At 64.6% G+C, this 115343-nt stretch carries 100 protein-coding genes, 5 tRNA genes, 2 rRNA genes, 2 pseudogenes and 1 riboswitch (1 of these 110 running past the window's edge); of the genes and pseudogenes, 43 read left to right on the forward strand and 66 right to left on the reverse strand.

The genetic code is table 11. The features are described 5' to 3' along the window. The 3 genes from F4U95_RS06510 to F4U95_RS06520 form a co-directional block, all read left to right on the forward strand. A 23S ribosomal RNA gene (locus F4U95_RS06510) occupies window positions 1–112 on the forward strand; the annotation flags it as partial. A 144-nt stretch (window positions 113–256) separates the two neighbouring features. Beyond that, a 5S ribosomal RNA gene (gene rrf, locus F4U95_RS06515) occupies window positions 257–371 on the forward strand. 93 nt (window positions 372–464) lie between these two features. Further along, window positions 465–541, forward strand: a tRNA-Met gene (locus tag F4U95_RS06520). Between the two features lie 39 nt (window positions 542–580). On the opposite strand, the gene F4U95_RS06525 is transcribed toward F4U95_RS06520, so the two are convergent. Together F4U95_RS06525 and F4U95_RS06530 are read right to left on the reverse strand one after the other, a co-directional pair. Continuing rightward, window positions 581–2689 carry a prolyl oligopeptidase family serine peptidase gene (locus F4U95_RS06525; protein ID WP_246171513.1) on the reverse strand — a complete coding sequence of 703 codons (2109 nt, stop codon included), beginning with the start codon at window positions 2687–2689 and terminating at the stop codon, window positions 581–583. Further along, the gene (locus F4U95_RS06530; protein WP_150425055.1) at window positions 2689–2982 is read right to left on the reverse strand and encodes a hypothetical protein; all 294 of its coding nucleotides are present in this window, start codon (window positions 2980–2982) and stop codon (window positions 2689–2691) included. Before F4U95_RS06530 ends, F4U95_RS06525 begins: the two co-directional genes overlap by 1 nt. 38 nt (window positions 2983–3020) lie before the next feature. After that, window positions 3021–3131: riboswitch (TPP riboswitch) on the forward strand. Between the two features lie 55 nt (window positions 3132–3186). Between F4U95_RS06530 and F4U95_RS06535 the strand changes: the two genes are divergently transcribed. From F4U95_RS06535 to F4U95_RS06565, 7 genes and pseudogenes are all read left to right on the forward strand, one after another. Continuing rightward, a complete protein-coding gene (locus tag F4U95_RS06535; protein WP_150425056.1) occupies window positions 3187–3594 on the forward strand; it encodes a DUF2065 domain-containing protein in 408 nt (135 codons plus the stop codon). Between the two features lie 11 nt (window positions 3595–3605). Further along, window positions 3606–5540: a phosphomethylpyrimidine synthase ThiC gene (gene thiC / locus F4U95_RS06540; RefSeq protein ID WP_425505040.1), complete on the forward strand. Its 1935-nt coding sequence runs from the start codon at window positions 3606–3608 to the stop codon at window positions 5538–5540. Between the two features lie 106 nt (window positions 5541–5646). After that, window positions 5647–6413 (forward strand): annotated as a pseudogene (locus F4U95_RS06545) (IS5 family transposase). Between the two features lie 105 nt (window positions 6414–6518). Continuing rightward, window positions 6519–7640 (forward strand): TIR domain-containing protein, encoded by a 1122-nt coding sequence (locus F4U95_RS06550; RefSeq protein WP_150425057.1) that lies wholly within the window; start codon window positions 6519–6521, stop codon window positions 7638–7640. A 40-nt stretch (window positions 7641–7680) separates the two neighbouring features. Beyond that, complete coding sequence (locus F4U95_RS06555) at window positions 7681–7908, forward strand: AbrB/MazE/SpoVT family DNA-binding domain-containing protein (protein WP_150425058.1); 228 nt, start codon at window positions 7681–7683, stop codon at window positions 7906–7908. Between the two features lie 5 nt (window positions 7909–7913). Continuing rightward, window positions 7914–8321 carry a type II toxin-antitoxin system death-on-curing family toxin gene (locus F4U95_RS06560; RefSeq protein WP_150425059.1) on the forward strand — a complete coding sequence of 136 codons (408 nt, stop codon included), beginning with the start codon at window positions 7914–7916 and terminating at the stop codon, window positions 8319–8321. Window positions 8322–8365: 44 nt separating this feature from the next. Further along, on the forward strand, window positions 8366–8686 hold the full coding sequence (locus F4U95_RS06565) for a LysR family transcriptional regulator (RefSeq protein WP_232015757.1): 321 nt from the start codon (window positions 8366–8368) through the stop codon (window positions 8684–8686). 151 nt (window positions 8687–8837) lie between these two features. On the opposite strand, the gene F4U95_RS06570 is transcribed toward F4U95_RS06565, so the two are convergent. Continuing rightward, window positions 8838–9542, reverse strand: coding sequence for a DUF6891 domain-containing protein (locus F4U95_RS06570; protein WP_150425060.1), 705 nt, complete (start codon window positions 9540–9542; stop codon window positions 8838–8840). A 400-nt stretch (window positions 9543–9942) separates the two neighbouring features. Here F4U95_RS06570 and F4U95_RS06575 point away from each other — a divergent pair, with 400 nt between their 5' ends. Beyond that, the gene (locus F4U95_RS06575) at window positions 9943–11787 is read left to right on the forward strand and encodes an ABCB family ABC transporter ATP-binding protein/permease (RefSeq protein WP_150425061.1); all 1845 of its coding nucleotides are present in this window, start codon (window positions 9943–9945) and stop codon (window positions 11785–11787) included. An 18-nt stretch (window positions 11788–11805) separates the two neighbouring features. On the opposite strand, the gene F4U95_RS06580 is transcribed toward F4U95_RS06575, so the two are convergent. Then, entirely contained in the window at window positions 11806–12201 is a 396-nt protein-coding gene (locus tag F4U95_RS06580; RefSeq protein WP_120251405.1) for an acyl-CoA thioesterase, read from the reverse strand. Next, window positions 12201–14249, reverse strand: coding sequence for a S9 family peptidase (locus F4U95_RS06585; protein ID WP_425505041.1), 2049 nt, complete (start codon window positions 14247–14249; stop codon window positions 12201–12203). The genes F4U95_RS06580 and F4U95_RS06585 overlap by 1 nt, the downstream gene beginning before the upstream one ends. 122 nt (window positions 14250–14371) lie before the next feature. Here F4U95_RS06585 and F4U95_RS06590 point away from each other — a divergent pair, with 122 nt between their 5' ends. After that, window positions 14372–16153 (forward strand): aminopeptidase P family protein, encoded by a 1782-nt coding sequence (locus F4U95_RS06590; protein WP_150425063.1) that lies wholly within the window; start codon window positions 14372–14374, stop codon window positions 16151–16153. A 3-nt stretch (window positions 16154–16156) separates the two neighbouring features. Here the strand turns inward: F4U95_RS06590 and F4U95_RS25355 are convergent, their stop codons facing one another. After that, window positions 16157–16285, reverse strand: coding sequence for a hypothetical protein (locus tag F4U95_RS25355; protein WP_269462513.1), 129 nt, complete (start codon window positions 16283–16285; stop codon window positions 16157–16159). 116 nt (window positions 16286–16401) lie between these two features. Here F4U95_RS25355 and F4U95_RS06595 point away from each other — a divergent pair. After that, window positions 16402–16476: transfer RNA gene (locus F4U95_RS06595), tRNA-Thr, on the forward strand. Window positions 16477–16498: 22 nt separating this feature from the next. Here the strand turns inward: F4U95_RS06595 and F4U95_RS06600 are convergent. The 4 genes from F4U95_RS06600 to F4U95_RS06615 form a co-directional block, all read right to left on the reverse strand. Then, the gene (locus F4U95_RS06600; RefSeq protein ID WP_343032326.1) at window positions 16499–16801 is read right to left on the reverse strand and encodes a DUF1294 domain-containing protein; all 303 of its coding nucleotides are present in this window, start codon (window positions 16799–16801) and stop codon (window positions 16499–16501) included. Then, window positions 16774–18789 (reverse strand): TonB-dependent receptor, encoded by a 2016-nt coding sequence (locus F4U95_RS06605; protein WP_150425064.1) that lies wholly within the window; start codon window positions 18787–18789, stop codon window positions 16774–16776. Before F4U95_RS06605 ends, F4U95_RS06600 begins: the two co-directional genes overlap by 28 nt. 115 nt (window positions 18790–18904) lie before the next feature. Beyond that, window positions 18905–20302 (reverse strand): porin family protein, encoded by a 1398-nt coding sequence (locus F4U95_RS06610; RefSeq protein WP_150425065.1) that lies wholly within the window; start codon window positions 20300–20302, stop codon window positions 18905–18907. Window positions 20303–20425: 123 nt separating this feature from the next. After that, window positions 20426–21382 (reverse strand): PQQ-dependent catabolism-associated beta-propeller protein, encoded by a 957-nt coding sequence (locus F4U95_RS06615; protein ID WP_150425066.1) that lies wholly within the window; start codon window positions 21380–21382, stop codon window positions 20426–20428. A gap of 152 nt (window positions 21383–21534) precedes the next feature. On the opposite strand from F4U95_RS06615, the gene pedF reads away from it, so the two are divergent. From pedF to F4U95_RS06635, 4 genes are all read left to right on the forward strand, one after another. After that, window positions 21535–21960: a cytochrome c-550 PedF gene (gene pedF, locus F4U95_RS06620; protein WP_150425067.1), complete on the forward strand. Its 426-nt coding sequence runs from the start codon at window positions 21535–21537 to the stop codon at window positions 21958–21960. Between the two features lie 5 nt (window positions 21961–21965). Further along, a complete protein-coding gene (locus F4U95_RS06625) occupies window positions 21966–22823 on the forward strand; it encodes a substrate-binding periplasmic protein (RefSeq protein ID WP_150425068.1) in 858 nt (285 codons plus the stop codon). A gap of 92 nt (window positions 22824–22915) precedes the next feature. Then, complete coding sequence (locus F4U95_RS06630) at window positions 22916–24655, forward strand: methanol/ethanol family PQQ-dependent dehydrogenase (RefSeq protein WP_120251414.1); 1740 nt, start codon at window positions 22916–22918, stop codon at window positions 24653–24655. Between the two features lie 13 nt (window positions 24656–24668). After that, complete coding sequence (locus F4U95_RS06635; RefSeq protein ID WP_120251415.1) at window positions 24669–25451, forward strand: response regulator; 783 nt, start codon at window positions 24669–24671, stop codon at window positions 25449–25451. Between the two features lie 59 nt (window positions 25452–25510). Here F4U95_RS06635 and F4U95_RS06640 read toward each other — a convergent pair whose 3' ends face one another. The 7 genes from F4U95_RS06640 to F4U95_RS06670 all read right to left on the reverse strand — a co-directional run bounded on the left by F4U95_RS06640 (window position 25511) and on the right by F4U95_RS06670 (window position 33735). Further along, window positions 25511–27085, reverse strand: a complete 1575-nt coding sequence (locus tag F4U95_RS06640; protein ID WP_246171515.1) for a Na+/H+ antiporter — start codon at window positions 27083–27085, stop codon at window positions 25511–25513. Window positions 27086–27173: 88 nt separating this feature from the next. Beyond that, window positions 27174–29387, reverse strand: a complete 2214-nt coding sequence (locus F4U95_RS06645) for a hybrid sensor histidine kinase/response regulator (RefSeq protein WP_150425070.1) — start codon at window positions 29385–29387, stop codon at window positions 27174–27176. Continuing rightward, window positions 29384–30526 (reverse strand): FIST N-terminal domain-containing protein, encoded by a 1143-nt coding sequence (locus tag F4U95_RS06650; protein ID WP_150425071.1) that lies wholly within the window; start codon window positions 30524–30526, stop codon window positions 29384–29386. The genes F4U95_RS06645 and F4U95_RS06650 overlap by 4 nt, the downstream gene beginning before the upstream one ends. A 61-nt stretch (window positions 30527–30587) precedes the next feature. Next, a complete protein-coding gene (locus F4U95_RS06655) occupies window positions 30588–30992 on the reverse strand; it encodes a DUF779 domain-containing protein (RefSeq protein WP_150425072.1) in 405 nt (134 codons plus the stop codon). A 113-nt stretch (window positions 30993–31105) separates the two neighbouring features. After that, the gene (adh, locus tag F4U95_RS06660; RefSeq protein ID WP_150425073.1) at window positions 31106–32626 is read right to left on the reverse strand and encodes an aldehyde dehydrogenase; all 1521 of its coding nucleotides are present in this window, start codon (window positions 32624–32626) and stop codon (window positions 31106–31108) included. Window positions 32627–32671: 45 nt separating this feature from the next. Further along, a complete protein-coding gene (locus F4U95_RS06665; RefSeq protein WP_211363953.1) occupies window positions 32672–33130 on the reverse strand; it encodes a pseudoazurin in 459 nt (152 codons plus the stop codon). A 77-nt stretch (window positions 33131–33207) separates the two neighbouring features. Beyond that, complete coding sequence (locus tag F4U95_RS06670) at window positions 33208–33735, reverse strand: rhodanese-like domain-containing protein (RefSeq protein WP_150425253.1); 528 nt, start codon at window positions 33733–33735, stop codon at window positions 33208–33210. A gap of 103 nt (window positions 33736–33838) precedes the next feature. Here F4U95_RS06670 and F4U95_RS06675 point away from each other — a divergent pair, with 103 nt between their 5' ends. Next, window positions 33839–34636: a quinoprotein dehydrogenase-associated SoxYZ-like carrier gene (locus tag F4U95_RS06675; protein ID WP_170267477.1), complete on the forward strand. Its 798-nt coding sequence runs from the start codon at window positions 33839–33841 to the stop codon at window positions 34634–34636. Continuing rightward, window positions 34633–35574 (forward strand): quinoprotein relay system zinc metallohydrolase 1, encoded by a 942-nt coding sequence (locus tag F4U95_RS06680; RefSeq protein WP_150425075.1) that lies wholly within the window; start codon window positions 34633–34635, stop codon window positions 35572–35574. The genes F4U95_RS06675 and F4U95_RS06680 overlap by 4 nt, the downstream gene beginning before the upstream one ends. 154 nt (window positions 35575–35728) lie before the next feature. Here the strand turns inward: F4U95_RS06680 and F4U95_RS06685 are convergent, their stop codons facing one another. From F4U95_RS06685 to paoA, 5 genes are all read right to left on the reverse strand, one after another. Next, window positions 35729–36019, reverse strand: a complete 291-nt coding sequence (locus tag F4U95_RS06685; RefSeq protein ID WP_150425076.1) for a DUF1330 domain-containing protein — start codon at window positions 36017–36019, stop codon at window positions 35729–35731. A 27-nt stretch (window positions 36020–36046) separates the two neighbouring features. Next, complete coding sequence (locus F4U95_RS06690; RefSeq protein ID WP_150425077.1) at window positions 36047–38365, reverse strand: TonB-dependent receptor; 2319 nt, start codon at window positions 38363–38365, stop codon at window positions 36047–36049. Between the two features lie 83 nt (window positions 38366–38448). Further along, complete coding sequence (gene paoC / locus F4U95_RS06695) at window positions 38449–40641, reverse strand: aldehyde oxidoreductase molybdenum-binding subunit PaoC (protein WP_150425078.1); 2193 nt, start codon at window positions 40639–40641, stop codon at window positions 38449–38451. Beyond that, window positions 40638–41594: an FAD binding domain-containing protein gene (locus F4U95_RS06700; RefSeq protein WP_150425079.1), complete on the reverse strand. Its 957-nt coding sequence runs from the start codon at window positions 41592–41594 to the stop codon at window positions 40638–40640. Before F4U95_RS06700 ends, paoC begins: the two co-directional genes overlap by 4 nt. Next, on the reverse strand, window positions 41591–42217 hold the full coding sequence (paoA, locus tag F4U95_RS06705; RefSeq protein ID WP_150425080.1) for an aldehyde dehydrogenase iron-sulfur subunit PaoA: 627 nt from the start codon (window positions 42215–42217) through the stop codon (window positions 41591–41593). The genes F4U95_RS06700 and paoA overlap by 4 nt, the downstream gene beginning before the upstream one ends. Before the next feature lie 339 nt (window positions 42218–42556). Here paoA and F4U95_RS06710 point away from each other — a divergent pair. Continuing rightward, a tRNA-Gly gene (locus tag F4U95_RS06710) sits at window positions 42557–42631 on the forward strand. 53 nt (window positions 42632–42684) lie between these two features. Beyond that, a tRNA-Gly gene (locus F4U95_RS06715) sits at window positions 42685–42759 on the forward strand. A gap of 48 nt (window positions 42760–42807) precedes the next feature. Here the strand turns inward: F4U95_RS06715 and F4U95_RS06720 are convergent. The 4 genes from F4U95_RS06720 to F4U95_RS06735 are packed head-to-tail and all read right to left on the reverse strand — an operon-like array spanning window position 42808 to window position 46981. Then, window positions 42808–43611, reverse strand: a complete 804-nt coding sequence (locus F4U95_RS06720) for an inositol monophosphatase family protein (protein ID WP_150425081.1) — start codon at window positions 43609–43611, stop codon at window positions 42808–42810. Continuing rightward, the gene (locus F4U95_RS06725) at window positions 43598–44944 is read right to left on the reverse strand and encodes a TldD/PmbA family protein (protein WP_150425082.1); all 1347 of its coding nucleotides are present in this window, start codon (window positions 44942–44944) and stop codon (window positions 43598–43600) included. Before F4U95_RS06725 ends, F4U95_RS06720 begins: the two co-directional genes overlap by 14 nt. Window positions 44945–44988: 44 nt before the next feature. Further along, the gene (nudC, locus tag F4U95_RS06730; protein ID WP_150425083.1) at window positions 44989–45927 is read right to left on the reverse strand and encodes an NAD(+) diphosphatase; all 939 of its coding nucleotides are present in this window, start codon (window positions 45925–45927) and stop codon (window positions 44989–44991) included. Then, window positions 45914–46981, reverse strand: a complete 1068-nt coding sequence (locus tag F4U95_RS06735) for an A/G-specific adenine glycosylase (RefSeq protein WP_150425084.1) — start codon at window positions 46979–46981, stop codon at window positions 45914–45916. Before F4U95_RS06735 ends, nudC begins: the two co-directional genes overlap by 14 nt. Before the next feature lie 26 nt (window positions 46982–47007). Between F4U95_RS06735 and F4U95_RS06740 the strand changes: the two genes are divergently transcribed. The 4 genes from F4U95_RS06740 to F4U95_RS06755 all read left to right on the forward strand — a co-directional run bounded on the left by F4U95_RS06740 (window position 47008) and on the right by F4U95_RS06755 (window position 52607). Then, window positions 47008–47550: a DUF721 domain-containing protein gene (locus F4U95_RS06740; protein ID WP_120251432.1), complete on the forward strand. Its 543-nt coding sequence runs from the start codon at window positions 47008–47010 to the stop codon at window positions 47548–47550. Between the two features lie 93 nt (window positions 47551–47643). Continuing rightward, on the forward strand, window positions 47644–48312 hold the full coding sequence (locus F4U95_RS06745; protein WP_150425085.1) for a thioredoxin domain-containing protein: 669 nt from the start codon (window positions 47644–47646) through the stop codon (window positions 48310–48312). A 45-nt stretch (window positions 48313–48357) separates the two neighbouring features. Next, entirely contained in the window at window positions 48358–49089 is a 732-nt protein-coding gene (locus F4U95_RS06750) for a thioredoxin domain-containing protein (RefSeq protein ID WP_150425086.1), read from the forward strand. Between the two features lie 74 nt (window positions 49090–49163). Next, on the forward strand, window positions 49164–52607 hold the full coding sequence (locus tag F4U95_RS06755; protein ID WP_150425087.1) for a chromosome segregation SMC family protein: 3444 nt from the start codon (window positions 49164–49166) through the stop codon (window positions 52605–52607). 122 nt (window positions 52608–52729) lie between these two features. On the opposite strand, the gene F4U95_RS06760 is transcribed toward F4U95_RS06755, so the two are convergent. Further along, window positions 52730–54184, reverse strand: a complete 1455-nt coding sequence (locus tag F4U95_RS06760) for a phospholipase D-like domain-containing protein (protein WP_150425088.1) — start codon at window positions 54182–54184, stop codon at window positions 52730–52732. Further along, window positions 54181–55077, reverse strand: a complete 897-nt coding sequence (gene ubiA, locus F4U95_RS06765) for a 4-hydroxybenzoate octaprenyltransferase (protein WP_343032327.1) — start codon at window positions 55075–55077, stop codon at window positions 54181–54183. Before ubiA ends, F4U95_RS06760 begins: the two co-directional genes overlap by 4 nt. A gap of 107 nt (window positions 55078–55184) precedes the next feature. On the opposite strand from ubiA, the gene F4U95_RS06770 reads away from it, so the two are divergent. Together F4U95_RS06770 and F4U95_RS06775 are read left to right on the forward strand one after the other, a co-directional pair. Next, on the forward strand, window positions 55185–55931 hold the full coding sequence (locus F4U95_RS06770; RefSeq protein ID WP_150425090.1) for a 16S rRNA (uracil(1498)-N(3))-methyltransferase: 747 nt from the start codon (window positions 55185–55187) through the stop codon (window positions 55929–55931). A gap of 99 nt (window positions 55932–56030) precedes the next feature. Then, window positions 56031–57404, forward strand: a complete 1374-nt coding sequence (locus F4U95_RS06775) for a glutamate--cysteine ligase (RefSeq protein ID WP_150425091.1) — start codon at window positions 56031–56033, stop codon at window positions 57402–57404. Between the two features lie 98 nt (window positions 57405–57502). On the opposite strand, the gene F4U95_RS06780 is transcribed toward F4U95_RS06775, so the two are convergent. The 18 genes and pseudogenes from F4U95_RS06780 to F4U95_RS06870 form a co-directional block, all read right to left on the reverse strand. Then, on the reverse strand, window positions 57503–58816 hold the full coding sequence (locus tag F4U95_RS06780; protein WP_150425092.1) for a methyltransferase family protein: 1314 nt from the start codon (window positions 58814–58816) through the stop codon (window positions 57503–57505). A gap of 77 nt (window positions 58817–58893) precedes the next feature. Continuing rightward, a tRNA-Phe gene (locus tag F4U95_RS06785) sits at window positions 58894–58969 on the reverse strand. Between the two features lie 50 nt (window positions 58970–59019). Continuing rightward, entirely contained in the window at window positions 59020–59214 is a 195-nt protein-coding gene (locus F4U95_RS06790) for a DNA gyrase inhibitor YacG (protein ID WP_150425093.1), read from the reverse strand. Next, on the reverse strand, window positions 59204–60193 hold the full coding sequence (locus F4U95_RS06795) for a ribonuclease (protein WP_150425094.1): 990 nt from the start codon (window positions 60191–60193) through the stop codon (window positions 59204–59206). The genes F4U95_RS06790 and F4U95_RS06795 overlap by 11 nt, the downstream gene beginning before the upstream one ends. A gap of 63 nt (window positions 60194–60256) precedes the next feature. Then, window positions 60257–60829, reverse strand: a complete 573-nt coding sequence (locus tag F4U95_RS06800; RefSeq protein WP_150425095.1) for a Maf family protein — start codon at window positions 60827–60829, stop codon at window positions 60257–60259. A gap of 11 nt (window positions 60830–60840) precedes the next feature. Continuing rightward, the gene (gene infA, locus F4U95_RS06805) at window positions 60841–61059 is read right to left on the reverse strand and encodes a translation initiation factor IF-1 (RefSeq protein WP_003049127.1); all 219 of its coding nucleotides are present in this window, start codon (window positions 61057–61059) and stop codon (window positions 60841–60843) included. Between the two features lie 57 nt (window positions 61060–61116). Next, window positions 61117–62406, reverse strand: coding sequence for an adenosylmethionine--8-amino-7-oxononanoate transaminase (locus tag F4U95_RS06810; protein WP_150425096.1), 1290 nt, complete (start codon window positions 62404–62406; stop codon window positions 61117–61119). 32 nt (window positions 62407–62438) lie between these two features. Further along, the gene (locus F4U95_RS06815) at window positions 62439–63071 is read right to left on the reverse strand and encodes an OmpA family protein (protein WP_150425097.1); all 633 of its coding nucleotides are present in this window, start codon (window positions 63069–63071) and stop codon (window positions 62439–62441) included. Then, the gene (locus F4U95_RS06820) at window positions 63068–64879 is read right to left on the reverse strand and encodes a cation:proton antiporter (RefSeq protein WP_120252269.1); all 1812 of its coding nucleotides are present in this window, start codon (window positions 64877–64879) and stop codon (window positions 63068–63070) included. Before F4U95_RS06820 ends, F4U95_RS06815 begins: the two co-directional genes overlap by 4 nt. Window positions 64880–65025: 146 nt before the next feature. After that, window positions 65026–65442 carry a DUF4168 domain-containing protein gene (locus tag F4U95_RS06825; protein ID WP_150425098.1) on the reverse strand — a complete coding sequence of 139 codons (417 nt, stop codon included), beginning with the start codon at window positions 65440–65442 and terminating at the stop codon, window positions 65026–65028. A gap of 326 nt (window positions 65443–65768) precedes the next feature. Next, on the reverse strand, window positions 65769–67814 hold the full coding sequence (locus F4U95_RS06830; protein WP_150425099.1) for a M13 family metallopeptidase: 2046 nt from the start codon (window positions 67812–67814) through the stop codon (window positions 65769–65771). A 278-nt stretch (window positions 67815–68092) separates the two neighbouring features. Beyond that, window positions 68093–68707 carry a dethiobiotin synthase gene (gene bioD, locus F4U95_RS06840; RefSeq protein ID WP_150425100.1) on the reverse strand — a complete coding sequence of 205 codons (615 nt, stop codon included), beginning with the start codon at window positions 68705–68707 and terminating at the stop codon, window positions 68093–68095. Then, complete coding sequence (locus tag F4U95_RS06845) at window positions 68704–69828, reverse strand: 8-amino-7-oxononanoate synthase (RefSeq protein WP_150425101.1); 1125 nt, start codon at window positions 69826–69828, stop codon at window positions 68704–68706. Before F4U95_RS06845 ends, bioD begins: the two co-directional genes overlap by 4 nt. A gap of 172 nt (window positions 69829–70000) precedes the next feature. Then, window positions 70001–70915, reverse strand: coding sequence for a type IIL restriction-modification enzyme MmeI (locus tag F4U95_RS06850; protein ID WP_343032328.1), 915 nt, complete (start codon window positions 70913–70915; stop codon window positions 70001–70003). Window positions 70916–70954: 39 nt separating this feature from the next. After that, window positions 70955–72742, reverse strand: a pseudogene (locus tag F4U95_RS06855) (DNA methyltransferase); the annotation flags it as partial. Window positions 72743–72835: 93 nt separating this feature from the next. Continuing rightward, window positions 72836–73519 (reverse strand): DUF2490 domain-containing protein, encoded by a 684-nt coding sequence (locus tag F4U95_RS06860; RefSeq protein WP_425505046.1) that lies wholly within the window; start codon window positions 73517–73519, stop codon window positions 72836–72838. A 253-nt stretch (window positions 73520–73772) separates the two neighbouring features. Continuing rightward, window positions 73773–74768: a sensor domain-containing diguanylate cyclase gene (locus F4U95_RS06865; RefSeq protein WP_150425105.1), complete on the reverse strand. Its 996-nt coding sequence runs from the start codon at window positions 74766–74768 to the stop codon at window positions 73773–73775. Window positions 74769–74986: 218 nt separating this feature from the next. Next, window positions 74987–77110 (reverse strand): sodium-translocating pyrophosphatase, encoded by a 2124-nt coding sequence (locus F4U95_RS06870; RefSeq protein ID WP_150425106.1) that lies wholly within the window; start codon window positions 77108–77110, stop codon window positions 74987–74989. 289 nt (window positions 77111–77399) lie between these two features. Between F4U95_RS06870 and F4U95_RS06875 the strand changes: the two genes are divergently transcribed. Both F4U95_RS06875 and F4U95_RS06880 read left to right on the forward strand, forming a co-directional pair. Then, entirely contained in the window at window positions 77400–78737 is a 1338-nt protein-coding gene (locus tag F4U95_RS06875) for an MFS transporter (RefSeq protein WP_246171516.1), read from the forward strand. Between the two features lie 9 nt (window positions 78738–78746). Next, a complete protein-coding gene (locus F4U95_RS06880) occupies window positions 78747–79760 on the forward strand; it encodes a LacI family DNA-binding transcriptional regulator (RefSeq protein WP_150425107.1) in 1014 nt (337 codons plus the stop codon). A gap of 167 nt (window positions 79761–79927) precedes the next feature. On the opposite strand, the gene F4U95_RS06885 is transcribed toward F4U95_RS06880, so the two are convergent. After that, entirely contained in the window at window positions 79928–80386 is a 459-nt protein-coding gene (locus tag F4U95_RS06885) for a low molecular weight protein-tyrosine-phosphatase (RefSeq protein WP_150425108.1), read from the reverse strand. Then, entirely contained in the window at window positions 80386–81834 is a 1449-nt protein-coding gene (locus F4U95_RS06890) for a helicase HerA domain-containing protein (protein WP_150425109.1), read from the reverse strand. The genes F4U95_RS06885 and F4U95_RS06890 overlap by 1 nt, the downstream gene beginning before the upstream one ends. 110 nt (window positions 81835–81944) lie before the next feature. Between F4U95_RS06890 and F4U95_RS06895 the strand changes: the two genes are divergently transcribed. Together F4U95_RS06895 and ppc are read left to right on the forward strand one after the other, a co-directional pair. Further along, a complete protein-coding gene (locus F4U95_RS06895) occupies window positions 81945–82382 on the forward strand; it encodes a c-type cytochrome (RefSeq protein ID WP_150425110.1) in 438 nt (145 codons plus the stop codon). Window positions 82383–82454: 72 nt separating this feature from the next. After that, the gene (gene ppc, locus F4U95_RS06900) at window positions 82455–85163 is read left to right on the forward strand and encodes a phosphoenolpyruvate carboxylase (protein ID WP_150425111.1); all 2709 of its coding nucleotides are present in this window, start codon (window positions 82455–82457) and stop codon (window positions 85161–85163) included. Between the two features lie 126 nt (window positions 85164–85289). On the opposite strand, the gene F4U95_RS06905 is transcribed toward ppc, so the two are convergent. After that, a complete protein-coding gene (locus F4U95_RS06905) occupies window positions 85290–85688 on the reverse strand; it encodes a DUF1489 family protein (protein WP_150425256.1) in 399 nt (132 codons plus the stop codon). A gap of 43 nt (window positions 85689–85731) precedes the next feature. Beyond that, entirely contained in the window at window positions 85732–87168 is a 1437-nt protein-coding gene (mgtE, locus tag F4U95_RS06910) for a magnesium transporter (RefSeq protein ID WP_150425112.1), read from the reverse strand. Between the two features lie 168 nt (window positions 87169–87336). On the opposite strand from mgtE, the gene F4U95_RS06915 reads away from it, so the two are divergent. After that, the gene (locus F4U95_RS06915; RefSeq protein WP_120251529.1) at window positions 87337–87789 is read left to right on the forward strand and encodes a peptidylprolyl isomerase; all 453 of its coding nucleotides are present in this window, start codon (window positions 87337–87339) and stop codon (window positions 87787–87789) included. 180 nt (window positions 87790–87969) lie between these two features. On the opposite strand, the gene F4U95_RS06920 is transcribed toward F4U95_RS06915, so the two are convergent. After that, complete coding sequence (locus F4U95_RS06920; RefSeq protein ID WP_150425113.1) at window positions 87970–88647, reverse strand: hypothetical protein; 678 nt, start codon at window positions 88645–88647, stop codon at window positions 87970–87972. Then, complete coding sequence (locus tag F4U95_RS06925) at window positions 88647–89348, reverse strand: peptidase (RefSeq protein WP_150425114.1); 702 nt, start codon at window positions 89346–89348, stop codon at window positions 88647–88649. The genes F4U95_RS06920 and F4U95_RS06925 overlap by 1 nt, the downstream gene beginning before the upstream one ends. Before the next feature lie 314 nt (window positions 89349–89662). Here F4U95_RS06925 and F4U95_RS06930 point away from each other — a divergent pair, with 314 nt between their 5' ends. Beyond that, window positions 89663–90220, forward strand: coding sequence for an outer membrane protein (locus tag F4U95_RS06930; protein WP_150425115.1), 558 nt, complete (start codon window positions 89663–89665; stop codon window positions 90218–90220). 289 nt (window positions 90221–90509) lie between these two features. Here F4U95_RS06930 and F4U95_RS06935 read toward each other — a convergent pair whose 3' ends face one another. The 4 genes from F4U95_RS06935 to F4U95_RS06950 all read right to left on the reverse strand — a co-directional run bounded on the left by F4U95_RS06935 (window position 90510) and on the right by F4U95_RS06950 (window position 94248). Then, window positions 90510–91916, reverse strand: a complete 1407-nt coding sequence (locus tag F4U95_RS06935; RefSeq protein ID WP_150425116.1) for a UdgX family uracil-DNA binding protein — start codon at window positions 91914–91916, stop codon at window positions 90510–90512. 136 nt (window positions 91917–92052) lie between these two features. Then, window positions 92053–92523, reverse strand: coding sequence for a hemerythrin domain-containing protein (locus F4U95_RS06940; RefSeq protein WP_120251534.1), 471 nt, complete (start codon window positions 92521–92523; stop codon window positions 92053–92055). A 59-nt stretch (window positions 92524–92582) separates the two neighbouring features. After that, entirely contained in the window at window positions 92583–92930 is a 348-nt protein-coding gene (locus F4U95_RS06945) for a hypothetical protein (protein ID WP_150425117.1), read from the reverse strand. Window positions 92931–93003: 73 nt separating this feature from the next. Continuing rightward, window positions 93004–94248 (reverse strand): putative DNA modification/repair radical SAM protein, encoded by a 1245-nt coding sequence (locus F4U95_RS06950; RefSeq protein ID WP_150425118.1) that lies wholly within the window; start codon window positions 94246–94248, stop codon window positions 93004–93006. A 127-nt stretch (window positions 94249–94375) separates the two neighbouring features. On the opposite strand from F4U95_RS06950, the gene F4U95_RS06955 reads away from it, so the two are divergent. Next, window positions 94376–97951, forward strand: a complete 3576-nt coding sequence (locus F4U95_RS06955) for a hydantoinase B/oxoprolinase family protein (protein WP_150425257.1) — start codon at window positions 94376–94378, stop codon at window positions 97949–97951. 103 nt (window positions 97952–98054) lie between these two features. Here F4U95_RS06955 and F4U95_RS06960 read toward each other — a convergent pair whose 3' ends face one another. Genes F4U95_RS06960 through F4U95_RS06970 form a run of 3 tightly spaced genes read right to left on the reverse strand, consistent with a single transcriptional unit; the run spans window position 98055 to window position 101885 of the window. Further along, entirely contained in the window at window positions 98055–99602 is a 1548-nt protein-coding gene (locus F4U95_RS06960) for a C1 family peptidase (RefSeq protein ID WP_150425119.1), read from the reverse strand. A gap of 49 nt (window positions 99603–99651) precedes the next feature. Further along, entirely contained in the window at window positions 99652–101280 is a 1629-nt protein-coding gene (locus F4U95_RS06965; protein ID WP_150425120.1) for an SUMF1/EgtB/PvdO family nonheme iron enzyme, read from the reverse strand. After that, on the reverse strand, window positions 101277–101885 hold the full coding sequence (locus F4U95_RS06970; protein ID WP_150425121.1) for a hypothetical protein: 609 nt from the start codon (window positions 101883–101885) through the stop codon (window positions 101277–101279). Before F4U95_RS06970 ends, F4U95_RS06965 begins: the two co-directional genes overlap by 4 nt. A gap of 185 nt (window positions 101886–102070) precedes the next feature. Between F4U95_RS06970 and F4U95_RS06975 the strand changes: the two genes are divergently transcribed. Continuing rightward, on the forward strand, window positions 102071–103687 hold the full coding sequence (locus F4U95_RS06975) for a caspase family protein (RefSeq protein ID WP_150425122.1): 1617 nt from the start codon (window positions 102071–102073) through the stop codon (window positions 103685–103687). 74 nt (window positions 103688–103761) lie between these two features. Here the strand turns inward: F4U95_RS06975 and F4U95_RS06980 are convergent, their stop codons facing one another. Continuing rightward, window positions 103762–104520, reverse strand: a complete 759-nt coding sequence (locus F4U95_RS06980; RefSeq protein ID WP_150425123.1) for a class II aldolase/adducin family protein — start codon at window positions 104518–104520, stop codon at window positions 103762–103764. Between the two features lie 225 nt (window positions 104521–104745). Between F4U95_RS06980 and rpsU the strand changes: the two genes are divergently transcribed. Both rpsU and F4U95_RS06990 read left to right on the forward strand, forming a co-directional pair. After that, window positions 104746–104952: a 30S ribosomal protein S21 gene (rpsU, locus tag F4U95_RS06985; RefSeq protein WP_056686590.1), complete on the forward strand. Its 207-nt coding sequence runs from the start codon at window positions 104746–104748 to the stop codon at window positions 104950–104952. Between the two features lie 89 nt (window positions 104953–105041). Continuing rightward, window positions 105042–105614, forward strand: coding sequence for an FKBP-type peptidyl-prolyl cis-trans isomerase (locus tag F4U95_RS06990; protein WP_150425124.1), 573 nt, complete (start codon window positions 105042–105044; stop codon window positions 105612–105614). Window positions 105615–105676: 62 nt separating this feature from the next. Here F4U95_RS06990 and F4U95_RS06995 read toward each other — a convergent pair whose 3' ends face one another. The 6 genes from F4U95_RS06995 to pyrE all read right to left on the reverse strand — a co-directional run bounded on the left by F4U95_RS06995 (window position 105677) and on the right by pyrE (window position 110069). Beyond that, window positions 105677–106009: a hypothetical protein gene (locus F4U95_RS06995; protein ID WP_150425125.1), complete on the reverse strand. Its 333-nt coding sequence runs from the start codon at window positions 106007–106009 to the stop codon at window positions 105677–105679. A 185-nt stretch (window positions 106010–106194) separates the two neighbouring features. Further along, window positions 106195–107289 carry an AI-2E family transporter gene (locus tag F4U95_RS07000; RefSeq protein WP_120251544.1) on the reverse strand — a complete coding sequence of 365 codons (1095 nt, stop codon included), beginning with the start codon at window positions 107287–107289 and terminating at the stop codon, window positions 106195–106197. Window positions 107290–107310: 21 nt separating this feature from the next. Next, on the reverse strand, window positions 107311–108189 hold the full coding sequence (gene lepB, locus F4U95_RS07005; RefSeq protein WP_425505047.1) for a signal peptidase I: 879 nt from the start codon (window positions 108187–108189) through the stop codon (window positions 107311–107313). Between the two features lie 29 nt (window positions 108190–108218). Continuing rightward, the gene (acpS, locus tag F4U95_RS07010; RefSeq protein ID WP_120251546.1) at window positions 108219–108620 is read right to left on the reverse strand and encodes a holo-ACP synthase; all 402 of its coding nucleotides are present in this window, start codon (window positions 108618–108620) and stop codon (window positions 108219–108221) included. Between the two features lie 133 nt (window positions 108621–108753). Next, window positions 108754–109482, reverse strand: coding sequence for a pyridoxine 5'-phosphate synthase (locus tag F4U95_RS07015; RefSeq protein WP_150425127.1), 729 nt, complete (start codon window positions 109480–109482; stop codon window positions 108754–108756). A 5-nt stretch (window positions 109483–109487) separates the two neighbouring features. Continuing rightward, window positions 109488–110069 (reverse strand): orotate phosphoribosyltransferase, encoded by a 582-nt coding sequence (pyrE, locus tag F4U95_RS07020; RefSeq protein ID WP_120252271.1) that lies wholly within the window; start codon window positions 110067–110069, stop codon window positions 109488–109490. A 290-nt stretch (window positions 110070–110359) separates the two neighbouring features. Here pyrE and coxB point away from each other — a divergent pair, with 290 nt between their 5' ends. The 6 genes from coxB to F4U95_RS07045 all read left to right on the forward strand — a co-directional run. Continuing rightward, the gene (gene coxB / locus F4U95_RS07025) at window positions 110360–111367 is read left to right on the forward strand and encodes a cytochrome c oxidase subunit II (RefSeq protein WP_150425128.1); all 1008 of its coding nucleotides are present in this window, start codon (window positions 110360–110362) and stop codon (window positions 111365–111367) included. A gap of 17 nt (window positions 111368–111384) precedes the next feature. Continuing rightward, on the forward strand, window positions 111385–113079 hold the full coding sequence (gene ctaD, locus F4U95_RS07030; protein WP_120251549.1) for a cytochrome c oxidase subunit I: 1695 nt from the start codon (window positions 111385–111387) through the stop codon (window positions 113077–113079). Between the two features lie 135 nt (window positions 113080–113214). Further along, window positions 113215–114147: a heme o synthase gene (locus tag F4U95_RS07035; RefSeq protein WP_150425129.1), complete on the forward strand. Its 933-nt coding sequence runs from the start codon at window positions 113215–113217 to the stop codon at window positions 114145–114147. Continuing rightward, window positions 114144–114272, forward strand: coding sequence for a hypothetical protein (locus tag F4U95_RS25360; protein WP_269462514.1), 129 nt, complete (start codon window positions 114144–114146; stop codon window positions 114270–114272). Before F4U95_RS07035 ends, F4U95_RS25360 begins: the two co-directional genes overlap by 4 nt. Further along, entirely contained in the window at window positions 114272–114847 is a 576-nt protein-coding gene (locus tag F4U95_RS07040) for a cytochrome c oxidase assembly protein (RefSeq protein ID WP_150425130.1), read from the forward strand. Before F4U95_RS25360 ends, F4U95_RS07040 begins: the two co-directional genes overlap by 1 nt. Window positions 114848–114887: 40 nt before the next feature. Then, on the forward strand, window positions 114888–115343 hold the 5' portion of the coding sequence (locus F4U95_RS07045) for a cytochrome c oxidase subunit 3 (RefSeq protein ID WP_120251552.1). It continues 375 nt past the right edge of the window; only the first 456 of its 831 coding nucleotides appear in the window; its start codon is at window positions 114888–114890; its stop codon lies off the right edge, out of view.

A 115343-nucleotide genomic window follows, 5' to 3' on the forward strand; every position in this document is an offset into this window, starting at 1 on the left:
CCTCAAGATAAGATTTCTTCGAGCCGTCGTAGACCACGACGTTGATAGGCTGGATGTGGAAGTGCGGTAACGCATGGAGCTAACCAGTCCTAATTGCTCTTATCGCGCTTAAGAGTCCCACCATCAACATCAGCACTGGCAACAGTGACGATGCTTGATCGTACGGTCGTTAAGCCAGCCCAGATATATAAATTACACACATACCAAATTGTGCACGGCATCGATCAAAAACCCAATATATGCGCCAGCTTCATTGCTTGGTGACCATAGCGTCTGTGACCCACCCGATCCCATCCCGAACTCGGCCGTGAAACCAGTCTGCGCCGATGGTACTATTGCTCAAGCACTGGAAGAGTAGGGCGTCGCCAGGCATTGAAGCTCGCGCATATATCGGACACAAAAAACCCATTCATAAGTCTTGTAAAAGGGCGGCGTCGAAAGACCCGCCCTTTTCCCATTGGTGACGCGGGATGGAGCAGCCCGGTAGCTCGTCAGGCTCATAACCTGAAGGTCGTAGGTTCAAATCCTACTCCCGCAACCAAATGAAAAAGCCCGCCAATCCGGCGGGCTTTTTGCTTATCTACTCCCCCTCCAGAAACCGGCTGAAATACACCATCTGCATCGCCTGCAATCGCGCACCCTGCGCAATGTCGGCGTCGCCAGAATGGCCGCCGGCGGTATCCTCGTAAAAATAATAGGGCAGCCCATAATCCTTCAGCCGCGCCGCGAATTTGCGCGCATGCTGCGGACCCACGCGGTCGTCCTTCGTCGTCGTCCAGATATAGGGCGTGGGATATTTCACGCCCTTGCGGATGTTCGCATAGGGCGAAATCTTCTCCAGAAATGCCTTCTCCGTCGGCACCGACACGCTGCCATATTCGTCCACCCAGGACGCGCCGGCTGCGATCTGCTCGTACCGGACCATGTCCAGCAACGGCACCTGGATCGTCACGGCGTTCCACAGTTCGGGATGCTGGGTGAATTCCACCCCCATCAACAGCCCGCCGTTCGATCCACCATAGATACCGAGCCGCCGGGGCGAGGATAATTTGCGCGCGAATATGTCCTGCGCCACCGCCGCGAAATCATCATAGATGATCTGCCGCTTCGTCTTCAGCCCCGCCTCATGCCAGGCCGGGCCGAATTCACCGCCGCCGCGAATATTCGCCAGCACGAAGCTGTTGCCTCGCTCCAGCCACAGCTTGCCCGTGCTCGCGGCATAGCTGGGCGTCATAGCAATCTCGAACCCGCCATAGGCGGTCATGATCGTCGGGGTGGACCCGTCGGGCTTCATGTCCTTGCGATGGACGATGAAATAGGGAATTTTCGTCCCATCGCTCGACGTCGCCTCAAATTGATCGACGGCCAGGCCCTGCGCATCGAAACGGGCCGGCATCGCCTTCACCTGAGTCGGAGCAGGGTGGTTGGCATCCAGCGCCCAGAGCGTCGTGGGCGACAGGAAGCCGGCCACCGACAGATAGGCGTTGTCATTCTTGTCGGTCGCGCTGGCGATCGCGATGGTCGCATTGTCGGGCAGCGCCACCGGCATGCTCGTCCATTTGCCGCTTCCCGGCGTTAGCACGAGCACCCGCCCACGCACATTATCGTTGATGGCCAGGATCACCCGGTTCTTCGTCGCCGCCACGCCGTCGATCGACTGGCGGGCATTGGGCGCGAACAATATCTGCGGCTTGAGCGTCTCGCCCGCCTCCAGCGCCTGCAATGGCACGGCCGCCAGCGATCCTGCCGGCACGGTCACGCCGCCGCTTTCCCAAAGCTCGCTGGTCTGGATCAGCACCTGTCCCTGCACCATGCCCTGCAACTGGCTCTTGGCGGGGAGGGGGAGCCTCTTCACCCCTTCGCCCGTGACGAGGTAGGTTTCGTTGCCGAAAAAGGTCACGCCGCGATAGAGAAAGGCCGCGCGATTGCCCGATCCGTCCGACAACAGCATCGGGAAGGTGCCGACCTGATCGCTGGCCGCGCCGCGATAGATTTCCTGCGCCGCCGACAAAGGTTGCCCGCGTTGCACCAGCTTCACCACGAAGGGATAGCCCGACTTGGTCATGCTGCCTTCGCCCCAGTCGCGGGCCAGCAGCAGGGAGTCCTTGTCCAGCCACGCTTCATTCTGCTTGGAGGTGGGAATATCGAAACCGCCCTGCACGAACGCGCCCGACACCAGGTCGAACTCGCGCAGCGTCACCGCATCCTCGCCACCGTCCGACAGGTTGATCAGCGCCAGCCGCTCCTCGGGATCGAGGATGGTCGCACCCTTCCACACCCATTTCTTGCCGTCCGCCTTCGACAGGGCGTCCAGGTCCAGCACCGTCGTCCAGTGCGGTGCATCGGTCGCATAATCGGCTTCCGAAGTGTACCGCCAGATACCCTGCGGATGATCGGCGTCGCGCCAGAAATTATAGACGCGGCCATGGATCAGCATCGGCATGGCGATCCGGTCCTTGGCCGATGCGATGGCGAGCGCGTCCCGATAGTAACCGGCATAGCGCGGATCGCCCTGTAGCGCGGCTTCTGTCGCCTTGTTTTCCGCCTCGACCCACTGCATCGCCCGCGGCCCGGTCCAGTCCTCCAGCCAGATGAAGGGGTCATCCGCCGGCACAGCGGAGGGGGTAGGGGGCACGCCGGCCCCGGTCAGCATCGCGGCAGTCACCAACAGCATCATCCTCTTGTTCATCAGCGCTTATCCCCCGGCAAAGTGAATCGCCCCTTCATATAGCGGGCGCGCAACACGGCGCTCGCTATCAGCAGGGGTAACGCGCCCAGCATCAGCAGGCTCCCGATCAGGCTGGGCGACCAGCCCCACAGGCTGTGCAGGCCAAAGGCCGCGGGCGCCATGACCAGCAGGAAGCCCAGCGTCAGCAGCCACAGTCCCCATCGGCGCGGCCGCACCGCCACCATGCGCATTTCATGGCGCCAGGCCTTGCGGCCAGCCTTGGTCGACAGATCGGGGGGCGGGGTATCGAACATAAGCTGCTGGACCTTGTGCCGTTTCGCCCCTATCCTGTCCAGCATCCCCGGGGGACCGCGCACAAGCGGTTGAGAGGCAGCTGAAGTGGCTGCGACCCGTCGAACCTGATCCGGCTGACACCGGCGTAGGGAGGGAACGGCTTGTGTAATCCGCAAACCGCGTCCGCCCTGCGTCTTTGAGAAGAGACGAAAGAGAGGCGGCCCATGGATACGATTTCCGTTCTGACGCTGCGCCTGGCCGAAATTTTCGGCCTCTACATGATCGTCATCGGCATTGGTGGTCTGGCCAGCCCGCCGCGCTGGCGGGCGGTGATGGACGATCTCAACCGATCGCCGGGCCTGGTCGTGGCGCTGGGGTTCGCCGTCTTCGCGGTCGGCGGCACGCTGGTCCTGATCCACAGCATATGGACCGACCCGCTCGCCGTCATCGTCAGCCTGATCGGCTATGTCGCGCTGATCGAGGGCGCGATGTTGCTTGCCGTGCCCGGCCCGCTCATCCGCATCGGCCACTGGTCGACCGGCTTCATCCGCGTCTGGGCCGGCATCGCGCTCATCCTCGGCATCCTCCTCTTCCTCGCCGGCCTCAACGGCCGCGCCACCATTTCCGTCTGAAAGGCTAATCCATGGCAGATGTCCCCGCCCGCACCGAGATGACCGAAGCCGAAGGCTTCATCGGCCGGCAGGCCGCAATGACCGTCACCACTGGTTCCATTCGCGGGTCGAAGAAGATCCATGTCGGCCCGCGCAAGGTCGCAATGCGCGAGATTCATCTGGAGCCGGGCAGCGGCGAGCCGCCGGTGCGCGTCTATGACACGTCCGGTCCCTACACTGATCCCGATGCGCGGATCGACATCATGGCGGGCCTGCAGCAATTGCGCCGCGACTGGATAATCGAGCGCGGCGATGTGGAAGACTATGACGCCCGCGCGATCAAGCCGGAGGATAATGGGCTCAAGGGCCCCGACCGGTCAGGCGGCGTGCAACCTTTCCCGAACGTCGTGCAGCGACCCCTGCGCGCCAAGCCCGGCGCCAATGTCTCCCAGATGCACTATGCCCGGCGCGGCATCATCACGCCGGAAATGGAATATGTTGCGGAGCGCGAGAATCTGGGCCGCGCGCGCCTCGCCGAATATGTCCGTGACGGCCAGAGCTGGGGCGCGTCCATCCCCGACTATGTCACCCCCGAATTCGTCCGGGACGAAGTCGCCCGCGGCCGCGCCATCATCCCGTCGAACATCAACCACCCGGAATCCGAACCGATGGCGATCGGCCGCAATTTCCTGGTGAAGATCAACGCCAATATCGGCAACAGCGCGGTCGCCTCCGACGTCGCGGCCGAAGTCGACAAGCTGGTCTGGTCGATCCGCTGGGGCGCGGACACGGTGATGGACCTGTCCACCGGCCGCAACATCCACGACACGCGCGAATGGATCTTGCGCAACTCGCCGGTCCCGATCGGCACCGTCCCCATCTATCAGGCGCTCGAAAAGGTCGGCGGCATCGCCGAAGACCTGACATGGGACGTTTTCCGCGACACGCTAATCGAGCAGGCGGAACAGGGCGTCGATTATTTCACCATCCATGCCGGCGTGCGCCTGGCCTATATCCCGATGGCGGCTAAGCGCGTCACCGGCATCGTCTCGCGCGGCGGCTCCATCATGGCGAAATGGTGCCTCGCCCATCATCGCGAAAGCTTCCTCTACGAGCATTTCGACGAGATTACCGAGATCATGAAGGCCTATGACATCGCCTACAGCCTTGGCGACGGCCTGCGCCCCGGCTCCATCGCCGACGCCAACGACGAAGCGCAATTTTCCGAACTCTACACGCTGGGCGAACTGACCCACCGCGCGTGGAAACAGGATGTGCAGGTGATGATCGAGGGGCCGGGCCATGTGCCCATGCACAAGATCAAGGAGAATATGGAAAAGCAGCTGCAAGTGTGCGGCGAAGCGCCTTTCTATACGCTTGGGCCGCTCACCACCGACATCGCGCCGGGATACGACCATATCACCAGCGGCATCGGCGCGGCGCAGATCGGTTGGTATGGCACGGCAATGCTTTGCTATGTCACGCCCAAGGAGCATCTGGGCCTGCCCGACCGCGACGACGTGAAGGTCGGCGTGGTGACGTACAAGCTGGCCGCCCACGCCGCCGACCTGGCCAAGGGCCATCCCGCAGCGCAGGTCCGCGATGACGCGCTCAGCCGCGCCCGCTTCGAATTCCGCTGGCGCGACCAGTTCAACCTGTCGCTCGATCCCGAAACCGCCGAACAATATCACGACCAGACGCTCCCGGCCGAAGGCGCCAAGAGCGCCCATTTCTGCTCCATGTGCGGCCCCAAATTCTGCTCGATGAAGATCACGCAGGAAGTCCGGGATTTCGCGGCCAAAAAGAACCAAGCCGCCGACGGCTTCCTGGAAGCGGGCCTGACCGGCGCGGAAGTGGCGCAAGCCAGCAAGGCCGCCGCGCTCAAGGGCATGGAAGAGATGAGCAGGCTCTTCAAGGCAACCGGCAGCGAACTCTATATGGGCGCTGGCGGTAGGGAGCATGATTGAATGAATACGGGAATTGCTTTAGGTTTCGTGGACAAAGCTTGACGAGAGACTCACGCGCTGATTCAAGGCTGTCTTTTGGGAGGCAGAGTTGGGGGAGCGGATTGGAGTGTCGGATGAAGAATGGTCACTGATCGGCCCGCTGTTGCCATCCGAGCGAGGCCGAGGGTGTCGTCCGTCGCAAGACAACCGGCTATATTTTGAAGGTATGATGTGGATGGCGCGGACGGGTGCCCAGTGGCGCCACCTCCCCGATGAATATGGCAAGTGGAACAGCGTGTTCCGGCGCTACCGACGGTGGGTTGAAACCGGGGTGTTCGATGCGATGCTCGAAACGTTCGCAGAAATGGCAGGCCGCGATGGCACCGCCGACATGATCGATAGCACCGTGGTTCGAGCACATCATTGTGCAGTCGGCATAAAAAAGGGACTCAGGAAACCGAGGCGCTTGGCCGATCGCGCGGCGGGTTCACCACCAAGCTCCACGCCAGATGTGATGCTCAAGGGCGTCCACTCGGATACGTCCTGACGCCAGGGCAAACCCACGATGTGCACGGGTTTGCGCCCCTGTTCCGGATGATCAGCGACAAGATCGAGGCGTTCCTTGCGGATCGCGGTTACGATGCCGACGCTATCCGCGAAGAGATCGCCAAAGCCCATGTCGAGGCGGTAATCCCCGCCAAAAGCAACCGCCGCGACCCGATCCCCCATGACCGCGTCAAATACAAATGGCGCAACCTCGTCGAACGGCTCTTCAACAAGCTGAAGAACTGGCGCAGGGTCGCCACGCGCTACGATAAAACCCGCGAGTCCTACCTTGGCTTCGTCGCACTCGCTTCAATCAAACTGTGGATACCCTTTGTCCACGAAACCTAGCTCAGCCCTGAAATTTAAGTTGTCATAACGGATGGGTTACATAACTTGAATCAGTTTGTGGAGTCGGACATCTTCCCTATCTGTTCTAGAAAGTTGGGGAATTTCGTGGCGAAGCAAACCGAAAAGGCGACTGAGAATCTCAAAGCAAAACGAGTGCAAGTGAGTCAGATTGATGTGCCGGCTTATGCGCTTGGTGATGCTCTTCGGGTAGCGGTTGCTATAGCCGATAATTATGCATCTGCTCCAACCAAGCCGCTCGAAGTTGCGGCGGCAATGAACCTCGCGCCTGCTTCGAGCCATTTTAAAATGCTAACCGGATCATCCATTGCTTATGGACTTACGAGCGGCGGATACAATGCTGCTGAAATTGCGCTTACCCCTTTAGTCCAGCGGATTCTAAACCCTCTAGAAGAAGGTGAAGACCTCCATGGGAAACGTGAAGCACTACTGAAACCGCGAGTGGTTGGGGAGTTTTTGAACAAATATAATAATAGCCCTCTCCCGCCCGATAGCATTGCATACAATGTCTTAAACAGCATGGGAGTACCGAAAGAACGTACCGAAGCTACGCTGAAGCTTATCGTGGAGGGAGCCTCATCTCTCGGCCTTGTCCAAGAGATAAAGGGCAAAAGGTATATAAACTTAACACGGCGCAACGAGACGCTCGTGCCAAGTGCATCGGACCAAAAGGGTTTGGAAGATTTGGTGGAACGGAATGAGCCAAAAATAGAGAATGCGGAACACCAGCCACCCCCCTCTGAGGATTTTGAGCGGCACCTAAGATCGACGGCCGTAAACAAGAAAGTATTTATTACGCACGGTCGAAATAAAGGCTTGGTAGATCCTATAAAGAAGCTTTTGGCGTTTGGTGAATTAGAGGCTGTTGTCTCTGTAGAGCGTCAGTCAGTATCCCAACCTGTTCCCGAAAAGGTTATGAATGATATGAGGGATTGTGGCGCAGCAATCATTCATGTTGAAGGGGAAATGACACTTATTGATTCAGATGCTAAAGAACATGTGGTGTTGAATCCAAATGTACTGATTGAGATCGGTGCTGCAATGGCTTTGTATGGTAAAAAATTCATTCTTTTAGTCAAAGAGGGTGTTAAATTGCCTTCAAATCTTCAGGGTCTTTACGAGGTTCGGTATGAAGGTGATGCAATGGATGGAAATGCCACAATCCGCCTCCTTGAGGCTATAAATCAGCTTAAAGCATTACCTAAGTAAGCGATTTGCCGATGTATCGCAAAAATGTTATAACGCCTGTATGAACATACCCCTCAAAATTACGAAGATCGGCAACAGCGCCGGTGTTATCCTGCCCAAGGAACTGCTGGCGCAATTGCGGGTCGGACCGGGTGATACGCTGTACGTAACCGAAGCACCTGACGGCGCTCGCCTTACCGCTGCCGATCCAGATTTTGCGTCGAAGATGGCGCTGGCCGAGCAGATCATGCGTGAGGATCGCGATATCCTGCGCGTGCTGGCAAAATAGGGGTCATGTCGACACTGGAAGAGGCGCGCCCGGAGCCGGTCTGGATCGAAAAAGCCGTTGCGCTTGCCATCCATGATCGCCAACTGGCCGAACATGGCGGTGGCACCGGTATCCGTGACGAAGGGATGCTGGAATCGGCGCTTGCCCGTCCAGTCAACCAATGGACCTATGGGCAGGATGACCGTTGCGCTCTCGCTGCGGCTTATGCCTTTGGCGTCGTGCGCAACCACCCCTTTGTCGACGGCAATAAGCGCACTGGTTGGGTGCTGGCGCGCCTCTTCCTTGCGCTTAATCAGGTTGCTCTGTCTTTCGATACGGCCGATGCGACCCGGACCATGCTGGGCTTTGCCGCCGGGGATGTGGATGAACAACAGCTCGCCCACTGGTTCCGCCACAACCGTGCCTCGGCCTGACACGCCCCTTTCCTATTAGGAAATCCTCTGATCTATCCTCATGGATGGAACAGACTTCTCCCCCCAATCCGCCCGCTTGCCCCGCCAAAAAACGCCGCGCCCGCTGGACGCCCGCGTTGCAGGCCAGCTTCCTTGGCACATTGCTCCACACCGGCAGCGTTCGCTACGCCGCGCGCGCGGTGGGCATGTCGCCGTCCAGTGCGCATCGCCTGCGTCGCCGCCTTGCCGGCACGGAGTTCGATCGCAACTGGGCGGAAGCGCTGATGTTGCATGAGCGCACGATGCATCACCCGCTGGCCGTATATATGGGCAGTGGTGGCGCTGCGTCCATAATAGGAAGGGGGGCGTCGCGAGAGCGTGTGTGAAGCCTGGCGAGCGCCATCCAAGCGCCTCGCGAAAGCTTCGCGAGCGCTTCGGGCGCAAAAGCCGTGCTACGGTGTGAACTTCGGCGCTCAGGCACGATCGCCGATCGGATGCACCCATCCGATAACCGGGACATCGCGTAAAACCGATATTCTAGTCCTGGATCAGCACCGCGCTACGCCGCTTCTTCCATTCCAGCGACACGCCGATGCGCTGCTCCAGCCGCCCGTCCCAGCGCGTGGTCAGCCCATGCGCCTCCAACTGCTCGACGATGCGATGGCCGATCGCGACCGCCTTGTCCTCGCCCTGGTCGCAGGCGCCATAGTTGAGATAAAGGCCATGGCCCTCGACCGCGGATTCGGTGTCCTGCATGTGGAAAAAGGCGTAGCCCTCCACGCCCAAGCCTTCATCCTGCGCCGCTTCGATCTCGTCCCAGATTTCGGACGCGCCGCATGTGCCGCAGCAGGTGAAATTCTGCCGCGCGACGATGCCTTCCTCTTCCAGTGCCTCGAAGGCGGCATCCAGCCGGTCGCAATCGGTCATTTCCGACCAGTCCCGCTCGGCCGCGCGATGATCGGCCAGCGCCGCGCGCAGCGCCGCCGACGCCTCGACCCGCAACAGCGGCCGGGGCAATTCCTCCTCGAACACATCGTTGGCGTTGGTCAGGATCGCGTCATCGTCGAAAAAGCCGCCAGCGACATCCCGCCGCACCAGATCGCGCAAAGCGGCGACCGGATCATAGCTCGGCGCGGCGTTGCCAGTCGAATTAGACGTCGGGGCAGGGCCTTTCGCCTCGCATATCTGGTCGTTACCGGCAGCCTGTTTTCCGAAAATCCGCTTCCACAAAGACCCGAACATGCGCCTGTCTTGCCTCCTGCGATGCGTCACGACGGCCCCATCATGCCGCGCTATGCCGCAAAGGAAAAGAGTCTAAAGCGTCGCTTTGTTCCGTTACGGGGGCGGTTCGATCACAATGACCCCATGATCCTTGCTCAACGGACCCGGTTTCGCCGCCATCGGGCCGAACCGCGCCTGGTCGGCAGTCCCGTCGATGACAGAGCCTTGCCGCCGCATATCGCGCAGCCATTCGGCCACGACGCAGGGCATCTTTCCGATAGGAACATGATTGCGCAATATTCAGTCGAGTTCAGCGGGAAATGTGCGAAGTTAAGCGCGACTTTTCCTATCGCTGGGCCGATCCGCATCCCCGGTGGCACAATCACTGGATTGCCGCGCTGCAACCCCTACATAGGGGCCGATGCCACCCTCCACGCCCGTCTCCACGCCGATCCCGCCCGTCTGGGCGACGCTGCGCCGCTTCCTGCCCTATCTGTGGCCGGCCGATTCTGCCGCGCTGCGCCGCCGCGTCGCCATCGCCATGGGGCTGGTGCTGCTGGCAAAGATCGTCAGCCTGGCCATGCCCTTCGCCTACAAGGCGGCGATCGACCGGATGGCGCCGGGCATGGAGCCGGCGGTTGGCCTCGCCATGGCGCTGGTCGCCACCTATGCCGGCGCCCGTTTCGCCAGCGTCCTGTTCGACAATCTGCGCAATGCCGTGTTCGAAAAGGTCGGGCAGGAGGCTGGACGGCGCTTGGCGGACGATGTCTTCGTCCATCTGCACCGCCTGTCGCTGCGCTTCCACCTCGACCGCCGCACCGGCGCCGTGACCAAGATCGTGGAGCGCGGCACCAAGAGCATCGACACGATGCTCTATTTCCTGCTGTTCAACATCGCGCCGACCGTGCTGGAGCTGGTCGCGGTCTGCATCATCTTCTTCGTCAAATTCGGTGCCGGACTGGTCGTCGCCACGCTCGTCATGGTGGCGCTCTATATCGGTTTCACCCGCACCGTCACCGAATGGCGCAACCAGCTGCGCCGCGACATGGTCGACATGGACACCAATGCCGTCGCCCATGCCGTCGACAGCCTGCTCAATTTCGAAACGGTCAAATATTTCGGCGCCGAACAGCGGGAAGCGACCCGCTACGGCACGGCGATGCGCCGCTATGCCAAGGCGGCGGTCAAGAGCGAGAACAGCCTCGCCTGGCTCAATATCGGCCAGTCGCTCATCACCAACCTGATGATGGCGGGCGCCATGGCCTATACCGTCTGGGGCTGGAGCCGGGGGCAGTTTACCACCGGCGACGTCGTGCTGGTCAATACGCTGCTCAGCCAGCTGTTCCGGCCGCTCGACCTGCTCGGCATGGTCTATCGCACCATCCGCCAGGGGTTGATCGACATGGAGGCGATGTACAAGCTGATCGACACGCAGCAGGAAATCGCCGACCGGCCCGACGCCCCGGCGTTGCAGCCGCATGGTGGCGCCGTTCGCTTCGATCATGTGCGCTTCGGCTATGATCCCGAACGCGAAATCCTGCACGATGTCAGCTTCACCGTGCCGGCGGGCAAGACCTTGGCGATCGTCGGCCCCTCGGGGGCGGGCAAATCCACCATCGCCCGCATCCTGTTCCGCTTCTACGATATCCAGTCGGGGCAGGTGTCGATCGACGGGCAGGATATCGCCGGCGTGACCCAGGCCTCGCTGCGCGCCGCGATCGGCATCGTGCCGCAGGACATGGTCCTGTTCAACGACACGGTCGGCTATAATATCGGCTATGGCCGGGAAGGGGCGAGCCAGGCGCAGATAGAGGCGGCGGCGAAATCGGCCTCCATCCACGACTTCATCATGGACATGCCGCAGGGCTATGCAACGCGGGTCGGCGAGCGCGGCCTCAAATTGTCGGGCGGCGAAAAACAGCGCGTCGCGATCGCCCGCACGTTGCTCAAGGATCCCCCGGTACTGGTGTTGGACGAAGCGACCAGCGCCTTGGACAGCCGCACGGAAACGGAAATCCAGACCGTCCTGCGCGACATCAGCCGCAAGCGCACGACCCTGGTGGTGGCCCACCGCCTATCGACCGTGGTCGATGCGGACGAAATCATCGTGCTGGACAAGGGCGTGATCGTGGAGCGCGGCCTCCATGCCGACCTCGTCCGCGCCGACGGACTCTACGCCCTCATGTGGGCACGACAGGCCGCCGAGCGGGAGGAGATGCCGGCCGAACCGGGCATAGCGGATATGTTCGAGGTCGTCCGACCCTGACCGATCCTCTGAACGGGGTCAGTCGATGAAGTTGGCCGCCACCTCGGCCGGAACCCGCAGGATTCGGCCGGTCGCCTTGTCGATGATCGCCCAGGTGGATTTGGCCGAAACCTTCACCTTGCCGTCCGGCCCGGTGAACTCGATCAGCCGATCGAACCGCGCCCCCCGTGGCGGTTCGGGAATCCATGTCCGCGCCGTCACCACGTCACCCTGCGTCACATTGCCGCGATAATCGACCTCATGCCGGGTCACGACCCAGATATAGGCATCGACATGGGCGGGATCGGCATCCTGCCGCCAATGCTCGACCGACACCTGCTCCATCCACTGGACCCAGACCGCATTGTTCACATGGCCCAGTTCATCGATATGCTCGGGACAGGCGGTGATCTGCTTGGTGAAACTGGACGCCATCAGCCCTCCACACCCAATTGCCACAGGATGAAGGCGAATTCCTCCGCCGTCTCATGCAGGCTTTCAAACCGCCCCGACTTGCCGCCATGGCCCGCGCCCATATTGGTCTTGAGCAGCAGGATATTCTGGTCCGTCTTGGTCGCGCGCAACTTCGCGACCCACTTCGCCGGTTCCCAATAGGTAACGCGCGGGTCGTTGAGGCCTGCCGTGACCATCAGCGGCGGATAGGCCTGCGCGCTGACATGGGTATAGGGATCATAGCTCTGGATGGTGCGGAATGCCGCTTCATCCTCGATCGGATTGCCCCATTCGGGCCATTCGCCCGGCGTCAGTGGCAATGTTTCGTCCAGCATGGTGTTGAGCACATCGACAAACGGCACATGCGCCACCACGGCGCCCCACAGGTCGGGATCGGAATTGATCACAGCACCCATCAATTCGCCGCCGGCCGATCCGCCAGAAATGCTGATCTTGCCCTTCGACGAATAGCCGAGATCGATCAGCCCCTTCGCCACATCGACGAAATCGGTGAAGGTATTGACCCGCTTGTCCAGCTTGCCGTCCAGATACCATTGCTGGCCCAGGTCATCACCACCGCGAATATGGGCGATGGCAAAGGCGAAACCGCGATCCAGCAGCGACAGGCGACTGGTCGAAAAGCCCGGCTCCATCGCCATGCCATAAGCGCCATAGCCATAAAGATGCAGCGGTGCGCTGCCGTCGCGTGGGAAATCCTTGGGATAGACGATCGATACGGGAATCTGCGTGCCATCGCGCGCCACGATCATCAGCCGCTCGGCCGCATAGCCGGTGGCATCATAGCCCGACGGGATTTCCTGGACCTTCAGCACCTCCAACGTACCTGTCGCCAGATGATAGTCGTAGATGGTGTCCGGCGTGACCATCGATTCATAGCCGATGCGCAGTTTCGTTACGTCATATTCTGGATTGTCGTCCAGCGAAGCCGAATAGCTGGCTTCCGGGAAAGGGATGCGTTTGGGCGTGTGCGTCGCATAATCGCGCAATTCGATCTGGTCGAGGCCGTCTTGCCGCCCTTCGGTGACATAGAAGCCCTTGAACAGCGTGAAATCGGTCAGGTAGAAATGCGCGTCGGCTGCGATCACCTCTTGCCACTGGTCGGGCGCGTCCAGCGTCGCCTTGACCAGCCGGAAATTGGGATGGCTGTCATTAGTCTTGATGTAGAGCGTGCCCTCATGCTCATCGACATCATATTCGCGGCCGGCCTTGCGCGCTGACACCAGCAGCGGCGTCGCGGTCGGGTCGTCGGACGGGATCAGCCAGGCTTCGCTGGTCACATGATCGCCGGTCGCGATGACGATCCACTTTTCCGAAGAGGTCAGGCCGATCGAGACGCGGAACCCTTCATCATCCTCATGAAATAGGTCGACATCGCTCTCGATGCTCTGGCCCAGCCAGTGCAGCCGCGCATTGTCGGTCCGCCAATTGTCATTGGCCAGGCCGTAGAGCAGCCCCTTGCTGTCGGCCGTCCACACCAGCGACGACAGCGTATCCGGGATCACTTCGGGCAGTATCTCGCCAGAGAACAGATCCTTGATCCGCGCCTCGAACCGCTCCGAGCCATTGGTATCGATCGCGTAGGCCAGATAGCGGCCGTCAGGGCTGACCGACATGGCGCCCAGCCGGAAATATTCATGCCCCGCCGCCAGTGCGGGTTCGTCCAATATCAGTTGGTCGTCACCGCCGGCGGACGGCTTGCGATACCATTTGCGATATTGCGCCCCCGTCTCGAATGCGCGCCAATAGATATAGTCGCCATCCTTTTGCGGAACCGACTGATCATCTTCCTTGATGCGCCCCTTCATCTCCTGGAACAGCGTGTCGAGCAAAGGCTTGTGCGGCGCCATCGCCCCTTCGAACCAGCCATTTTCGGCCTCCAGATAGGCCAGGACATCCTTGTCCTTCACGTCGGGATAGCCCGGATCGCGCAGCCATGCGTAAGGGTCGTCCACCGTGATGCCGTGATGCGAGAAGCTGTGCTGGCGGCGGTCGGCGACGGGAGGCTGCATGTGATCGGTCATTAACTATCCATGGTTCAGACGGGGGCTGCGCTGGAATAAGCGCGCCTGTCCCTCTATGTTGTTGCCATTATGGCCAACGCAAGAGGCCGGAATGATCCAAGGGAAGTGCAATGTCCAGTTATGAAGATCGCCTGAAGGCCCTGCGCGCGCAACTGGTGCGCCAGACGCTGGATGGTTTCGTGGTCCCCCTGACAGACGAGCATATGAGCGAATATGTCGGCGCCTATGCCCAGCGGCTTGCCTGGCTGACGGGATTTCAGGGGTCGGCTGGCAGCGCGGTGGTGCTTCCGCAGGAAGCCGCGATCTTCGTCGATGGCCGCTACACGCTTCAGGTCCGCGAGCAGGTGGACGGCGCGCACTGGCAATATGAAAGCGTGCCGCAGACGTCCATTGCCGCCTGGCTGAAGGATCATGCAGGGCAGGGTGCGCGCATCGGCTATGACCCCTGGCTTCACACCCGTGCCTGGGTGATTCAGGCGGCCGAAGCGCTGCGCCAGAAGGGCGCCGCACTGGTCGCCGTCGATACCAACCCGGTCGATGCCGTCTGGCCCGATCGCCCGGCGCCCAGCGATGCAAAGCTGGTGGTGCATGGCGATCGTTTCGCCGGTCAGTCCGCCGCCGAAAAACGCGCCGCCATGGCCGACTGGCTGACGGAGAAGAAGGCGGACGCGGTCGTTCTTTCGGCCCTGGATTCGATCGCCTGGACTTTCAACATACGCGGCAAGGATGTGGAACGCACCCCGGTTGCACTCGCTTATGCCATCGTTCATGCCGATGCGACCGCCGACCTTTATGTCGCGCCGGAGAAAATGGACGAGGCCGTCGCCCAGCATCTGGGCAACGCGGTGCGCATCCATGATCGCGCTGCCTTTGCCGATGCGCTGGCGGACCTTCAGGGCAAGACCGTCGTGGCAGACCCCGAACGGGCCGTCGCGGCGATCTTCAACAGCCTGGACGCTGGCGGCGCGACGATCCTGTCGCTGCGCGACCCTGCCGTCCTGCCCAAGGCGATCAAGAACGACACCGAAATCGCTGGGCATAAGGCCGCGCAGGCCCGCGACGGCGCGGCGCTCAGCCGCTTCCTCCATTGGGTGGCGGTGGAAGCGCCCAAGGGCGGCCTCACCGAACTCTCCGCCTCCGACCGGCTGGAGGCATTCCGCAAGGACACCGGCCTGCTTGAAGACCTGTCCTTCGATACGATCAGCGGCGCCGGCCCGAACGGCGCGGTCGTTCACTATCGCGCCGAGGAGAAGACGAATCGCCCGATCGAGCTGAACAGCCTCTATCTTGTCGATTCAGGTGGCCAGTATCGCGACGGCACCACCGACGTGACCCGCACGCTGGCCATCGGGACGCCGACGGATGAAATGCGCCATCGCTTCACCCTGGTGCTCAAGGGCCATATCGCGCTTGCCCGCGCGGTCTTCCCCAAGGGCACACGCGGCGGCCAGCTGGATGCGCTCGCACGCCAATATCTCTGGGCCGAAGGGCTGGATTATGCCCATGGCACCGGCCATGGCGTCGGCAGCTTCCTGTCGGTGCATGAAGGGCCGCAGCGGATCGCGACCTTTGGCGGTGGCGACGAGCCGCTGGCAGCGGGCATGATCCTGTCCAACGAGCCGGGTTATTACAAGACCGGCGAATATGGCATCCGCATCGAAAATCTGGTGCTGGTGGAGGAACGCGACGTTCCCGGCGCGGAAAAGCCGATGCTGGGCTTCCAGACGCTGACCTTCGCACCGATCGACCGCACGCTGATCGCGACCGATCTGCTCAACCGCGAAGAACAGGCCTGGCTAGACGCCTATCATGCCGCCGTGCTGGACCTGGTCGGCCCGCAACTGGAGGGTGATGCCTTGGCCTGGCTCAAGGCGGCCTGTGCGCCGCTCTAAAGCCTAGTCGTCGGGCCTGTCAGCGGGAGGGGGCGGCGCGGCGCTCTCCCGCGCTTGGGCTTTGCGCCTGCGCAGATTGTCGCGCAGCGCCTGCGCCAACCGTGCCTTTTTCTCGTCCTGCGTTTCAGCCATGCCATGCGCATAAGCAAAATGCATGATCGACCGCAACCCGCCTTGACATGCGCAGCGAGGGCGGCCATAGGCCCGGCCTCCGAAGCGCACATAGCGCATCGGAACAGAAATAGAGTGCTGCCGTAGCTCAGTGGTAGAGCGCATCCTTGGTAAGGCTGAGGTCGGGAGTTCAATCCTCCCCGGCAGCACCATTTCTCCCCCGACAATCTGAAATCAGATCATCGCCCATGCGGCGATCGCCATCGATTGTGCCGCGGCGATCAGCCAGAGCAGCGTCGAAAAAGGCTGTTTGCGTGTCCTGTGGCGAAAGACGTGGCGGCCAAGGAACGCGCCGGGCGTTCCGCCGATCAAGGCCCACAGCAGCAGCGTGCGTTCGGACAAGCGGCGCAAACCCATCCGGGCGCGCCGCTTGTCCATAGCAAACAGGGTGAAGGCGACCAGATTGACCGGCAACAACGCCGCTAGAATCAAGATCGTCCAAATAGTCGTCAGCGCCCGAAACTGACGCCGATCCACAGGGTGCGCGGCGTGCCCAGATCCATCGATCCGCCGGCATTGCGGGTCACGACCGTTTCGTCGAACAGATTCTCGCCACGCGCCACCAGGCTGATGCCATGGCCGATAGGCAGGCGGGCGATAGCGTCCAGCGTCAGCGCATCGGGCAGCACGTCGCTTTGCAGATCGTCCTCATATTGTTTCGCGACATAGCGCAGCGTGGTCGACAGCGATGGACCATGGGCCGGGCTGTAGGCGACCGTGGCACTGGCGGCATGGCGCGGCGTTTGCGCAGGCGTGAACCCGTCGAACGCAGCGCCGGGCGCACGGACTCGGCTGTGGCTATAGGCGTAGGAGGCCGACAGGTTGAAATCGCCCAGCTTGGCGGCGGCCGTCAGTTCGACGCCCTTGGCGACGATCCGGTCGACATTCTGGCGCTGACGCGTGTTGGTGGCGACGGTGACGTTGGCGATGGCATCGTCCAGCCGATTGTAGAAAGCGGTGGCCGACAAGGTGATCCCCTCGATCGGCGTCAGATCGACCCCGGCTTCGGCGCCCTTCAGCTTTTCGGGGGTCAGCGCCGCATTGGCCTGCGTCGTGATGGGGAAGACGACGAAGGGGCGATATAATTCGTTCAGCGTCGGCAGGCGGAAGCCGCTATAGGCCGATGCCCGCAGGGCGAAAGCGTCGCTGGCATGGTAAAGTGCGCCGACCCGGCCGGAAAATTCCCAGTCGGACCGATCGGCATAGTCGCTGCCCGTGGTCGCGCCGGTCGTGGCGCTCGCCTGATGATAGAAGCCATTGCTGATCGACCAGCGATCGGCCCGGGCGCCGCCAGTCAGGACCAGCCCGCCAAGCGTCCAGTCATCTTCGACGAAGAAGCCCGTGGTCCACTGGTCGCCGCCGGCATGGCGCAGGAAGGTGCGCGGATTGGTGGCGACATTGGCGTTATAGGCGTCCTCATACATATCGCCCGTCGCAAAACGCGTATCGACGCCCAGCCGCAGCATATGCGCATCGCCCACCGGCGGCCGGATCTCGATCTTGCCGCCGATGCCGGTGGACGGCGTGTTACGCTGATCCAGCGACTTGCGGAAGGTCGAGGAGGACATGACGATGTTGGCGAAGTTGCGGGCCTGGATATAGGCCAGCGCATCGACCTGCCACGCACCCCGGTTGATATAGCGGATGCTGGCATCCTGCCCCTGGCTCATGCTGTCCGCGCCCTTGAAGCGCAATGTGCGGTTGTCCTCGAACAGGGTCGCGCGGAATTGCAGTTCCGACGTGGCGGAAAGGGGCGCGACCGCCCGCAAATTGGTAGACCAGCCATCATAGGCGGCCGGCACGGTGGCAGCGACGCGCTGATCCTTTGGCGTGGTCTGGAAGCCGACGCCGCGATCCCAGCGGCCGGAGAGCGAGACATAGCCGCCGCCCAGATCCTGCGTCAGGCCGGCCGACAGCTCGGTCGAATCACGACTGCCGTAGAAGGCGCTGGCGGAAAAGTCGGGCAGCTGATCGCGCGTGGCGCTGGCCATTTCGATCGTGCCGGCGACTGCGCCCGCACCGAAGGCGCCGATCCCGCCGCCGCGCGTCACCCGCACCACCGACAGCCGCTCGGGCGCCAGCGCGCTGAAAGGAATATAACCGAAAAAGGGATCGGCGATCGGCACGCCGTCCAGCAGCATCAGCGTGCGGCTCGACGCATTGCCACCCAGCGCGCGCAGCGTCGCGCCCTGATTCGATGGGTTGGACGATCGGCTGTCCGACCGGCGGAATTGCTGGAAGCCGGCGACGTCGCCCAGCACGCTTTCGATCCGGCCCGATGCGCTGTCCAGCAGCCGTTGCCGGTCGATCACGACCGATCCATAGGCCGGCGTACCCGGCGGCAGTTCCAGCCCTTCGCCGGTGACGATGATGGTGGATGAATCCGCTGCGGCGTCGTCTGGCGCCTGGGCGAATGCGACGGTCGGAATGGCCAGCAGGACGGCGGGCAGAATGATATGTTTCATGACGATCCCCTCGCGCCCCTCGGCTTGTTTTTCAAGCCTTGTAATGGAAAGGGCCGCATCCTTTGTAGGATGCGGCCCTCGCCCCGCGACATTGTTCCTTGGGTCGAACAGCGGGTCAGAAGAAGAGAATCGCGCCGGCCGCGATGGCGTCCGACGTCGCCTTGTTGCCGTTATGGGCTTTCGACCGGGTGTTGATATATTCGCCCAGCAACGTCACCCAGCTGTTCAGGCCATAGCGGACCTGCCCGACCCAGCTGCTATTCTTGTCGACCAGCGTGGGATTGGCCAGCGCATCGGCGACATTGGCATAATCGAGATTGCTTTCGCCATAGCTGCCGCCGACCGAAAATTTGCCGAAGGTCGTCAGGCCTTGCAGGTAGAAGCCATGGCTGTCGCGCTTGTTGCCGATCCCGTCGGTGTCGAACAGGTTGAGCGCCGTGGTGCCAAGGCCCGATGCGTCATAATAGGTGCCGACCATAGTGACCGGACCGAATGTGACCTTGGCGCCCGCATCCCAGCCCCAGCCGGTATAGTCCGGACCTGCGATCACATCATGCTTTTGCGATAGACCCGAAACCCAAAGGCGCGTGCCGACGTCGCCAAATTTGCCGTCATAAACGAACTTGGCCTGGAAACCCGGCTGCTTGTTCGATTCTTCGGGACCGGTCAGCGAAGACAGCGGCTCGAAAATCCCGACGCTGGCAGTGAAGCCGCTGAAATTGGGCGTGGTATAGGTGATCTGCGGCTGGAAATCGGTGTAGATATAGCCAGTGCCGATGCGGCCCAGCGTCGTGTTGGACGGGGCGACATTGCCCGCTGGCGTACCCGACGACAGCAAAGTGATGTCGTTCAGGATCGATTCGGACTGGAACAGCCCGATGTCGCGGCCGATTTTCACTTCGCCGAAGCCGGCGCGACCAAAGGTCAGGTAGGTCTGGCGAAAGTCGATCCCGGCGGTCTGAAGCGCACGGGGATTGCCGCCACTATTGGCACCACCGCCGACATAGCTGACTGAGTTGATACCCGGATACATGCCGAAATGCGCGCCAACGTCCCAGCCATCCAGGCTGGTGGAGGCTTCCACCTTCAGGAAGCCGGGCAGCAGGCCGTTGCGAATGGCCGAACTGTTGCCGCCCACCGTGGCGACTCCGCCCGTCACCGTCGTCGTGGCACTGGGCGTATCGCCATTGTCATGCACATAGAAGCCGTTGACGGAGCCGGAGAATTTCAACGTCACGTCACCGATCTGGAGGCCGACGCCGCTATCGGTCATGCGCACAAAGCCCGCGCCGCCCGATGCATCGGGTGTCACGGCCGGGGCAGGTGCAGCGGCCGTCTGCGTGGCCTCGGCGCTCTGTCCCTTCGCCAGTTCCTGATATTCGTCGTCGGTCAGGATGCCCTTTTCATGCAGCCTTTTCAGCAGGTCTGCGGTGGTGCCGGCCATGGCCGGTGCTGCGGTGGCGGCGAGCATCAATGCTCCAGCCGCGCCCATCAGGCGCAACGTCCCTTTCATATCATCCTCCCTGTATATCGCCAGCTTGTCTCCGGCTGCGGCGGAGAGTGCGGCGGAAGGGGGAGGGGAGAAATTGGACTTAGGTTCTCGTTCCTTCGGACAGCACGCCAGGCGGGGCACGAATCAGGGCGCGGCGACGATGCCCCAAGGCGCGGCGCCGACCGCGATCGTGCCGGTCACGGCCGCCTTGGCCAGATCGATCACGGAGACATTGTCCGAAAGGCCATTGGCGGCATAGGCATGGGCGCCGTCGGCGCCGATAGCGATATGCCAGACGCGCTTGCCGACCGGCACATAGCTGCGCACCTTGCGGGTCGCGACATCGACCAGCGCGACATGATCGGCGCGGCCCAGAGCGATCACGGCGGTCTTGCCATCGGGCGTGAAGCGGATGCCGCAGGGCAGGATGCGATGCTCGGGGATGCCGGGAATGGCAAAGTGCAGCGTCTCGCTCACCTGTCGAGTAGCCGTGTCGATGATCTGTACGGTACCGCCCACTTCCGCCGCGACCCACAGCTGCTTGCCGTCCCCGGTAAATTCGACATGGCGTGGCCGCAGGTCGACCGGCGTCTCGGCCACCATCGTCTTCGTTTTCAGGTCGATCCAGTTGACGACATCATCCTCTTCGGACGTGACCACGACCCACTGGCTATCCGGGCTTTGCGCCACGCCTTCCGGTTCGCCGCCGACATCGACCTGGAAGGCGACGGTGCGGGTGGCGAGGTCGATCGCAGTCAGTGCAGCGTCATCCTCATTGGCGACGAACAAGGTCTTGCCGTCGCGCGACAGGAAAAATTGCTCCGGGTCTTGCCCGGAGGGCAGTTCGGCGACGACCTTGCCTGTCGCCCGCTCGATCACCTGCACCGCATGGTCCAGGCTGGCGCACAGATAGAGATATTGGCCGTCCTTCGACAGGGTAATGCCGCGCGGCCGGCCGCCCACCGGCCATGTCGCGGTGACGCTACCGGATGCAGCGTCGATCACGCTGACGCTGTTGCCCCGTTCGTTAGAGACATAGAGGGCTTCGGCATGGGCGGCGGCAGGCAGCAGCATCAGCCCGGCCATCAAGATGCGCTTCATATCGTCCTGTCCTCTCCGTCCCTTATCTCGTTCCAATGATCTATCCAGAGGGCGTCGACTACGGGATTGTACCAATGGCCAATGGGGGCGCGGCCCGCCCCGGCCTACACTCGGACCCATCAGGGGAAAACCGACCGGGTGAGGATATAATGATGAATTTGGGTAGGGTCGCGTTGCTGGGTGCCATGGCGATGCTGGGCATGACCGCAACCACAACTTTGATGGCGCATGGCGACGTGACGCCGCAGGCTGTGGATACCTCGGCGCTGCCGGACATCGGCGAAGCCTGGCTGGAGAAAAACCCCTATAGCGGCAATGCCAAGGCGATCGAGATCGGTCAGTCGGCCTATGGCCAGAATTGCGCGCGCTGCCATGGGCTGGATGCGGAAAGCGGCGGCATCGCGCCGGACCTGCGCTATCTGGAGGCCGGCGAGTCGGGCGATCAATGGTTCGCCGAACGCTTCCGTCACGGCTCCAGCCATGACGGCAAAGTCTATATGCCGCCCTTCGGCGACGTATTGGGCCAGAAGGCCGGCTGGGCGATCCGCGCCTGGCTCGAAACCAAGCACGAAGGCTGATCGCCATGCTCTCGCGACGGGGGCTGATCGGCGGGGCGGGGGCGGCGCTGGCGTTGGGGCTGATGCCCGACCGGCTGGCGGCTGCCCCCCTTGCCAAGGTCAAGGCACTCGGCACCATCCGGGTGGTCGTCTATCAGAATAACCGGCCATGGTCCTGGGAAGAGGGCGGCAAGCTGGTCGGGCTGGACGTCGATCTGGCGCAGGCGATCGCGACCAAGCTGGGCGTGCGAGCCGACGTCGCCCAACTGGTGGCGGATGAAAGCGCGGACGACGATCTGCGCAATGGCGTGTGGAAGGGGGGCTTGCTCGGCTTCACGCCCGGCGACCTGATGCTGCATGTGCCGTTCGACCGGACCTTTGCCGCGCGCAATGATCAGGTGGCGATCATCGCCCCTTATTATCGTGAAAGCTTCGGACTGGCCGGCAGCAACGGATTGGCGGTCGAGGCGCTGCCGACCGAATGGAAGGGGCGCAAGCTGGCGGTCGAGCTGGACTCCATTCCCGATTTCTATCTGATCGGCAGCTTCGGCGGGGTGCTCGCGAAGGATGTGAGCCATTATCCAACCGGATCGGAAGCTGTCGCCGCGGCCATGGCCGGGCAGGCCGATGCGGTTCTCGCCAGTCGTGCCCAGATCGAAGAAGGCGCCCATCGGTCCGACGGCAAGGCTTTGGCCCTGCGCAAGGGACCGTTGCCGGCTTTCGCCTCGCCCGGCTGGGATATCGGCATGGCGGTCAAGGAAAATAGCCGCACGCTGGGCGATGCCGTCGAGGAAATCACGACCGCCATGGCGACCAGCGGCGAGATGAAGGCGCTGTTCGAACGCTATGGCGTCACCTGGACGCCCGCTAACGCGGCCGGCTGAACGGCGACCCAAGGTCCAATTGCCGCTTTGTCGGGGTGGCATAGTTTGCACGTAAACGGGCGTAGAGCGCCCGTTCAATAGGGAGGATGGTTATGAAAGGACCGATGATGCGGGCGCTGTCGGGCGTTGCCGCACTGTCGCTGGCGGTCGCCGCGGCGCCGCTGCTGGCCAATGGGCCAACGGATGCGGATCTGATGAACGACGCGGCATCGACCGGCGACGTTCTGACTTACGGCATGGGGCCGCAGGCGCATCGTTTCAGTACATTGAAGGCGATCGACACCAGCAATGTGTCGAAGCTGGTGCCGGCCTTCGCCGCGTCGCTGGGCGGGGAAAAGCAGCGCGGTCAGGAAGCGCAGCCGATCGTCTATGACGGCACCATCTATGTGACGGGCAGCTATTCGCGCGTCTTCGCCTTCGACGCCCGCACCGGCGAGGAAAAATGGCAATATGATGCCCGCTTGCCAGACGGCATCATGCCCTGCTGCGACGTCGTCAATCGCGGCGCGGCCATCTATGGCGACAAGATCATCTTCGCCACGCTCGACGCGCGTCTGGTCGCGCTCAACCGCAACACCGGCAAGGTGATCTGGAACAAGCAGATCGCTGATTACAAGGAAGGCTATAGCGCCACCGCCGCGCCCCTGATCGTCAAGGGCATGGTCATTACCGGCAATTCGGGTGGCGAGTTCGGCGTGGTCGGCGCGGTAGATGCCCGCGACGTCAATACCGGCGAGCTGATCTGGCACCGCCCCGTGATCGAAGGCCATATGGGCACGCTCAAGGGCAAGGATAACGGCATCACCGGCAAGCTCAACGCGACCTGGCAGGGCGACCTGTGGAAGAGCGGCGGCGGCGCGACATGGCTGGGCGGCACATATGACCCGGAAACCAACCTGCTCTTCTTCGGCACCGGCAACCCTGCGCCGTGGAACAGTCATCTGCGCCCCGGAGACAATCTCTACACCGCCTCCACATTGGCGATCGACCCGGAAACCGGCGTCATCAAATGGCATTTCCAGACGACGCCGCATGACGGGTGGGATTTCGACGGGGTGAATGAATTCATTCCCTTCGACGCGACGATCAACGGCAAGCCGATGAAACTGGGCGCGAAGGCCGACCGCAACGGCTATTTCTTCGTCCTCGACCGCACCAACGGCAAGTTCATCAGCGCCAACAAGTTCGTCATGCAGACGACTTGGGCAAACGGCTTCAACAAGAATGGCAAGCCCAACGTCATTCCCGAAGGCCGTCCGCCAGCGCCCGGTGAGGGCAAGGGCAAGCCGGTCTTTGCCTCGCCATCCTTCCTGGGCGGCAAGAACTGGATGCCGATGGCCTATAGCCAGGATACCGGCCTGTTCTACATCCCGTCCAACGACTGGGGCATGGACATCTGGAACGAGCCGATCGCCTACAAGAAGGGCGCGGCCTATCTGGGCGCGGGCTTCACCATCAAGCCGATCGCCGAAGACCATATCGGTGCGCTGCGGGCCATGGACCCCAAGACCGGCAAGATCGTGTGGGAATATAAGAACAAGGCGCCTTTGTGGGGCGGCGTTCTGACTACCGGCGGCAACCTCGTCTTCACCGGCACGCCTGAAGGTTATCTGAAGGCCTTCGACGCCAAGACCGGACAGGAATTGTGGAAATTCCAGACCGGATCCGGCGTGGTGGGTTCGCCCGTCACCTGGGAACAGGATGGCGAACAATATGTGGCGGTGATGTCGGGCTGGGGCGGCGCGGTGCCGCTGTGGGGCGGCGAGGTCGCCAAATCGTTCAAGGACATCAACCAGGGCGGCGCCCTCTGGGTGTTCAAGCTGCCCAAATAAGGAATATTTCGTCATGATCGTCATGGGACGTGGACATCATACGCAGTCGGCCCCGGCATTCCCGCCCGGTATATTGCGGCTTGCCACGTCCCATGATGTGTCCGATCATCATGGGCAGGGGCAGGATATGGGGCATTATATGGGCGGGGACGCGATCATGGAGCGGGTGCTGATCATCGACGATCATCCGCTGGTGCGCGATGGATTGCGCAGCGTGATCGCGATCAGTTTCGACAATATCGAGATTTTCGAGGCGGCTGGATTGGAAGAAGCCGTCGCCACGCTGGAAAAGCAGGATAATTTCGACCTGATCCTGCTCGACCTCAATATTCCCGACGTGCGGCGGCTGGATGGCCTGAAATTGCTGCGCGATCGCTTCCCGATCCTGCCGGTGGTGATGGTATCCGGGGCGTTCGACCGGGCTATCGTACAGGAAGCGCTAGCCGCTGGTGCGGCGGGCTTCATTCCCAAATCCTTGAAGCGCAGCGCGATCGTCGAGGCGCTGCATCGCGTGGTGTCGGGCGAAATCTACCTGCCCGAAACCATGGGCGAGGGCGCTGCCCCGTCGGCCGAGGAAGATGATATCGCCCGGCGTATCGACAGCCTGACCCCGCAGCAGAAGACGGTGCTGGGCCATCTGGTCAACGGCCGCCTCAACAAGCAGATCGCGCATGACCTCAACGTGTCGATGACCACGATCAAGGCGCATGTCTCGGCCATCCTCCAGAAGCTGGGCGTATTGAGCCGCACCCAGGCGGTGATCAAGGCTAACCGGGTGCATTTCGGCACAGACTGACGGCGTCGACAGGCTGTTCGATGCGCCGCCTGCCTCCCGGCCGGCGGCGCATCGTCGTGTCAGGCCTTGGCCGCCAAAGCGCTCATCTCTTCCAGGTCGAGGTCGCGCTCCAGTTCCTGCAACACATGCTCGTCGATATCGCCGATCCGGTGCAGGCGCAGCAATTCGATCCGGCCGGCGGCGACAGCTTTCAGCACCAGATCGAAATGGGCGTGCAGGATATGGGCATGTTCCTCTTCCTGCCCGGCATAGCTGGCCGATAGCGTCGCATGGCGCTGATAGCGCTCCAGCAGGCGGGGATGGAGCAGCACACCGTCGGCATCATGGGCATGAACCTCGACCACGCGCAGCTGCGCCTGCGCCATGGCGGCTTCCGCTTCGCTCATGCTGAGGCGCGCGCGATCGCTGACGGGTTCCTCCAGCCGCATCAAGCGGATGACCCCGCCCAGCGTCGTCCCCTGAATCAGCACCGTGCCGATGATGACGGCGAAGGATGCGACCAGGATGAAGTCGCGACCGGGGAACCCCTCCGGCACGCTGAGCGCCACCGCCAGCGTCACCACGCCACGCATGCCGGCCCAGCCCAGCACCACGGCCGATCGCGCGCCGATCGGCGTATAACGGCGCACGCCCATCGCCCGAAGCAGACGGATGACGCCATCCGATCCGAAGACCCAGGCAAAGCGCGCCAGCGTCAGCGCCAGCAATATCGCCAGCACGGGGCCGGTCATCTGCGCCAGCACCAGTTCGAAGCCGCCGACCCGGTCGATCACCCCGCGCAAAGAGGAGCCGATCAGCAGGAAGACGAACGCCTCCATCAGGAAGATCATCACTGCCCAGAAAGCCGTGCCGTTCATCCGCACCGTCGCGGAGAAGACGACATGCTGGTACCAGCCGCAGATGAGGCCGGTCGTCACGGTGGCGATCACGCCGGACACATGCACCGTTTCAGCCAGCAGGTAGGAGGCCCAGGGCGCCAGCAGCGACGAGGCGATCATCAGATATTTGTCGTCCAGCCGCGGCGTCAGCCGGACCCAGGCGGCGCCCACGGCTGCACCGATCGCCGCGCCGCCGATCGCCAGCAACAGGAAACTCTCCACTGCCTCGACCAGACTGAATGCGCCGGTCACGCCCGCCGCGATGGCGAAGCGGAAGAGGACGAGGCCGCTGGCATCGTTGAACAGGCTTTCGCCCTCCAGCAGGATGGAGAGGCGACGGGGCAGGCGGACATGCTGCAACACGGCGCGCGCCGATACGGCATCGGGCGGCGAGACGATCGCGCCCAGCGCGGCGCAGGCAGCCCAGGGCAGGCTGGGCACCAGCATATGCGTGACCAGTGCGATGATCACGGTGGTAAAGATCACCGCGCCCACCGCCAGCGCGATGATGCCGAGCATATGGCGATGGAGGTGCCGCAGCGCGATGAACCAGGCGCCGTCCATCAATAGCGGGGGCAGGAAGATCACCAGCACCAGCTCGGGATCAAGCGAGAGGACCGGCAGGCCCGGCACGAATGCGAACAGCACCCCGCCGGTCAGCAGCGCGACGGCGGGCGGCAGGCCCATTTTGTGCGCCGCATAGTGCAGCACGATGATCGCCAGCAGCATGGCGATCACCAGTTCGAACAATTGCATCGGATGCATGCGGCCCCCGCTTCCACCTATATCCGTCCCTAGTAGCGCGTGCGCGATGCAGGTCCAGCGTCGGGGTGGCCGGCAGGCGCTATTTCAGCATGGTGCGCAGCAGCGCGCGCAACTGGGCGGGCTTTACCGGCTTGTTGAGAAGCGGGATGCCATCGGCATCCAGGCGCGCCTTCAATTCCTTGCCGCGGTCGGCGGAGATCATGACGGCTGGTACGGGCAGGACGAAATGGGCCCGTAGCCGGTCGAGCGCGGTATCGCCCGTCTCGCCATCGTTCAGATGATAGTCGATGAGGATGATGTCGGGCGCTTCCCCTGGCGCGAACAGGCCCGTCGCCTCGGCAAAGCCGCCGGCAGTCTGCACGGTACAGCCCCACCCGCCCAGCAAGGTGCGCATGCCCGTCTGGATCGCCCGCTCATTGTCGATCACCAGCACGTTGAGGCCGCGCATGCTGCGGTCGCGCCCGATGCTGGTCGGGCCGCTGTCCGGATCGGCCACCGGCTCGCCCACCGGCAGTGCGATCGCAAAGGTCGATCCGCGTCCCGGCGCAGATTCCAGCGTTACCTTGTGGCCCAGCATGTCGCTCGCCCGTTTGACGATGGCGAGGCCCAGCCCCTTGCCGCTGGTGCGCGTGTCGAAGCGGCGAAACTCGTCGAACACCAGTGGCTGCTTGTCGGCGGCAATGCCGGAGCCGGTATCGGTGACGCTCACATGGATCGTGCCGGCATCGACAAGGCAGACGACGCGCACCGATCCCTGTTGAGTATAGCGCAGCGCATTGGACAGGAAGTTCTGGAGGATGCGGCGGACCAGGCGGATGTCGGACCTGACCCATAGCGGTTCGCTCGTCATGTCCAGCGTCAGTCCCGCTGCACGCGCCACGGGGGCAAATTCGACCCGCAAGGTGCCGAGCAGCGTATCGAGGCGGAAGTCGCTAATCTCCGGCTGGATCGCGCCTGCGTCGAGGCGGCTGATTTCGAGCAGTGCCTCCAGCAGATCCTCGACCGAATCGAGCGCCGTCGATGTCTGGTTGACCAGCGCGCGGGTCGGCAGCGCCAGCCGCCGGTCGCCCAGCGCCGCGACGAACAGCCGCGCGGCATTCAATGGTTGCAACAGATCGTGGCTGGCCGCCGCCAGAAAGCTGGTCTTGGACAGGTTCGCCTTTTCGGCTGCCGTCTTGGCGTCGCGCAACTGCCCTTCGATCTCGCGCCGTTCGGCGACTTCGGCACGCAGTTCGGCGGTGCGATCGGCCACGCGCCGTTCCAGCGTTTCGGCGGTTTCCTGCAAGCCGGCCTGCGCGCGCAACATGTCGGTGACATCGGTAAAGCCGATCACCTGCCCGCCGCGATCCAGCGCGGTGCTGCGCAATTCGAAATGGCGGTCGCCGGCCGATACCAGCGCATGAGCCGGTTCGCCCGGCCGGTCGCCGCGCCAGTCGAGGCACCCCCGATCCGCCATGCCCATATGATCGCGGCACCAATTGAGCAGGGCGGCATGGCTGGCCCCTTCCTGCACCCAATCGTCGGGCAGGCCCAGCAGATGCTGCAACGCTTCGTTCCAGGCGGCGATGCGGCCCTGTGCGTCGAACAGGCACACGCCTTCGGACAGGTTATCCAGCGTCGATTGCAGCACCAGATTGCGTTCGGCCAGTTCCAGCGCGCGATTGCGGGCATCCTCCGCCTTCACCTCGGTAATGTCGGTATAGATGCCGACGATCCCGCCTTCGCTGGTACGCAGCTCGTTGATCTGGACCCATCGCCCGTCCGCCAATGCCTGAACATGGCCGCCATCGGCGATGCTGTGGCGGGCCAGCCGGTCAGATACCCAGCGGTCGGGGGCCACCACCGATCCCAGCGGCTGGTGATAGGCGGCGGCGAGGCGGGCGACATCCTCGAAGGCCAGTCCTTCGCGCACATGGTCTGCGATTTCCGGCCAGAAGCCCAGATAGGCATCGTTATAGAGGACCAGCCGATCCTCCGCATCGAACAGCACGAAGCCTTCGTTGATCGAATCGATCGCGTCGCGCAGGCGTCCCTGTGCCGCATCCGCCATGGCGTGGGCCTGCGCCAGTTCGGCGTTCGCGGTCGCCAGCCGGCCCAGCGCATCTTCCAGCTCCATGGTCCGGTCGCGCACCATGGCTTCCAGCGTGATCGCTGTCTCGAACATCGAAAAGGCATTGCCGGCCATGTCGCTCGATCGTTCGACGCGATCGATCAGCGCCGCATTGATCTTGCGCAATTTGCGGTTTTCTTCCCGCAGACCGTGTAATTCAGGGTCGGGTTCGGCCACGCTCATCGCCCGATGGCCAGCCCGCTGAACGTCTGGTTGACGTGCAGCGCATGATATTGTTCGCCATAGGTATTGAAGCCGATGACCCGATGGCGGCCATAGAGTTCGGACACGGCGCGGCCGATCTGGCGTTGTTCCGCATCGATGCGGTTGAGCACGCAATCGAAGGCGATGATCCGGTCGACCTGCCCGACATGCGCCCCGATATCGGCGAACATGGATTCCATGCCGGCGATACGGTCGATCGGTTCGCCCACCGTCAGCACGATCCCTTCGTCGATCGCGCAATAGAATGTCAGGCTGCCGTCCGCATTGGCGCTCTGGATCGAGCGGACATGATAGTCGCCGCCAGCGCGCACCATCGGTGGATGGGCGGCGTAGAAGGCCAGGCCCAGTTCCTCGCCGGCATGGCCCGCCAGCCGCAGATATTCCTGCGCCGCCGGCTCGGCATTGATTTCGGTCACGATCCGGTCGTGCGGGATGGCGCCGGTCACCACCATCTTGGCCGCGCCGGGGCGATAATGCTGCGCCTTGAACACATGGATCGGGCGGGGGGTGGACAGGATGGCGATCACCGCGGCGCGCTTGTGAAAACGGCCGCCCTCGAAGATCGCGGTTTCGCGAAAGGCCAGGCCATCGCCGGACGATCCGCCGATCAGCGGAATGTCGCCCAGCGCATCCTGCATCGTCATCGTCAGCAATTCCTCGCGATGCGATAGGCCATCGACCAGGAACAGCGCGACATGGTTGACCTTGCCCCCCAGATGGCGGCTGTCGCGATCGGCGATGGCGGCCAGCGCTCGGATTTCCTCGCGCGCGGTCACAGGATCGAACGCGTCGATATCGTCGAAAATATGAGATGTCAGATGAAAGGCATCCGCTGGAAAGCCGATGACGCTCAGGCTGTCCTCATCATAGCCGGCCTCGGTCAGCTCGCCCGAGCTGGTGCAACCGATGGCGACGATATGTTCGCTATGGCGGTTGACCGCGCGGGCCAGCGCATCGCGATCGAAACGGTGGGAGCAGAAGAGCAGCATACCCGCCAATGGTGCATCGCCCAGCTGCCGCGCGACCTCCGCCATCGCCATGGCGGGATCGTGCGAGTGGCTCGATGCGAAGCCGATCTCCGACGCCAATATGGTCATGTCCCTCTCCTGCAACCTGCCCTTGTTTTTACAAGGTTATGCACTGTCCCGCATCAGATTGTCATCCGGGGAAATCATCGCCATGGGGCGGGTCGCCCGCCGCTTCCAGCCGGGCATTTTCCGCATCGTCGAATATGCGGGAACGGACGATGAAACGCACCCCTTCGGGGCTTTCCAGAGACATGCCCGCGCCGCGCCCCGGCACGACGTCGATCGTGATCTGAGTATGGCGCCAATATTCGAACTGCGCCGCGCCGATCCACACCGGAAGGTCGCCCGCGACATGGCCCAGCAGCACATCCTGTGCGCCGACCTTGAACTCGCCGCGCGGGAAGCACATCGGCGCGGAGCCGTCGCAGCAGCCGCCTGATTGGTGGAACATCAGCGGGCCGTGCATGGACGTCAGCCGCTGCATCAGTGCCTCAGCCTCCGCCGTTGCCAATATTCGTGGTGGCAGTGCCGTCATATCTGACTCCATTCCCTCAAAAACAACGGTGCGGCCGACACCGGGGAAGGGTGCCCGCCGCCGTCGAAGGCGCGTTGGAGAGGGAGAACGCCTTCTGACGAACCGTTCCCCGCTTAGAAGAAGCCCAATGCCTTGGGGCTGTAGCTGACCAGCAGATTCTTGGTCTGCTGATAATGATCCAGCATCATCTTGTGGTTTTCGCGGCCGATGCCCGACTGCTTATACCCGCCGAACGCGGCATGAGCGGGATAGGCATGATAGCAGTTGGTCCATACGCGGCCAGCCTGGATGCCCCGGCCCATGCGATAGGCGCGCGTCCCGTCGCGAGTCCATACGCCCGCGCCCAGCCCGTAGAGCGTGTCGTTGGCGATGGCGAGCGCTTCGGCCTCATCCTTGAAGGTGGTGACGGCCAGTACCGGGCCGAAAATCTCCTCCTGGAAGATGCGCATCTTGTTGTGGCCCTTCAGCACGGTCGGGGTCACATAATAGCCGTCGGCCAGTTCGCCATCCAGCGATGCCCGTTCGCCGCCGGTCAGCAGTTCGGCGCCTTCATTCAGGCCGATCTCGATATAGGAGAGGATTTTTTCGAGCTGGTCGTTCGATGCCTGCGCACCGATCATGGTGCTGGGGTCGAGCGGGCTGCCCTGCTTGATCGCCTTTACCCGTGCGATCGCGCGTTCGATGAACTTTTCGTAGATGGATTCCTGGATCAGCGCGCGGCTGGGGCAGGTGCAGACTTCGCCCTGGTTGAGCGCGAACATCGCAAAGCCTTCCAGGCACTTGTCGAAATAATCGTCATCAGCATCCATCACGTCGGCGAAGAAGATGTTGGGCGACTTGCCGCCCAGTTCCAGCGTGACGGGGATCAGATTTTCCGAGGCATACTGCATGATCAGGCGGCCGGTCGTCGTCTCACCGGTGAAGGCGATCTTGCTGATCCGCTTGTTGCTGGCGAGCGGCTTGCCCGCTTCCACGCCAAAGCCGTTGACGACGTTCAGCACGCCAGGCGGCAGCAGGTCGCCGATGACGTCCAGCAGGACCAGGATCGACATTGGCGTCTGTTCGGCGGGCTTGAGCACGATGCAGTTGCCCGCCGCCAGTGCCGGGGCAAGCTTCCACACGGCCATCAGGATCGGGAAGTTCCACGGGATGATCTGGCCGACCACGCCCAGCGGCTCGTGGAAATGATAGGCGATCGTGTCATGGTCGATCTCGCTGATCGACCCTTCCTGCGCGCGGACGCAGCCGGCGAAATAGCGGAAATGATCGATGGCCAGCGGGATGTCGGCATGGGTCGTCTCGCGGATCGGCTTGCCGTTGTCGATCGTCTCGGCCATCGCGATGAGGTCCAGATTGGCCTCCATCCGATCGGCGATCTTCAGCAGGATGTTCGACCGTTCGGTAGACGATGTCTTGCCCCAGCCATCCTTCGCCTTGTGCGCAGCGTCCAGCGCCAGTTCGATGTCGCCGGCGGTGCCGCGGGCGATCTTGCCGACGACCTGACCGGTCACGGGGGAGATATTGTCGAAATAGCCGCCCTGTACCGGGGCGACCCACTCGCCACCGATATAATTGTCATATTGATCGCGGATCAGCGTCTTTCCCGCGAAACGCTCCATTGCTTGCTGCAACATGCTTCTACTCCCGAATGCTATGCGTCTGAATGAAAGAGGCGGCGCTTACTTCACCTTGGCCAGCGCAGCGGTCATGCGCTTGGCGGCGAAGGGCGGCAGTTTCACGGCCTTGGCGGCGGCGACGTCGGCCGGCGTCACCTTGCCCACCTGCACCAGCGCGACCATGCCCATCGAATAATGCGGCATGCACTTGACCCCGTAGAGGCCCGGCTTGCTGACGGTCAGCACCGCTTCCTTGTTCATGCCACCCTTCATCGGCGTGGCGCCGGCGGGCAGCATGTTCGCCATGGTTTCGGCATTGTGGCTGGCGTCGGTCGGCTTGAAGTGGATCGTGTCGCCGGGCGCGGCCTTCACATAGCTGGGTTCGAACACCATGGCGCCATCGGTGCCCTGATTCTTCATCTGGACGACGATGTCTTTGGCAGCCGCAGGCAGCGAAAAGGCGAGGGCGGCGGCGGTCAGCAAGCAGGCCGGGATGCGCAGGTCAGTCAAATCACTCTCCATGGAATCGAACGGCTTGGTCTGCCGGATTGGCTGGAGAGTGCGGCCACAGGGGCTGCGCGCACAATTGACCTTTGGTCCTATGGAGCGACCCCGCCCTCTGGCCGGGCGCGGGAAAGCGGCCTTTTCAGGTCGGTCCAGCCTTCGACCCCTTCGGCCAGCCACCAGACATTGTCATAGCCCTGCGCGCGCAGTCTTTTGGCCGCGTTCCAGCCCATCCAGCAATCCGACCGGCAGAAGAGGATCAGCATCCGGTCGCGCCGCCCGCCCGTCAGCCGGGCGATGCCTTGCATGAACCAGTCGCCGATGCCGGGGGCCAGTTCGCCCCGGCCCGCTTCGGGGAACCAATGGGCGCCGGGGATGGATTTATGCGGCATGGCCAGCCGCCAGCGCCCGTCCGACTCTCGATGGCCACCCTCGGCCGGCAGGACGTCGATGAACAGCGCGTCCCGTCCGGGGCGCAACTGCGCTGCGGCTTGCGGCGCGATGCGACCGACACCGGGCGGCGCGCTATGCACCGGCGCCCGATAATGGGCGATGCGATAGCCTTCCGCATCGAACAGGGCATCCTGCGCCAGCGCAGGCGCGGGCAGCAGCAGGGCGATCATCAGCACGCCGATATGGGCAAGGCGCATGTCTCTCTCCCGATACGACCAACGGCCAATAGTAACCGACCGCGAAGGAGAATAGACCCCACCGTAAGGGAGAAGGATGTTGCAAAGGCAGGCAAGCCTTTGGGTCGCGCTCGCCCTGGTGTCGGTTGCGGCCGAGGCCAGGGCGAAAGCGCCCGTTGATCCACTGGGGTCGCCGATGTGGGACGCCCATGCCCGCACCCTGTTCGGTGACGATCCGGTACGGTTCGATCCACGGGTGAAGGTCGATTTCCCGATGATCGCCGAAAATCAGCGATCCTTCCCGGTCGCCATCGACGCCCGCGCCATTCCCGGCGTCACCCGCATGGTGTTGCTGGTCGACCTCAATCCCATACCGATCGCGATCGACTATCGCCCCACGCATGCCGCCGCCTATGTCGCCACCCGGATCAAGCTGGACCAGCGGACCCCGGTGCGGGGCGCTGTGCAACTGGCGAGCGGGGAATGGCTGGTATCGGGCGGCTGGGTCGATGCGGCAGGCGGGGGCTGTTCGGCGCCGCCGGTCAGCCGGGTGAAGGGCGATTGGGCCGATCATCTGGGCGAGATACGGGGCGAAGCCTGGCCGATGGCGAACGGCGTCAGCCGGGTGCGGCTCAGCTTCCGTCATCCGATGGATACCGGCTTCGTCGCCAACATCGCCACCTATCATCTGGAGGCACTGAGCGTGAAGGCGGGGGAGCGGACGCTGGGCGAGATGGAGATATGGGCCGCTGTGGCCGAAGACCCGGCCATCACGCTGATGGTCGATGGCGGGGCGGGCGAGCCGCTGCGTGTCGAGGCGCGGGATACCAATGGGCGCGATTATCGGGCGGCGCTGTCTGTGGCACGCCAGTCCCCCATGCCGGCGGGCCGATGATCCTGTCGCGGCGGTCCGTGCTGGGCGGCATGGCGGTGCTGGCGGCTGCGCCGGCGCGAGCAGCGGACTATGCGATTGCGCCGGAACCGATCGGGGAAGGCGTTTGGCTGGTGCGCGGGGCGGATGCGCCGATCGAGGCGGATAATGGTGGGGCGATCGCCAATATCGCGATCATCGCCACGCCGGCCGGGACCGTGCTGTGGGAATGCGGGCCGTCCATCCGCTATGCCCGCGCGCTGCGCGAGCAAGCCGAGCAACTGACGAGCAAGGCGGTGGTTCGGGTCTATGTCAGTCATCTCCATCCCGATCATGGTATGGGCTTGGGCGCGTTCGATCCGGCCATCGTCGCGGCGCTGCCCGGCACGATCGACGCGCTGCGGGCGGAGGGGCAGGGCTATGCCGATGGCATGTATCGGCTGCTGGGCGACTGGATGCGCGGCACGGATCTGGTCCTGCCGAGCAAGGTGATCGGGCAGGGCGATGAGGATTTTGGCGGTCGGACACTGCGGCTGCTGGCATTGTCGGGGCATAGCGGCGCCGATCTGGCGTTGCTCGATTCGCAGACGGGGCTGCTGCTGGGCGGCGACCTCATCTTTCACGACCGGGCGCCGAGTACGCCGACGGCGGACCTTGCTAAATGGCGCGGCAGCCTCGACCAGTTGAAGGCGCTGCCGCACAAGGGGGTCTTGCCGGGTCATGGGCCGTTCGATGCGGGCGGCATGGCGGCGATCGATCAGACGCGCGACTGGATCGGCTGGCTGGAGGCGACGCTGACGCAGGCGGTGCGGGACGGACTGGACATGGTCGAGGCGGGGGAATTGCCGATTCCGGACCGGTTCGCGACGATGGCGGCGGCACGCTATGAATTGCAGCGCAGCGTGTCGCATCTCTATCCGGGGCTGGAAGCCAAGCTGCTGCCGCGGGTGGATGTGCCGTGAATGAGACAGCGAGTTGGACAGTATTTGCGGGTTTTTTGAAATTTAAGTCGTTGTTTAATGACGGATTTTAGGAAGGCATGCGTTCAAGTTGAACGCATGCCTTCCTATTTCTGTTTATAATCAATGGCTTGTATTCAATTTTCGGATTTGAAGGTCAGTCGACGCCCTGAATGATGAATGTCTGATAGTCGCCGCTCTTCAAGCGGTAGCCCAATGCTTCCTGATAGGCGGGGCTGTCATACCAGGCTTCGGCTTCCTCGAAGGTCGGGAAGGCGATGATGACCGCGCTTTCGGTGGACGGCCCGTCGGTGGCGCGCGTCTTGCCATAGACGGCCAGCGGCGTGATCGCATGACCCGCCATGGATTTCTGCGCCAGGTCGCCATAGGTGGCGAAGGTATCCGGGTCCGATATGCTGTTGCGCACGGCGACGAAATAAGCGGTCATGAGCGTCTCTCTCCTTGTGTCTGCCGGTCAGAATAGCGCCTTCACGCCGACTTGCCAGCGGCGCGGTGCACCGGGGCCATAAGCGCGCGGGTTGGAGGCGCCGGGAGCTTCCTCCAACTCGATCTCGTCCACTTCGCCGAAGGTGCCGAAGGTCGCGTAGCGCCGGTTGAAGGCGTTGTTGAGCGTGCCGAACAGGCTGACACCCCGTATCAAGGTGACGCTGGCGCGCAAGTTGACGACCGCATAGCCGCCCAGTTTCGCTTCGTCATTGCCTTCATCCCCGATCAGATATTGGCCGGAACGGGCCAGTATATCGCCGCCCACGGACCAGCCCTTCGCAGCATAATCGAGGCTGAGCGTGGCGCTGTGCCGGGGGATGCCGGGCAGGCGGTCGCCGCGTGCGACCGCGATCAGGCCATCCTCGTCCGCCGAAGGATTGGCGGGGCTGGAGAGGGTGAGCGGGGCGCGATAGCTGGCGTCGATAAAGGCGTAGCTGAGGCCGGCGGTGAACCCGCCCCGGCTGGCGTGCAGGGTTGCTTCGACGCCCTGCCGCCGGGTCATGCCGATATTGCGGAAATAGGCGCGGCCGCGAATTTCCGACGCGACATATTGAATGTCGTTGCGATTGTCGGTGCGATAGGCGGACAACAGCCAGTCGATGGCAAAACCGCCAAGCTGCCCCTTGCCCTTGGCGCCGGCTTCCCAGCTTTTGGCGACGACCTGCTTCAAGGGCGGGTCGGCGACGAAGAAGTTGGTGAGGCTGCATGGCGCATTTTCATCAGCGCAGGAAAGTTCGGCCGGGGTCGGCACGCGATTGCTCTGCGCATAGCCGGCGCGCAGGCTGAGGCCGTCCGAAAGCGCATAGTCGAATTCGATGCCGGGGTTCAGACGCTCGAAGCGGTGGCGGCCGTTCAAGGCGGTGCCGATCTGGTCCTGCATCACGATGCGGGCATGGTTGTAGCGCAGGGCGATTTCGGCGGAGAGGCGCGACGTGATGGGCAGGCGATCCTGCGCGAAGACGCCCCAATAATCGGTATGGGCGATGAGGCCCACGGGCGCGATCGCGCCGTCCTCCTGCACGATGATCGACCCCAAGCCATCGACGCTGCGGTCGTCGGTCAGGGCGCCGAGTTCCGTGGCGGTATCGAAGCGGGTGCGGCTGCTGTCGTAGCTGAAGCCCAATGCGAAGACATTTTCGCCCGCGCCCAGCGTCCGCTTGTCGATCAACTGGACCAGCGCGCCCATCGCCCGCGTGGCGGTGCGGCCCCGGTTCAGCACGCCATAGCCTTCGCCGCCCAGCGTGTCGGCGATGGGATTGCCATCGGCGTCGGTCAGGACGGCCTGTTCCTCCTCATCATCGCCCGCGCCGACGGTTTCGAGGCAGACAAAGCCGGCATCATCGTCATCCTCGCACCCTTCGATATCGGCGGCGTCGCCATTGACGGTGCGCAGGGTGAGTTTCTGGGCGTAGAGCGTGCCTTCGATCCGGGTGGTGTCCGACAGGGCGACCCAGGGGTGGAGGCTCACCCGGCCATAGCGGCTGCGGCTATTGTCGGGCCAGGTGAAGACGGCGCGGCGGTCGGCGGCGAGCAGTTCGACCGGCGACACGCCATTGCCGGTAAGGTTGGTGTTGGCGCCGACGACCTTGAGGTGCAGGCCACCCGTCGCGGTGTCGAAACCCAGATCGGCATAGCCATTATAAAGAGTGGAGGGCGAATGATCGCGCCAGCCATCGTCATGCGTATATTGGAAGGCGCCGAAGGCGCTCCAGTCGCCCCAGGCGGCGCCGCCGGCCACGCTGGCCTCCGTCATGCCGAAGCGGCCGTGGGAGAGGCTGGCTTCCAGCCCTGGATCGCTGGCCCCGGTCTTTGTTTCCAGCGTCAGCGCGCCGCCCAGGGCATTGAGGCCATAGACGGCGCTCTTGTCGAGCAGGGCGACGCTGCGGATTGCGGCTTGCGGCAACAGATCGAATTGCACCGTGTCGCCGAAAGGCTGGTTGAAGCGGGCGCCGTCCAGATAGACGGCGATGCCCTGCGACTGGCCCTGCAACGGGGAGGCGGTGAAGCCGCGATAGACGAGATTGGGTTGCCAGGGATTATTCTGCGCATCCTGCAACGTCACGCCGGCGAAATTGCGGGTGAGGGCGCCCAGGATATCCGGGCTGCCGGTGCGGCTGATGTCGGCGGCGGTCAGGGTGAGCGCATCGTCGATATCGACCGCGCCGCCCGGTGCGGTGACGATGATCGGCTGGCGCGCGCTGTCACCTTGATCGGGCGTCTGTGCCCATGCCGTTCCGCCGACCAGCCCCATTGCGCTGCCGGCCAGAAGCGCCGCCAAAATCCGCATCCTGTCCTCTCCCCATCCGTCTTTGGCGGGGAGGGTAGGGGCGGGCCGAGCGGCGCTCCATTATACCTTGGGTCGAGAGCCTCTCATGCCGCCTGCGCTTTCAACAGCTTGTCGATGGTGAGGGGATAGTCGCGCAGGCGAAGACCGGTGGCGTTGTAGATGGCGTTGGCCACCGCCGCGCCCGCCCCGCATATGCCCAGTTCGCCGACGCCCTTGGCCTTCATGGGGGAGCTTTTGTCGTCCAGTTCGTCGACGAAGAGGACATCCTGCTGGGGAATGTCGGCATGGACCGGCACCATATATTCGGCCATGTCGTGATTGACGAAGAAGCCGAAGCGCGTGTCGACGTCCAGCGCTTCCATCAGCGCCGCGCCCACGCCCATCGTCATCGCACCGATCACCTGGCTGCGCGCCGATTTGGGGTTGAGGATGCGCCCAGCGGCAAAGGCCCCGCCCATGCGGCGGACGCGCACTTCGGCGGTGTCGATATCGACGCCGACCTCGCAGAAATGCGCGCCGAATGTCGCCTGCGCATAGCGTTTGTCGAGATCGCCATAGTCCATGCTGTCTTCGGCCCAGAGGCCGTCGCGGCCGGCGAGCGATGCCAGCGTCTGCGATTTATTGGCGAGTTTGACCAAGCCATCTTCGAACAGGGCTTGATCGGCGGGGTAGCCGGCCTGTTCCGCCAGCTTCGCGCGCAGCGCCATGGCGGCGGCATAGACGCCGGCGGTCGCACTGTTCGCGCCCCACTGGCCGCCCGAACCGGCCGATACGGGGAAGCGGCTGTCGCCCAGGCGCACGGTCACCTGATCGAGCGTCACGCCCAGCATTTCCGCTGCGGTCTGCGCCACGATGGTATAGCTGCCGGTGCCGATATCGGTCATGTCGGTTTCGACGACGATGCGACCTTTTGCATCGACACCGATGCGGGCGCCGGATTTCTGCACCAGATTGTTGCGGAACGCCGCCGCCACGCCCATGCTGACCAGCCAGCGGCCGTCGCGTACCTGGCCCGGTTTCGGGTTGCGCTTGGCCCAGCCGAAATGGTCGGCGCCCGCGCGCAGGCATTCCACCAGCTTGCGGCTGGAAAAGGGGCGCTGCGGCCCAGCTTCGGGATCATATTGCACATCGTTGCGGATGCGCAGTTCGACCGGATCGACGTTGCAGGCCTCTGCCAGTTCGTCCATCGCGATTTCCAGCGCCAGCAGGCCGACCGCTTCGCCGGGCGCGCGCATGGCGTTGCCCTCCGGCAGGTCGAGCGTCACCAGTCGGTGCGCCGTCATCCGGTTCGGTCCGCGATAGAGGAGGCGGGTCTGCTGCGCTGCCGTTTCCGGGCCGCCGCCGGGCAAGTCGCCCGACCAGACTTCATGCCCGATCGCGTCGATCACCCCGTCCTTGTCCGCGCCGATACGGATGCGCTGGATCGTCGCGGGGCGGTGGGTGGTGTTGTTGGGGATCTGGTGCCGGGCGATGGCGACCTTGACCGGGCGGCCGACCTGCTTCGCGCCCAGCGCGGCGAGGATCGCGTCGGCGCGCACGAAGAGTTTCGACCCGAAGCCGCCACCGATATAGGGGGAGACGAGGCGGACATTATCCTTGGGAATGCCCAGCGTCTTGGCGACTTCGCCCACGCCCCAGGCGATCATCTGGTTGGATGTCCACAGCGTCAGCTTGTCGCCATTCCAGGCGGCGGTGGTCGCGTGCGGCTCCATCATCGCATGGCTGTGGTCGGGCGTGGTGTAGCGCTGGTCGATCTTCACGGCGGCCTTCGCAAAGCCGCCGTCGAAATCGCCCGCCGCAGTATCGGCATCCTTGCCGGGATTGACCCCGCGCGCCTGATCGGCCGCCAGATCGAACCGGCCATCCGCCGCTGCATAGTCGATCCGTACCAGCTTGGCCGCGTCGCGCGCATTTTCGAACGTGTCGGCGATGACGAGGGCGACCGCCTGCTCATAATGGTCCACCTGCGGCCCGCCCAGCAGCGGCGCGGTGTTCATCGATCCCTTGCCCAGTTTCCCCGCATTGGCGTGGGTGACGATGCCCAGCACGCCCGGCGCGGCTTCGGCGGCGCGCAGGTCCATGGCGGCGATCCGCCCCTTGGCGATGGCCGATCCGACCATCCAGCCATAGGCGGCGTTGGGGGCGGCGTCGTGCCGTTCATAGGCATAGGGGGCGCTGCCCGTGACCTTGGCCGCACCGTCGATGCGATCATGGGGAATGCCGATCACCCGGCCGCGATCGATCGGGTTGGGGCCGGCTGGCGTATCGAACTTCATGCTCGTGCCTCCCGCTGGCGGTAGAGGGACGTCAGCGTCCGTTCGACCAGCAGCTTCTTGAAGTCGTTATGATGGGTGGTGCGGGCGCCGCTCAGGGCCGCCTCCGCCACGGCCTTGGCGCCATGTTTCGCGGCGGCGTCGACCGTTGGCGTGCGCCATGGCTTGGCGCCTATGCCGCCGAAGGCGAAGCGGGCGCTCCCGTCCTTGTCGAACACCGCTGCGACCGACACCAGAGCGAAGGCGTAGGAGGCGCGGTCGCGGACCTTGCGATAGACATGGGTGCCGCCGATCGGCTTGGGCAGCGTCACCGATGTGATGATTTCGCCGGCTTTCAGCGCCGTTTCCTTGTGCGGCGTGTCGCCGGGCAGAAGGTGGAAGTCGGCGATCGGGATGGCGCGCGCCACGCCGTCCGCGCCCATCGTATCGACCTGCGCGTCGAGCAGGCGCATCGCAACGGCCATGTCGCTGGGATGCTGGGCGATGCAGGCGTCGCTGACGCCCAATATGGCGAGACTCCGGCTCATCCCCTGCATCGCGCCGCATCCGCTGCCGGCCTTGCGCTTGTTGCAGGGCATGCGCGTGTCGTAGAAATAGGGGCAGCGGGTGCGTTGCAGCAGGTTGCCGCCGGTCGTCGCCTTGTTGCGCAATTGCCCTGATGCGCCGGCCAGCAGCGCCCGGCTCAGCACCCCATAGTCGCGGCGCACGGCCTTGTCGGCGGCAAGGTCCGTATTGCGGACCAGCGCGCCGATGCGCAGGCCGCCATCGTCGGTCTTTTCGATCCGGTCCAGGCCCAGATGATTGACGTCGATCAGATGGGTCGGCGTTTCGATCTGCAATTTCATCAGGTCGAGCAGGTTGGTGCCGCCAGCGATGAAGCGGGCGCCCTGGACCGAGCCGGCCGCCCTGGCTGCCGCTGCGACATCGGTCGCGCGTTCGTAGGTGAAGGGCCTCATGCCTTTGCCTCCCCGGCGACGTCGCGCATCGCGGCGATGATATTGGGATAGGCGGCGCAGCGGCAGATATTGCCGCTCATCCGCTCGCGCAGTTCGGCGTCGCTGATCGCAACATCGTTCAGATCGGCTGTGACATGGCTGGGGATGCCGGCCTCTATCTCCTCCAGCACCGAAACGGCGGAGCAGATCTGGCCCGGCGTGCAATAGCCGCACTGATAGCCGTCATGCACGATGAACGCCTTTTGCATGGCGTGCAAATGGTCGGGCGTGCCCAGCCCTTCGATCGTCGTCACCTTCTCGCCATCGTGCATCACCGCCAGAGTCAGGCAGCTGTTGATCCGGCGGCCTTCCACGATCACGGTGCAGGCGCCGCACTGGCCATGGTCGCAGCCCTTCTTGGTGCCGGTGAGGTGCAGATGTTCGCGCAGCGCATCGAGCAGGCTGGTGCGCGGGTCGAGTTGCAGATGCACCTCGCGGCCGTTGACGGTCAGTTCGACGGGCATCATGGCATTGGCTCCGCTGGTCTTGGGCGTCGGCGCTGCGGCCGACAAGGTGGGCGCGGCGGCGGCGAGCACGGCGCTGCCCTGCAACAGGCCGCGGCGCGTCAGTTGATCGGACGACATGGTTGATCTTCCCTGCTGTTTTGGCCTGTAGGCTTTTGTTCAGTACGAAGGGCGGCGGCAAATGATCCCGCCGCAAACAGATATGGGCCAGATTAGCAGATGGACGGCCTGCGCCAAGTCGCTCTTTTCCCAGAGGGCCGCCGCACGATTCGCCAGGCAGCCATAAGGCGGCGTCAGGCGATGATTTTCTGCTCTGCGCCAAGTCACTGAAAAGGATGAGTTTTTACGCTCGAGAACGCGGATTTCATTTTTCTGCAATTCTTCCCCTTGCCGATCTGGGAAAGCCTTGCTAGTTGGCCGCCACCCGCCGAGAGAGACACACTCTCCCGGCCGCCAAGAGCGGGCGTAGCTCAGGGGTAGAGCACAACCTTGCCAAGGTTGGGGTCGAGGGTTCGAATCCCTTCGCCCGCTCCAGTTTTCTGCCAGTTGGCCACATTTGCTGAAAAGGAAACTTTTCGGCCGCCCGAGCGGGCGTAGCTCAGGGGTAGAGCACAACCTTGCCAAGGTTGGGGTCGAGGGTTCGAATCCCTTCGCCCGCTCCAGTTTTCTGAAATCGATAGATCATCGCCTTCGGGCACCGCGTTGTCCGCCTAACCCTGCGGCTGGCCCAATATTTCGCGGGCGCGGGGCGTCAGGCGCTCGACGGCGGCGGCATGGATGCCGGGGGCGGCGCAGAGCAGGCCGAAGGCGGTCGGCTGGGGCCGGTTGAACAGCAAGGGATCGCCCAGCGCATCGGTCACGGTGCCGCCGGCCTCCTGCACGATCAGCGCGGCGGCGGCGACATCCCATTCATTGCCCCAGCGCACGGTGGCGACCAGATCGGCCTCATCGGCGGCGACCATCGCCATGCGCAGCGCGATGCTGTTGGGCTTGTCCACCGTCACCAGATCGCGATCGATGCGGGGCAATTGTTCGGCGGGGACGCGCGCACCCGGCAGGGTTTGGCGGGAACCTGCCTGTAGCGTCACGCCGTTGCGGGTCGCGCCCTTGCCCAGTTGCGCCACCCACAATTCGTTGCGCGCCGGGGCGGCCAATATGCCGAGCGTCACCGCGCCCCGATCGACCAGCGCCACCGACACGGCCCAACCCGGCCGCCCGCGCAGATAGTCGCGGGTGCCGTCGATCGGGTCGACCACCCAGACGCGCGGCACGCCCAGGCGATGCACGGTATCGGCTGTCTCTTCCGACAGCCAGCCGGCCTGCGGATCGATCGCCGATAGGCGTTCGCGCAGCATGGCGTCGACCGACAGATCGGCCTCGCACACCGGATGGCCGGGCACTTTTTCCCACTGGCGAACGCGCGTTTCGCCATTGGCCCACAGGGTCAGCGCATGGTCGGCCGCATCCGCCACGGCGGAGACGACGGCGCGCAGAGAGGCATCATCCCCCGGCAACGGTCATCCCGTCCACGCGCAGCGTCGGCACGTTCATGGCATAGCGGAATTGCAAGTCGCTGGCCGGCGTCAGGGCGCGGAACATCGCCTTCAAATTGCTGGCGATGGTGATTTCCGACACGGCATGGGTCACCGCGCCATTTTCGATCAGGAAGCCCGCCGCGCCGCGACTATAATCGCCGGTGACGCCGTTCACGCCCATGCCGATCAGTTCGGTGACATAGAGGCCGCGCGTCACGTCCGCCATCAGGTCGCCGGGCGAGATGGTGCCGGCCTCCATATGGACGTTGGTGATGCTGGCGCCCGGCGCGCCGCTGCCGCCGCGGCTGGCATGGCCGGTGGGTTCCAGGCCCAACTGACGGGCCGATGCGCTGTCCATCAGCCAGCCGGTCAGCACGCCTTTGTCGATCAGCGCGCGGCGGTCCACCGGCAATCCTTCGCCATCGAACGGGCGCGAGCGCATGCCGCGCGGCAGAAGCGGATCGTCGATGATGGTGATGGCCGAATCGAACAAAGCTTCGCCGAGCGATTCCAGCAGGAAGCTGGAGCGGCGGGCGATCGCCGGGCCGACCATGCCACCGATCAGATGGCCGAGCAGGCTGGCGCCGATGCGCGGATCGAAGATGACCGGCATGACGCCGCTTTCGACCTTTACGGGGTTCAGCCGCGCCACCGCCCGTTGGCCCGCGCGGATGCCGACCGATTCGGCTTCGTCCAGATCTTCCAGATGGCGGACGCTGTGGCTGGCATGGTCGCGCTGCATGTCGGCGCCGGCGCCGGCCAGCACGCTGGCCCAGGTCGCATGGCTGGTGCCGGCATAGGCACCGGCAAAGCCATGGCTGGTGGCCAGCGCTACTTGGCTGCGGCCGTTGGACGCGCCGCCGCCTTCGCTGTTGGTGATGCCCGGTACGCTGCGCGCGGCTTCTTCCGCGATCAGCGCGCGTTCGCGTAAGATAGCGGGTTCGGGCTCTTCCTCATCGGTCAGGTCGAGCGAAGGCGGGCGCTTCTTGAGTAGCCGATCCTCCGGCGCGAGGCCGGCATAGGGATCTTCGGGTGCCTCGCGCGCCATGGCGATGCTGCGATCGACCAGCGTGGCGAGCGTCGCGGGATTCATGTCCGACGCCGAAATGCTGGCGGACCGCTGGCCGATGAAGACGCGCAGGCCGATCTCTTCCCCCTCGGACCGTTCGACATCCTCCAGCGAGCCCAGGCGCACCGACACGTTGGTCGATGCGGTGCAGGCATAGATGGCGTCGGCGGCATCCGCCCCGGCCTTGCGCGCGGCGTTGACCAGATCCTGCGCGCGCGACTGGGCTTCGTCTAGGCTGAGCATGGAGGGGAAATCGTCCTCGAATATGGGGAAAGAAGGGGTTGGCCTTACGCGCTTGCGTCAGCGCGAACAAGGCTGGGGGGCGCAACGCCGGCCAGCCAATGGTCGAGCAGGTGCCAGGCGACGGCCATTTGCGACGGGGCGAGAAAAGGGGCGTCGGGGTTGCCGGCCATGGCCGCGCGCACCTGGTCGGCGTCGCACCACAAGGCGTCCTCGATCTCGGTTTCATCCAGCGTCAGGGCGTCATCCTGCGCCTGGGCGATGCAGGCGATCATCAGGGACGAGGGGAAAGGCCAGGGCTGGCTCATCACATAGCGCACATCATGGACGCGGACGCCGGCTTCCTCGAACAATTCGCGCGCGACCGCTTCCTCGATCGTCTCGCCCGGTTCGACGAAGCCGGCCAGCGCCGAATAGCGGCCGGGCGGCCAGGCATGCTGGCGACCGAGCAGGATGCGCCCGCGATATTCGGCCAGCATGATGACGACGGGGTCGGTGCGGGGGAAATGTTCGGCAGCGCAGGCGTCTGCATCGCATTTGCGCGACCAGCCGGCCTTGACCGAGCGGGTGGTCGCGCCGCAGACCGAGCAATGGCGATGCCGGGCATGCCAGTGGACCAGACTGCGCGCGGTGCCGTAGAGCGCGACTTCATCGGCCGGGACGAGGCCGGCGATGGCGCGGCTGCGCGGTGTGGGGGTGAGCGCCGGGCCAAGATCGGCGACCAGCCGGGCGAAGATCGGCCGGGCGGCCGGATCGACGCCCAGCAGCACATGATCCTCCACATGGGCGTCGGGGGCGAGCGGTTCCAGCAGCAGATGGCCGTCCACTTCCACCGGCTCCAGCCCGTCGAGCACCAGCAGGCGGGCGGCGGGATCGGCGAATGTTTCGGCGAGCAGCGCAGGATTGGAGCGGATAGGATCGACGCGGTCCAGCCTGCTGCCGACGAAGCCCGGCACCTGTCTGTTGGTCGGGTCAGTTCCGTGCATTGGCTTGCCTTTCCTTCCTCACCGCATCGGCCGCGCGGGCGAATAATGTGGGCAATCCTGCCTCCCCGATCCGATCGATCGGCCACCATTCGCCTGCGCCCGGCGGCGTCATCTCCGCCCCCACATGGGCATGGTGGACGCGCAGCGCTAGTGAGAAATGGGTGAAGACATGCGCGACCGGCTCATCGATGGTCGACCAGTGCGCCCGCAGCGGCGGGGTGGCGTCGGGCGCGTCGCTCCAGTCGGAGCTGGGCAGCGCGCGCATACCGCCCAGCAGCCCCTTGTCCGGACGACGGATCAGCCAGACATTGCCGTCCCGCTCGATCCACCAGCCATGGCCGGTGCGATGGGGGCGCGTTTTCTTGGGCGGCTTTACCGGGAAGGCGGCAGGATCGGCGGTCAGTATGGCGGCGCAATCCGCGCGGATCGGGCAGATGCCGCAGGCGGGGTTGCGGGCGGTGCAGATGGTCGCGCCCAGATCCATCATCGCCTGCGCGAAGTCGCCGGCGCGGGCGTCGGGGGTGATGCGGTCGCAGGCTTCGCGAATGGCGGGCCGGGCGGCGGGCAAGGGCGTGGCGATCGCGAAGAGGCGGGCTACCACCCGCTCGACATTGGCGTCCACCACTACGGCGCGCCGGCCGAAGGCGATGGCGGCGACGGCCGCGGCTGTATAGGCGCCCACGCCGGGCAGCGCGCGCAGCCCGTCCTCGCTATCGGGGAAGATGCCGCCATGATCGCGTGCCACCGCCCGCGCACAGGCGAGCAGGTTGCGGGCGCGGGCATAATAGCCAAGCCCGGCCCAGGCGGCCATCAGGTCGGCATCGTCGGCGGCGGCCAGATCCTGCACCGTCGGCCAGCGTTCCGTGAATTTCGCGAAATAGGGGCCGACGGCGGCCACCGTCGTCTGTTGCAGCATCACTTCCGACAGCCAGACCCGATAGGGGTCGGCGGCGTTGCTGCCGGGCGGCGCGCGCCAAGGCAGGCGCCGGGCGTGCACATCATAATGAGCGAGCAGGTCGCCCGCGATTTTTCTGTCTCTACCCTCGACGCGCATGCCAGCCCTATGCCATGTAGCGCGTCATGACGGAACGCCCGGCCCCCCCTAAATATAAGAGTCGTGCCAAGGCACCGGCCGAGCGTCCCCGCACCGGCGCGCCGCGCGCGATCGCCGACCTGATGCCGGATATCGGCCGCGCGGCCTTCCGCAAGTTCGGCTTCGTTCAATCCAGCATCGTCACCCGCTGGGCGGAGATTGTTGGCAGCCATTATGCCGGCATTTCCGCGCCCGAATCGATCCGCTTCCCGGTGGGGCAGAAGGCCGGCGGCACGTTGCAGCTGACGGTGATGAGCGGCCATGCGCCGATGGTCCAGCATATGCTGCCCGACATCGTCGAGCGGGTGAATCGCTTCTTCGGCTATGCCGCCGTCGCCAAGGTGGCGATGCGGCAGGGCGAAATCACCCCGGCCCGGGCCGAACGTCGCCCGCCGCCCCGCAATCTGAAGCCCATTCCGGTCGAGCTGGGCGATTCGCTGCGCGACATCGGCGACCCGGAATTGCGCGCCGTGCTGGAATCGCTGGCGCAGGGCCTTGCCAACAGCAGCGGATTGCCGAAAATTAACTAGAGTGGTGGCTGACCGGATGGCACAGCCGTTCATTCGCCGCCCATGACCCCTATTCGGCTCCGGTTCAGCGGAGCCTTTCTACGGACGCGCCTCATGAAGAAACTGCTCCTGCCGCTTGCCTTGCTTGCCGTTCCCGCCGCTCTGGTCGCCGCGCCTGCTGCCAATTGGGTGAGCCGTGTCGTGCTGTCGCCGATCGGCGGCCATCTGATGGGCAATCCGGCCGCGCCCACCAAGCTGGTCGAATATGTGAGCTATACCTGTTCGCATTGCGCCCATTTCGTGGGTGAGGCGAGCGCGCCGCTCAAGACCGGCTATGTGAAGGGCGGCAAGGTCAGCGTCGAAGTGCGCAACGCCGTGCGCGACAAATATGACCTGACCGCTGCGCTGTTGGCCCGTTGCGGCGGCCCGGCCCGTTTCATGGGCAATCATGAGGCGCTGTTCGCCAACCAGACGCCCTGGATGGAGAAGATCGAAGCCTATGACGGCAGCGGCGAAAAGCCGGCCGATCAGGTCGCAGCGCTCAAGGATATCGGGCAGAAGACCGGCCTTTACGCGCTGATGAACAAGCGTGGCTTCACCAATGCGCAGCTGGACGCCTGCGTCGCCAATCCGGCGTCGATGAAGCAGGTGCTGGCGATGACCGATGAGGCGTGGAACAAGGCCAAGATCACCGGCACGCCCGGTTTCGTCGTCAACGGGACCAAGGTGGACGGATCGAGCTGGTCGATCCTTCAGGCCGCATTGCCCCCCGCCGCGCGCTGATCTAAACCCCTTTTCATCCTGTTTGATTTCGGAGCCTTGCCCGTCGTGAAAGCCTTTTCCGGTATAGCCCTTATCGCCCTGAGCCTCACCCTTGCCGCCTGCGGCAAGAATGAGGAAGCCGCCAAGCCGACCGGCGAGGCGGTCGCCGCCGTCGCCGCACCTGCCGGCACCAGCTGGTCGGACACGATCGCGGAAACGCCGGACGGCTATTTCGTGATGGGCAACCCGTCGGCGAAGGTGAAGCTGATCGAATATGGCTCCTATACATGTAGCCATTGCAAGGATTTCTCGGCCGAAGCGTCGGAGGAGATCAAGAAGATCGTCGACACCGGCAAGATGAGCTTCGAATTCCGCACCTATCTGCGCGATCCGATCGACCTGACCACCGCGCTGCTCGCCCGGTGCGGCGGCAAGGACATCTTCTACCCGCTGTCGGAGCAGTTCTTCGCCAACCAGTCGGCGATGTTTGAAAAGGTGCAGGGCGCGCAGGCCGCCTTCCAGGGCGTGGACAAGCTGCCCCCGGCGCAGCGTCCCGGCGCGATCGCCCAGATTGCGGGCCTGGTCGAATATGCGCAGCAGCGCGGCATTTCCGCCGATCAGGCGAAGGTGTGCCTGGCCGACACCGCCATTGCCGAGAAGCTGGCCAAGAATGTCGAGAAGGCCAATAACGAATATCAGATTCAGGGGACGCCCAGCTTCCTGATCAACGGCGTGCTGCTGGACAATGTTGCCAGCTGGTCCGCACTTCAGCCCAAGCTCAAGGAAGCGGGACTCTGATTGCATCAGAGGGGGCTGACAGGCGCGCCTACGCATAGAGAAACCGGGGTAGCAGGCTGCCCCGGTTTTCCGTCATGCAGATAAAGCGCCTCAAACTCTCCGGCTTCAAAAGCTTCGTCGATGCGACGGAGTTGCGCATCGAGCCGGGGCTGACCGGCATCGTCGGCCCCAATGGGTGCGGCAAATCCAACCTGCTGGAAGCGATCCGGTGGGTGATGGGCGAATCCAGCGCCAAATCCATGCGCGGCGGTGGCATGGAGGATGTGATCTTCGCGGGCACCGCCACGCGGCCGCAACGCGACTTTGCCGAAGTGTCGCTGCTCACCGTCCAGGAACAGGGCGAGCTGTTTTCCGCCGTCGATGTCGGCGCGGACGGCGAACTGGAAGTCACGCGCCGGATCGAGCGCGGGGCGGGTAGCGCCTACAGAGCCAATGGCAAGGATGTGCGCGCCAAGGACGTGTCGCTGGTCTTCGCAGATGCCGCCACCGGGCCGCACAGCCCGGCGCTGGTCAGTCAGGGGCGGATCGCCGCCGTCATCGCTGCGCGGCCGCAGGAACGGCGCGCGATGCTGGAGGAAGCGGCGGGCATTGCCGGCCTGCATGTCCGGCGCAAGGATGCCGAGCAGAAATTGCGCGCGGCCGAGGCCAATCTGGCCCGGCTGGACGAGATTTTGCTGGATATGGACGCGCGCGCCAATGCGCTGCGGCGGCAGGCGAGGGCGGCGGAACGCTATATCCGCCTGTCGGACCAGATTCGGGTGGCCGAAGGACGGGTGCTGTTCGCCCGCTGGCGCGAGGCCAATGCCAGTGCGGAGGCTGCACGGGCGGAGGCGAAACAGGCTGACACGGCCGTGTCGTCCGCGCAGGAAGGGCAGATGGCCGCCGCCGCCCATGCGCAGGCGGCCGTGGCAGCGCTGGCCGACCGACGCACGGCCGCCCAGAATGCGCGCGATGCCGCCAATGAGGCGGGGCATCGGCTGGCTGCGCTGCGGACCGAGCGGGAGTCGGTCGTCCGTCGCCTGGCCGACCTGACGCAGCAGGCGAGCCGGCTGGAGGAAGATCGGGCGCGCGAAGGGACGCTGGCCAATGATGCGGCCGATGCGATCGCCCGGCTGACGGCGGAGATCGCGACGCTGAAGGGGCGAGTGGCCGAAACGGAGAAGTTGCGCCCGGCTTTCGCCACGCGGATCGCCGCCGCCGAGGATGCTGCGCGGGACGCCGAACTGGATCTTGCAAAGGCGATGGCGACGCAGGCGGCCGAGCAGGCGGAGTTGCGCGTGGCGGAGGCGGCACTGGTGGCTGCGCGCACCCGGTTCGATCGGGCCGAACGGGAAGTGGCGCGACTGACTGCGGAAGCGGCCGCCCTGCCCGATGCTGCCCCGCTGGAGGCGCAGCGCGAGACGGCGATCGCCGATCAGGACAAAGCGAAGGCCGAGCGCGATGCCGCCGAAAGCGCGATCCAGTCGGCCGATGCGGATCGCCAGTCCGCCGCCGAAGCACGGGCGTCGGCCGAAGCGGCGCTGGCGTCGGCGCGCGCCGGGCTGGCGGCGCTCGATAGCGAGGCGGCGGCGCTGAAGCGGGCGGTCGATAGCGGTAGCGCCGGCAAGGCGCGGGCATTGGATCGGCTGAAGGCGGCGCCGGGCTATGAGCGGGCGCTCGCCGCCGCGCTGGGCGACGATCTGGAAGCGCCGGTCGGGGCGGAGGGCAAGCGGCGCTGGGCCGGGGCGGATTCTTTGCCGGGCGATCCCGCCTTGCCCGCTGGTGCGACACCGCTGGCCGCGCATGTCATGGCGCCGACCGAACTGGCCCGCCGTCTGGCGCAGATTGGCGTGGTGGACCGGGACGAAGGGCAGGCGCTGGGCGTCGGACAAAGGCTGGTCACGCGGGACGGGCAGTTGCGCCGCTGGGACGGCTATGTCGCGGTAGAGGGCGGGGCGGCGGCGGCCGAGCGGCTGATCCGGCTGAATCGGCTGGAGGCGATCGACGCCGCGCGCCCGGCCATGCAGGCGGACGTCGAGCAGGCGGCGACGGCGCAGGATGGGGCAAAGGCGCGCGAACAGGCGGCCGTGCAGGCGCTGGCCGCAGGACGCACCGCCCTGTCGCAGGCCGACCAGAAGTTGCGCGCTGCGCTGCGCGCCGCCGATGAGGCGACGACGGCGCTGGAGCGGCTGGCGGGGCGGCGCGAGGGTGTCGAGGAACGATTGGCCGAAGCGCGGCGCGACCAGGATGGTGCGCAGGGCGAGCATGAGAAGGCTGAGGTCAACCGTGCCGCCGTGCCCGATGGCGCGGAAACCCGTGCGCTGGTCACCACCCTGTCGCAAGCCAGCGAGAAGGCGCGGGGCGCCGTCAGCCAGTTGCAGGCGGATCAGGCGCTGGCCGATCGCGCCCTGACCATCGACCGGGAACGACAGGCGGCGGCCGATGCCGAGGGGAAGGGCTGGCGCGCGCGCGCCGGCGAGGCGGCCAAGCGGATCGCCGCGATGGTCGCGCGGGCCGAGGAGATTGTCGGCGAGCGCGATGGACTTGCGGCGCAACCCGATGCACTGGCCAGCGCCATAGCGGGGCTGAGCGATCAAGGCGCGGCCCTGACTCAGGCCGCCGATCAGGCTCGCGGTGCCGAGCAGGAAGCGGAGAGTGGGCTGCGCACGGCCGAGGGGCGTGCGGCGCAAGCGGGCGAGGCGCTGGCGGCTGCGCGCGAAGCCCGCGCCACCGCCGTCGCCCGCGCCGAGGCCGCCGACGAGCGACGTATCGAAACCAACCGCCTGTCGGGCGAGCGGTTCGAATGTCCGCCGCCGGTTCTGCCGGAGAAACTGGGCTTTGCCAGTGCCGAGATCCGCATCGCCCAAACCGAACTGGCCGATCATGACCGCTTTCATGCCGAGCGTGAGCGGATCGGCCCGGTCAATCTGGTCGCCGCGCAGGAACTGGAGGAACTGGAAGCTGCCCAAGCTACCAGCCGATCGGAAAGCGCGGAACTCACGCAGGCGATCAACCAGTTGCGCGGATCGATCGGCAGCCTCAATCGCGAGGGGCGGCAACGCCTGCTCGCCGCGTTCGAGGCGGTGGACGGGCATTTTCGGCGGCTCTTCACGACATTGTTCAATGGCGGGCAAGCGCATCTGGAACTGATCGACAGCGACGATCCGCTGGAGGCGGGGCTGGAGATCATGGCCCAGCCGCCGGGCAAGAAGCTGGCGGCGCTGACCCTGTTGTCAGGCGGCGAGCAGGCGCTGACCGCCGTGGCGCTGATCTTTGGCCTGTTCCTGACCAACCCCGCACCGATCTGCGTGCTGGACGAGGTCGACGCGCCGCTGGATGATGCCAATGTCGAGCGGTTCTGCGACCTGCTGGACGCGATGGTGGCGCAGACCAACACCCGCTACCTGATCGTCACCCACAATGCCGTCAGCATGGCGCGCATGCACCGCCTGTTCGGCGTGACCATGGTGGAGCGCGGCGTCAGCCGATTGGTATCGGTCAACCTGCAAAGCGCCGAGGCGTTGCTGGCGGCGGAATAGGATTTCCGTCGCTTAACTTCGCACATTTCCCGCAGATTTCGACATTTTGTTACGTGGCGGTGATCCTGTCGGAAAGCCGGGACGCCATGATAGCCTCCAGACCGCTCGATAGGACAGCGGCATCATCCCCGCACGAACCAGCCCTTCATCCGGCGGAAAAGGCCGCGTTCGCTGACCGGTTCGAACATTTCTTCCGGGCCTTCGGGGTCCAGCACCTCATGGTCGGCGATCCATTGCTGCACGTCGTTGAGGTCGGGCGTCACATAGGGGCGCAGCGTACGGCCGGGCTTCTGACGCAGTTCCTCGATCGCGGCGATCAGGCCGCGTTCGGCGATGACGGCGGATACCCGCTCGGCCGGTAGGTCGAGATGTTCGGCGATCAGGTCGTCGCGAATCTTCAGGATCGTCGCCTGCCGCCCTTCATTGGCGGGCAGCGCCGTGTCGATCGACACGTCGCATTCGGTATCCAGCCGCATCGACCGATTGTTCATGTTGGATGATCCGACGCGGATCAGCCGATCGTCCACGATCAAAATCTTGGCATGGACATAGATGGGCACGCCGCGATTGGTGAAGGGGTGGTAGATGCGGAAGCGGCCATGCGTGTCTCGCGCCTTCAGCGCCTCGTACAGGCGCGCACGGGCGGTATCCATCGCCTGCTGTTCCAGCCAGCCGTCCGCCTGCTCTGGATTGACGATGACGATGTCCGGCCCGTCCGCCTCGCCCAGCCGCTTGGCGATCGCCTCGGCAATGCGGCGGGAGGCGAAATATTGGCTTTCGGCATAGATGTGCCGCTTCGCCGCGGCGATCTGATGCAGATAGAGCTGCTCGATCTCGGTCAGTTCTTCCTGATCGTCCATCTTGGGCGCGGATCGGGCGATGGCGACATCGACGCCCTCAAACTGCACCGGCAACCGGTCGGGCCAGCAATCGCTGATGCCCTCGACCGGCTCCAGCGGATCGCCGCCCGCGCCGATCCAGCGATTGCGGGCATGTTCGCCCAGCGCGGCGGCGACCGGGCCGGCCAGCGCCGTGGTGGCATCATGCCAGGGGCCATAAGGCGACCCGTCGGGATGCAGGCGGCCCGGCTCCTCGTCACGATGATGGCGCGTGTCCCAGCGATCGCCGGTCATGTCGATGCCGCCGCAGAAGGCGAAGCAATCGTCGATCACCACGATTTTCTGATGATGGGAGGCGGCCGGCGGGTGATGGCTGTCCAGCTTCACCGTGATGCGCGGATGCGCCATCCAGCGCAGCGTGGTGACGAGGTGGGAGGGGCGCGCCATCGACTTGATCGCGCCGACATCCCAGCGCAGCAGGAAAATCTCCAGCTCCGGCGTCTGTTCGACCAGCCAGGTGATGAAGTCGCCGATGACCATCGGCGCGTCATCCTTCGCCTCATCCTCGCGAATCAGGCTGATGGCCGGATCGAAATCCCATCCGATCAGCATGATGCGGCGCTTGGCCTTCATCATCGCGGCGCGGGCCTGACGGAAATAGGCATCGGCGTCGATGATGACGCTGGCCCGGTCGGCGCGCGCGATGCGCCAGCAATCCTCGCCCGGCTGTGGCGTCATAGCGAAGCACTCCCCACGACCAGACAGCCCAGGAACATCAGCAAACCGGCAAAGCGGTTGGACCGGAATTTACGCAGGGGATCGACTCCATCTTCCTTCAACGTGCCTGTCTGCCACAGCAGATGCACCGCCATGGGCAGCAGGGCGGCCAGGGCCAGACCTTGCGGCCGTATCTGCCAGATTGCGCTTCCCCACAAGGCCAGAGCCGCCACATAACATAATGTCACGCCGCCGCGCACATGGCGGCCCATCGACAGCGCGCTGGATCCGATGCCGATCAGCGCGTCATCTTCCCGGTCCTGCAACGCATAGATGGTGTCATAGCCCACCACCCAGAAGAGGCTGCCGGCATAGAGAAGCAGGCCCGGCAGGGTGAGGGCGCCCGCCACTTCGCTCCAGCCCACTAGTGCCGTCCAGGAGAAGACGAGGCCGAGCCATACCTGCGGCCAGCCGGTGATCCGCTTCATGAAGGGATAGGCGGCGACCAGCGCCAGACTGCCCAGCGCCACGACCTGCGCATAAAAAGTGAGTTGCAGCAGTACGATCAGGCCGATGAGGCACAACGCAAGGAGCCAGGCCCAGGCGATCTTCACCGACATGGCGCCGCTGGCCAGCGGCCGTGCCGCGGTGCGCGCGACCTTCCGATCGAGGTCGCGGTCTACGATATCGTTGAACACGCAGCCTGCCCCGCGCATCGCGATGCTGCCGATCAGGAGCCAGACGATCAAAGGCCAGCGGGCAAAGCCGCCCCCGGCCAGCGCCACGGCCCATGCGCCGGGCCAGAACAGCAGCCACCAGCCGATCGGCCGATCGAATCGCGCCAGTTGCGCCAATATGCGGGGCGTGTCCGGCAGGCGGGCGAGCAGGCCGCGCGCTTCGCTGTCAGGCACGATCCCTTGATTTAACGGCGTCTGATTCAACGGCTACTCCATCGCCCGCTTGTCGAAGGGCCATGCTTCTCTTTAGGGAAGAAGCATTACAGGACAAGCCACGAGAGAAAATGACCGCAACCCCAGCCTGGCCCCCGCAAAGCGCCCCCCGCCTGCATGTCGAAACCCAGCTGGGCGAAGGCGTGGTGGTGCCGATCGACGGCAATCCGGCCCATTACCTCATCAGCGTGATGCGGGTGAAGATGGACGATATCGTCCTGCTGTTCGATGGCCGGTCCGGCGAATGGGCGGCGCGCGCCCGCGATATCCGCAAGCGCGACCTGGTGCTGGAATGTGTGAGCCAGACCAAGCCGCCCGAACATGTGCCCGATTTCTGGCTATGCTGCGCGCCGATCAAGAAGGGGCGCATCGACCTGATCGCCGAAAAAGCGTGCGAACTGGGCGTGGCGCGGCTTCAGCCGGTGCTGACCCGCCGGGCGGTGGTGGACAAGCTGAATCTGGATCGGCTCCATTCCCATCTGGTGGAAGCGGCGGAGCAATGCGGGCGCACTGCTCTACCTGAATTGACCGAAATGACGAAGCTGGACGCGTTGCTGAAGGGCTGGTCGCCCGATCGGCATCTGTTCTTCGCGGACGAGACGGGTGGGGCGCCGCTGGAGGCGACATTGCGCACCCATCCCGGACCCGCCGCCTTTCTGGTCGGGCCGGAGGGCGGATTCGATCCTGCCGAGCGGGATGCGATCCGCGCGACGCCCGGCGCCGTGCCGGTATCGCTGGGGCCGCGAATCCTGCGCGCGGAAACCGCCGCGATCGCGGCGACGGCGGCCTGGATGACGATCAATGGGGATTGGAAATAGTTTCATTCCGCTATTGGATTGAAGCCATTATAGGCAAGCCCTATGTGGTGATCGCCCGACTTTGTTTGACGGGCCGAGGGGAAGCAGTAAGGGCGGGGCATGAGCACCAGAACAGACTCAGGGGATCATGATCCCGTCATCGAGAATCGCGACCAGTTGATCGCGGCCTTTTCCAAGGGTGAAAAGCCCAAGGAACGCTGGCGGATCGGGACCGAGCACGAGAAATTCGTCTATAGCCGCAAGGATCATCACGCCCCTTCCTATGAGGAGATGGGCGGCATCCACACGCTGCTGATCGGCCTGACCCGCTATGGCTGGAACCCGGTGTTCGAGGGCGAGAATATCATCGCTTTGTCCGGCACCGACGGCACGATCAGCCTGGAGCCGGCGGGGCAGCTGGAACTGAGCGGCGCGCCGCTCGACAATCTCCATCAGACCTGCGCCGAAACCGGCCGTCATCTGGAGCAGGTGAAATATGTCGGCGACATGCTGGGCCTGGGCTTCCTTGGCCTTGGCATGTGGCCGGACAAGACGCGCGCAGAGCTGCCGATCATGCCCAAGGGCCGCTATGAGATCATGCTGCGGCACATGCCGCGCGTGGGGTCGATGGGCCTGGACATGATGCTGCGCACCTGCACCATCCAGACCAACCTCGACTATGGCAGCGAGGCGGACATGGCGCAGAAATTCCGTGTGTCGCTGGCCTTGCAACCGCTCGCGACCGCGCTGTTCGCCAATTCGCCGTTTACGGAAGGCAAGCCCAACGGCTTCCTCTCCTATCGCAGCCATATCTGGTCGGACACCGATCCGGGCCGCACCGGCATGCTGCCCTTCGTGTTCGAAGATGGCTTCGGCTACGAACGCTATGCCGACTATGCGCTCGATGTGCCGATGTATTTCGTCTACCGCGACGGCAAATATATCGACGCGGCAGGCCATAGTTTCCGCGACTTTCTGAACGGGAAACTCGCCGTCCTGCCGGGCGAAAAGCCGACCGAGAAGGATTGGGAGGATCATCTGTCCACCGCCTTCCCCGAAGTGCGAATGAAGAGCTTCCTGGAAATGCGCGGCGCCGATGGTGGACCTTGGAACCGCATCTGCGCGCTGCCGGCGCTATGGGTCGGGCTGCTCTACGACCAAGGCGCGCTCGACGCGGCGTGGGACGTGGTCAAGGACTGGACCATGGAGGAACGGCAGACGCTGCGCGACTCCGTGCCCAAGCTGGGCCTGGACGCGCCGATCGGTGGCGGACGGAAACTGCGCGACATTGCGGGTCAGGTGGTCGATATCGCCCGGTCGGGCCTCACCGCGCGTGGCCGCCTGAACGGCGCTGGCGACAATGAGACGGGCTATCTGTCCTTCCTCGACGAGGTGGTCGCATCGGGCAAGACCAACGCCGAACGGCTGCTGGAACGCTATCATGGGCAGTGGCAGGGCGACCTTGGCCGCGTCTATGACGAGGAAAGCTTCTAGGAAATGCGGTTTTCCGGCGAAGGCCGGAATCCAGTTCTGCCCTCTATGTACAGCGCCACGGTGGAACTGGACTCCGGCCTTCGCCGGAGTACGCCATCCTATTCCGCCGGCTGCGCGGTAGCCGCCATCGTCTCGTGCTTCTTCCCCGTCATCCAGGCGAAGAAGCGCGGCACGGGGGCGTTGTGCTCCATCCATGCGCTATAGGCGCGATAGTCGGGGTCGGCGGACAGATGCTGCTCCTCCGTCTTCGCGCGCCAATAATAGACGGCGTTGGTGAGGGCCAGCATGGCGCAGTTGCGCACCATGTCGGTCAGGCTGCCCGACACCGCCAAAAAGGGCAGGGCGGAAAACCACCAGAAGAGATTCTTGGCCAGATAGGCCGGGTGGCGCGTCCAGCGATAGGGGCCGTGGGTCAATATGCCGCGATGGGTGAGGTTGGAAAAGCGCAGGCCGAACGCCACCGTCGCCCAGGCATAAAGGCCGGTCAGCAGCACCAGCCAGCCGCCCAGCAACCATTGCAGCGCGGGCATATTCTGCGTCCAATAATCCCATTCCGCGCCGCCGGCATGATAATCGAGCGGCCCGCCACCACCCATCAGAACGAAGGGCGGGTAGCACATGAGCGCCGCCAGCCAGCCGCCCAGATAGGGGTTGGCGGTGCGGATATGCGAATCCAGCGGCTTGAAGGTCAGCATATAGCCGACCGTCGCCAGGCAGACGTCAATCATGAACATGACCGCGATCAGGAAGCCCGCCATCGCCACCGGATGGGCGAAGGCATCCTCGATCCGCCAATCCACCACGCTGGCGAAATTGCCCGGCACGATCGACACCATGAAGGCGAGGAAGAAGCCCTTCACCGCCCAGGCGCGGGCGTGATGGGCGACCTGGACCATGTCCGCCTGCCCCGCGACGCCGCCGATGATCCATTGGCCAAAACTGTAGGAGGCGTCCTTGGGCTCCACCAACCGCCGGTCGATCCACAGGATATAGGGGATGGACAGCGCCAGCAGCCAGGGCGCGGCGCCCATGAACAGGTCCATGGAAAAGCGATAATTGCCGGACCAGTACCAGCGCGCGATGCAATAGAAGGTCGCGATGGCCAGCCAGGTCGCCCACAGGCCTGCAATCTTGACGATGCTGATGTCCATCACGTCGCGCACGGTGCGCGCGGGCGCTTTCCAGTCGATCCCGGTGGATGCGTTGCGATGCACCTTGTCGACGATCAGCGACCACAGCACCATCGGCAGCCCGCAGGCTACCACGGCAGTCAGGCCCGCATTGGGCCCGTCCATGCCATAATGCCGCGCCACCAGCGTCCACAGGCCAAGCCCGACAAGCCCGGCGATGCCGACCCCATGGCTGACGGCGGATTTGGGGAGCGATGGTATAGGGGGATCAACCGTCTTCATGACTGCGGCCATTAGCAGATAATGGTAAGCAAGCCGTGAACCGCTTTGCGAGGCGGATGGTCAGTCGAGGAGGTTTGTGGTGCCCGGGGACGGATTCGAACCGCCGACACTGCGATTTTCAATCGCATGCTCTACCAACTGAGCTACCCGGGCATCGGGTCAACGGCGGAGGCGTCCGCCGGATGGAGGCGTGCCTATAAGCGTCAATCCGGCTCGCTGTCCAGCCCATAATTACCGTTTTTTTGCATGTCGCTATCGGCGGGCGGGCCGGGGACGCGATAGCCTTCGCCCAGCCATTGCAGCAGGTCGCGATCCCGGCAGGCGGGGCTGCAAAATGGGCGGGTCGCGGCCTGCGAAGGCTGGTCGCACACCGGGCAGGCGGCGGGTTTAGGCGACATGGCCGCCCGCCAGGTCGAGCGCAGCCTCGGCCTTGAGCGTCACCGCGCCGCCCCGACGCTTGGCCAGCAATTCGATCCAGTCGGTCCGCTTGTGCAGCAGGTCGATGATCGCGGGCGCGGCGGTGATGGTGGCGGCGCCGCCCTGACCATGGCGTTCCGCCCGGCGCAGCAGCGCCAGCGCGGCGGTCAGCACCGGGTCTTCGCGCAGCAATTCCATCAGATTCGCGCGCTCGCGGCGGCGGATGATCTGAAGGAAGCCGAAGCCATTGACGGCCGTGCGCTCGAAGGGGAGGGGCAGGAATTTGTCGACCTGAGCGGCAGCGACCATCCGCTCGTCCTTGTTGTTCATCGTCGGCAGATCGATGCCGATCGAGCCGGAAAGGCCCATGCGCCGCACCGCCTGCGCCGCCAGCTTCGCGCCCTTGGGGCCAAGCTGCGCGGGGGGGAGCGACCCGTCGACATCGATCAGCACCATGGCAGGCGTCAGGAACAGGCGCAGCGCGGCATCCTCGGCGCCGACTTCGCCACTGATCGCCTCGTCCATCAACTCGCTCCAGCCATAGGCTTCCAGCTTATCCTCCTCATGCGCGGGGCAGGGGACGACGGGCGTGCCGGTGGCGCGGATGCGCTGCAACAGGCTGGGGCCGGCATGGGGCTTCGATCCGGGCTGGGGCATGCGGCCCTTGGCGCGCTTGGGGCGGCCTTCCTCGGCGATCGCCTCACGGATGATCTCGACCAGCACGTTGGCGCCTTCGGACAGGCGGGGCGGGATCGGCTCCAGCAGCACTTCCTCGCCCGAGATCAGCCGCACGACGCCGCGCTTCTTGGGAATGAGGGTTGCGACCAGGCGGCCCTGCGCCACTGCGCCGGGACGAATCACGTCGCCGTCACGCTCGATCAGCGCCTCGACCAGCTTGCCCTTTTCGATCAGCGCGGCGCGGGCCTCGCCAATGCCTTCTTCATAAAGCCATTCGGCCATCAGTATTTTCCTGTTGATCGTGATTTCCGAGCCGGGAAATGTACCATTTCCCTAGAAATCACTTTAATCCAGTGCGTATCCGGCCGCTTTCAGCAGCGTGCGGGTTTCGTAAAGCGGCAGGCCCATGATCGCGCTATGGCTGCCCTGTATCGTGCGGATGAGGCCCGCGGCGCGACCCTGGATCGCATAGCCGCCGGCCTTGCCGCGCCATTCGTCGCTGGCAATATAGGCGTCGATCTCCGCCTGCTCCAGCCGTTTGAAGATGACGATATTGGACGACAGGCGATGCCATGTGCGACCTTCGCCATCGATCAGCGTGATCGCGCTGAACACCTGATGCCGTCGCCCGGACAGCAGGGTAAGGCAGCGATGCGCCTCTTCCTCGCTTTCCGTCTTGGGCAATATGCGGCGGCCCACGGCCACGACCGTGTCGCCGGACAGGATCAGGGCGCCGGGGTGGCGCGCGGCCACCGCCACGCCCTTTTCCGCCGCCACGCGCGCAGCATAGGCGGCCGGCATTTCTGCCTTCCGGGGTGTTTCGTCGATATCCGCAGGGTCCACCGCATCGGGGACGACGCAAATCTGGCCCAGAAGGTCACGCCGTCTGGGAGAAGCCGAAGCTAGAATAAGCCGCATCACCTGCCGGCTTATTTGAAGCGGTACGTGATCCGACCCTTGGTCAGGTCGTAAGGGGTCAGCTCGACAAGCACTTCGTCACCCACCAGCACGCGGATGCGATTCTTGCGCATCTTGCCGGCGGTGTGGCCGAGAATTTCGTGGTCATTTTCAAGCCGGACACGGAACATGGCGTTGGGGAGAAGCTCCACAACCTGTCCGCGCATTTCAAGCAGTTCTTCTTTAGCCATATTATCCCGAATTCGCAAAATCGCGCCGCCATAGCGCCAAACTGCGGAAAATGAAAGTCAGGGTTGCATGCCGAATGAATCGCCGGCTTCGGCGAGCGCCGCGAACAGCCGATCGAGCTGATCGGCGTCCAGGCAATAAGGCGGCATCAGATAGATGGTGTTGCCCAGCGGCCTTAGCAAGAGGCCGCGTTCCAGGAAGAAAGCGCGCAGGCGCGGGGCGAGGTCCGACAGGTAGCCCGCGTCGGCGGCGACCAGGTCGATCGCGGCGATCGTGCCCAGCTGGCGCGGATTGGCGAAGGCGGGGTGCGCCGCCAATATGCCGAGTCGCGTGGCGATGCCGTCGGCCAGCGTGGCGATGCGGCCCAGCACATCCTCTTCCCGCCAGATGGCGAGATTCGCGGCGGCGGCGGCGCAGGCGATGGCGTTGGCGGTGTAGCTGGACGAATGGTAGAAGAGCCGCGCACGGTCCGTGGACAGATGCGCGTCGAAGATCGGCGCGGTCGCCAGCGTCGCGGCCAGCGGAATCGCGCCACCGGTAATGCCCTTCGCCACGGCCATGATGTCTGGCACGACGCCTGCCTGTTCGCAGGCGAAGAGCGTGCCGGTGCGGCCCCAGCCGGTCATCACCTCGTCCGCGATGAACAACACGTCATGGCGGCGGCAGATCGCCGCCATCTCGCGGAGTATATCCGGGGAATAGAGCAGCATGCCCCCGGCGCCAAGTAACAATGGCTCGACGATGAAGGCGGCGGGCTTTTCGGCGCAGGCGGCCGCTAGCGCGGCGAGGCAAGCCTGTTCATGACCCGGCGCGGGGAAGGGGATGGTACCGACATCGAACAGCAAAGGCTGCCAGGCGGCGTTGTAGACGCCGCGCTCGCCGATCGACATCGTGCCGATCGTGTCGCCATGATAGCTATGGTCGAGGACGAGGATGCGGCTGCGCGCTTCGGCCAGGCCATCCAGCGCCAGATTATGCCAGTAACCCAGCGCCATCTTCAACGCGACCTCGACCGCCGTCGATCCGCTGTCGGAATAGAAGACATGGGCGAGTGCGGGCTGGCCGTCGGCGCGGGGCGCCATGGCGATCAGGCCGCGGGCGACCTCCTCGGCCGGCTCATGGGTGTAGGCGGCGAAGATCAGCTGGTCGAGCTGGCTCGCCTGCTGCGCAATGGCGGCGGCGATGCGCGGGTGGCAATGGCCGTGCGTCGTCACCCACCAGCTGGAAATCGCGTCGATCAGCGTGCTGCCATCGGCCAGGTGCAGCGTCGCCCCCTGCGCCCGCACGACATGAGGGATCGGCTCGTTCAAGCCATGCTGGGTGAAGGGGTGCCAGACGGGAGAGGTCATGATGGGGCTTTAAGCCCCGCCGCGCGCAATTTCTACGGCTTTGACCCTGCCTGCGCGCTTGCCTGTGCCGGATCGGCCTGGTTGGCGACGACGGGGGGCGGCACCATGATGGTGGGCAGTGCGACATGCACCTCCACGCGGCGATTTTTCGCCCGGCCTTCCGGATCATCCTTGCCATCTTCGGTCGCATTGGGCGCGGCGGGGCGCGCTTCACCCAGGGCGACGATGCTGATCCGCCCCTTGTCCACGCCCTTTGCGACCAGATAGTCGCGGACCCTTTCCGCCCGGATGCGGGACGCCACCTTGTTGTCGCCGTCATTGCCGCGCGAATCGCTATGACCCCGCAACGTGACAGGGCCGCCTTCCTTGATCGCGGGGGTGGCGAGCAGCGTATCGAGCGCGGCCTTCGCGGCATCGTCCAGCGCCATGGGGGATGTTCCGAAACTTACCAGCGCATCGGCCGGTTCGACCTTCGCCTCCATAGCCTCCGGTACGACGTCCGGGCGCAGGATGGAGCGGGGCTGTTCGCCTCCATTGTCGGCGGCATTGGCATCCACGCCATGGGCGGCATTGTCCGCCGCGTTGATCGCGTTGCCGTCCGCAGGCGGCTGGCAGGCGGCGAGCGTGGCGCTCAGGAGGATCGCGGCCGGGGCAAATCTTGTCATTCTTCCTCTCCTTTCGGCCTTTTACGGGACGGCGGTACATAGGACAATATCGTGTCGCCCGGCTGGGGCGTCGGGCGCGACGCATGGGTGAAGAAACGCAGCGCGCCGTTCTTCCGCAGCAGCAGCAGCATGTCGCCATCCTCCGGCAGCGATGCGCGCGCGGCATCATAGTCGAACTGCTCGCTGATCCGCGTCTTGCGGAATTGCCAGCCCTGCTCCTCACGCTGCATGATATCCTCGACCCCATGGCCCGACGCGAACAGCGCGCGTCCCCGCAGCGATTCCGGCAAGGTGCGCGGATCGTCATCGTCGCTGGCGTCGCCCAGCTGATGGACATTGTCGCGCCCGATTTCCGGCGCGAATTCGTTGCAGACCAGCGTGTTATAGGCTTCGTTATCGGTGGTCGCGGCCAATACCTGGAACCGGGTCAGGTCCAGACGTTCTTCGGTCGCCTCCGACAATATTTCCCCATGATAGGTGGGAATGCCCTGATGCCGTGCGGGGGCGAGCCGCTGCCAGCTGGTGTCGGCTATGGTCACCGGCACGTCCAGTAGCCGCAGCTGGGCCGCCATGCCCAGGCTGAAGGGAGTGGCGCCGACGATCAGCAATCCGCGTTCCGATGCGCCGGTGACCTTCAGCAGTCGCGCCACCGGCTTGATCGAAAAACCGTGGAAAAGGATCGTCGCCACCACCACGGAGAAGGACAGGGTGACCAGGATCGACCCGTCGCTATAGCCCAGGCGATCGAGCCGTAGCGCGAACAGCCCGGAAATGGCGACCGCAACGATACCGCGCGGCGCGATCCAGGCGACCAGCAAGCGCTCATTCCATGGCACGGGCGAGAAAGCGAGGCTGAGCAGGACCGTCGCCGGGCGCACCAGGAACAGCAGAGCCAGCAGGAAGGCCAGGAACCGCCATTCGAACTGCCGCAGGACATTGAGGTCGAGCGAGGCGGAGAGGATGACGAACACGCCCGAAATCAGCAGGACGGTGACATTTTCCTTGAACGGTTGAATGTCGCGCAGCGAATCCAGCCGCATATTGGCCAGGGCGATGCCCATCACCGTGACGGCCAGCAGCCCGGTTTCCTGCTGGATCATGTTCGATCCCACGAACACGCTGATGACCGACACCAGCAGCACGGGGGCCTTGAGATATTCGGGCACATGGCCGCGCGGAAACAGCCAGCCGAGCGCGCGCGCAGCCAGCCAGCCGATCAGCCCGGCGATGACCGCCGCGGCCAGCAGCGACAGGATGACGGACGCCAACGTGCCGCCTTCGCCCGAACGACGCAGATATTCATAGGTGACCACGCCCAGCAGCGCGCCGGTTGGATCGTTGACGATCGCTTCCCATTTCAGGATGGCGCGGGGGCGGGCGGCGACGTTGGACTGGCGCAGCAGCGGCAGCACCACGGTCGGGCCGGTCACGACCAATATGCCGGCAAACAGGATGGCGACGGGCCAGACCAGTCCCGCGACATAATAGCAGGCCAGCGATCCCAGCACCCAGCCGATCGGCGATCCCAGCAGCACCAGCCGGATGACCGCGCCGTCGGTTTTTCGCAACTCGCGGAAATTGAGGCTGAGGCCGCCTTCGAACAGGATCAGCGCGACTGCGACCGACACCATCGGTTCCAGCAGGTCGCCGAAGACGGCATGGGGATGGATCAGGCCCAGCACCGGGCCGCCGATGACGCCGGCGGCCAGCATGAGCGCGATGGCAGGCCAGCCGGTCCGCCAGGCGATCCACTGCGCGCCGATCCCCAATATGCCGATCAGCGCGATGGAAAGAGCTTGTTGCTGCATCGCAACATAATAGACGGCACGAAATGCGTCCGTCACCCCCCGATATTTTTCAGGCCGTCGGGAACAATCGGACCGGTCATGTGTGGCGCGTCATGTGCGCACAAAGAAAAAGGGCCGGTCGATGACCGGCCCTTCCCTATATTGCCTTACTGCTGCGGCTGGCTCGGCTGCGCCGGGGCAGCGGGCGTTGCCGGAGCCGCTGGGGCCGGCGGCGCGGCGGCCTGAATACGCTGCTGGAGCGCCGGGTCGGCGGCGGCGGCCTGACCGATCTGGTTGAACTTTTCGGGCGGCAGGCCCGATGCCTGGAGCGCGGCCAGCATCTTGGGCTGCTTGTCCGCTTCGGCGATGGACGTGTCCGACTGGATCTTCGTCACTTCGACCGCGGCGGCGGCGAATTGCTTGATGTCGCTATCGCTGAAGTTGCTGGCGCCAGCCGCAGGGGCGGCGGGGGCCGGTGCTGCTGCCGGTGCGGCGGCATCCTGCGCGAATGCGGGATAGGCTGCAAACAGAGCGATCGATGCGAAGCCCGTTTTCAGCAGAGCGGTGGTTTTCAGACCCGTCAACTTTTTTCTCCTCTTGATCGGTATGCTGATGAACAGACGGCCAAGCTGTTGAAATCGTTCCGGGCGGGAAAGGGCGCAACGGCAAACCGTGCGATTCAAAAGGTAACAGGATTCGCCAAAACGGCTCGTCCCCCGACAGGCGCCATTCGTCGCACCGTCCATTCGCAGGTGCGGAATAAATAGCGGCCCGGATTCGTAGTCGAACCCGGGCCGCTGTTCTGACGCAGCTTTCGACACAACTGCATCGGCTCGGCTGCGCTAAGTTTTTGCTTGTCGCGTTTTCCGAGTCAGCAGGTGATTCCACCTGCTCGGAAAACGCTCCAAGCCTACCAGATCTTCACGCGATCCTTGGGCGCCAGATAGATTTTGCCGCCCGGCGTGGGATTGAACGCGTCATACCAGGCGTCGAAATTGCGCACGATGTCGGTGCGATATTGCGACGGCGCGTGCGGATCGGTCACCAGCCGCTGGCGCAGATTGGCCTCGCGATAGTTGCGGCGCCACACCTGCGCCCAGCCCAGGAAGAAGCGCTGGTCGCCGGTCATGCCGTCGATCACCGGCGCAGGCTTGCCGCCCAGCGAGGCGTGATAGGCGTCGAGCGCCACGGCCAGGCCGCCCAGATCGCCGATATTCTCACCCATGGTGAAGGCGCCCTTCACATGCGCGCCGGGGAACGGCTCATAGGCGTCATATTGTGCGCCCAACTTGCCCGTCAGCGCCTTGAAATTGGCGACGTCCTGATCGGTCCACCACTGGTTGAGCTTGCCCGTCTCGTCATATTTCGCGCCCTGATCGTCGAAATGATGGCTCAGTTCATGGCCGATCACCGCGCCGATGCCGCCATAATTGACCGCCGGGTCCGCCTTGGGATCGAAGAAGGGCGGTTGCAGGATGGCGGCGGGGAAAACGATCTCCACCATGCCGAAATTGGCATAGGCGTTGATCTCCATCGGGGTCATGCCCCATTCCCAGCGATAGATGGGCTTGCCCAGCTTGCCGATATTATAGTCGAACTCGAACTGGTTCGAGCGCAGCGCATTGCCGAACAGGTCGCCGCCCTTGATGGTCAGGCCGGCATAGTCGCGCCACTTGTCGGGATAGCCGATCTTGGGGGTGAAAGCGGCCAGCTTCTTGTGCGCGCGCGCCTTGGCCGTGTCGCTCATCCACGGCAGCGCGTCGATGCGGCGGCCCATGGCGGCGAGCACATTCTTGACCAGCACGTCCATCGCCGCCTTGGTTTCGGGCGGGAAATATTGCGCGACATAGGCCTTGCCCACTTCTTCGCCGAGCGATTCCTTCAGGAAATCGACGCCGCGCTTCCAGCGCGCTTCGCGTTCCGGCGTGCCCGACAGGGTGGTGCCGTAGAAGGCGAAGTCGGCGTTCGCGATATTTTCGGGCAGCTTGTCGGCAAAACCGTGCAGGGTGCGCAGCAGCAGCGCGTCCTTCAGCACGCCGACAGGCGCCTTGGCGATCAGCGCGGCTTCGCCGGTGATGGCGCTGGGCTGGGCGACCAGCAGGCTGGCGGGGGTCAGGCCGTTCGCCTTGTAGAAAGCGGCGAAGTCGAAGCCGGGCGCGGCCTTTTGCAGTTCGGCCAGCGTCATCTTGTTATAGGTCTTGTCCGCGTCGCGGCTGTCGACCTGGGTCCAGTGAACCTTGGCGATGTCCGTCTCGAAAGCCATCAGTGCGGCGGCGCGCGCCTTGGCATCGCTTTCGCCCGCCAGCGTCAGCATCTGTTCCAGATGCGCGACATAGGCGGTGCGGATCGCCGCCATCTTGGCGTCCTGATCCAGATAATAGTCGCGATCGGGCAGGCCCAGGCCACTTTGGCCCATGGACAGGATGTAGGTTTCGGGATCCTTGTCGTCCTGCCCGACATAGAAGCGGAACGGTCCGTCGATGCCGGCGCGTGCCGCCTTGGCCGCGATCAGCGCATAGCCCTTCTGGTCCTTGATCGCCTTGATCTCGGCCAGCCAGGGCTTGATCGGGGTCAGGCCCTGCTTTTCGACGGTGGCGCTGTCCAGATAGCTGGCATAGGCCGCGCCGATCTTGCTGTTGGGATCGGACTTGGCCGCTTCCAATATGCCCTTGGTGCGCTCGCGCGACAGGTCGTCCAGCGTATTGAACGCGCCATAATTGGACTTATCGGCCGGGATCGGCGTGTTCTTCGCCCAGGTGCCATTGGCATAGTCGTAGAAATCGTCGCCGGGCTTGACCGACGCGTCCATGCCGGTCGCGTCGAAACCATAGCTGCCATAGGTCGGCTTGGCCGTGCTGGCCGAAGCGGCGGCGGGGGTAGCGGGCTGATCGGCTTGCGCCATGGTGGCGGCCAGCGCCAGCGCGGTGGCGGCAGCGCCCATGAGGAGGGTTTTCATCAAAGCATCCCTTGCTTGTGACAGATGGGCAAGCGGTAGCAGGCCCGGCGTGACCGGGACTTGAACGCCCGTGCAACAGGCTTGTCCATGTCGTTGGTCGAAAATTGTCGGCCGTTGAAATATTAGGCTAGTCGCCGCCTACCGGCTTTCTGCCCGCTCCGTTCGCTTCGAGCCCTTCGACTGCTTGCCAAGGCAGGCGCTCAGGACAGGCCAAGGTCGAGAAGCGGCTGGCGCTGTGGTTCCGTTTCTCGACTATGCGCGAAACGAGCGGGCCTTTTTCAGGGCAGTCGGATGTTCGCCGCGAACGCCGCCGCCAGCGATGCCGGATCGAGCCTGTCCAGATGCGGCAGCCGGCCGAGCGAGGGGACACCCGCCAGTTCCGGCACGATCCGCTCATTTTCCGCGTGGGGATCGCCGATGAAGGCGATGCCGGCCAGCCGCGCGCCGCGCGATCGCAGCGCCTCTATGCTGAGCAGGCTGTGATTGATGGTGCCAAGCCCCGTGCGGGCGCACAGGATCACCGGCTGGCCCCAATGGGCGAACAGGTCGGCCATCAGCAGCGTTTCGGAAATGGGGACCAGCACGCCGCCGGCGCCCTCCACCACCAGCGGCCCGTCCACCTGGGGCAGCGGCAGCTGGTCGAGCGCGATGGTGACGCCGTCGATCCGCGCGGCCAGATGGGGGGAGGCAGGCGTGGTCAGGCGGAAGGCTTCGGGCAGGATGCGTGTCGAGGGCAGGCCGGACAGGGCGGCGACCGTCTCCTTGTCGCCCTCCGGATCGACGCCGGCCTGGATCGGTTTCCAATAATAAGCGCCCAACGCGCCGGCCAGGCCTGCGGCGAAGACGGTCTTGCCGATGCCGGTGTCCGTGCCGGTGACGATCAACACGCTCATTTCATCGCCTTTCGCAACACCTCGCCCAGCGCGGCGACATCGTTGCGCCCGACATTCAGGGTCAGGGATATGCGCAAACGGCTGGTGCCCGCCGGTACGGTCGGCGGGCGGATGCCGCGCACGTCGAAGCCGGCCTGCTGCAAGGCGGTGGCCACCGCCATGGTGCGCACGTCGTCGCCCAATATCACCGGGACGATCTGGCTGCGCGGCGCGGGCAGGCCCAATGGCGCACAGATCGCTTCGGCAGCATCCTGTCGCAAGGTCTTCAGCCGGTCGCGCAGGTCGCTCGCCTGTTCGATCCGGTCGAGCGCGGCCGATGCCGCCACCGCCATCAGCGGCGAGGGCGCGGTCGAGAAGATGAAGGCGCGGGCGCGGTTGATCAGATATTCGATATGGATGCGCGGGCCGCAGATCAGCGCGCCCTCCGTCCCCATCGCCTTGCCGCAGGTGTGCAGCGTGATGACATTGTGCAGCCCGTCCAGCCCCGCCGACAGGCCGCGACCACCGGGACCAAACACGCCGGTGCCATGCGCTTCGTCCAGCAGCAGCATCCCGCCATGGGTGGCCGCCAGCTTGGCGAGGTCGGACAGCGGCGCCATGTCGCCGTCCATCGAATAGAGCGTCTCGACCGCGATCCAGATGCGGCCGGTGCCGCCCTCCTTGCGCCAGCCGACGATCAGGTCGGTGAAGCTCTGCACGTCATTATGGCGGGCGAAGACGGCCTGCGCCTTGCTCATGCGCATGCCGTCATGGGCGCTGGCGTGGATCAGCTCGTCCGCGACGATCAGGTCGCCGCGCTGGGGCAAAGTCGAGAACAGCGCCAGATTGCCGACATAGCCATTGGCTACGAACAGCGCGCCTTGCGTGCGGAAGAAGTCGGCGGCCTTCGCCTCCAGCCCTTCATGTTCGGGCGCATTGCCGCGCAGCAGGCGCGATCCGCCCGATCCCACCGGCACGCCGCGCCCGATCGCGTCGGCGACGGCCTGGGCGATGATCGGATCGCCGGCCAGGCCCAGATAATCGTTGGAAGCGAAGTCGCGGCCGGCGCGCGGGATCAGGCGGCGCAACCGCCCGCGCGACTCCAGCGCGGCAAGCTGCTTGGCATAGGGTTCGGCGGTCATGGCGCGGGCTATAGGCCTGGCTTCAGGAGGCGGCAAGCGGGGCCTTAACTTCGCACATTTCCCGCATATTTTGTCATTAAAATTCCTATTTCGGACATAGGCTTGCGCGGTGCGATGGTGCTGGAGACATGCCGAATATAGGCATTTTTCGGGCCTGTAGGACAGCTCGACATTATTGGCTGGCGAGTTGCTGATACAGGGTGAAGAGATGCTCTACCCGCGCCCGGTCGGACGGGAAGGACGCCCGGCGATAGAGTCGGTCCACCGCCTGATCGAGATCGCGATGCGCACGGCGCAATTCGATCGGCATCGTGTCGGGATCGTAAAGGTCGGCCAAAGTGGAGCCGGCATTTTTGGGCAGGGTTCGGGCGTCGAGAATGGCTTGTGCGAATGCTTCTACATGGGTGCGCTGAATGGGCGTCGCATCAGGCCATGGGAAGCAATTATAGTTGAGGCCGATGCTATATTGATAGTCGCTTTTCAGTCGGCCCCCGACCTGGATGCTCCACGCCATGTGCATTCTGCTAGTGAGAAGGGCGAAGTCCCAGAGCGTCGCATCCGGCAGCAATCGCAACTTGTTGGATGGGATGACAGGCGGCTCCAGCCAGCCAATCGGTATATAGTCGCGCCGTTCCGAACTCACTTCGGGAATGGCGAGGAACGGCGCATCGGGAACGACCGTGACGTTGAACTTGGAGGGCGTTTCTGCGATCGCGATCGTACTGGCGCGCCGACTTTGTTGTCGAAATTCGCGCACCAGCCTGAGGCGATCGCGAACATGCGGCATCTGTTTTAGCTGGGCCGGACCTACATCGTGTAATGCCAGAATCCAGCGCTGGCCCCCGTTCAGATATTCCTCGGCTCCCATAAAAGGCCGCAGGAATAGGTGCGCCGCGGGATCCCGCGACAGAAACGCGTCGCGTTCATCCGCGTTGAAGATGAGATGTCCGCCATCGATCGGTTGTGACCCGCTGATGATCCGCCGCGCTCCGTTGATCGGTCGGCCTTCCTCCCGCACCACCAACTGGCGGTCGGCCGCGCTGGCATCGAACAGATAGGCGGTCAGCGCGCCATGGCGTGTCTCCACCGGTGCGCCCTTCGCGTCGGCATAGCTGAACAGGCGCCTTTCCCTGGGCGCGCTGGCCTGCGAGGCGAGGCCGACGATCACGCAATGCACCGCCGCCCGGCCGGGCCAGACGAAGGGGCGGTGGGCGAAGGCGATCTCCATCCCTTCGCGGAAGAGCAGTGGCCAGAGTTGCGCCACCTGTTAGCCCTGCACGATGCTGTTGGTCGCGACGAAGGCGATATGGGCGCCACCGGCTGCGGCGAAGCGGGCGGCCTGCACGAACCATCCGGCGACATAGTCGAGCGTGCCGCCCGATCCGGGCAGGGCGGCGATGCGGCGCAGCTGTGCACGCTGCATGTCCGTCTGATATTTGGCGCCGATGAAGGGCGGATTGCCGAAAATATAGCTGCACCGGTCGGGCGGCAGCAGGTCCGTCCAGTCCATCTCCAGCGCGTCGCCATGGCGGATATTGGGCGCGGTGACGAGCGGGATGCGGGCATAGGGGCGGCCGAAATCCTCACCCAACCGGGTGTTGGCGATATGGTCGGTCATCCACAGCGCGACCTGCGCGATCTGGCTGGGAAATTCGTCGATCTCTATCCCGTGGAAGCGATCGACATTCAGCCGGGTGAGGTCGGCGACGTCCAGCACCTGCTGCACCGGGCCGTCCGCGATCAGCCGCTCGCGAATGATCTCCCGCTCCAGTTCGCGCAGTTCGCGATAGGCGACGACCAGGAAATTGCCCGCGCCGCAGGCCGGATCGAGGAAGCTGAGGCCGACCATCCTGTCCTGCAAGCGGCGCAGCGCCGCGTCCCGGCCGGACCGCAAGGCGCAGGCGCGGTCGAACTCGGCGCGCAGATCGTCCAGAAACAGCGGGCCGATCACTTTCAATATCGCCTCTTCGGGGGTGTAATGGGCGCCCTGTTTCCGGCGAGACACTTTATCGATCACACTTTCGAACAAAGATCCGAAAATGGCCGGCGATACCTCTCCCCAGTCGAAGATGCTGGCGTCGATCAGCATCTGGCGCATAGCCCGGTCGAACACGGGCGTGGCGATGCGGCCGGAAAAGAGCGCGCCGTTGATATAGGGAAATTCGGCGAGGTCGGCGTCCAGCCCGCGCTGTCGCCGATCGGGCGGGGTGTCGAGTATCTCGAACAATTCGATCAACCAGCGGCCCAGGTCGCCGCCATCGGCGCTGGTCCGGGTTTCGAGGAAGAGGAGGAATTGCTCGCGTCGTTCGAATATGCCGGTGTCGTCGGCGAAGAGGATGAAGAGCAGGCGCACGAGCAGCCGTTCCAGATCGTGACCGACATAGCCCTGGGCGGCCAGCGCATTGTGCAGGCGCCCCATCAGGTCGGTCGCCTTGCGATTGACCGGCGACTGGTTGCGCAGCAATTGCGGCTTGGCGCCCAGGATGAAGTCGAACGCTTCGACATGGCGTTTGAGGTCGGGCAGCGGGAAGTGCCAGTGCCGCCGCGTTTCCAGGTCGAGCAGTTCGAACCGCTGGAAATCGCACACCATCATATGGCGCGGCCGCTGCGCCTCCGGCAGCCAGTCATGATAATCGAGCGCCTGCGTCATGGCGCGGTCGAGATTGCGGCCGATGCTCTTCTGCTCGACGATCAGCATGCCGGGCCAGAACAGGTCGATGAAGCCGCCGGTCCGGCGCGGATCGAGTGCCTTTACCCGATGTTCGTAGGATGCCACCTGTTTGCGGGGGACGCCGAAAATGGCGAAGAACTCGTCGTAGAAACTGTGGGTCTGGCCCTTTTCATAGCCCTTGCCGTGCCATTCCTCCGAAAAATGCGCCGCGTTCGCACGAATTTCCGGCCAGCTGAGACGCATGCTTTCCCTCCCCCGATGAGACGGGAAAAGGCTGGCGGATCAACGGGCTATATCAAGTGGAGTAGCATCCGTTTCCGAGTCATCGGCCATTGACTAGAAGCTGAAGCTCAGCGCGAACGATGCTACATGGTCGTTGCTGTCGTCGGCATGGCGACGAAAGCCATGCTGGTGCAGATAGCCGATTTCCGCATTCACATTTTTCGCGACCGGGGTGGTGATGGCGATCAGGTTGCGCATCCGCTCCTCCCCCTGGACCCGCTGGAAATTGGTCTTGTTGAGGTCGAAGAAACTCTCATGGCTCAGCACCAGCGCGGTCTTGCCGCCTTCGCGGAAGGGCATGGCCAGCTTCACATAGGGGCGCAGCCGCCAGGCGGTGCCGTCCACTCCCTCGCGCCACCGTTCCTCCATCCGCATCCGGGCGCTGATCGAAACGCGGCCGATCTTCGCGATATTGTCGAACGTCAGCTGCTGGCGGCCGCGATGCTCCATAACGGTGAAATCACCGCCGGCATATTGCGGGTCATGGGTATAGCCGGCCCAGATCGTCACCACCTTGGACAACTTGTATCCGACCAGCGAGTTGGATTCGATTTCGTACAGGCCTTGGCGATCGTCGCTGAAACGGGCGACGATTTCCTGCGACAGGCGCCAATGATCGCCCAGCTTCACCGTGGCGTTGGCCGTGGTCCACAGCTGTTCATCCTCGCTGGCATGAGCGGGCGTCGTGGCGGCCCATAGAAGGGGCAGGGCGGCGATGGACGACAGGCAAGGGCGAATGGAGCGCACGGCAATTCCTCTCCCAACAAAGGGTCGCCGCGCCCAATATGACCAACAGGTGACATTTGCGCGTCATTTATATTTCTATTTTATGACTATCATTGCCGCAAAGGCTCGTCGTCATGACTGGACTCGGTCCGCCTTGTCCTATCCTGCCAACATGACAGACGCATGCGCCGCAGATGCGCTGAGCGCGTAGAATGCACCGATGGGCGGCACGTCACCGCTTATGTCCGGCACTTCCGACCTCGGATCAGGCGGCGCACTCGGCCGCCAGCGGCGCCAGCACCGCCCGGTTGCGGCCACCGCGCTTGGCTTCGTAGAGGGCTGCGTCGGCGGCCGACAGCCAGTCCTGGCTGCTCATCCGGCCAAGGCCGATCGCGGCCACGCCGAAACTGGCGGTGACATGGAGCGGCGGATCATGGGGGATGCGCATCGCCCCGATCGCGGCGCAGAAACGGCGGGCAGCGGCTAGCGCGTCCGCCTCGCTGGTTTCGGGCAGCAGCAGCGCGAATTCCTCGCCACCGATCCGGCCGAGCGAATCGCTGGGGCGGGAGAGTTCGGCGCAGCGTTTCGCGACCGCCTCGATCACCCGGTCGCCGACCGGATGGCCATATGTGTCGTTGATCTGTTTGAAATGGTCGATGTCCAGGATCAGCAGCGCGGCGGGGCGCTGGTGCCGGATATGCAGCGCGATCGCCTTGTCCAGTTCGGCGACGAAGGCGCGGCGGGTCAGTGCCCCGCTCAGATGATCGCGCTCGGCCAGCAGGCGCAATTCCATCTGCTCGACCACGATCGGGGCCAGGCTTTTCAATATCTCGATCTGTTCGGGCGCGAAGTCGCGCGCGCGGGTATCGATGGCGCAGAGCGAGCCGATATTATAGCCATCGGGCGTGCGCAGCGGCACGCCGGCATAGCTGCGAATGCCCGGATCGCCGGTGACCAGCGGATTGTCGCAAAAGCGCGGATCGTCCCGCGCATCGGTGATGATCAGCGGCTCGTCCTGCCGGATGGCATGGTCGCAAAAGGCTTCGCTGCGGGGGGTCTGCGACACATCCAACCCGGCGAGCGACTTGAACCATTGACGGTCGGTATCGATCAGCGACACGGCGGACATGGGGACGCCGAACAGGGTGCGGATGAGGTTGGTGACCTTGTCGAACGCGCCTTCGACCGGGGTGTCGAGAATCTGGTAACGGTGCAGGGCGGCGATACGGCCCGGCTCGTCGTTTACAATCGCGTGCATCATCAAGGCATCCGCTCCACGAACTGGGCCATGACCGATGGACATGGCAGGAAATCCGTTGCGGTGCGGCCCGCCCCCTAATCGGCCGACCACGGCGACAGACTGCGCCCGCGCTCTGAAGAAAGGGTTAATGTCGGGGTTGGGAAGGCCCTGCGCGACCGGTCGGGCCAAAGATGAGGGGAGGAGAGGCGGTGCTGCCCCTCCATCCCCTTCACGGTCGATCAGCCGCCATGCGCCAGCGCGGCGAGCAGCAGCAGGGCGACGATATTGGTGATCTTGATCATCGGGTTGACCGCCGGGCCGGCGGTATCCTTGTACGGATCGCCGACCGTATCGCCGGTGACGGCGGCTTTATGGGCTTCGCTGCCCTTGCCGCCATGATGGCCGTCCTCGATATATTTCTTGGCATTGTCCCACGCGCCGCCGCCGCTTGTCATCGACAAGGCGACGAACAGGCCGGACACGATGACGCCCAGCAGCAGGGCGCCGAGCGCCGCAAAGCCATTGTCGCTGCCTGCCACCGCGGCGATCGCGAAGTAAACGACGATCGGCGCCAGTACGGGGAGCAGGCTGGGCACGATCATTTCCTTGATCGCGGCGCGGGTGACCAGGTCCACCGTGCGGGCATAATTGGGGCGTGACGTCCCTTCCATAATGCCCTTGTTGGTGGCGAACTGATCGCGCACGTCCTTGACCACGTCGCCGGCCGCACGGCCCACGGCGGTCATGCCCATCGCCCCGAACAGATAGGGCAGCAGCGCGCCCAGCAGCAGGCCGACGATGACATAGGGGTTTTTCAAGGAGAAATCGACCGGCTGGGTCAGCCCCAGCGCGGAGCCATAATAGTCCAGATCCTCCGTATAGGTGCCGAACAGCACCAGCGCGGCCAGGCCGGCGCTGCCGATGGCATAGCCCTTCGTCACCGCCTTGGTCGTGTTGCCCACCGCATCCAGCGCGTCGGTCTTCACCCGGACGCTATCGTCCAGATGCGCCATTTCGGCGATGCCGCCGGCATTGTCGGTGACCGGGCCATAGGCGTCCAGCGCCACGACCATGCCGGCCAGCGCCAGCATCGCGGTGGCGGCAAAGGCGATGCCCATCAGGCCCGCGAGCTGATAGGCGACGATGATGCCGACCACGATCACCAAAGTCGGCAGCGCAGTCGATTCCAGGCTGATCGCCAGCCCCTGAATGACATTGGTGCCATGGCCGGTTTCAGATGCTTTCGCGATGCTGCGGACCGGGCGATAGGCGGTGCCGGTATAATATTCGGTGATGACCACCAGCAGGCCGGTAACGGCCAGCCCCACCAGCATCGACCAGAAGAGGTTCATGCCGGTATAGCCGCCGACCCCGTCCAGATCCGCGCCGAACACGGCGTTGAGGTCGCCCAGCGTATATTGGGTGGCGAAATAGATGGCGGGGATGGACAGGATCGCCGTGGTCCAGAACCCCTTGTAGAGTGCGCCCATGATCGACTGGCTGGCGCCCAGACGGACCATATAGGTGCCGATGATGGAGGTGATGATGCACACGCCGCCCACGATCAGCGGCAGGGCCATGAGCTTCATCAGAAAGGCATTGTCCACGCCCGTCACCAGCAGCGACGTCAGCACCATGGTCGCGCCGACGGTCACGACATAGGTTTCGAACAGGTCGGCCGCCATGCCGGCGCAGTCGCCCACATTGTCGCCCACATTGTCCGCGATCACGGCCGGGTTGCGCGGGTCATCCTCCGGTATGCCGGCCTCGACCTTCCCCACCAGATCCGCGCCGACATCGGCCGCCTTGGTGAAGATGCCGCCGCCCAGCCGCGCGAAGATGGAGATGAGCGACGCGCCGAACGCCAGCGCGACGAGGCTGTCGATCACCAGCCGGTCGTCGGGCGCATGGCCGGCGGGGCCGGTCAGATACCAGAAGAACAGGCTGATCGCGAGCAGGGCAAGGCCCGCCACCAGCATGCCGGTGATGGCGCCCGCACGGAAGGCGACGGTCAGACCGCTCTGCAACGTGCCGCGACAGGCTTCGGCGGTGCGGACATTGGCGCGGACCGAGATGTTCATGCCGATAAACCCTGCCGCCCCCGACAGGATCGCCCCGATCAGGAAGCCGACCGCGGATGTGACGCCCAGGAACAGGGCGACCAGCACCGCCACGACCACGCCGACGATGGCGATGGTGGTATATTGTCGGCCCAGATAGGCTTTCGCGCCTTCCTGTATAGCGCCGGCGATCGCCTGCATGACGTCATTGCCGGGTGGTTGGCTCAAGACCTGGCGACTGGTGAAAAGCCCGTAGAGTACGGCCAGCAGGCCGCACCCTATGGCGATATAGACAATCTGCATGGATGTTCCTCTCCCCCTGTTATGGCTATCATCACGCCGCTCCGCAGGGAATGACGGGCAGGCGAAAGGCATGAAGGCGGGCGGCCGGACGAGGACGGTCCGGCATCGGGCACCGCGTCAATCAGCAACTGGACCATGCGCATCGCAAGCGCTCCAACCGGCTGAGAATAGGGTGGCAAGAAGCTACAGACCCGACAGCGTGCGTCAAGATGGCTGGGGAACAAGCGCGCTACGCTCGCAATGACCAAATCTTGATCTATAAGGGGTGGGCGGAGAAGGGAAGCCAGCCATGGTTGACGTCGGACACAGGCCGATCATGCGATTGTCGCGCATCGTCGAAATGAATCTCGGCTTTCTGGGCATCCAATTTTCCTTCGGCCTGCAACAGGCGAATATGGGGCCGATCTACCGTTATCTGGGCGCGGATGAGGCCAGCTTGCCGTTGCTCTGGCTGGCAGGGCCGGTGACGGGCCTGCTGGTCCAGCCGATCGTGGGCGCGATGAGCGACCGGACCGTCAGCACATGGGGCCGCCGCACGCCCTATTTCCTGCTCGGCGCGATCCTGTGCAGCATCGGCCTGCTGGCGATGCCCTACAGCCCCACGCTCTGGTTCGCGGCTAGCCTGCTCTGGATGCTCGACGCGGCGAACAATATCACCATGGAACCCTATCGCGCCTATGTCAGCGACCGGCTGGCCGAGCGGCAGCGCACCGTCGGCTTCCTGACGCAAAGCGCCTTTACGGGCCTGGCCCAGACATTGTCCTATCTGGCGCCATCGCTGCTGGTCTGGTGGGGTGCGGACGCCGATCTGGTCGATGCCAACGGCATACCCGACATCACCCGCATCGCCTTCCTGATCGGGGCGGTGGTGTCGCTGTCCACCATCCTCTGGTCGGTGCTGCGGGTGCGCGAACTGCCGCTTTCGGCGGCGCAGGTTGCGCATATGCAGGCGCAGCCGCTGTCGCTGCGCACCGCCCTGCGGGATTTTGCGGCGGCGGTGCGGGACATGCCGGTGCCGATGCGGCAACTGGCGCTGTCCATGGCGTTCCAGTGGTTCGCCATGTTCGCCTATTGGCAATATATCGCCTTCGCGCTCGCCCGGTCGCTGTTTGACACTGCCGATCCCGCCAGCCCGGCCTTCCGTCAGGCGGTGTTGCTGGCTGGGCAGGCGGGCGCGCTCTACAATGCTGTCGCCTGTTTTGCGGCCTTTGCGATGATGCCGTTCAGCCGCCGGATCGGCTTGCGTAACCTGCATGCTTTGTCGGTCGCGCTGTCGGGCATGGCGATGATCGCCCTGCCGCAGGCGCGCGATACCGCCACATTGTTCCTGCTGATGATCGGCATCGGCATCGGCTGGGCCAGCATGATGGGCAATCCCTATGTGCTGCTGTCGGGCGCGATCCCGCCGGAACGGACCGGCATTTACATGGGTATTTTCAACATGTTCATCGTTCTGCCCATGCTGGCGGAAACGCTGGTCGTGCCGCTGGTCTATCGCCCGTTGCTGGGCGGCGATCCGCGCAACCTGATCGTCATGGCGGGCGTCATGATGCTATGCGCCGGGGTGGCGACGCTACTCGTTCGGGTGACTCGGCAAGACATTGTGAACAGTCCCGATTTACCCTAGTCTGCGGCCATGGACGATCAGGGTTCCGGGCCACTCAAGAGCATCGCCGATCTGGCGCGTCTGGCAGGCGTGTCGGTGTCCACCGTGTCGCGGGCGCTGACCGGCAAGGGCGCGCTGAACAAGGGGACGCGGGCACGCATCCAGGCGCTGGCCGATCATCATGGTTTCCGCATGAATGTCGCGGCGCAAAATCTGCGGCTGGGCCGCACCGGCGCCATCGCCGTGCTAATGCCGCTGGGCCATGCGCGCGGCCAGCAATTGTCCGATCCCTTCTTCCTCACGATGCTCGGCTATCTGGCCGATGCGCTGACGGATCGCGGATATGATCTACTGCTCTCGCGCGTGTTGCCGGATCGGGACGACTGGCTCGACACCTTCATCCGCACCGGCCGCACCGACGGCGTGATCGTCATCGGCCAGTCGGATCAGGGCGCGGCGCTGGCGCGGGCCGCGGCCAGTTATCGGCCGCTGGTGGTCTGGGGCGAACAGGTCCGCGGCGACGGCCCCGTCACGGTCGGCACCGACAATGAAGCGGGCGGCCGTCTGGCGGCGCAGCATCTGGTCGATCGCGGGCGGCGAACCCTCGCCTTTTTCGGCGATGTCGGCGTACCGGAATTTGCGGCGCGCCATGTCGGCTTCCTCGCCGGTCTGCCGCCGGAATTGCGCGATGACGTCGTGCTGGTCACCAGCCCGGTGACGTCCGAAGCGAGCGAGGCGACCGCGCGCGACTGGTTCGCAGCGGGCAACCGGCCCGACGGCATCTTCGCCGCATCGGACGTCGTGGCGCTGAGCCTGATCGCGGCGGCCCAGCAGCAGGGTTTGCAGGTGCCGCAGGACATATCGATCGTCGGCTTCGACGATATTCCGCTGGCCCGGCTCACGCGCCCGGCGCTCAGCACCATCCGGCAGGATATAGAGATGGGCGCGCATCATCTGGTCGATCTGCTGGTCCGCCGGATCGGCGGCGAAGATGCCGGATCGGTCCAGATCGCGCCCGAACTGCTGGTGCGGGAATCCTCGTAATCAGCTAAAATCGTCATGCTGACCTTGTTTAGCTGCGCTGGCCTGCGGCTCAGCATCCATGTCTCATCGAAGGCGGACGGCGGAGCATGGAGGCGCGATGGATCCTGAAACAAGTTCAGGATGACGCGGTGCCGTTTCGCGATCTCGCGTCTGAATTTTATTCCGGTCTAAAGGTCCGCGATGATCGCCTTCGCCGCGAGGGTCACATCGTCCCAGGTCAGGTCGAACCCGGCATCCTCGCCGAAATAGGGATCGACTACGCCCGTCCCCTCACGGCCCGGCACCATGTCCATCAGCAGGCGCAGCTCTGCGGTCCCGTCCGACGGGCGGATGCGGCGCAGATTTTTCAGATTTTCCGCATCCAGCGCGAAGACATGGGTGAAGCGGCGGAAATCCTCCGCGCGGACCTGCCGCCCGGCATAGGTGCTGATATCGATGCCATGGCGCTGCGCCACCGCCTGCGCGCGCGGATCAGGCGGGCTGCCGATATGCCAGTCGCCGGTGCCGGCCGAATCCACGGTGATATCGACGCCGGCCTTCTCCGCCTCCGCCCGCAGCGCGGCTTCGGCCAGCGGCGACCGGCAGATATTGCCGAGGCAGACGAAGAGGACCGAAGGCGTCGCCATCAATCCGCCGCCGCCGTGGACAGGCCAAGCCCCGGCACGCCGATCGAGCGCTTGCCCGAAAAATCGGTCCGCGCGACGATGACGCCCAATTTCTCCATATAGTCGATCAGCCGGCGGACGCGGCCTGGCGAGCTGGTGCCATAGGCCCGGCCCAGCGCCGCGTCGTCGGGGCAGGTCTGCCCGTCCAGCGCCGCGCGCGCGATCAGCAGGAAGGGGGCCAGCATATCCTCCGGCACCGGCTCCGCTGCGCGAATCGCATCCTGCCAGCGCACATCGTCGGCATCGGCCATGCCCGCCTGCGCCATGGCGAAGCGCTTGCGGAAGGCGGGCAGGTCCAGCGGCGATCGCTTCAGGCCCCTCATCCGGCACCGCACGCCGAAATCCTGATACAGCGCCGCCACGCTGGGCGCCGCATCGCCCAGATCGGCGACGATATCCTCCAGCACGGCGATGACGACCGGCTCATTCTCGCCGAAATCCAGTTCCGGCGCGGCGGGCTTGGCGGCCGGCGTATCGGCCAGCGCGCGCATGATCTCTTCGGCCGGGCGAGCGGTCGGTTCGGGGCGGGGCGGGGGCGGCGGCAGTGCCTCTTCCTCGACCTTGGCGAACAGCATTTCCTGAAAATCCCCGCCGGTCGTGACCGGGGGCGGCATCAGCTTGTGCGTGCCGCCGCGCGTGCCGGTCTTCACCGTGCCGATCTTCACCGCCACCGGCCGCCGCGCGATGGCGGGGCCAAGGCCCAGGAAGCGCCCGCGCTCCAGATCGCGAATCTGCTCCGCCTGCCGCCGTTCCATGCCCAGCAGGTCGGCCGCGCGCGCCATGTCGATGTCCAGGAAGGTGCGGCCCATCAGGAAGTTGGACGCCTCGGCCGCGACATTCTTGGCCAGTTTCGCCAACCGCTGCGTCGCGATCACGCCGGCCAGCCCGCGCTTGCGCCCCCGGCACATCAGGTTGGTCATGGCGGCAAGGCTCAGCCGCCGCGCTTCGTCCGACACATCGCCGGCGGAGACTGGCGCAAACATCTGCGCTTCGTCCACCACCACCAAGGCGGGATACCAATGGTCGCGCGGCGCATCGAACAGGGTGGACAGGAAGGACGCGGCGCATTTCATCTGCGCCTCCAGCTCCAGCGATTCGAGGCTGAGGACGACGGACGCGCGATGTTCGCGGATGCGCGTCGCCATCTTCACGATCTCGCGCTCATTATAGTCGCCCGCGTCGATCACCACATGGCCATATTGATCGGCCAGCGTCACGAAATCGCCTTCCGGATCGATCACCACCTGCTGCACCATCGGCGCGCTTTCTTCCAGCAGCCGGCGCAGGAGGTGCGATTTGCCCGACCCCGAATTGCCCTGGACGAGCAGACGGGTGGCGAGCAATTCCTCGACATCGACCAGCACGTCCTTGCCGTGATGGTCGGTTCCTATGCTGATGCTGGCGGTCACTGATGCCCTTTGGCCCAAGGGAGCGGGGGAGCGCAAGGGCGCTCATGGACTGGCGGGACAATCGGTCCGCTATGCGCCACGCCGCGCGCTGCGCTACAGGCGGTCGGGCTATGCGAATAGGCTTTCATTTTGTGGCGGCGGCGATCCTGTTGCTGACGGCCTGCGGCGACGATCGGCGGGAAGAGCGATTGCGCGCGGCCGGCCCCAATCCGTCGCTGGACGCGCTGCTCCAGGTGGCGGATGCCGATGCCGGCGCCCGCAAATTCGGCGTCTGCGCCGGCTGTCACAAGGCCAGCAAGGGCGCGCCCGATTTCGGCGGTCCCAATCTCTATGGCGTTTTCGGCCAGCCCATGGGGCAGCATAGCGGCCGTTTCGGCTATACGGCGGCCCTGGTCGAGGCTGGCGGGCGATGGGATGCGCCGACGCTCGACGCATGGATCGCCAATCCGCGCAAGCTCGTGCCCGGCACCAACATGCAATTTGCCGGTATCGGCGATCCGCTCGACCGGGCGGACATCATCGCCTTTCTCAAAAGGCAGTCGGATTGAACCCGGCCGACCGATAAATATCCATGCCGGTGCCTTGACCATAGGATTGTTGCGGTGCAGCATCGGCGCATTATGGAGAGAACAGCACCCGCTTCGGCGCAGGCAGCCCCTGCGATCACGCAGAATCCCGATATCCGCTATCTGGGGCGGCTGCTGGGCGACGTCATTCGCGCCTATGGCGGGGACAAGCTCTACAAACAGACCGAATATATCCGCTCCGCCTCGGTCGATCGGGCGCGGGGATTGCAGGGCGCGGACCTGACCGACACCGGGCTGGATGCGCTGAACCTCGACGATACGCTTAATTTCACCCGCGGTTTCATGCTCTTCTCGATGCTCGCCAATCTGGCCGAGGATCGGCAGGGCGTGGCGGCGGAACCGGGCGCTGACGTCGCCTCAGCGGTCGAACGGCTCGCCGCCCATGGGGTCGATCGCGACGCCGTGCTGGACCTGTTGTCGCATAGCCTGATCGTGCCGGTCCTGACCGCCCATCCGACCGAGGTGCGGCGCAAGAGCATGATCGATCACAAGAATCGCATCGCCGACCTGATGCAGCTCAAGGATGCCGGCCGCACCGAAACGGCCGAGGGCGAGCAACTGGACGAAGCGATTTTCCGCCAGATTGCGCTGCTGTGGCAGACGCGCCCGCTGCGCCGCGAAAAATTGTTCGTGCAGGATGAGATCGACAATGTCCTGACCTATTTCCGCGACGTCTTCCTGCCCGTTCTGCCGGCGCTCTATGCGCGCTGGGAACGGGTGCTGGGCGCACGGCCGCACAGTTTCCTGCGCGTGGGCAACTGGATCGGCGGCGACCGGGACGGCAATCCCTTCGTTCAGGCGGACCAGCTGCGCTCGGCGTTGGGGCGCGGCTGCGACGCGGCGCTGGCCTTCTATATGGAGGGCATCCACGGACTGGGCGCCGAACTGTCGCTCTCGACCGAGCTTGCCCATGTGCCGCAAGCGGTGCTGGACCTGGCGGAGGCCAGCGGCGACGCGTCGCCCAGCCGGCAGGACGAACCCTATCGCCGGGCGCTGTCGGGCATTTATGCGCGGCTCGCCGCCACCTATGCCGCCCTGGTCGGCAAAGCGCCGCCGCGTCCCTCTGCGCTGAAGGGGGAGGCCTATGCCACGCCGGGCGACCTGCGCCATGATCTGGTCGTGGTTGCGCAGGGGCTGGCGAGCGAAGGCGATGGTGCGCTCTCGACCGGGGGCGCGCTGGGTCGGTTGATCCGCGCGGTGGAGACGTTCGGCTTCCACCTCGCCACGCTCGACATGCGCCAGAACAGCGCCGTGCATGAGCGGGTCGTGGCCGAATTGCTCAAGGTCGCGGGGGTGGAGGCCGATTATCTCGCGCTCGACGAATATGCGCGCATCGCGCTGCTGCGTCGGGAACTGGCGAACAACCGGCCGCTGGGTGGGCGTTTCTCCGACTATTCGGAGGAAACGACGTCCGAACTGGCGATCGTCCATGCCGCTGCGCAGGCGCACCGCACCTACGGGCCGCAAAGCATCACCCATTATATCATTTCCAAGGCCGAAAGCGTGTCGGACCTGCTGGAAGTGAATATCCTGCTCAAGGAAGCGGGCCTTTGGCAGGCGGGCACGGATGGCGCGCCGCCGCAGGCCGCGATCATGGCGATCCCCCTGTTCGAAACCATCGCCGATCTCGAAGCCGCGCCGTCCATCATGACCGCTTATTTCGGCCTGCCCGAAATCGCCGGCGTGGTGAAGGCGCGCGGCCATCAGGAAGTGATGATCGGCTATAGCGACAGCAACAAGGATGGCGGCTATATCACCTCCACCTGGAGCCTGTACAAGGCGAGCCAGGCGCTGGAGCCGGTCTTTGCCGATGCGGGCGCGGCGATGCAGCTGTTCCACGGGCGCGGCGGCGCGGTGGGGCGCGGCGGCGGCTCGGCTTTCAAGGCGATCCAGGCGCAGCCGCGCGGCAGCGTGCAGGGCCGCATCCGCATCACCGAACAGGGCGAGGTGATCGCCGCCAAATTCGGCACCCGCGACGTGGCCATGACCAATTTGGAAGCGATGACCAGCGCGACCCTGCTCGCCAGTCTGGAGCCGGACGGCATTTCGGATCGCGACGCCGCCCGCTTCAGTGCGGCGATGGACGAGCTGTCCAAGAACGCCTTCGCCGCCTATCGCGACCTCGTCTACGGCACGGACGGCTTCAAGGAGTTCTTCCGCCAGCTGACCCCGATTCAGGAAATTTCCGGCCTCAAGATCGGCTCTCGCCCGGCCAGCCGGACCAAGAGCAACGCGATCGAGGATCTGCGCGCCATCCCCTGGGTGTTCAGCTGGGCGCAGGCGCGCGTCATGCTACCCGGCTGGTATGGCGTGGGGCAGGCGCTCTCGGCGTTCGAGGACAAGGCGCTGCTGGCCGATATGGGGCAGCATTGGTCCTTCCTGCAATCCGCGCTCGCCAATCTGGAGATGGTGCTGGCCAAGTCGGACCTGGGCATCGCCGCCCGCTATCTGCCGCTGGTCGAGGATCAGGCGGCGGGCGAAGCGATTTTCGGCCGCATCCGGGAAGGCTGGCAACAGGCGCATGACGGGCTGCTTGCCGCGACCGGCCAGTCGCGTCTGCTGGAAAAGAATCCGGCGCTCGACGAATCCATCCGCCTGCGCCTGCCCTATATCGAGCCGCTCAACCTGTTGCAGGTCGAATTGCTCAAGCGCCATCGCGCGGGCGAGGATGACGCACGGATCAAGGAAGGCATCGAACTGTCGATCAACGCGATCGCCACGGCGCTGCGCAACAGCGGGTAAATCATCGTCACCCCGGACTTGATCCGGGGTCCCGCTCCTTGTTCGTGGCAGTGGAAGGAAGCGTAACAATGAAAGGCAGCGGGACCCCGGCTCAAGGCCGGGGTGACGTCTTGTATATATGCCCCGCTAAACCAACCCCAATTTCGTCAATTCGCTCATCAGCGCCACCGGCATCGCGTCCAGATCGTCGGCCTCGCCGCCGTCCAGATCGGCCGGCGCATCAGCATCCTCCAGATAGCGCCAGCCCTGATGCGCGCGCTTGGGCTTGGCGCGCACCGGGATCAATTTGGGCTCCAGCCTGATCCAATATCGGCCCTGTCCCGTCTCCTCGAAGCCGATGATCGGGCTGCGCCCCACCAGCATATGGCCGTGAATCCAGAAGAGCGATCCGCCCGCCATCTCCTCCACCCGCTTGGGCAGGTAACGGGTGCTGGTCCGCGCTTCGCCATCATGGCTTTCCAGCCAGGCGCGTAAGGTGGCGGGGCTTTCGGCGCCAAAGGCGATCTTGGTCATGTGCAGCGGCATGGACCGGCAGATGGGTGACGCAACCCCACGGGTCAATGCGTCATCAGGTCAGGAAGAGCGTGGCCAGACCCAAAAATGTGAAAAAGCCCAGGGAATCGGTCATCATCGTCACGAACACCGCCGACGACACGGCCGGATCGATATTGCTGCGGTCCAGCGTGACCGGGATCAGAACGCCCGCGAGGCCCGCCACCATATTGTTGATGAGGATGGCGGCGGCGAACACCAGCGACAGGCCCAACTGGCCATAGACCAGATAGGAGCCGATCCCGATCAGGAAGCCAAGCACCGACCCATTGGTCGCCGCGATGCGAAATTCCCGGACGATCATGCGCAGCGTATTGGAACTGGTGACCTGATTGGTGGCGATCGCGCGCACCATCACGGCCAGCGTCTGGGTGCCGGCATTGCCGCCCATGCCCGACACGATGCCCATCAGCGCCGCCAGCATCGCCAGATGCTCGATCGTCCTTTCGAACAGGCCCACGACCGACGCGGCGATCATCGCCGTGCCCAGATTGACCACCAGCCAGACCAGGCGGGTACGAACGGTCATCAGGATCGGCTGGTTGATGTCGCCTTCGCCCGCACCCGACAGGCGCAGAATGTCTTCGCCCGCTTCTTCCGAAATGATGTGGACGACGTCATCGACTGTGATCATGCCGACCAGCCGGCCCGCGCTGTCCACCACGGCGGCGGAGATCAGCGCATATTTCTGGAAGCGCAGCGCGACCTCTTCCTGATCCATATCGACCGGGATCAGCGTCTGTTCGCGCTTCATCAGGTCGAGCATGGATATGCCGCGCGGGCAGGTGAGGATCCAGCTGAGCTGGCAATAGCCGATCGGCCGATGCGCCGCGTCGACCACATAGATTTCCCAGAAATCGCGGGTCAGGTCGGCATTGTCGCGCAGATAGTCGATCACCTGGCCGACCGTCATATGTTCGGGCACCGCGACCAGATCGCGCTGCATCAGGCGGCCGGCGGATTCCTCCGGATAGGAAAGGGCGGATTCGATCGCGGCGCGATCTTCCGGCTCCATCGCCTCCAGCACGGCCTGCTGGTCGGCCTCCTCCATATCCTCGATGATGGCGACGGCGTCGTCGGTGTCGAGTTCGGCGGCGAATTCGGCGACCTGTTCGGGCGCCAATGCGCCGATCAGGTCGTCGCGGACATAATCGTTCAGCTCGGACAGGACTTCCGCGCCGACCAGATCGCCCAGCGCGGCGGCCACATCGCCGCGCCGCTCCGACGGGGTGAGTTCCAGAAGGTCGGCAATATCGGCGGGATGCAGCGGCGATACCAGGTCTCGCGCCGTCTCATTGTCGCCCTCTTCCACCGCATCCAGCACGGCGGACAGAAATTCGGGCCTCAGCCGATCATCCTCGTCCAGGCCGGTTTCGGCCTGTTCCAGGACGATATCTTCGTCAGTCTCGACCCCATGCGACAGGGGTTCGGCTGGATCGCCGCGCTCGCTCATGGCGCCCCCTACTGTCCGGTTCCTGTAACATGGGGCTGCTTTCGCTTATGCACGACCATATTGCAATGGGCGTCTGGCCGGTTGCGGGCGTTCGTCACAAGAAACTTCCATCCCCTTTTGAAGCCTCTATATGGGGGCATCACTCCTTCAACCACGAGAGGTATCCTCATGGCCGACGAAACGCTTACATTCACCCTCGACAGCGGCGGCGACGTCGTGATCAAGCTGCGCCCCGATCTGGCCCCCGGCCATGTCGAACGCATCACGACGCTGGCCAAGGACGGCTTCTATGACGGCGTGGTCTTCCATCGCGTCATCCCCGGCTTCATGGCGCAGGGCGGCGATCCGACCGGCACCGGCATGGGCGGATCGAAGCTGCCCGACATCAAGGCCGAATTCAGCCGTCAGCCGCACGTTCGTGGCGTCTGCTCGATGGCCCGTTCGTCCAACCCGAACAGCGCCAACAGCCAGTTCTTCATCTGCTTCGACGACGCCACCTTCCTCGACGGCCAGTACACCGTCTGGGGCGAAGTGACGTCGGGCATGGACCATGTCGACGCCCTGCCCAAGGGCGAGCCGCCGCGCACGCCGGGCAAGATCCTCAAGGCGACCGTCGCTTAATTCACGGTCTGAACGGACAGCAAAAGGGCGCCAGGTCGCATGACCGGGCGCCCTTTTTCATGATCCGTCTACATCAAGGCACCATGTGGCTGTCTCATATCAAGCGTTCCCTAGCGCAGGCCGGGAAACGCAAAGCCATAGGTTCACATCAGGGCTTGTCGGTACGGCCTGTTTCGCCATTCACTGCTTTTTCGCCATGCCGTCCGTCATGGAAATGGCATGGGCGGGTTCCGCGCCTTCTGTCTCGGCAGGAGCGACATAGGCACCGATCGAATCGATATGCCAGCGCCGCTGCTCCGCCTTGTCATCCGGCGCGTCGGCGACCCGGCGCAACACCACCTGCCGCAATGTGTGCCAGGGCTTGCCGGTCGCGGCGATGCGGCCATAGACCTGCACCGGGACCGTCACCTGCATCGCGCCCTCGGCCTCTGTGGGTTCCGATGGCGCGCCGATATTGGCGTGGATTTCGCTGAAACCGCGGAAGCGGGCCGTAAAATGCGCGTCATCCTGCGATCCGATCGAGCCGGCCTGATCCCATAGATCCTGCGCGTCCACGAACCGCTTTTCCTCCAGCAGACCATAATAGCCCTGCACCACCTGAGCGGCGCCCTGCGCGCTGTCGGGCGTGATCGATCCTTCGGCGATCGGTTCGGGATCGACCGGCAGGCCGCCGGGCGTGCCCGGCTCCGGCGGGTTCAACGGTTCCATCACGGCCATCGCTTCGGCCCGGACATTATTATCCACCTGCGCCGCATTCGCGCCATTGGCCAGATTGTCGATCGCGCTCTCCTCCCGCCCGTCGCAGGCCGCGACGAGCAGGAGGGGCAGCAGAAAGACGGTCTTCGTCAAAGTCCGCATCAGTTGGGACGAACCCGTTCGCCGCCACGACCACCCGGGCGTCCGCCGCCGCCCCAACTGCGCTGCGGGCGCGGCTGGTTCATCTGCGGACGGCTGGGCCGGGGTTGCTGCGCCTGCGGCTGGCGCAGGCCGGGCTGCGGCGTCGGCACCGCTCCGTCTCTTCGGCCGCCATTGCCGCGCCAGCGGTTTCCGCCCTCACCCGGCGTACGGTCCCGGCCCCAGTTGCGGTCGCCGGGATTACGGTCGCGCCCCCAGTTGCGGTCGCCCTGATTGCCGTTATTGGCGTCATTGCCCTGCGGCGGGCGCGGTGGGCGCGTCCAGTTGCCCGGCCGTCCGTCGCCATCCCTATCCCGGCCACGCCAGCCGTCGCCGCGGCCACGATCATCGCGGCGTTCGGCCCGGCGGCCTTCCCAATAACGGCGCTGGCCGTCGTTCCAGCGCTGGCGCCGGCCGCCACGGTCGTAGACATAATAGCCGTTGCCCGGATAATAATAATTGTCGTACCAGCCGCTATAGAGGCCGGGCTGATAATAGCCCGACGGCCCATAATAGCCGTCACCATAATAACCACCGCCGCCATAATAGCCGGTGCCCACGTTCACGCCGCCATAGCCATAACCGTCGTCATAGGCGCAACCGCCCAGTGCCAGCGCGCCCGCCAGCCCGATCACAGCCAGAAACCGATGTCGGATGCCCGTCATCGTCTTTCTCCTCATCATCATCTTCTGTCGGCTTAACGCAGTCCGGTTGAATTGGTTGTGAATGGATTATCCTTTCTGCGCCAGCGTTTATCGCAGGTTCAGAAAAAGGGGGTTTCGTTCATCGGGCTGACAGAAAGCGTGTTCTTTCCGTCACATAATCGCCTTTTACCGCGCTTTTCGGAATCGTTCAGGAAACCTTCCGCCCCGGCCGGCCATTATCCCCCCTGTCGACACGCAGCCGCTTTGAGCGCTCGCATCGACCCGGCGGGTCCAAACCGCCGCATAAAATCCACGATAGAAAAAGGGCCACCCCCATGAAGACACTGCTTTTTTCGGCAGCCGCTGCCGCTGTCCTGTTGCCTGCCGCTGCCATGGCCCAGGACGACGCCGGTTCCTCCACACGCCGCATTGAACCCTATGTCGGCGTCATGGGCGGCGTGCATAATTTCGACAGCGAAACCGGCAAGGAAGGCATCCCGCCCGTTGGCTACAAGGGCCGCATGGTCGAAGGCGTCGCAGGCGTGAATTACAATGTCGCCGGTCCCATCGTCGTCGGCGTCGAAGGCACTGCGTCCAAGGGCGTATCGGGCGATATCGACTGGGAATATGGCGTGGCGGGCCGCGCCGGCGTGAAGGCGGGCAAGGACAGCCTGATCTTCGGCAAGGTCGGCTATAAGTGGGTCAATTTCGACGCGCTTGGTCCCGACAGCCTCGATTTCCACGGCACCACCTATGGCGCCGGCGTCGAACTGTCGCCCGCTGACATGGGCGGTTCGGCCCAGAGCAGCAACATCCGCCTGCGCGTTCAGGCCGACACGATGGGCAATTTCCGCTCGATCCGCCCGATGGCGGGTGTGGTCGCGAAATTCTGATCTGACATAGATAGACCGGGGCGGGTCCACGCGATCCGCCCCGGTCCTTTCAGTCAACCTCCTGTTCCTCTTGATGCAGGAGTTTGGGGTGCGGAACGGTTTTTAGGACTGCAAACCGTTCCGCATTCCCCCGATTTTGCGCAGGGTCGGCGTCGCCACAGGCGACCAGCCTTCATCGTCACCCCAGCGAATGCTGGGGTCGCAGGAAGGGAAGCGCAACGCGGCCTGAGATCCCAGCATTCGCTGGGATGACGGCGAAAAGCGGACCTTCCCCACACAGCACTTCCACTCACCCCAGAGCCTTCACCCGCTCGGCCACCATCCGCAAATCATCCACGAACCGCGCCTGCTCCGCCGCTTGCCTCTCCGCATCGGGCAGGCGCAGCAGATAGCTTGGATGCACCGTCACCCATCCTTCCGCGCCATCCTTCAGCGCGATCGCGGCGCCGCGCGTGCGGCCGATCGTCACGGCCTTGCCCAGCATCGCGCGCGCCGCGCTGGCACCCAGCGCGACGATGATGCGCGGCCGGATGAGGTCGATTTCCTGCCCCAGCCACCAGCGACATGCTTCGATCTCGCCCGCATCCGGCGACTGGTGCAACCGCCGCTTGCCCTGCCGCTCGAATTTGAAATGCTTGACCGCGTTGGTGACATAGGCGCGGGATCGGTCCACGCCCGCCTGCGCCAGCGCCCGATCCAGCAATTGCCCCGCCGGCCCGACGAACGGGCGGCCTGCCAGATCCTCCTGATCGCCCGGTTGCTCACCGATGATCATCAGCGGCGCATCAAGCGGCCCTTCACCAAATATCATCTGCGTCGCATCGCGGTGGAGCGGACAACGGGTGCAGCCCATCGCTTCATGCCGGATCGTCGCCCATACGGTCGCGACATCCCCCTGCCGCTTCGGCACCTTTTCCGGCAATGGCGCGGTCGCGATCATCGCCGCCTCGCGCGCCTGTGCGCCGGCGATCAGATCGGGGATCAACGCCGCCTCGGGCAGATTGCGCCAATATTTTTTCGGCATTTCCGACAGCATCGCCCCGGTCTTGAGCCGTGCCGGGTTGAAGATGGCGGCATAATAGCCCTTCCACAGCGCCTCGACCGGATCACCGTCGGGCGCGTCCGTCCGTTTCGCGCCCGGCCCTTCGGCGAGCGTCTCGCCATCCCAATGGATGCTGATTTCGGGCGTCAGGATCGACCAGCGCATCGCGGCGAAGCGGCGCATGAAGAAGCCGGCATTGGCGCGCACGACATGATGGTCCGGCTCGAACCAGGCGACGAAGCGTTCGCCCCCGTCATCCGATATTTCGCGAAAACGCACGAAGGCGCGCATCTTGTGGATATCGCGCCGCACCGCCTTGGCCAGCACATCCACCCGGCGCAGCAGCGGGTCGGCCTTGTCCTCCATCAGCCCCGGCCTGCCACGCAACCGGCATAGCAGCGCATAAAGCAAGGCAAAGCGCGCCGGTTCGCTATGGAGGATGGCCTTCTCGGCCAAATCGACAAAAGCGCGCGGCACGGCAAAGCCCGCACCGGGCCGCTCGGCCGGCAGCGGCGTGTCGCCGAACAGGTCGATGCTCTGATCGCCCACCTGCCACACGATATCCGCCGGATCGACGCCCGCCAGCGCCAGCCGCCGCGCCGCCGCCCGCCAGCCGTCGAAATCGTCCGGCGCCGTCAGCGCGACGCGGTACATCTCGGCCTGCTACACCATGACCTGTTCGTTTCGAGCGTGTCGAGAAACAAAAAGCGCATTGCTATCGGTTTAGCTTCGCTGAACTCGGCTTTGCCTCGTTTCTCGACTTGGCTCGAAACGAACGGTCGCAGATAGATCAATCCTCGGCCTGGGCTCGTTCCAGTTCGGCGGGCTTGCGCTTGGCGAACAGCTTGCCGAGCTTCTCCTCTTCGGCGGCCGTCAGTTCCTTGGCCGCGTCGGGGAACATCTCTTCCTCCTCCTCGTCGATATGGTGGAGGTAGCGCTTCTTCATCTCGGCGAATTTCTTCCGCCATGCCTCGCCATTGAATTTCAGGTCGTCCAGCTCTTCCAGATAATCGTCGATTTCCTTGTGCTCGGACACGCTGTGCTGCGCATCCTCGCGCAGGTCCGGCCGCGCCAGCATGGTGGCGTAGAGCGTTTCTTCCTCCGCCGCGGCATGGGCGGACACTTCGACCTTGAACTGTTCGAACAGCTTTTCCAGCCGCTCCTCGTCCTTCTCGCGATCCGCCTCCGCCATCTTGGCGAACAGCTGGCGATGGGCGTCGTGATCCTGTTTCAGGCGATCGAAAATGGTGGCGTCGGCCATGGATATTCCTCCTCGTGCGAGGAAGAAGAACGACGGTCGCGGCAATTGGCTCCGAAGGATCAGCCGAACAGGAAGCGGAAGATGATCGCCACGGGAATCCACAGCAATGCGCCAAGGATGCTGGCGCCCCAAAGCTGCAATATGTCGCGGCGGAACCGCAGCGTGAGGCCATGCTGCGACAGACCGCCTTGCTCCAGCATCTGCCAGCGCCGTTCCAGCCCGCGCGCCGCCACGCCATAGCCGCCGATCGCGACGATGATGCCAAGGTGCAGGACCAGCGATCCGCCCATCTTGGCGACGACGAAAATCTGCGCGAGACAGAAGACGACCAGGGCGGCGGCCAGATGCGAACTGATGCGCTTGGCGAAACCCTTACCCTGTGCGCGATTGCCGACTGCGGTCGCCAAGACCCCATTCTCCTTTTTTGACCCTGGCAACAGAATTTCATGTGTGGCGCGCTCAATCAACCCGAAATTACGATTATGTGAACAAATCGAGCTGTTTCGCGGGTGGAGCGAGACGGGCGCGCAGGTCGGCCCGGTCGATCAGGGCGACCGGCCGCCAGTCCGCCGCGACAAGGAACGGCCGCAATTTTTTGATCGATGTGGTCAGCCGCGCCACATCGTCCAGCCGCAACCGCCGATGGCGTCGGCTCATCAGGATGCGATCGACCGCCTTCACGCCTAGTCCCGGCACGCGCAGCAGCGCCTCACGCGGGGCGCGGTTGACATCCACCGGAAAGGCAGCCCGATGGTTGAGCGCCCAGGCGAGCTTCGGGTCGATGTCCAGCGGCAGGCAGCCGGTCGCCGCATCGGTCGCCGCCGCAATCTCCCGCGCATCATAGCCGTAGAAGCGGATCATCCAGTCCGACTGATACAGCCGATGTTCCCGCATCAGCGGCGGCCGCTTCAACGGCAGCACTGCGCTGGGCGAAGGAATGGGGGAAAAGGCGCTATAATAAACGCGGCGCAATTTATGCCGGTCGTACAGGCTGCTTGCCTTGGCGATGATCGCCCGGTCGTCGGCCGCATCGGCGCCCACGATCATCTGGGTCGACTGGCCGGCGGGGGCGAAGAGGGGCGCGCTCTTATATTTGCGTTTCGCGTCGATCTTGTCGTCGATCTCGCCACGCAAATGGCCCATCGCCCCTTCGATCCGCCCGCCATCCTTTTCCGGCGCGAGCCGTTTCAGCCCACTGTCCGTCGGCAATTCGACATTGATCGACAGCCGATCGGCATAGAGGCCCGCCAGGTTGAGCAGCGCCGGGTCGGCATCGGGAATCGTCTTCAAATGGATATAGCCGCGAAAATCATGGTCCTCGCGCAGCGACCGGGCGACCTCGACCATCTGCTCCATCGTATAGTCGGACGACGCGATGATGCCCGACGAGAGAAACAGCCCCTCGATATAATTGCGGCGGTAGAAGTTGAGCGTCAGCTCCACCACTTCCTGCGCGGTAAAGCGCGCGCGGCGCACATCGCTCGACCGGCGGTTGATGCAATAATGGCAATCGAAAATGCAGCTGTTGGTCAGCAATATCTTGAGCAGGGATATGCAGCGGCCGTCGGGCGCATAGGCGTGGCATATGCCCATGCCCTCGGTCGATCCGATCCCCTTGCCATCGCTGCTGTTCCGCTTCGCCGTGCCGGACGACGCGCAGGAGGCATCATATTTGGCGGCATCGGCCAGGATTTCGAGTTTCTGCCGGGTGGAAAGCTGCGCCATTCGTTCCTGATATGTTCGGGATCGCCCTCTGTCCACAACCTCGATCAACTCTGCACCAAGGGACAGGGGCCGTCGCAGGCGCGGGCAACCCTTGCCATCGCGCGCCCGCCCCGCCATCACCCGCCCCATGACATGGCATTTCTGGATCGACCGCGGCGGCACCTTCACCGATGTGGTGGCACGCGCGCCCGACGGGCAACTGCACACCGCCAAATTGCTGTCGAGCGACCCGGAACGCTATGCCGACGCGGCGGTGGAAGCGGTGCGCCGCCTGACCGGCGCGGGTGATGGCCCGATCCCGCCCTGCACCCTGCGCATCGGCACCACCATCGCCACCAACGCTCTGCTGGAGCGCAAGGGCGAACCGGTGCTGCTGGCGATCACGCGCGGTTATCGCGACGCGATCCGCATCGGCACGCAGGAACGGCCGGACCTGTTCGCCCGCCGCATCATCCTGCCCGATCCGCTGCATGCCGATGTGGTCGAAATCGACGAGCGAATGATGGCCGACGGCACCATCCGCACGCCGTTGGATGAAGCCGCCGCCCGCGCCGCGCTGCAATCCGCCTATGACAAGGGTCTGCGCGCCGTCGCGATCGTGCTGATGCACGGCTATCTCCATCCCGCCCACGAACGGGCACTGGTCCGCATCGCCGCCGATATCGGCTTTACCCAGATCAGCGCCAGCCATGACGTCGCGCCGCTCATCAAGCTGATCGGTCGCGGCGATACCACGCTGGCGGACGCCTATCTCTCCCCCGTCCTGCGCACCTATGTCGATGGCCTGCGCGATGCCCTGGGCGAAGACGCCGACATGCTGTTCATGCAGTCGAGTGGCGGCCTGACCGACGGCGCGCTGTTCCGGGGCAAGGACGCCGTCCTGTCCGGTCCGGCCGGCGGCATCGTCGGCCTCGCCCGCACGGCCGAGCAGGCGGGCTTCCGCGAAGTCATCGGTTTCGACATGGGCGGCACGTCGACCGATGTGTCCCATTATGCCGGCGCCTATGAGCGCGACAATGAAGCGCGCGTGGCCGGCATCCGCCTGCGCGCGCCGATGATGCGCATCCACACCATCGCGGCGGGCGGCGGCTCCATCTGTTCCTTCGTCGACGGCCGTTTCCGCGTCGGCCCTGAAAGCGCGGGCGCGGTCCCCGGTCCGGCCTGCTATCGGCGCGGTGGCCCGCTCACCATCACCGACTGCAACGTCATGCTGGGCAAGATCCAGCCCGCCCATTTCCCCAGCCTGTTCGGTCCGAACGGCGACCAGCCGCTCGATGCCCAAGCGGTGGAGGCGCGCTTCGCCACCCTTTGCGCGCAGGTGGAGGCGGACACCGGCCGCACCATGACGCCCCGCGACGCGGCGCAGGGCTTCATCGCCGTCGCCGTCGCCAGCATGGCGAACGCGATCAAGCGCATCTCCGTCGCGCGGGGCCATGATGTGTCGCGCTATACGCTCGCCAGCTTCGGCGGGGCGGGCGGGCAACATGCCTGCCTGGTCGCCGACGCGCTGGGCATGGACCGGGTGATGATCCACCCGTTGGGCGGCGTGCTGTCGGCCTATGGCATGGGTCTGGCCGATCGCCGCGCGGTGCGGGAACGGACGCTGGCCCTGCCGCTGGGCGAGGTGGGACTGGACGCTGCGCTCGATGCGCTCGCCGATGACGCCCGGACCGACCTGCCCGACGCCGATCGCACCGAAACGCTGCTGCGCCTGCGCTATGACGGCACGGACAGTCTGTTCGACGTGCCGCTGGCCGATGCCGACACCATGCGCGCCGATTTCCTGGCCCAGCATCAGGCCCGCTTCGGCTTTGCGGGCAAGGGCCGCATCCTGATCGACATGGCCCGCGTCGAAGCGATCGCCTCGACCCGCGAAGCCATGGACGGCATCGTCGCCATCGCCGCGCAGGCCGCGCCGCCGCTGGCTCATGTCGACTATGCCGGCGACACGGCCCCCGTCCATGATCGCGCCGGTCTATCGGCAGACAGCCTGATAGATGGCCCCGCGCTCATCATCGACCCTGTCTCCACCACGGCGGTCGAACCGGGCTGGCGGGCGCAGCTCGACGCACATGGCAACCTCATCCTCACCCGCCACATCGCCCGTGCCAAGCCCGAAAGCGGTGACGCCACCAGCGTCGATCCCGTCCGGCTGGAGGTGATGGGCGGCCTGTTCATGGCGATAGCTGAGGAAATGGGCGCCGCGCTTCAGCATAGTGCTTCTTCGGTCAATATTCGGGAACGGCTGGATTTCTCCTGCGCCTTGTTCGACGCGGCCGGCAATCTGGTCGCCAACGCGCCGCACATGCCCGTCCACCTCGGCAGCATGGGTGACAGCATCCGCACGATCATGCGCCGGCGCGGCATTGTCGCGAATGGGGGCCCGGACGGACAGCCGATCGACGGGCGCGGCATGCTGCCGGGCGACGTCTATGCGCTCAACGCCCCTTATGATGGCGGCACCCATCTGCCCGACGTCACGCTCATCATGCCGGTTTTCGTGGGGGCGGGTGCGCCGCGCTTCTATGTCGCGGCGCGTGGCCATCATGCCGATATCGGCGGCATCACGCCCGGCTCCATGCCGCCCGGCAGCATCAGCGTGGAGGAAGAGGGCATCGTCCTCGACAATCTGCTGCTGGTCGATCAGGGCGCGTTTCGCGAAGCCGCCATCCGCGACCTGCTGGCCTCCGGCCCCTGGCCCGCCCGCAATATCGACCAGAATATCGCCGACCTCTCCGCGCAAATCGCCGCCTGCGCCAAGGGGGCGAGCGAACTGCGCCGCATCAGTGATAGTTACGGAGTCGAAACGGTATCGGCCTATATGGGCCATGTGCAGGATCAGGCCGAAGCCGCCGTCCGCCGCCTGATCGATCGCCTGTCCGACGGGCAGTTTCACTATGCGATGGATAGCGGCGATACTGTCCAACTCGCTGTCCATGTCGATCGCGCCGCCCGCGCCGCGACCATCGACTTCAACGGCACGGCCGACCAGTTGCCCAATAATTTCAACGCCCCCGCCTCCGTCGTGCGCGCCGCCGTCCTCTATGTCGTGCGCACGCTGATCGACGAAGCCGTGCCGATGAACGACGGGTGCCTCAAACCCATCACCATCCGCATTCCCGAAGGCTCGATGCTGCGCCCGCGCTTTCCCGCCGCCGTGGTCGCAGGGAATGTCGAAACCAGCCAAGTCGTGACCGACGCCCTGTTCGGCGCGCTCGGCGTCCTGGCCGGGGCGCAGGGGACGATGAACAATTTCACCTTCGGCAACGACCGCCACCAATATTATGAGACGATCGCAGGGGGTGCCGGCGCCGGTCCCGACTTTGACGGCGCCGATGTGGTGCAGACGCACATGACCAACAGCCGCCTGACCGATCCCGAAATATTGGAGACGCGCTTTCCCGTGCTGCTGGAGGAATTTTCTGTGCGCACGGGGTCGGGCGGGCAGGGGCGTCATCGCGGCGGCCATGGCGCGCTGCGCCGCATCCGCTTCCTGGAGGATATGACCGCCGGCATCCTGTCCAACCGTCGCATCGTGCCGCCCTTCGGCCTGGACGGCGGATCGCCCGGCGCGCTGGGCCGCAACAGCGTGGCGCGCGCCGATGGCAGCATCGAACCGCTCGGCCCGACCGCCACGGTGCAACTGCGCGCGGGCGACGCCTTCATCATCGAAACGCCGGGCGGCGGGGGCTTTGGAACCTGATCCAATAGCCGTAAGCAAAGATACGAACCCATGGCTTTGTGTTCCCCGGCCTACGCCGGGGAACACTCCGTCTGAGTCAGCCGCATCCCACCTTGGTATGAAGTCAGTTGCTGGTCTGGAGCCTCACAAAGGCGGCCGATACGCCCTCGCCCCGTTGCGCGGCCAGCCTGGCGCGCAGCCGGGTCAGGAATTGCCGCTCGGTCCCGTTCACGACCTCATCGTCGCCGAACAGCGGTTTGGCCGAAGCCAGTGCGACGATCAGTTCGGGGCCGAAGGGCGGCGCGACCTGATAGCGCTGCGCGGTCTGGCTAAGGCCGATGGTGACGCGGCGCACGCCCTTGCGATCCGGCTCGGGATGGCCGCGATGCAGCTCTACTGCGCTGCCGTCCGCCTGTAGGTAGATGATGCTCAAATAGGGCCGCGCCGCGCTGGTGGTCGCGCTGACGCCGAAAATATCATTCTCGCGCATCACGACCGGGTCGCCCGCGCGATCCTTACCGTCCGCAGTCAGCACGCCGATGCCGGTGCCCTCGCGCGCCAGCGGCGCGGCCAGCGTCAGTGCCGCTTCGCATTGCGGCCAGGGCAGGTGACGCACCGCGAAACTGCGGCGCGGATCGGCCTTGGCCGACGCCTCGCGCAGCGCGGCGATAGCGTTGACGTCGCCCGAAAAGCCGGTGACGCTCGTGCCCTGTACCGACACCGTGCCGCACGGCATTGCAGCCATCTGCTCGGCGAAGATCTGCGCATCGCTGCGCGGCGGCGGCGGGGGCGCGCCCGCTGGGGTCGGGGCGACCGGCGCTTCGAGCGAATAGGCCTCGCCAGCCAGCAGCTTGAATGTGTCATAGGCGATCCAGGCATAGCCCTTGTCGCCCCAGCCCACGCCCCAGCTGTTCATGATGCGTAGCGCCTGTCGATCCTCGTCATAGCCCACGATCGCCATGGCATGATAGCCGGCCCGGTCCGGCTTTTCCGCACGACCATATACGCCGTCCCCGCGAAACGCCTTGAAATCCGCCGGAGCGGGCATGGCGAAGATGACCGGCACGCCGCGCGCCAGCGCGCCCTTCACATCGTCCAGCACAATCGGCGTGCGCCAATCGTCCTTCACCTCGCGATCGACCGCGCGCCAGTCGAGCAGGCGAAAATCGCCCGCCCTGGTCTTGAGCGTATCGGGCGCTGGAATGGCGCATTTGGTCATGTCGTCGGGGAAATCGGCCAGCGTGACCGCCCCTTCATTCTTGAGCAGGGTCAGCGCCGCGACGATGCTGATCGTGCCGGTGCAGGGCGACCCCGCCGGGCGCAGCCGATTATAGACATAAGCCGGGCTCATCTGGTCGCCCGGTTCGTCCGGCTGCATATTCTTGTCGCGGAAATTGAGGAAGGTGCGCGCGGCATAGGTGGTGGCCCAGGCGACGCAATTGGGTTGCGGTCCCTGCGATCCGGGCGGGGGATAGGCGTTGGACAGGTCCACTTGCTTGGGCAGATAGGCACGGAACCGCCCCTGTTTGGGCAGCTTGGCATAATCTTGTGGAGACACCGGCTCCGCCCCGGTCATGAACAGCGCGTCGTCGGCCGGCTGCTGGGCGGACGATCCCGCCGCGCACAGCGCCAGCACGGCCGGCGCGCCCCATCGCACAAGGTGGCGTGTCATTACTCTATTTTCCCCCATTATTGCAGCGCCGGACTGGCCAACTCGTCATTCAGGACGATCCCCCGATTTCATCCTGGTCCAGGTCGCGCACGACGCGCAGCCCGGCATCCTGCCGGCGTTTGCCCGGCGGCACGGTAAAGCGGTTGGCCGATCGCAGCGCATTGGGCGCGCTTTCGAACGATCCGCCGCGCATGATCCGGCCCTTGCACGACATATCGGTGCAGCCCGCCGTCCATTCCCACATATTGCCCTGCATCTGGTTGAGGCCGAAGGCGTTGGCGGGATAGCCGTTCACCGCTTCGGGATAGCCGCGATAGGGGGCCGTTTCCGATCCGCGATAGCGGGCCGTATGATCGTAATTGGCCATGGACGGGCCGATATCGTCGCCCCAGGGAAAGGCCGTGGCCGCGCCCGCGCGGCTGGCATATTCCCATTCCTGCTCGCTCGGCAGGCGATAGGCGCGGCCCGACTGGACCGTCAGCCAGGCAAGGAAGGCCTGCGCATCCTCATAGCTGATGTCGCTCGCCGGGATCAGCGGATTGGGATTTTCCTTCGACCAGTTGCCCAGCTTCGGACAGGCATTGTCGCGCACGCAGCCATTCCATTCGGCGATCGTCACTTCATAGACACCGATCGCAAAGGGGCGGTCGATCTTCACATCCGCCTGGACCGTTTCGTCGCCGTCACGCCCGGGTTCCGACTGGGGCGATCCGAAGGGCGTGATGCCGGCCGGAATCGCGCGCATCCATGGGCAGTTTGCGCAATCGTAGAAGCGATCGCTCGCCGCGCGGTCGCAACTGATGAAGCAGGGCGGCGCGCCCTGAAGCCCATAGTCGAAGGTCGGCTTCTGGAAATTCTTGCCCGACGACAGCGCGACGCGGTCCGACACGCGCTTCAACGCGTCGGCGATCGTCTGTTGCGGGCGACGGATTTCCTCGGCCAATATCTTGGAAAAGACGCCGTCGTCGAAGGCCACCTGATCGGCGCTGGTGGAAAAGGCGACCAGATAGCCCTGATCCGGCCGGATCGCGGCGGCGGGCGCTCGCACCATGCGGCGCAGGCCCTTGCTGCCGGCCAGTTCGCCCACCGCGCTCGCTTCGGTTCCCGTCTCGGCGGCGATCATCTGGGTCAGGGACGGCGGCGGCGCAGGCAGGACGTTGCGGCACATATCCAGCACGATCAACATCGTCCGGGCGCCCGACCCCAGCAGATGATGCGTCAGCGCCGCGCGGGTCAGCGTGGCGCTTTCCGGCGTCAGGTCGCGGCCGGCATCGACCGGCAACAGCATGACGTCGCCATAGCTGCCCAGCGCCGCGCCATGGCCGGAAAAATAGAGGGTACCGAATGCCTTGGGGCCAGCCGCGGCCAGCTGCGCGCGAAATTGCGCAACCGCCTGGCCCATCGCCTCGCGCGTCAGGTCGCGACGGACCTGCACCGGGCCGGTCCCGCTGGCATCGATAAAGCCCGTGGCATTGAGCGCGGTCGCGACTCGATCGCCGTCGGTGTAGGTGGAACCGAGCTTGTCGAAGGCCGCATAGGCGCCGTTGACGATCACCAGCGCCAGGCGCGGTTCGTCCGCCGCGCGCGCCGGTCCCGCCAGCGCCAGCACCAAGGTCGCCAGCATGGCAATCAGCGCGCGGAACCATCCACGCCCGCCCCCCGGCAGTGGCTGGATCATCGCGCCGCCTTGCGCGGGGTGAATTCTACCTGGGTCACGACCTGATCGACCGCGTCGACATGCAGCACCGCGTCATAGCGGCGTATGGCCTTATAGGGTTCGGCCGGGCCGCCGCCGAACAGCTTGGCGAAGAAGCCGCCGAAACCGCGCCCCTTCTGGCAATAGGGCGCGACGCTGACCGTGCCGCCGCTCTGCTTGACCTCGTTCAGCCAAGCGCCCAGCGGCGCCGGCGCCTCCCGGTCCGCCGGATAGGGCGTGTCCATATCCACCACCACGGCCCGGCCGCGCAATTTCGCCCTGAAGGCCCGGTCGAATTTGGTGGGATCGTCGAAGCGCAGGGTCGGCTTGGCCATCGGCCGATCGCAGCTTTTGAGGATGGGCAGGGTCATGGCCTGCTTGCCCGGCACGGCCGCAGATGTGGGCGTGACCGCATGCGCCGGTGCCTGCTGCACGGGCTGACCGTTGGTGACGGCGGTGGGGGCAGGCGATTCCGGCGGCAATATGCGCACGCCACGACCGGCCGCACCGGCCGACGCATCATTGCCCGTCTGCGCAAGCAAATCGCCGCTCGTCCCCGCCGATGCAAGCATAATGAATATAGCCATGGTGTCGCGAACAGTATTCATATGCCGATCTCTAATGATGATATAATTATTGCAGAATATATATGTATCTGACTATGAATATATCAGTTTTCACTGAATATATAGCGTGAAGAAATTGGATGTCGAATTGGCTATGTGCGTTGCGGGCAATAATATTGGCCGGAATCATAACAACAATACCCCATATGGGGTATGCGCATGCGGAAACGCGCGCGCTTTTGGTTGGTGCATGGCAGTTCAAGTCCAGCCTGATCATGGATCTGGTCGGGCCGGAAAATGATCTGGCGGCGATGGAGACGCTGATTCGCGGGCAGGGGGCCAGCGACGTCACCGTCCTGCGCAATGACGGCGTCAGCCGCACCACGGTGGAAACCGCCCTCCATGCGCTGGGTCTGCGCTCCAAGCCGGGCGACTGGATCTTCCTTTATTATACCGGCCATGGCGCGCTGGCCGAAGCGGCGGTGAAGGGCACGCGCGACGGCGATACCGACCAGTTTTTGCCGCTGCCCGGCTTCGATCCCGATGTGAAGGATGCCGAACGCTTCATCGTCGACAAGGATTTCTACACCTGGCTTTCCATCTATGTGCCCAACGGGGTGCAGGTATTGATGATGGCCGATACCTGCCATTCGGGCACGCTGCACCGTTCGGTGGATCCGCGTGTCAGGGGCATGGCGCCGCGCCTGACGCTGGGCGCCCGCAATGTGGAGCTGGGTGCTCGGCCCGCGCCGCGATTCGCCTCCGTACTGGCCGCCGCCGACGCCGGGGCAGACGCGACGCGCGACGACCTGCCCAATCTTTTCTACATCGCCGCCGCGCGCGACGACCAGATCGCCTGGGAAAATGCGCTGCCGGTGGAAGGAGCGCCGACGCGCGGCTTCCTCACATGGTCGTTCGAACAGGGCGTGACGACGCCGCGCGCCGACGGCAATGGCATGGCCGCCGATCAGGATGGCGACGGCACGCTTTCGATCGGCGAACTGGGCGCCTATCTCAACGTGCAGGTGCGGATGCTGAGCGGCCAGCGGCAGGAAAGCAGTACGATCATCCCGCCGGGGCGCGAGCGGCAGGGCCTGTTCGCCACCGTGCCGCCGCCGCCCGCGCCACCTGCCCCGCCGCCGCTCCCCGGCCTTTACGTCGCGGACGTAAAAGCGCGGGCCAGCGTCAGCGGCGATCATCCCTGGCGCATCCTGACCGAAGGGCAGGGCGCCGACTTCGTGTGGGACGCGCGGGCGCAGGCGATGCTGCGCCGCACCGGCGATATCGTCGCGCAAAATGTGAAGACGCCGGCACAGGTGCGCGGCGTGATCGACACATGGGCCGCGCTGGAGGCGCTGCGCCCGCTCTTGTCGGAACGCAGCGCCCGGCTGATGGTCGGTCCGCTCGACAATGGCGCGCGCTATCCGTCCGGCGCGCCGGTGACGCTGGCGCTGGCCCAGACGCAACCTCAGCCGCAAGCGGGGCAGGGCGATAGTGCCGCGCCGCGCTACGCCACCATATTCAATATCGCGTCGGACGGCACGATCCAGCGGCTGTTTCCCGTCACCGAATCGGATGGCGATGGCCGACTCGCCACAGGGCAGTCGCTCCCCATCCTCGACAGTCAGGTCATTCCGCCCTTCGGCGCCGATCATGTCGTCGCGCTTGTGACGCCGCAGCCGCCGGACGATGTCCGCCTGCTGCTGCGCACGGTGGAAAATCAGCGCGCCGCATTACGGCTGGTCGAACCGATTCGCGCACTGCTGGCCGGCGCCGGCGGCCAAGCCAGCCTGTCGATCGGCGAACTTTACACGGGCAACTAAAGTCAGCAAAAAACGATGCGAACCTGAGGCATTATTTTCCCCGGCGCAGGCCTAGCTGCACCTTGCCATAAACCTTATTCCCGCCATCTGGGGTCGATCCGGTCGATTCGCCGCACCATTGACTGGAAATCGGGCACGCCCGGCCCGACCGGCAATTGCACGGCGTGAAGGTCGCGCTGATGCACCGCGATCACCTCGGCCGGAATGTCGATCGGCGTCCCCGCCGCGCCGGCCGCCACCTGAATCTCGCAGGCGCGTTGCAGCAGCCAATGCGTCAGGAAGGCCTCCGGCAGGCTGGCCGCCATCACCAGCGTGCCATGATTGCGCAGCAGCATCACCCGCCGCGCGCCCAGATTGGCGATCAGCCGCTCCCCTTCCTCGGGCCGAATCGTCACGCCTTCAAAATCATGATGGGCGATTCGCCCGATGAAGGCGGCGGCGTAGAAGCTGATCGGGCGTAGCCCCTCGGCGCAGGCGCTCACCGCCATGCCCGCCGTCGTATGGGTATGGATGATGCAATGGGCGTCGGGCAGGTGCCGGTGGAACACGCTATGCTGGGTAAAGCCGGCGCGATTGACCGGGTAGGGGCTGCCGTCCAGCACATGACCGTCTATGTCGATCTTCACCAGGTTCGATGCCGTCACCTCGTCATAGCCCAGGCCAAAGGGATTGATGAGAAAAGCGCCGTCTTCGCCCGGTACGCGCAGGGTGATGTGGTTGTAGATCAGTTCCGACCAGCCCATATGGTCGAAGATGCGATAGCAGGCGGCGAGTTGCTGTCGCGCCTCCCATTCGGCGGCGGACATGTCTGGGCGTTTGGCAGCTGTGGCCATGGGCATCCTCCTGTATCTTTATCGCACCACTATCGCTCCGGGCGCCTGGAATGTCGAGATTAGGCCCTTTGGGGTTGAATTTGCATGGGCCTGCTGGTAGGGCGCCGCCCACATGGCGTGGGGTGACCCGCGACGACTCACTGGCTTTGCTATTCGGTCGGCCCGTCGGGATGGACAGACAAGTCCCGGCGAACCGCTCGTTTTCGATTGGAGATTGACGGACTTATGCAGATCATCGTTCGCGACAACAATGTCGACCAGGCTCTTCGCGCGCTCAAGAAGAAGCTGCAGCGTGAAGGCGTGTATCGCGAAATGAAGCTGCGTCGCCACTACGAGAAGCCGTCGGAAAAGCGCGCCCGTGAAAAGGCGGCCGCTGTCCGTCGTGCGCGTAAGATGGAGCGCAAGCGCGCCGAGCGCGACGGCGCGAAGTAAGCGCCGTTCGGGGCGGCTTGGTGCATGTCACCTTGGCCGCCTCGCTCCCTTGAAGCTGCTTTCCTGCCCTTAATTGCGAGCTAACGCCCATGTCCACGACGGCCGTTCCCCTTCGTCCTATCGCCAAGGGGTCTTTGACGCGCCTCTGGATCGGCGTTGCCGCCGTGGCGCTGGCCGCAGGCGGCCTCGCCTGGGCGGGCCAGCAGGGCGTCGAGTCCTCGCCGGCAGCCTTCCTGACGCAGAACAGCCATGCTGACGGCGTCGTGACCACCGAATCGGGCCTTCAGTACAAGGTTCTTTCGGAAGGCACCGGTGCCAGCCCGACCACCGCCGACGTGGCGCTGGTGGGCTATAAGGGCACGTTGCTCGACGGCACGGTGTTCGACGAGAACCCGCAGGCGCCGATGCCGATCGACGGCGTCGTGCCGGGCTTCTCCGAAGGTCTTCAGAAGATGAAGAAGGGCGGCAAGTATCGCCTCTGGATTCCGCCGCAGCTTGGCTATGGCGATCAGGCCGCCGGCCCGATCCCGGCCGGATCGGTGCTGGTGTTCGACGTGACGCTGCACGACTTCAAGTCGAAGGCGGAACTGATGCAGATCCAGCAGCAGATGCAGCAGCAGGGCGGGATGCCGCAGGGCGCTATCCCGCATCCGGGCAACTGAGTCGGGCCGCAAAGCCGGAATGAAGAAGGGGCCGTTTTGCGGCCCCTTTTTTCATACCCGAATCAGGCGTGACCCTGACAGACCGAATCGTCGCCCGCCGGGCCTACGCCAAAGGCCAGCGCATCGGCGCTGCCGATTCTCTCTTCACCGGTGAACAGCTTGTCGAGCCGCGCCTTGATGTCGCGACGATATTCGGCATTGGCGACCGATCTGGGGGCCGAAACCTCGATATCGCAGGCGATCGCGCCCTTGATGCGCTCGATCGCGCCTTCATCCAGGATACCCGCGCTGCGCAATTCCAGGCAAAGCTGCAACAGCCCCACGGCGGTCGCCTGCGCCCGCATCCCGACATTGGTCAGGTCGAAATGCAGCTTCTTCTGTTTGTCCAATGGCATGGTCCTATCCTCTCCAGTGCCGGTCTTTAGACCCTGTCACAACGCCAATGGCCGGACGGGGCAACCGGTTCCCCATAATGTCCTACAGGCGGACAAATTGCTATAAGGAGCGATACGGACCGATCGCGACAGAAAATGTCCTATTTGGGTTCGATCATGTCGAAATCAGCGGGACATGTGCGAAGTTAAGCGCCGCCCGTCTCTGCCGATCCGGTCTGGATCAGCGTCTTCTTGCCCGAGAGCGCCTTGGACCGTTCCTCCAGATAGACCTTGATCATCGCGACGATCGGGTCGGCCAGGAACAGCCCCATGATGCCGAACAGGGCACCGAACAGGATCTGCGCCCCCAGCACCAGCGCCGGGGCGAGATCGGTGGCGCGCTTCGCCACCATCGGCACGATCAGATAGCCGTCGACGATCTGCACCGCCATATAGACGCCAAAGGCATAGAGGCCGGTATTCATGCCCCCGGAAAAGCCGACGATGATGATGAGCGCGCCCGATATGATCGATCCGATATTGGGCAGGAAGGCGAACAGGCCGGTCAATATGCCCAGCAACCCCGCCATCGGCACGCCACCGGCCCACAGCAGCAGCCAGGTGCCCACACCCTCCACCGCCATGCCGATCAGCCGCCCGAACATCAGCCGGCGCAGCGTCCAGCCCATCTTGTCGGCAACGGTGTAGAAATGGGCGCGCTTGTCGATCGGCAGCATCCAGGCGACGCCACGTTCATAAAGTTTCGGCTCCACCGCGATGAAGATCGCCAGCACCAGCATCATGACGCCGCTGGTGATCGCGCCGACGGCCGTGCCGACTGCCGCCGTCACCCGGCCCATGCTGCTCATCGCCTGGCTCGCCAGGCCCTTCAGGTCGTCGGGCGTCGTCGTGATGCCCAATTGCTGCATCCAGCCGCCGATTCGCATCACCTGCGCCTCGACAATGGCGCGCATCGCCTGCGCCTGCGCCGCCAGGCTCGATCCGGTGAGGTAGAAAGTATAGGCCATGAAGGCGACCGCACCGAGCAGCACGATCGTCAGCCGCCATCCGCGCGATATCGGCAGGATGCGGCCGAGCAGCCGCGTGCCGCCATCCATCATCGTCGCCAGCACCAGCGCGCCCATGATCAGCATCAACGGTTGCGCCAGCAGCACTACCAGCGCCACGGCGATGGCCAGCGCGAACCACACGCCGGCGCGCTTCAATTCATGACTGACTAACGGGCTGCGGACTTCACTGGGGCCGGGCAATTCCACATGATGCTCGTGCGCGTCGCTCAAAACCCGGTGCCCCTTCTGCGATTATTCCGGGGCTGTAACGCTTTGTGGCCGCAGGCTGTTCCCGGCCCGTCCGCTGCGGAACGCATGAAGCCATGTCATCGGGTTCCAGCTTGCGTCGCCATCCAGGCTGAAGGTGATGAATTCCGCCCGGCCACCGATCGCCTCGAACGGCACCGGCCCGCCCAGGCCATTTTCCTCCAGCGGTGCACGGCTGTCCGCGCTGTTGTCGCGATTGTCCCCCATCAGGAAGACATGATCGGCCGGCACCCGCACCGGTCCGTACCAGTCGAGCGCGCTCGGCCCCATGTCGATCGTCACATAGGTCTTGCCGTTGGGCAGGATTTCCTGCCGCACCGGCAATTCGCAATATGCCTTGCCATTCTTGTCCGTCACCAGCGCACCGGGGAATTGCAGCGGCGGGCAGGGGGCATTGCCATCGACGGCCAGCCGCATGGGCTTCAACATCTTCTGCTTTATCGCCACGCCGTTCAGGATCACCTGCCCGCCGCGTACTTCGATGATGTCGCCGGGCAGGCCGATCACCCGCTTGATATAATCCTCGCGCCGATTCTGCGGGGACACGATGACGATGTCGCCCCGTTCGGGCAGGCGACCCAGCACCCGTCCTTTCAGGAAGGGCAGGGGGTGGAAGCTGGGCGAGACATAGGACCAGCCATAGGGGAATTTGCTCACCACCAGCCGGTCGCCGGTCAGCAGCACCGGCATCATCGATTCGGATGGAATGTAGAAGGGCTTGGCGATGAAGCTGTGGAAGGCCAGCACGGCCAGGATCAGCAGGACGATGCTCTTCAATTCGTGAAACCAGTTGACGCCGGGCGCCTTGCTTTCCTGCGGCAGGTCGGCGGCGGGCTGGTCTTCTGGCAGGTCGATGGCCGTCACGGGCTGGCTTTCGCTTGGGGGAGTATCGCTCACAGGGGCAGGGCTTCGATGATGACGAAGGCCTGCGCCCATGGATGATCGTCGGTGAGCGTCAGGTGAATGACCGGCTTATGTCCGGCCGGCACCAGGGATTCCAGCCGCTTGAGCGCCCCGCCGGTCAGCGCCAGCGTGGGCGCGCCCGACGGCGCGTTGACGACGCCGATATCCTTCATGAACACGCCGGCCTTGAACCCGGTCCCGACCGCCTTGGAGAATGCTTCCTTGGCCGCGAAGCGCTTCGCCAGCGTCCCGGCCTTGGTGAAGGGGCGGCGCTGTGCCTTGGCTTGTTCGACGTCCGTGAAGACGCGGCTCTCGAACCGCTCGCCGAAGCGATCGAGCGAATTCTGGATTCGCTCGATATTACATAGGTCGGAGCCGAGGCCGATGATCATGACGGCCCCCCCAGGCCGTCACCCCAGCGAAGGCTGGGGTCTCGTGCCTCCAGGTTGAACCTTTGAGGCCTGCGATCCTTGGGGCGAGGCACGTGACTCGCCTCAACTTCGCTGGGATGACCACCTGCGCTGCTCACCGCGCCAGATCCATCTGCCGCCGCATTTCGCGAATAGCGCCTTCCAGCCCGCCGAAGATCGCCTCGCCGATCAGGAAATGGCCGATATTGAGTTCGGCGATCTGCGGGATGGCGGCGATCGGCGCGACATTGTCGAAGGTCAGGCCATGGCCGGCATGCGGCTCGATCCCGTTCTTGGCCGCCAGCGCGGCAGCGTCGGCGATACGACGCAATTCGGTCGCGCGCGCTTCGCCGGTCAGATGCGCATAAGCCCCGGTATGAAATTCCACCACCGGCGCGCCCAGCTTGATCGCGGCCTCGATCTGCGCGGCGTCGGCCTCGATGAACAGGCTGACGCGGATGCCCGCTTCGTTCAGCTTCGCGACGATGGGCGTCAGCGCTTCCAACTGCCCGGCCGCGTCCAGCCCGCCCTCGGTCGTGCGCTCCTCACGCTTTTCCGGCACGATGCAGGCGGCATGCGGCTTGTAGCGCAGCGCGATGTCCAGCATTTCGTCCGTCGCCGCCATTTCCAGATTGAGCGGCACGGTCAGCGCCGCCATCAGCGTCGCGATATCGGCGTCGCGAATATGGCGGCGATCCTCGCGCAGATGCGCCGTGATGCCGTCCGCCCCGGCCTTCACCGCCAGCAACGCGGCCTTGACCGGATCGGGATGTTCACCCCCGCGCGCGTTGCGGATGGTCGCCACATGGTCGATATTGACGCCAAGGCGCAGGGGCGTGGTCATAAGGCTTACTGCTTCCGGCTGCCGGGCTTGATCGCCGGCACCGCCGCCAGTTCGGGCGGCACCGCATCGGCTTCATAGACCGGGAAATTGATGGAGACGAGGGGGTAGAAGGGCACACCCAGATCCACTTCGCCCGCCGACCGATCGACCAGCGCGACTTCGGCGACGACGATGCCGCCTTCGGCTTCGACCGCTTCGATCGCCTGGCGCGACGACAGGCCGGTGGTGACCACGTCTTCGACCATCAGCACTTTCTGCCCCGGCGTGATCGCGAAGCCGCGACGCAGTTCGAACGTGCCCTCGGGCCGCTCCAGGAACACCGCATCCTTGTCCAGCGCGCGGCCGACTTCATGGCCGATGATCAGGCCGCCCATGGCGGGCGACACGACCAGGTCGATCTCCTGCCGCAATTCGCGCGGCAGCTGCTGCACCGTGGCGCGGGCCAATTTGCCGGCGCGCTCGGCATTCATCAGCACGCGGGCGCATTGCAGATAATTGGCGCTGCGACGGCCCGACGACAGGATGAAATGTCCTTCGAGCAACGCCCCCGCTGCCCGAAATTCCGCCAATACTTCCTCGTCTGTCATGCCGTCATAAATCCATGTCGTGCGACCCGGTGCCATGCGGTCCGGTCGGTTTTTATTCGCATGGCACGCGCGCCGGCGCGCCATGATCGCGCCCCTGTGCGCGGAGCTTGCCGAATAGGCGGCCAAGGGAAGCGTTGCAACAGCGAAGAAAATCTGCTCCGTCATGCTTGAGGCAGGGGAAAACCATGCCTATAAGCCGCGGCAGAACCGAAACGGGCGAGGACTATATAGCGCATGACATGCGCGTCTTCGTTGCAGCGGCGCCAAGGGGTTACGGGGTAGAAGACGCTATGAAGAAGGTGAAATCGCTCGTTCTAGCCGGGTTGTTGGCCTTAGCGCCCACACTCGTTTCGAACGGACCGGCACTGGCTCAGGAGAATGCGGCAACTGCCGCGCCGGCTGCTGAAAATGCCGCCGTACCGGCCGAATCGGCTGCCAACGCCACCGCACCGGCCGCGCAAGCGGCACCCGCCGCCACCGTCGCCGCCCCGCCCCGGATGAAGCCGACCGAAGGCATCGGCATGCCCAAGCCGGGCGAAATCACCCTGCAGGAACAGTTCACCTCCACCGGCCACACCGCGCGCTGGCTGCATGACGTGATGCTGCTGCCGCTGATCTTCGCGATCTCGATCTTCGTCCTGATCCTGATGATCTATGCGATGTGGAAATTCCGTCGCAGCGCCAATCCGGTTCCGTCGAAGACGTCGCACAACACGCTGATCGAAGTGATCTGGACCGTCGTTCCGGTCGTGATCCTGCTGGTCGTCGCGGTGCCCTCCATCGGCCTGCTCGCCGACCAGTATAAGCCCGCGCCCAAGGATGCCGTCGTCGTCAAGGTGACCGGCTATCAATGGTATTGGGGCTATGAATATCCCGACAACGGCATTCCCGAATTCGTGTCCAACATGCTGCCGGAAGACAAGGCGAAGGCCAATGGCGAGCCCTATCTGCTTGCGCCCGACAATCGTCTGGTCCTGCCTGCCGGTCGCCCGATCAAGCTGATCATCACCGGCGCCGACGTGATCCACGCCTTCGCCGTGCCTTCGCTCTGGGTGAAGATGGATGCGGTCCCCGGCCGCCTCAACGAGAAGAGCTTCACCATCGACAAGCCGGGCGTCTATTACGGCCAGTGTTCCGAACTGTGCGGCGCCCGTCACGGCTTCATGCCCATCGCGATCGAGGCGCTGCCGCCCGAACAGTTCGACCAGTGGGTGCTTTCGCAGGGCGGCAAGCCCGCCACCGCAGCAGCAGCGGAGAAGACGGCTGACGCCGCCCCCGCCGCCGACGCGAAAATCTGATCAGGGGTAGGAACGTCATGACCACCATCACCGCGGATCATCATCTCGATCATGCCCATGATCATCATGATGCCGATCACAAGCCGGCCTTTTTCCAGCGCTGGTTCATGTCGACGAACCACAAGGATATCGGCACCCTCTACCTGATCTTCGCGATTATCGCGGGCATCATCGGCGGCGCCATTTCCGGCCTGATGCGCGCCGAACTGGCGCATCCGGGCATCCAGTATCTTCAGACCTGGGCGAACATCCAGCACAGCCTGCTGGGCGTCGAGCCTGCGTCGCTGGATCAGGCCTATCATCTGTGGAACGCGCTGATCACCGCTCACGGTCTGATCATGGTCTTCTTCATGGTCATGCCCGCCATGATCGGCGGTTTTGGCAACTGGTTCGTCCCGATCATGATCGGCGCGCCCGACATGGCCTTCCCGCGCATGAACAATGTCAGCTTCTGGCTGCTCATTCCCGCCTTCGCCCTGCTGCTCGGATCGGCCTTCGTGCCTGGCGGCACCGGCTATGGCGCGGGTACCGGCTGGACCGTCTATGCCCCGCTGTCGACCAGCGGGTCGGCCGGCCCCGCCGTCGACATGGCGATCCTGTCGCTGCACATCGCGGGCGCTTCGTCCATCTTGGGCGCGATCAACTTCATCACCACCATCCTGAACATGCGCGCGCCGGGCATGACCCTGCACAAGATGCCGCTGTTCGTCTGGTCGGTGCTGGTCACCGCCTTCTTGCTGTTGCTCGCCCTGCCGGTTCTGGCCGCCGCGATCACCATGCTGCTGACCGACCGCAATTTCGGCACCACCTTCTACGACGCGGCCGGTGGCGGCGATCCCGAACTCTACCAGCATCTCTTCTGGTTCTTCGGCCATCCCGAAGTCTACATCATGATCCTGCCGGGCTTCGGCATCGTCAGCCAGATCATCTCGACCTTCAGCCGCAAGCCGGTATTCGGCTATCTCGGCATGGCCTACGCCATGGTTGCGATCGGCGTCGTCGGCTTCGTCGTGTGGGCGCACCACATGTTCACCACCGGCATGTCGGTGAACGTGAAAATGTATTTCACCGCCGCGACGATGGTCATCGCCGTGCCCACGGGTATCAAGATCTTCTCGTGGATCGCCACCATCTGGGGCGGATCGATCAGCTTCAAGACCCCGATGGTCTGGGCGCTGGGCTTCATCTTCCTCTTCACCGTGGGCGGCGTCACCGGCGTCGTGCTGGCCAATGGCGGCGTGGACGACGTGCTGCACGACACCTATTATGTCGTCGCGCATTTCCACTACGTCCTCTCGCTGGGTGCGGTGTTCGGCCTGTTCGCCGGCTTCTATTACTGGTTCCCGAAAATGTCGGGCAAGATGTATAACGAGTTCCTGGGCCACCTGCACTTCTGGGTGTTCTTCGCCGGCGTGAACCTGTTGTTCTTCCCGATGCATTTCCTGGGTCTGTCGGGCATGCCGCGTCGCTATCCCGACTATCCGGCCGCCTTTGAAAAGTGGAACTCGGTCGCCACCCATGGCTATGAAATCATGGCCGCCGGCATGGGCATCTTCTTCATCAACCTGATCTGGTCGCTGGCGGCCGGCAAGAAGGCGGAAGGCAATCCCTGGGGCGAAGGCGCCACCACGCTGGAATGGACCCTGACCAGCCCGCCGCCCTTCCACCAGTTCGAAACCCTGCCGGTGATCGACGACACGGCGCATCATTAAGCGTTGCCATCATGGGCGCCCCGGTTCGCCGGGGCGCCCCAAGGGTGCCGGGGCGGACAATCTGCCCACAGGCGAGCCCGTTGCCCGGATCAGCCCGGCCGTGTAAAGGCGCCGGGCTGAACCCACGAGGAGATTATGGCCAGTTCGCCGTTCGCCACAGGGGCCCAAACCCCTACAGACAGCCCCATGCTGCCCGCCCATTGGCGCGATTTCGTCGCGCTGACCAAGCCCAGAGTCATGACTCTGGTCGTGTTCACGGGCCTGTGCGGACTGCTCGCCGCGCCGGGGCATATCCACCCCATCCTCGCCTTCACCACGATTCTCTGCATCGCCATCGGGGCCGGCGCCGCTGCCGCGCTCAACCAATGGTATGAGGCGGATATCGACGCCAAGATGAAGCGCACCGCCAATCGTCCGCTGCCCGCCGGCCGGATGGACCGGCAATCGGCGCTGCATTTCGGCGTCGGCCTTTCCTTCTTCTCGGTGGTCCTGCTGGGGCTGGCGACCAACTGGCTTGCCGCCGCCGTATTGGCCGTGTCGATCCTCTTCTATGTGCTGGTCTATACGATCTGGCTGAAACCCCGCACCGCGCAGAATATCGTCATCGGTGGCGCGGCCGGCGCCTTCCCGCCGGTCATCGGCTGGGCCGCCGTAACGGGCGACATCAGCGCGCTGCCGGTCGCGCTTTTCATGCTGATCTTCTTCTGGACGCCGCCCCATTTCTGGGCGCTCGCCCTGTTCGTGAAGACCGATTATGCCGCCGCCGGCATCCCGATGCTGCCCGTCGTGTCGGGCGAAGTCGTGACCCGTCGCCAGATCTGGGGCTATACCGCGATCATGGCGATCGCCGCGATGGCGCCGGTGCTGCTGCAACTGACCGGCATCGTCTATGGCACCGCTGCGCTGCTCGGCACCGCGCTCTTCGCTGTCTTCGCCTTCCAGGTCTATCGTCGGCGTGAAAGCGATCCGGCCCGCATGGCCCCGGAAAAGCGGTTGTTCAAATATTCGATCCTCTATCTCTTCCTCCTGTTCGGGGCAGTGGTCGTCGACCGCTGGCTGCTCGCATGACGCCCGAGGAAAATGACCGCATCCGCGCCCGGCAAAAATCGCGCGCGCTGGTGATGGGCCTGCTGCTCGGCGCGCTCGTCCTGCTTTTCTACGGTATCACCATCGCCAAGATGGGCGGCAATTGATGGCCAGCCTGCCGCCTTCCCCCTTCGAACGCGATCGCCGTAACCGGCGTACGCTGGTCGCGATGGCGGCGGTGGGCCTCTCCATGCTGGGCCTCGGCTTCGCGTCGGTCCCGCTGTATCGCATCTTCTGCGAACAGACCGGTTTTGGCGGCACCACCATGCGTGCCGCCGCCAATGTGCAGGTGCAGCAGGCCACCGGCCACACCATGTCGATCCGCTTCGATTCCAATGTGCAGCCCGGCATGCCCTGGCAATTCTACCCGGAACATCGCACGGATACGGTGACGATCGGGCGCAAGGACATGGCGATCTTCATCGCGAAGAATATGTCGGACAAGCCGGTGACCGGCACCGCCAGCTTCAATGTGACCCCTACGCAGGCGGGCGCCTATTTCACCAAGATCCAATGTTTCTGCTTCACGCAGCAGACGTTGAAGCCCGGTGAAGAGGTCCGCATGCCGGTACTTTATTATGTCGATCCGAAGATCTTGCAGGATCCCGACAACAAGGACACCCAGCAAATTACCTTGAGCTACACCTTCTACCCTGTTGAGCAGGATGGGAAGCCAAGCTAAAGCTGGAAACGATAACGGAAAAGCGAACAGGGAAGAGACGATGGCAGGCGCCAAGAACCACGATTATCACATCCTTCCGCCCAGCATCTGGCCGTTCTTCGGCTCCATGTCGGCGCTGGTCATGGCTCTGGGCGCGATCATGTGGCTGCATCCCGATGCCATGGGACCGGGCGGTGGCTGGGTCTTCCTGCTGGGCGTGGGCGGCGTGCTCTTCACCTTCTACAGCTGGTGGGCCAATGTCATCGCCGAAGCCCATGCCGGCGACCATACGCCGGTGGTGCAGTTGCACCTGCGCTACGGCATGATCCTGTTCATCGCGTCGGAAGTCATGTTCTTCGTCGGCTGGTTCTGGGCCTTTTTCGACTTCTCGCTCTTCCCCAGCGCGCTCGCCCCGATCGAAGGGATGTTCCCGTCCAAGGGTATCGAGGTCATGAACGCGTTCGAGCTGCCCTTGCTCAACACGCTGATCCTGCTCTGCTCGGGCACCACCGTCACC

This window comes from Sphingobium limneticum, assembly GCF_008710165.1.
GTDB classification, from domain to species: Bacteria; Pseudomonadota; Alphaproteobacteria; order Sphingomonadales; family Sphingomonadaceae; genus Sphingobium; species Sphingobium limneticum.

Excerpts from the sequence above, each read along its gene's own strand:
- F4U95_RS06525 (WP_246171513.1), bottom strand. The coding sequence starts at position 2,689 with ATGAACAAGAGGATGATGCTGTTGGTGACTGCCGCGATGCTGACCGGG.
- F4U95_RS06530 (WP_150425055.1), bottom strand. The coding sequence starts at position 2,982 with ATGTTCGATACCCCGCCCCCCGATCTGTCGACCAAGGCTGGCCGCAAG.
- F4U95_RS06535 (WP_150425056.1), top strand. The coding sequence starts at position 3,187 with ATGGATACGATTTCCGTTCTGACGCTGCGCCTGGCCGAAATTTTCGGC.
- thiC (WP_425505040.1), top strand. The coding sequence starts at position 3,606 with ATGGCAGATGTCCCCGCCCGCACCGAGATGACCGAAGCCGAAGGCTTC.
- F4U95_RS06555 (WP_150425058.1), top strand. The coding sequence starts at position 7,681 with ATGAACATACCCCTCAAAATTACGAAGATCGGCAACAGCGCCGGTGTT.
- F4U95_RS06560 (WP_150425059.1), top strand. The coding sequence starts at position 7,914 with ATGTCGACACTGGAAGAGGCGCGCCCGGAGCCGGTCTGGATCGAAAAA.
- F4U95_RS06565 (WP_232015757.1), top strand. The coding sequence starts at position 8,366 with ATGGAACAGACTTCTCCCCCCAATCCGCCCGCTTGCCCCGCCAAAAAA.
- F4U95_RS06570 (WP_150425060.1), bottom strand. The coding sequence starts at position 9,542 with ATGTTCGGGTCTTTGTGGAAGCGGATTTTCGGAAAACAGGCTGCCGGT.
- F4U95_RS06575 (WP_150425061.1), top strand. The coding sequence starts at position 9,943 with ATGCCACCCTCCACGCCCGTCTCCACGCCGATCCCGCCCGTCTGGGCG.
- F4U95_RS06580 (WP_120251405.1), bottom strand. The coding sequence starts at position 12,201 with ATGGCGTCCAGTTTCACCAAGCAGATCACCGCCTGTCCCGAGCATATC.
- F4U95_RS06585 (WP_425505041.1), bottom strand. The coding sequence starts at position 14,249 with ATGCAGCCTCCCGTCGCCGACCGCCGCCAGCACAGCTTCTCGCATCAC.
- F4U95_RS06590 (WP_150425063.1), top strand. The coding sequence starts at position 14,372 with ATGTCCAGTTATGAAGATCGCCTGAAGGCCCTGCGCGCGCAACTGGTG.
- F4U95_RS25355 (WP_269462513.1), bottom strand. The coding sequence starts at position 16,285 with ATGGCTGAAACGCAGGACGAGAAAAAGGCACGGTTGGCGCAGGCGCTG.
- F4U95_RS06605 (WP_150425064.1), bottom strand. The coding sequence starts at position 18,789 with ATGAAACATATCATTCTGCCCGCCGTCCTGCTGGCCATTCCGACCGTC.
- F4U95_RS06610 (WP_150425065.1), bottom strand. The coding sequence starts at position 20,302 with ATGAAAGGGACGTTGCGCCTGATGGGCGCGGCTGGAGCATTGATGCTC.
- F4U95_RS06615 (WP_150425066.1), bottom strand. The coding sequence starts at position 21,382 with ATGAAGCGCATCTTGATGGCCGGGCTGATGCTGCTGCCTGCCGCCGCC.
- pedF (WP_150425067.1), top strand. The coding sequence starts at position 21,535 with ATGAATTTGGGTAGGGTCGCGTTGCTGGGTGCCATGGCGATGCTGGGC.
- F4U95_RS06625 (WP_150425068.1), top strand. The coding sequence starts at position 21,966 with ATGCTCTCGCGACGGGGGCTGATCGGCGGGGCGGGGGCGGCGCTGGCG.
- F4U95_RS06630 (WP_120251414.1), top strand. The coding sequence starts at position 22,916 with ATGAAAGGACCGATGATGCGGGCGCTGTCGGGCGTTGCCGCACTGTCG.
- F4U95_RS06635 (WP_120251415.1), top strand. The coding sequence starts at position 24,669 with ATGATCGTCATGGGACGTGGACATCATACGCAGTCGGCCCCGGCATTC.
- F4U95_RS06640 (WP_246171515.1), bottom strand. The coding sequence starts at position 27,085 with ATGCAATTGTTCGAACTGGTGATCGCCATGCTGCTGGCGATCATCGTG.
- F4U95_RS06645 (WP_150425070.1), bottom strand. The coding sequence starts at position 29,387 with ATGAGCGTGGCCGAACCCGACCCTGAATTACACGGTCTGCGGGAAGAA.
- F4U95_RS06650 (WP_150425071.1), bottom strand. The coding sequence starts at position 30,526 with ATGACCATATTGGCGTCGGAGATCGGCTTCGCATCGAGCCACTCGCAC.
- F4U95_RS06655 (WP_150425072.1), bottom strand. The coding sequence starts at position 30,992 with ATGACGGCACTGCCACCACGAATATTGGCAACGGCGGAGGCTGAGGCA.
- adh (WP_150425073.1), bottom strand. The coding sequence starts at position 32,626 with ATGTTGCAGCAAGCAATGGAGCGTTTCGCGGGAAAGACGCTGATCCGC.
- F4U95_RS06665 (WP_211363953.1), bottom strand. The coding sequence starts at position 33,130 with ATGGAGAGTGATTTGACTGACCTGCGCATCCCGGCCTGCTTGCTGACC.
- F4U95_RS06670 (WP_150425253.1), bottom strand. The coding sequence starts at position 33,735 with ATGATCGCCCTGCTGCTGCCCGCGCCTGCGCTGGCGCAGGATGCCCTG.
- F4U95_RS06675 (WP_170267477.1), top strand. The coding sequence starts at position 33,839 with ATGTTGCAAAGGCAGGCAAGCCTTTGGGTCGCGCTCGCCCTGGTGTCG.
- F4U95_RS06680 (WP_150425075.1), top strand. The coding sequence starts at position 34,633 with ATGATCCTGTCGCGGCGGTCCGTGCTGGGCGGCATGGCGGTGCTGGCG.
- F4U95_RS06685 (WP_150425076.1), bottom strand. The coding sequence starts at position 36,019 with ATGACCGCTTATTTCGTCGCCGTGCGCAACAGCATATCGGACCCGGAT.
- F4U95_RS06690 (WP_150425077.1), bottom strand. The coding sequence starts at position 38,365 with ATGCGGATTTTGGCGGCGCTTCTGGCCGGCAGCGCAATGGGGCTGGTC.
- paoC (WP_150425078.1), bottom strand. The coding sequence starts at position 40,641 with ATGAAGTTCGATACGCCAGCCGGCCCCAACCCGATCGATCGCGGCCGG.
- F4U95_RS06700 (WP_150425079.1), bottom strand. The coding sequence starts at position 41,594 with ATGAGGCCCTTCACCTACGAACGCGCGACCGATGTCGCAGCGGCAGCC.
- paoA (WP_150425080.1), bottom strand. The coding sequence starts at position 42,217 with ATGTCGTCCGATCAACTGACGCGCCGCGGCCTGTTGCAGGGCAGCGCC.
- F4U95_RS06725 (WP_150425082.1), bottom strand. The coding sequence starts at position 44,944 with ATGCTCAGCCTAGACGAAGCCCAGTCGCGCGCGCAGGATCTGGTCAAC.
- nudC (WP_150425083.1), bottom strand. The coding sequence starts at position 45,927 with ATGCACGGAACTGACCCGACCAACAGACAGGTGCCGGGCTTCGTCGGC.
- F4U95_RS06735 (WP_150425084.1), bottom strand. The coding sequence starts at position 46,981 with ATGCGCGTCGAGGGTAGAGACAGAAAAATCGCGGGCGACCTGCTCGCT.
- F4U95_RS06740 (WP_120251432.1), top strand. The coding sequence starts at position 47,008 with ATGACGGAACGCCCGGCCCCCCCTAAATATAAGAGTCGTGCCAAGGCA.
- F4U95_RS06745 (WP_150425085.1), top strand. The coding sequence starts at position 47,644 with ATGAAGAAACTGCTCCTGCCGCTTGCCTTGCTTGCCGTTCCCGCCGCT.
- F4U95_RS06755 (WP_150425087.1), top strand. The coding sequence starts at position 49,164 with ATGCAGATAAAGCGCCTCAAACTCTCCGGCTTCAAAAGCTTCGTCGAT.
- F4U95_RS06760 (WP_150425088.1), bottom strand. The coding sequence starts at position 54,184 with ATGACGCCACAGCCGGGCGAGGATTGCTGGCGCATCGCGCGCGCCGAC.
- F4U95_RS06770 (WP_150425090.1), top strand. The coding sequence starts at position 55,185 with ATGACCGCAACCCCAGCCTGGCCCCCGCAAAGCGCCCCCCGCCTGCAT.
- F4U95_RS06775 (WP_150425091.1), top strand. The coding sequence starts at position 56,031 with ATGAGCACCAGAACAGACTCAGGGGATCATGATCCCGTCATCGAGAAT.
- F4U95_RS06780 (WP_150425092.1), bottom strand. The coding sequence starts at position 58,816 with ATGAAGACGGTTGATCCCCCTATACCATCGCTCCCCAAATCCGCCGTC.
- F4U95_RS06790 (WP_150425093.1), bottom strand. The coding sequence starts at position 59,214 with ATGTCGCCTAAACCCGCCGCCTGCCCGGTGTGCGACCAGCCTTCGCAG.
- F4U95_RS06795 (WP_150425094.1), bottom strand. The coding sequence starts at position 60,193 with ATGGCCGAATGGCTTTATGAAGAAGGCATTGGCGAGGCCCGCGCCGCG.
- F4U95_RS06800 (WP_150425095.1), bottom strand. The coding sequence starts at position 60,829 with ATGCGGCTTATTCTAGCTTCGGCTTCTCCCAGACGGCGTGACCTTCTG.
- infA (WP_003049127.1), bottom strand. The coding sequence starts at position 61,059 with ATGGCTAAAGAAGAACTGCTTGAAATGCGCGGACAGGTTGTGGAGCTT.
- F4U95_RS06810 (WP_150425096.1), bottom strand. The coding sequence starts at position 62,406 with ATGACCTCTCCCGTCTGGCACCCCTTCACCCAGCATGGCTTGAACGAG.
- F4U95_RS06815 (WP_150425097.1), bottom strand. The coding sequence starts at position 63,071 with ATGACAAGATTTGCCCCGGCCGCGATCCTCCTGAGCGCCACGCTCGCC.
- F4U95_RS06820 (WP_120252269.1), bottom strand. The coding sequence starts at position 64,879 with ATGCAGCAACAAGCTCTTTCCATCGCGCTGATCGGCATATTGGGGATC.
- F4U95_RS06830 (WP_150425099.1), bottom strand. The coding sequence starts at position 67,814 with ATGAAAACCCTCCTCATGGGCGCTGCCGCCACCGCGCTGGCGCTGGCC.
- bioD (WP_150425100.1), bottom strand. The coding sequence starts at position 68,707 with ATGAGCGTGTTGATCGTCACCGGCACGGACACCGGCATCGGCAAGACC.
- F4U95_RS06845 (WP_150425101.1), bottom strand. The coding sequence starts at position 69,828 with ATGACCGCCGAACCCTATGCCAAGCAGCTTGCCGCGCTGGAGTCGCGC.
- F4U95_RS06865 (WP_150425105.1), bottom strand. The coding sequence starts at position 74,768 with ATGATGCACGCGATTGTAAACGACGAGCCGGGCCGTATCGCCGCCCTG.
- F4U95_RS06870 (WP_150425106.1), bottom strand. The coding sequence starts at position 77,110 with ATGCAGATTGTCTATATCGCCATAGGGTGCGGCCTGCTGGCCGTACTC.
- F4U95_RS06875 (WP_246171516.1), top strand. The coding sequence starts at position 77,400 with ATGGTTGACGTCGGACACAGGCCGATCATGCGATTGTCGCGCATCGTC.
- F4U95_RS06880 (WP_150425107.1), top strand. The coding sequence starts at position 78,747 with ATGGACGATCAGGGTTCCGGGCCACTCAAGAGCATCGCCGATCTGGCG.
- F4U95_RS06885 (WP_150425108.1), bottom strand. The coding sequence starts at position 80,386 with ATGGCGACGCCTTCGGTCCTCTTCGTCTGCCTCGGCAATATCTGCCGG.
- F4U95_RS06895 (WP_150425110.1), top strand. The coding sequence starts at position 81,945 with ATGCGAATAGGCTTTCATTTTGTGGCGGCGGCGATCCTGTTGCTGACG.
- ppc (WP_150425111.1), top strand. The coding sequence starts at position 82,455 with ATGGAGAGAACAGCACCCGCTTCGGCGCAGGCAGCCCCTGCGATCACG.
- F4U95_RS06905 (WP_150425256.1), bottom strand. The coding sequence starts at position 85,688 with ATGCCGCTGCACATGACCAAGATCGCCTTTGGCGCCGAAAGCCCCGCC.
- mgtE (WP_150425112.1), bottom strand. The coding sequence starts at position 87,168 with ATGAGCGAGCGCGGCGATCCAGCCGAACCCCTGTCGCATGGGGTCGAG.
- F4U95_RS06915 (WP_120251529.1), top strand. The coding sequence starts at position 87,337 with ATGGCCGACGAAACGCTTACATTCACCCTCGACAGCGGCGGCGACGTC.
- F4U95_RS06920 (WP_150425113.1), bottom strand. The coding sequence starts at position 88,647 with ATGCGGACTTTGACGAAGACCGTCTTTCTGCTGCCCCTCCTGCTCGTC.
- F4U95_RS06925 (WP_150425114.1), bottom strand. The coding sequence starts at position 89,348 with ATGACGGGCATCCGACATCGGTTTCTGGCTGTGATCGGGCTGGCGGGC.
- F4U95_RS06930 (WP_150425115.1), top strand. The coding sequence starts at position 89,663 with ATGAAGACACTGCTTTTTTCGGCAGCCGCTGCCGCTGTCCTGTTGCCT.
- F4U95_RS06935 (WP_150425116.1), bottom strand. The coding sequence starts at position 91,916 with ATGTACCGCGTCGCGCTGACGGCGCCGGACGATTTCGACGGCTGGCGG.
- F4U95_RS06940 (WP_120251534.1), bottom strand. The coding sequence starts at position 92,523 with ATGGCCGACGCCACCATTTTCGATCGCCTGAAACAGGATCACGACGCC.
- F4U95_RS06950 (WP_150425118.1), bottom strand. The coding sequence starts at position 94,248 with ATGGCGCAGCTTTCCACCCGGCAGAAACTCGAAATCCTGGCCGATGCC.
- F4U95_RS06955 (WP_150425257.1), top strand. The coding sequence starts at position 94,376 with ATGACATGGCATTTCTGGATCGACCGCGGCGGCACCTTCACCGATGTG.
- F4U95_RS06960 (WP_150425119.1), bottom strand. The coding sequence starts at position 99,602 with ATGACACGCCACCTTGTGCGATGGGGCGCGCCGGCCGTGCTGGCGCTG.
- F4U95_RS06965 (WP_150425120.1), bottom strand. The coding sequence starts at position 101,280 with ATGATCCAGCCACTGCCGGGGGGCGGGCGTGGATGGTTCCGCGCGCTG.
- F4U95_RS06970 (WP_150425121.1), bottom strand. The coding sequence starts at position 101,885 with ATGGCTATATTCATTATGCTTGCATCGGCGGGGACGAGCGGCGATTTG.
- F4U95_RS06975 (WP_150425122.1), top strand. The coding sequence starts at position 102,071 with ATGGGGTATGCGCATGCGGAAACGCGCGCGCTTTTGGTTGGTGCATGG.
- F4U95_RS06980 (WP_150425123.1), bottom strand. The coding sequence starts at position 104,520 with ATGGCCACAGCTGCCAAACGCCCAGACATGTCCGCCGCCGAATGGGAG.
- rpsU (WP_056686590.1), top strand. The coding sequence starts at position 104,746 with ATGCAGATCATCGTTCGCGACAACAATGTCGACCAGGCTCTTCGCGCG.
- F4U95_RS06990 (WP_150425124.1), top strand. The coding sequence starts at position 105,042 with ATGTCCACGACGGCCGTTCCCCTTCGTCCTATCGCCAAGGGGTCTTTG.
- F4U95_RS06995 (WP_150425125.1), bottom strand. The coding sequence starts at position 106,009 with ATGCCATTGGACAAACAGAAGAAGCTGCATTTCGACCTGACCAATGTC.
- acpS (WP_120251546.1), bottom strand. The coding sequence starts at position 108,620 with ATGATCATCGGCCTCGGCTCCGACCTATGTAATATCGAGCGAATCCAG.
- F4U95_RS07015 (WP_150425127.1), bottom strand. The coding sequence starts at position 109,482 with ATGACCACGCCCCTGCGCCTTGGCGTCAATATCGACCATGTGGCGACC.
- pyrE (WP_120252271.1), bottom strand. The coding sequence starts at position 110,069 with ATGACAGACGAGGAAGTATTGGCGGAATTTCGGGCAGCGGGGGCGTTG.
- coxB (WP_150425128.1), top strand. The coding sequence starts at position 110,360 with ATGAAGAAGGTGAAATCGCTCGTTCTAGCCGGGTTGTTGGCCTTAGCG.
- ctaD (WP_120251549.1), top strand. The coding sequence starts at position 111,385 with ATGACCACCATCACCGCGGATCATCATCTCGATCATGCCCATGATCAT.
- F4U95_RS07035 (WP_150425129.1), top strand. The coding sequence starts at position 113,215 with ATGGCCAGTTCGCCGTTCGCCACAGGGGCCCAAACCCCTACAGACAGC.
- F4U95_RS25360 (WP_269462514.1), top strand. The coding sequence starts at position 114,144 with ATGACGCCCGAGGAAAATGACCGCATCCGCGCCCGGCAAAAATCGCGC.
- F4U95_RS07040 (WP_150425130.1), top strand. The coding sequence starts at position 114,272 with ATGGCCAGCCTGCCGCCTTCCCCCTTCGAACGCGATCGCCGTAACCGG.